This window comes from Streptomyces lasalocidi (assembly GCF_005280215.1).
GTDB lineage: Bacteria > Actinomycetota > Actinomycetes > Streptomycetales > Streptomycetaceae > Streptomyces > Streptomyces longwoodensis.
The window spans coordinates 1,868,004-1,982,483 of the sequence record NZ_SZNQ01000001.1 but is presented as its reverse complement, the minus strand read 5'-3'; the positions used below and the strand labels follow the sequence as shown (position 1 = coordinate 1,982,483).

Here is a 114,480-nt window from a genome sequence, read left to right as displayed (position 1 = left end):
GTGTCGCTCGGCATCTCCTCCGAGGTCTCCAGCACGAGCACGCCACCCTCGTACACGGACAGGTCGTGGGAGACCTCGCGGTCGGCCATCAGCAGCATCGCCAGGATCTCCAGGCAGCCGCCCCAGCTACGGCCCTCCACCACCCGGTCGGCGTTCACCCAGCCCCAGCCGGTGCCGGGCCGGGTCTCCGGCTCGGCCGCGAAGGTCTTCGGGTCGGCCCAGTCGCCGTCGACGTCGCGCCAGCGCTCGGCGGGCCGCAGTTCGAAGGGGCCGGGGGTGAACAGCGCGGCCCGCAGCGACTCCTCGGTCTGCGGGTGCAGGGCGCCGGGGCGTCCCAGAGCGGCCATCACGGTGGCGCCGTGGAAGCCGACGATGCCCGTGGCGTACAGGTAGGCCAGCAGGTTGGTGTTGTCGCTCATCCCGAAGAACGGCTTCGGACAGCTCCGGATCAGCTCCCGGTCCAGATGCGGCAGCACCGTGATCTGGTCGTCGCCGCCGATCGTCGCCATGACCGCCTTCACGTCCGGGTCGGCGAACGCCGCGTGGAGGTCGTCGGCGCGCTGTCGCGGCGTCGCCCCCATCGTGCGGGTCGTCGGGTACTCGACCGGCTCCAGCCCGTACACCGTGCGCAGCCGCTCCAGGCCCAGTTCGTGGGGGCGCGGGAAGAGCCCCGGCAGGCCGGCGGAGGGGGAGACGACGGCGATGCGGTCGCCGGGGGCGGGCTTGGGCGGGTACAGGGGCGTCGTCATGGCGGGAGGCTACGGGCCCGCGCCCCGGCGGCGCACCGTGATAAACCGGGTTCGAGCAGCGGTCCGGCACGGCCGGCCGCAACCATCCGACGGACCGGAGGAACCGTGCCCCGCACCCTGGCCAGCGCCCCGATCATGATCCTCAACGGCCCCAACCTGAACCTGCTCGGGCAGCGCCAGCCGGAGATCTACGGCAAGGACACGCTCGCGGACGTCGAGGCGCTGTGCGCCAGGACGGCGAAGGCGCACGGCGGCACGGTGGACTTCCGCCAGTCCAACCACGAGGGCGAGCTGGTCGACTGGATCCACGAGGCACGCCTGAATCACTGCGGCATCGTGATCAACCCGGGCGCCTACTCGCACACCTCGGTCGCGATCCTGGACGCGCTCAACGCCTGCGACGGCCTGCCGGTGATCGAGGTCCACATCTCCAACATCCACCGGCGCGAGTCGTTCCGGCACCACTCCTACGTCTCGCTGCGCGCCGACGGGGTGATCGCGGGGTGCGGGGTGCAGGGGTACGCGTTCGGCGTGGAGCGGGTGGCCGCGCTGGCGGGACCGGCGCAGGCCGACGCGTAAGTACCTCCGCGGGCACCCCTGCCTCTCCGGGGACGCGGGCGCCCCCGGCCTCCTGGGACCCCGACCGCCCCTCCTACAGGCGGCCGGCCTCCACGATCCGCCGCAGGAAGCGCCGGGTGCGCTCCTGCTGCGGGTCGCCGAACACCTGCTCGGCCGTCCCGCGCTCCAGGACCACCCCACCGTCCAGGAAGCACACCTGGTCGGCGACCTCCCGCGCGAAGCCCATCTCGTGCGTGGCCAGCACCATGGTCATTCCGTCGGCCTTGAGGTCGCGGACGACGCCGAGCACCTCGCCGACCAGCTCGGGGTCGAGGGCGGCGGTGACCTCGTCGAGCAGCAGCAGCCGTGGCCGCACCGCGAGGGCGCGCACGATTGCCACCCGCTGCTGCTGGCCGCCGCTCAGCCGGTCCGGGTACTCGTCCGCCTTCGCGAGGAGCCCCAGCCGCTCCAGCAGCTCACGCGCGTGTGCCTCGGCCTTCGCGCGCGGGACGCCGTGCACGCGGCGCGGGGCGAGCGTGATGTTCTCCAGCACGGTCATGTGCGGGAAGAGGTTGTACGCCTGGAACACCACGCCGATGCGGCGCCGTACGGCGTCCTGGTCGGCGCGCGGGTCGGTGATCTCCTCGCCGTCGAGCCAGATCGCGCCGTCGTCGATGTCCTCCAGCAGGTTGGCGCAGCGCAACAGGGTGGACTTGCCGGAACCGGAGGCGCCGATCAGGGCCGTCACCGTGTGCGGCGCGACCTCCAGGTCGACGTCCCGCAGGACGACCGATCCGCCGAAGGTCTTGCGGACCGACTCCATCCGCAGCACGGGCGCGTCGCTCACAGTGCTCCTCCCTGGGCCCGCCGGCGGTCCATCCGGGCCGTCACCCAGTCCGTGAACCGCGTCATCGGGATGGTCAGCGCCACGAAGACCAGGCCCGCGACGATGTACGGCGTGTAGTTCAGGCTGCGGCCGACGATGATGTCCGCGGCCCGTACGGCGTCGATCGCGCCGCCGATCGACACGAGACCGGTGTCCTTCTGGAGGGACACGAGGTCGTTCAGCAAGGGCGGCACCTGGCGGCGCACCGCCTGCGGCAGGACGACGTGCCGTAGCGCCTGCCGGTTGGTCAGGCCCAGCGAGCGGGCCGCCGCGCGCTGCGAGGGGTGGACCGACTCGATGCCGGCGCGGAACACCTCGGCCACGTACGCCGAGTACGTCAGCGTCAGCGCCGTACCGCCGAGCAGTACCGGGTCGACGGTCACGCCCTGCAGGCGCAGCGCCGGGACCCCGAGGACGACGATCATCAGGTTGATGATGAGCGGCAGCCCGCGGAAGAAGTCCGTGTACGCCGCGGCGAGGGCGCGCAGCGGGAAGAACACCGGGCCGCGCAGGGTGCGGGCGATGGCGATGAGCATGCCGAGGACCAGTACGGCGGCGCCGCACACCAGCAGCAGCCGGACGTTCAGCCACAGGCCCTCCAGGACCTTCGGCAACGCCTCGCGCGCGTAGTGGGCGTCGAAGAACGTCTCCCGGGTGCGCGACCAGCCGGGCGCGTTGACGACGACCAGGTACAGGACGACGCCGGTGACGAGGGTCGAGAGGGCGGCGACGGCCGTGGCGCGGCGGGCACGCGTGCGACGGTAGCGCTCGCGCTCGAGCCGCCGCGGCGACGGGACGTACTCGTCCCGCGCGCCGGACTGCTCCTCCGTCACGGTCACTTGAGCACCGGCGCGTCGACGGCGTCGGAGAGCCACTGCTGTTCCAGCCGGGCCAGCGTGCCGTCCTTGCGCAGGGCGTCGACGGCGGTCGTCACGCAGGAGGTCAGCGCGCTGCCCTTGTCGAGCACCAGGCCGAACTGCTCCGGCGTACCGGCCTTGTTCTCGAACTGGCCGACGATGGTGCCGTCGGTCACCTCGGCGGCGGTGATGTAGAACGCGGTCGGCAGGTCGGTGACGATGGCGTCGACCTGGCCGTTCTTCAGCGCGGACTTGGCCTGGTCGTTCTTGGCGTAGACGGCCGCCTGGTGGGTGGGGCGCACGACGTCGTCGATGTAGTCCAGGCTGGTGGTGCCGACCTGCGCGCCCAGCTTGAGGCCCTTGAGGTCCGCGATGCTCTTCGCCCGCGCGGCCTTCGTGCCCTTCAGCGCGATGACCGCCTGGCGCACGTCGTAGTAGCCGGAGGAGAAGTCCACGGCCTTCTTGCGCTCGTCGCTGATGGACACCTGGTTGACGTCGAAGTCGAAGGTCTTCTCGCCGGGCGCGAACGCCTTGTTGAACGGCACGCTCTGCCAGACCACGGCGCTCTTGTCGTACCCGAGCCGCTGGGCCACGGCGTAGGCCACGGCCGACTCGTAGCCCTGGCCGTTGGCGGGCTTGTCGTCCTTGAACCACGGCTCGTACGCCGGTTCGTCGGTGGCGACGGTCAGCTTGCCGGAGGTCCTGGTGGCCAGCTTGCCCGGGGCGCAGGCGGTGCTCGCGGTCGATCCGGAGGGCGAGGCGTTCGTCGACTCCTCGGGCTGCGGGGCGCAGCCGACAGCGGTGGCGAGCAGGGCGACGGTGACGGCGACGACGGCACGGCGCAGCGCGCGTGGAGCAGGGTGCATGGCGGGAGATTGACACCCGGGGTCCCGTTTGTCGAGGTCATGCGATCATCTGTCCGCATGGTGGGAACGGGTGTTGCGGCCGTGTGAACGCCCGCCCGGGCCGCCGGCCGAGGGCGGGGGATGAGGTGGACCGGCGGCCCTGCCGAGCGGGAGCCGTCATCCCGCGCGGGCCTGCCCCCAGTTGACCGCGCAACGAACCGCCCGGGGAAGCGCGCGCGCACCACCGGCGCGTGCACGCGCTTCACACGGGGCGCGCGTACGGCAGTTTCACCACCCCCGCGCGCCCACGTCCGGCCGCGCCCCGCCCGGTGCGTCACCACCCCCGCGCGTGCCACTCCGGCAGGTGCGGGCGCTCGGCGCCCAGTGTGGTGTCGTTGCCGTGTCCCGGGTAGACCCACGTCTCGTCGGGGAGCGCGTCGAAGATCTTCGTCTCGACGTCGTGGATCAGCCGGGCGAACGCCCGGGGGTCCTTGCGGGTGTTACCCACTCCCCCCGGGAACAGGCAGTCCCCGGTGAAGACATGGGGGTGCCCGTGCGGGTCGTCGTAGACCAGGGCGATGGAGCCAGGTGTGTGGCCGACCAGGTGGCGGGCGACGAGCTCCACCCGGCCGACCCGGATCACGTCGCCGTCGTCGACCCGCACGTCGGTCGGCACCGGGATGCCGTCGGCGTCGTCGCGCCCCGCGTACGTGCGCGCGCCCGTGGCCGCCACCACCTCGGCCAGCGCCTGCCAGTGGTCGCCGTGCTGGTGGGTGGTGACGACGGACGCGATGCCGTCGTCGCCGATCGTGCCGAGCAGCGTGTGCGCGTCATTCGCCGCGTCGATCAGCAGCTGCTCGTCGGTGGCCCGGCAGCGCAGCAGGTAGGCGTTGTTGTCCATCGGGCCGACCGCGATCTTGGTGATCATCAGGTCCTTGAGCTCGTGCACGTCCGCCGGACCGCCGACCCGCACCTCTCCGCTGTACGTCATGGCGGCAGCCTATAGCGGGGGCAGCGTGGGCAGGGGCCCGCCGGTGACGGTCAGCGCGGAGCCGTCGCGGCGGCCGGCGAGCCACCCCAGGAGGTCGGCGGCCGGGCCCGTGACGGTCACCTCGGGGGCGTCCGCGGCCCGTCCGGTGGTCCACGCGCGTGTGCCGTCCGTCACCCGGGTCGGGGGCACGTTCGGGTTCCCGGAGAACCGCTGGGCGAGGAAGTCGATCTCGCGCTCGGTGAACTCGGCCGGCAGGTCCTCCAGCTCGTAGCCGATCCCGAGGTCCACGTGGTGCAGCTCGACCTCGATCCAGCGCCGGAACGGCACGCGCGCGGCGGAGTCGGTGACGCCGTTGCGCAGCTCCACCGTCCGGGACCAGTCCGCGGGGGCCGCGCCGGCCTCCTGGAACCGGGCGCCGCTCTCGCGCAGGTCGGCGAGCTGGGCGGCCGCCGGACGGGGCGCGTCCCGCTCGATGTCGCCGTCCCGGGCGTCTCCGGAGGCGTACATCGGACGCCCCTCGAGCACGTTCACCAGGGCGTCGGCGTTGCGGGCGAGGTGGGCGAGCACGTGGCCGCGGCTCCAGCCGGGCAGCCGCGACGGCTCGGCGAGGGCGGCGTCGTCCAGCGCGGCGACTGCGGTCAGCAGCCGGTCGGTCGCTTCCCGTACAGACGCCAGGTCATGAGCGTGATCAATCATGGTGCTGACCCTAGCCGCGCCACACCTTCGGGTGAAGGTGGCGAAGCACGGCCGTTAATCGAATGCACGTGCTATAAGGTCGAGCCTGGCGTCGGGCATGCTGGAGGGCTGGGGATTGTTTGCATCCAGTGAACCAACCCGGGAATCCGACCGGCGTTGTCAGTGGCTCCCCCTAGTCTGAAAGAGACGGGGGCCCCGCCCCTGTCTCTTCTCTCAAGAAAGGTGCGGACCGGCGTGGCCGACCGTCTCATCGTCCGTGGCGCGCGCGAGCACAACCTGAAGAACGTCTCGCTCGAGCTGCCCCGTGACTCGCTCATCGTCTTCACGGGCCTGTCCGGGTCGGGCAAGTCCTCCCTGGCCTTCGACACGATCTTCGCCGAGGGCCAGCGGCGCTACGTGGAGTCGCTCTCCTCGTACGCCCGCCAGTTCCTCGGCCAGATGGACAAGCCGGACGTCGACTTCATCGAAGGCCTGTCGCCCGCCGTCTCGATCGACCAGAAGTCGACCTCGCGCAACCCGCGCTCGACGGTCGGCACCATCACCGAGGTCTACGACTACCTGCGCCTGCTCTTCGCGCGCATCGGCAAGCCGCACTGCCCCCAGTGCGGCCGGCCCATCACGCGCCAGTCGCCGCAGGCCATCGTCGACAAGGTCCTGGAGCTGCCGGAGGGCAGCCGCTTCCAGGTGCTCTCCCCGCTGGTGCGCGAGCGCAAGGGCGAGTTCGTCGACCTCTTCGCCGACCTGCAGACCAAGGGCTACTCCCGTGCCCGCGTGGACGGCGAGACGGTCCAGCTGTCCAGCCCGCCCACGCTGAAGAAGCAGGAGAAGCACACCATCGAGGTGGTCGTCGACCGCCTCACGGTGAAGGAGTCCGCCAAGCGGCGCCTGACCGACTCGGTGGAGACCGCCCTCGGCCTGTCCGGCGGCATGGTCGTGCTCGACTTCGTCGACCTCCCCGAGGGCGACCCCGAGCGCGAGCGGATGTACTCCGAGCACCTGTACTGCCCGTACGACGACCTGTCCTTCGAGGAGCTGGAGCCGCGCTCCTTCTCCTTCAACTCGCCCTTCGGCGCCTGCCCCGAGTGCACCGGCATCGGCACGCGCATGGAGGTCGACCCGGAGCTGATCGTCCCCGACGAGGAGAAGTCCCTCGACGAGGGCGCCATCCACCCCTGGTCGCACGGCCACACCAAGGACTACTTCGCCCGGCTCATCAACGCCCTCGCGGACGCCCTGGGCTTCCGGACCGACATCCCCTTCGCCGGTCTGCCCCAGCGCGCCAAGAAGGCCCTGCTGCACGGCCACAAGACCCAGATCGAGGTCCGCTACCGCAACCGGTACGGCCGCGAGCGCGTCTACACCACGCCCTTCGAGGGCGCCGTGCCCTTCGTCAAGCGGCGGCACAGCGAGGCCGAGAGCGACGCCAGCCGCGAGCGCTTCGAGGGCTACATGCGCGAGGTGCCCTGCCCGAGCTGTCAGGGCACGCGCCTGAAGCCGATCGTCCTCGCGGTGACGATCATGGACAAGTCCATCGCCGAGGTCTCCGCCATGTCCATCAGCGACTGCGCGGACTTCCTGGGCAAGCTGAAGCTCAACGCGCGCGACAAGAAGATCGCCGAGCGCGTGCTGAAGGAGGTCAACGAGCGGCTGCGCTTCCTGGTCGACGTCGGCCTGGACTACCTCTCGCTCAACCGCGCGGCCGGCACCCTCTCCGGCGGCGAGGCCCAGCGCATCCGCCTGGCCACCCAGATCGGCTCCGGCCTCGTCGGCGTGCTGTACGTCCTGGACGAGCCGTCCATCGGCCTGCACCAGCGCGACAACCACCGGCTGATCGAGACCCTGGTCCGGCTGCGCGACATGGGCAACACCCTGATCGTCGTCGAGCACGACGAGGACACGATCAAGGTGGCCGACTGGATCGTCGACATCGGCCCCGGCGCCGGCGAGCACGGCGGCAAGGTCGTCCACAGCGGCGGTCTGAAGGAGCTCCTCGCCAACGAGGAGTCGCAGACCGGCCAGTACCTGTCGGGCCGGAAGTCCATCCCGCTGCCGGACGTGCGGCGCCCGCTGGACCCCTCGCGCCGGCTCACGGTGCGCGGCGCCCGGGAGAACAACCTGCGGGACATCGACGTCTCCTTCCCGCTCGGCGTGTTCACCGCGGTCACCGGCGTCTCCGGCTCCGGCAAGTCGACCCTGGTCAACGACATCCTGTACACGCACCTGGCGCGCGAGCTGAACGGCGCCCGCGCCGTCCCGGGGCGGCACACGCGCGTGGACGGCGACGACCTCGTCGACAAGGTCGTGCACGTCGACCAGTCGCCGATCGGCCGCACCCCGCGCTCGAACCCGGCGACGTACACCGGTGTCTTCGACCACATCCGCAGGCTGTTCGCCGAGACCACCGAGGCGAAGGTCCGGGGCTACCAGCCCGGGCGCTTCTCCTTCAACGTCAAGGGCGGCCGCTGCGAGAACTGCTCGGGTGACGGCACCATCAAGATCGAGATGAACTTCCTCCCGGACGTCTACGTCCCGTGCGAGGTCTGCCACGGCGCCCGGTACAACCGGGAGACCCTGGAGGTCCACTACAAGGGCAAGTCCATCGCCGAGGTGCTCAACATGCCGATCGAGGAGGCGACCGGGTTCTTCGAGGCGGTCCCCGCGATCGCCCGCCACCTCAACACCCTCAAGGACGTCGGCCTGGGGTACGTGCGGCTGGGGCAGTCCGCGACCACGCTGTCCGGCGGCGAGGCCCAGCGCGTCAAGCTCGCCAGCGAGCTGCAGAAGCGCTCCACCGGCCGCACGGTCTACGTCCTGGACGAGCCGACCACCGGTCTGCACTTCGAGGACATCAGCAAGCTGCTGAAGGTCCTGTCCGGCCTGGTCGACAAGGGCAACTCGGTCATCGTCATCGAGCACAACCTCGACGTGATCAAGACCGCCGACTGGGTCATCGACATGGGCCCCGAGGGCGGCGCGGGCGGCGGCGTGGTGGTCGCCGAGGGCACGCCGGAGGAGGTCGCCGGGGTGCCGACCAGCCACACCGGCAAGTTCCTGCGCGAGATCCTCGGCGCCGACCGGATCAGCGACGCCGAGCCGGTCAAGGCCCCGCGCAGGACGGCGGCGAAGAAGACGGTCGCCGCCAAGGCGACGGCCAGGAAGACCGCCACCGCCCGGACCGCTGCCACCGGGACCGCCGACGGCGCGACGGCCAAGAAGACGGCCGGAGCGACGAAGGCGAGCGCGGCGAAGAAGACGACCCGGGCCCGCAAGGCCTGAGGTCGGCGAGGTTCACGGCGCCCCGCGGGAACTCCCCGCGGGGCGCCTCCCGTTGTCCCCCGACGACCGACCACCCGACGAGCGCTCACCACGACCGACCACCCGACGACCGCTCACCCGGCACCGGCTCACCCGGCGACCGCCCCGCCTCAGAACTCGCCGACCTCCCGGAGGTACGGCGGCTCGGCGCCCGCTCGGGAGCAGGTGACCGCCGCCGCGCGCGCCGCGAACCGCAGCAGCCGCTCCCAGCCCGCCGGGTCGAGCCCGGACAGTGCCTCGTGCGACAGCGCGTCCAGCCGGGCGAGCCCGTGCAGCAGGGCGGCGTTCACCGTGTCGCCCGCGCCGATCGTGTCCACCACGTCGACCCGCTCGCCCGGCACCGAGTGGACCCCGCCGCCCCGGGTGTAGGCGGTCAGACCGTCACCGCCCCGGGTGACCACGACCGCCGAGGGACCGGCCGCCAGCCACTCCTCCGGGGTGCCGCCCAGCCACCCGGCGTCCTCCTCGGACAGCTTCAGCAGGCTCACCGAGGGCAGCCAGGTCGTGAACCGCGTCCGGTAGGCGTCCGCGTCCGGGATCAGCCCCGGACGGATGTTCGGATCGAGCGCGGTGAACACCCCGCTCGCGGCCGCGTCGCGCATCAGCTCCTCGTACGCGCTCGCCCCGGGCTCCAGGACCAGCGAGCAGGTGCCGAAGGAGACGGCGCACGTCCCCGCGGGCAGCCCGGCCGGGACGGCGAACAGGCGGTCGGCGGTGCCGTCCACGTAGAACGAGTACGAGGCCGAGCCGTGCGCGTCGAGCGTGGCCACCGCGAGCGTGGTCGGCTCCGGGCCGCGCTGCACCGCGGAGACGTCCACGCCCGCCCCGCGCAGCCCGTCGAGCAGGGCTTCGCCGAAGGCGTCGTAGGAGGTCCGCGAGCAGAACGCGGTGGGGGAGCCGAGGCGGCCGAGGGCCACGGCCGTGTTGTACGGGCCGCCGCCGAGCGCCGGCCGCAGGGGCGCCAGGGCGCCCTGGCCCTGCGGCACCAGGTCGATCAGGGCCTCACCGGCGACGACGATCACGAGCGGTCTCCTCTCTCGGGCTGCTCCTCGGGGCAGCCGCAGGACGTGCGATGGACGAAGGCGCAGGGCAACCGCACGGTCCGGGCCGGCCGCCGCGGGGCGTCGAGGCGTTCGAGCAGCACCCGTACGGCCTCGGCGCCGATCTCCCGGCCGGGCTGGGCGATCGCGGTGAGCCGGGGCGAGAACAGGTCGGCCCAGGCGAAGTCGTCGAAGCAGCACAGGGCGAGGTCGTCGGGCACGGACAGACCCCGGTCGCGCAGGGCGCGCAGCGCGCCGATGGTCATGGCGTTGTTGCCGGTGACCAGGGCCGTCGGCGCGCTGGCGAGCGACAGCAGCCCGGCCGTGGCCCGCCGGGCGCCCTCGGACGCGGAGTCGCCGTGCACCAGCAGCCGCTCGTCGTACGGCAGTCCCGCCGCGGCGAGGCCGAGCCGGTAGCCGGCGATGCGCTCCGCGGTGGTGCTGAGGCCCGCCAGACCGGCGACCAGGGCGATCCGGCGGTGCCCGCGCTCCGCGAGGTGGGTGACCAGCCGGGACATCGGTTCCGTGTTCTCGGCGCACACCTGGTCGAAGCGGGGCGCACCGTCGAACGCGCCGCCGCCTTCGGCGGTGTCCTCGACCGTGGTCCCCGCGGTGCCCTCTGCCGGGGCTCCCCCCGGCGTGTCCACGGTCCGGTCGAGGAGGACGGCCGGGACGCGGTGGCGGGTCAGGTAGGCCAGCAGCGCGCTCGGCTCGGCGGACGGGGCGACGATCATGCCGTCCACGCGCCGCTCGTGCAGCAGCTGCACCACGGCGCGCTCGTGCTCCGGGTCGTCGTGCGGGTCGGCGATCAGCAGGCCGTAGCCGCGCTCCCGGGCATTCGCCTCGACGCCCTGGAGGATCTCCGTGAAGTAGGGGTTGCTGATCGCGGACACCGCGAGGCCGATGGACCGGGTGCGGGCGGTGACCAGGGAGCGGGCGAGGGTGTTGGGGGTGTACCCCAGCACCTCGACGGCGTCGAGGACGGCCTGGCGGGTGTGGGGGAGGACCGGCCGGGTGTCGTTGAGCACGTGGGACACCGTGGCCACGGACACCCCGGCGTGCCGGGCGACGTCGGCCATGGTCGGCATGGTGCTCCCGCCCTCTCTATCCATCCCTCCGGCGGGGGGACCGTATCGCATCCCGCACGGGACGTAAACGCTTACGCGAACGCTTGCGTCCTCGTCCACTATCGTGCGGGGGCCGACTCTCGGCCCCGATCCCGTGACCCCTGGAGCCCGCATGTCCGCCCGCCCCTCCGCGACCCGCCGCACCGTCCTGCGGGGAGCGGCCGTCGCCCCCGTCGCCGGTCTCGGCGCCGCCTGCTCGCCGACCGGCGGGACGACGGCGCGGGCCACACCGACGGCGCCGGTCGGGCTGGGCGCGGAGAGCGACGTCCCGAAGGGCGGGGCCCGGCTCTACCGGGACCACGACGTCGTCGTCAGCCGGTCGGACGACGGCACGCTGAAGGCGTACAGCTCGATCTGCACGCACGCGGGGTGCGCGATCAACAGGCTGGACGGGACCACCCTGATCTGCCCCTGTCACGGCAGCGAGTTCGACGCCACGACCGGCAAGGTGCTGCGCGACCCGGCCACCGAGCCCCTGCACGAGCTGCCGGTGAAGGCCGAGCGGGGCACGATCGTGGCGGGCCCGGGAGCCTGAGACCAGCACCCCCGGAGGACGGCGGTTCCTGACGCCGCAGGCCGGCACCGCCCGCGGACGGCCCCGCGTGCCCGGCGGCCGCACCCCCGCGGCCGCCCGCCGTCACTCCCAGTCCCACGCGATCCCCGGCATCCCCGACCGCACCCGCGGCTCCACCAGGTGGACCGAGTGGTGGCGGCGGCTCAGGGGCAGGTCCTGGCGGCCCCCGCGGGGCGCGGCCGGCGAGTGCTGGACGAAGCGGTGGCAGCGCACCGGCAGGGCGCGCGCGTCGAAACGGACCTGGAGGGCGTACTGGCCGCCCGCCGGACCGAATCCGCGCACGTACTCGCGGCAGACGCCCGCCGTGCCGTCCTCGACGGCGTACCGGAAGAGGAAGGTGTCACCGGAGCGCAGCCGGGTGTCGAACAGCAGCTCGGCGACGAGGATCCCGGTGGCCGGGTGCAGGCGCACGCGCCCGGTGCGGCAGTTCTCCAGGGCGTGCACGGCCATCCGCTCGGGCGCGCAGCCGGGGTCGCCGTGGTGCACGGCGACGAAGCGGTCGACGCCGTCGCGGTGCGCGCGCACGATGTGGTGGGCCTCCCGGCCGAGCAGTTCGCGGCGGGCCCCGATGCGCACCCGCTCGTGGTGGCCGAGAGTGTGCAGGCCGCCGTCGAGCGGGGCGCCGAGGTCCCCGAGCAGACGGTGCAGCACCTCCGACGCCTCCTGGACGGAGCGGTAGGAGCGCGCCGCGGGCCGGCCGGTCCCGGTCGCCGGGCCGGTGTCGGCGAGCAGCCGGATCAGTGACTCCTCCGGCAGCTGGAGGATCTCCTCCAGGGCTCGTACCGCGCGCAGCGACTCGGGGCGCTGCGGGCGCCGGGCGCCCTGCTGCCAGTAGCTCAGACTGGTGACGCCGACCCTCACCCCGTGACGCGACAGGTGGTGCTGGACGCGCTGCAGGGGCAGCCCCCGGGCGGCGATGGCGGCGCGCAGCGCGACGTGGAAGGGGCCGCCCCGCAGGGCCGTGTCCAGTTCCGCGGCGGCGACACCGGCCGCGGCGTCCGCGTGCTGTGTGGCGTGCGGCATGCAGGGGCCCCTCCTCTGTGGAAGCTCACAACGGCTGGTCAGACCGTCGCGCGTCAGTGCTCGGGGCCTCCTCGTGGACGCCGGGCCTCGTCGCGCTCCCTGCGGCGTCGTGCACGGCCCCGAGTTCCCCCGCATTGAAGCGTGTTGACCAACACCCGACAACACCCGCGACGGGGGTTCGGCGCGCGGATGGCCGACTCGGGACCCCGGACCGTTGTCCACAGCCACACCGGAGTGTCACCCCACGCCAGTAGGGTGTGAGACATGGCCGACCCCTCCAGCTACCGCCCCAGGCCGGGTGAGATCCCGGACTCCCCGGGGGTGTACCGGTTCCGCGACGAGCACCGCCGGGTGATCTACGTCGGAAAGGCGAAGAGCCTGCGCCAGCGCCTGGCGAACTACTTCCAGGACCTGGCCGGACTGCACCCGCGCACGCGTTCGATGGTGACCACCGCGGCGTCCGTGGAGTGGACGGTGGTGTCCACCGAGGTCGAGGCGCTGCAGCTGGAGTACTCCTGGATCAAGGAGTTCGACCCCCGGTTCAACGTCAAGTACCGCGACGACAAGAGCTACCCGTACCTCGCGGTCACCATGAACGAGGAGTTCCCGCGCGTGCAGGTCATGCGCGGCCACAAGAAGAAGGGCGTGCGCTACTTCGGGCCCTACGCGCACGCGTGGGCGATCCGCGACACCGTCGACCTGCTGCTGCGCGTCTTCCCCGTGCGCACCTGCTCCGCGGGCGTCTTCAAGAACGCCGCCCGCACCGGCCGGCCCTGTCTGCTCGGTTACATCGGCAAGTGCTCCGCGCCCTGCGTGGGCCGCGTCGACGCCGAGGACCACCGGGACCTGGCCGAGGAGTTCTGCGACTTCATGGCCGGCCGCACCGGCACCTACCTGCGCCGTCTGGAGAAGCAGATGGTGCAGGCGGCCGAGGACATGGAGTACGAGCGGGCGGCGCGGCTGCGCGACGACATCGGGGCCCTGCGCAAGGCCATGGAGAAGAACGCGGTCGTGCTCGCGGACGCCACCGACGCCGACCTGATCGCGGTCGCCGAGGACGAGCTGGAGGCGGCCGTCCAGATCTTCCACGTGCGCGGCGGACGCGTGCGCGGCCAGCGCGGCTGGGTGACCGACAAGGTCGAGGAGATCACCACGGGCGCCCTCGTCGAGCACGCCCTGCAGCAGCTCTACGGCGAGGAGACCGGCGACGCCGTCCCCAAGGAGGTCCTGGTCCCCGCGCTGCCCGACCCGCTGGAGCCGGTGCAGGAGTGGCTGACCGGGCGCCGCGGCTCGGCCGTGTCCCTGCGCGTGCCCCAGCGCGGCGACAAGCGGGCCCTGATGGAGACCGTCGAGCGCAACGCCCAGCAGTCCCTCGTCCTGCACAAGACCAAGCGGGCCTCCGACCTCACCACGCGCTCGCGGGCGCTGGAGGAGATCGCCGACGCCCTGGAGCTGGACGGCGCCCCGCTGCGCATCGAGTGCTACGACATCTCCCACCTCCAGGGTGACGACGTCGTCGCCTCCATGGTGGTCTTCGAGGACGGCCTGGCCCGCAAGAGCGAGTACCGCCGCTTCCAGATCAAGGGCTTCGAGGGCCAGGACGACGTCCGCTCGATGCACGAGGTGATCACCCGCCGCTTCCGGCGCTACCTGGCCGAGAAGGAGCGCACGGGGGAGTGGTCGGACGACGAGCACACCCTCGCCGACGGCGACGCGCCCACGGGTGCCCTGAAGGACGAGGACGGCCGGCCGCGGAAGTTCGCCTATCCGCCGCAGCTCGTCGTCGTGGACGGCGGGCAGCCGCAGGTCGCGGCGGCCCGGCGGGCCCTGGACGAGCTGGGCATCGACGACATCGCCGTGTGCGGCCTCGCCAAGCGCCTGGAGGAGGTCTGGGTGCCCGGTGAGGACGACCCGGTCGTGCTGCCCCGCACCAGCGAGGGCCTGTACCTGCTGCAGCGCGTGCGGGACGAGGCGCACCGCTTCGCGATCACCTACCAGCGCAGCAAGCGCGCCAAGCGGTTCCGGGCCGGTCCGCTGGACGACGTACCGGGTCTCGGTGACACCCGCAAGCAGGCGCTGATCAGGCACTTCGGTTCGGTGAAGAGGCTGCGGGGCGCGACGGTCGAGCAGATCTGCGAGGTCCCGGGCATAGGCCGCAAGACGGCCGAGACGATCGCCGCGGTCCTCGCCCAGGCGGTCCCGGGCGGCCCCGCCGTGAACACGGCGACCGGAGAGATCATTGAGGACGAGGAACCCGGTACGACGGCGGGTTCCCCAGGGGAGCCGGTGCGGACCGGCGCCCCGGACGAACGACGGGGGCAGGAGCCATGACCGAGCACGAGCAGCAGCCCACAGCACAGCGAGATCCCGCACCCGGCGACGCGGGCGAGCACCCCGTCCCGCAGGGTGAGCATCCCGTCCCGCAGGGCGGGCGTCACGACAACGGAGCACAGGTGAGCCAGGACAGCACAGGGCCGGGGATCCCGGAAGCGGCCATTCCCGAGCTGGTGATCATCTCCGGCATGTCCGGGGCCGGGCGGTCGACCGCCGCCAAGTGCCTGGAGGACCTCGGCTGGTTCGTCGTCGACAACCTGCCGCCCGCGCTGATCCCCACGATGGTGGAGCTCGGCGCCCGTTCCCAGGGCAACGTGGCCCGGATCGCGGTCGTCGTCGACGTCCGCGGCCGGCGCTTCTTCGACAACCTCCGCGAGTCGCTCGCCGACCTGGAGGCCAAGCAGGTCACCCGGCGGATCGTCTTCCTGGAGTCCTCCGACGACGCCCTGGTGCGCCGCTTCGAGTCCGTGCGCCGCCCGCACCCCCTCCAGGGCGACGGCCGCATCGTCGACGGCATCGCCGCCGAGCGCGAGCTGCTGCGCGAGCTGCGCGGCGACGCCGACCTGGTGATCGACACCTCCAGCCTCAACGTGCACGAGCTGCGCGCCAAGATGGACGCCCAGTTCGCCGGCGAGGAGGAGCCCGAGCTGCGGGCCACCGTCATGTCGTTCGGCTACAAGTACGGCCTGCCGGTCGACGCCGACCTCGTCGTCGACTGCCGCTTCCTGCCCAACCCGCACTGGGTCCCGGAGCTGCGCCCCTTCACCGGCCTGAACGAGGAGGTGGCGGGTTACGTCTTCAACCAGCCCGGCGCGAAGGAGTTCCTCGACCGGTACGCCGAACTCCTCCAGCTGATCGCCACGGGCTACCGTCGGGAGGGCAAGCGTTACGTGACCATCGCCGTCGGATGTACGGGCGGCAAACACCGGTCCGTGGCGATGTCGGAGAAGCTCGCCGCGCGTCTGGCGGCCGAGGGTGTGGAGACGGTGGTAGTGCACCGGGACATGGGACGGGAATGACAGGACGAACACCGCGGCTGGGCCGGCTGCGCAGGGCGGTGCCCGAGGGACGCGCAGGCCGGCCGGTCGAGGCCCGGGGCGGCAAACCGCGCCGCCGCGGCACCCAGCCCAAGGTCGTCGCGCTCGGCGGCGGCATGGGACTGTCCGCCTCGCTGGCCGCGCTGCGCCGGATCACCGGCGACCTCACGGCCGTCGTCACGGTGGCCGACGACGGCGGCTCCAGCGGCCGCCTGCGCGACGAGCTGGGCGTGCTGCCCCCCGGCGACCTGCGCAAGGCGCTGGCCGCGCTGTGCGGCGACGACGACTGGGGCCAGACCTGGGCCCGGGTCATCCAGCACCGCTTCCAGTCGCAGGGCGAGATCAACGGGCACGCGGTGGGCAACCTGCTGATCGTCGCCCTGTGGGAGCAGCTCGGCGACCACGTCCAGGCCCTGGACCTGGTCGGCAAGCTGCTCGGCGCGCAGGGCCGCGTGCTGCCGATGTCCGCCGTGCCGCTGGAGCTCCAGGCCCTGGTCAGGGGACACGACCCGGCGCGCCCGGACGACGTCGACACGGTCCGGGGACAGGCCACGGTCGCGCTCACCCCGGGTGAGGTGCAGTCCGTGCACCTGGTGCCGCACGACCCGCCCGCCGTCCCGGAGGCCGTCGCCGCGGTGCTGGACGCCGACTGGGTGGTTCTCGGGCCGGGGTCCTGGTTCTCCTCGGTGATGCCGCACCTGCTGGTGCCGCAGCTGCTGGACGCCCTGATGGAGACGAAGGCGCGCCGGGTGCTCGTGCTGAACCTCGCGCCGCAACCGGGAGAAACCGAAGGGTTCTCCCCGCAGCGTCATTTGGAGGTTTTGGGCCGACACGCCCCTAAACTCGCCCTGGACGTGGTGCTGGCCGACGAGGCCGCCGTGCCCGACCGCGACTCCCTGGCCGACGCCGCCCAACGGTTCGGAGCCGCGATCGAGCTGGCGCCGGTGGCCCGGCCCGACGGGACTCCGCGGCATGATCCGGAGCTGCTGGCCGCCGCGTACGACCGTATTTTTCGGATGCATGGAAGGATCGGCCCATGGCGATGACGGCAGCGGTGAAGGACGAGATCTCCCGGCTCCCCGTCACCCGGACCTGTTGCAGGAAGGCGGAGGTCTCCGCCATCCTGCGGTTCGCCGGCGGCCTCCACCTGGTGAGCGGCCGCATCGTGATCGAGGCGGAGCTGGACACGGCGATGGCGGCCCGCCGCCTCAAGCGGGACGTGCTGGAGATCTTCGGGCACAGCTCGGAACTGATCGTGATGGCACCGGGCGGACTGCGGCGCGGCTCGCGCTACGTGGTGCGCGTGGTCGCGGGCGGCGACCAGCTGGCCCGCCAGACGGGCCTGGTGGACGGACGGGGGCGCCCGATCCGGGGCCTGCCCCCGCAGGTGGTCTCGGGGGCCACCTGTGACGCGGAGGCCGCCTGGCGCGGTGCCTTCCTGGCGCACGGCTCGCTGACCGAGCCGGGCCGCTCCTCCTCCCTGGAGGTGACCTGCCCCGGCCCCGAGGCCGCGCTCGCCCTGGTCGGCGCCGCCCGCCGGCTGTCGATCGCCGCCAAAGCCCGTGAGGTGCGCGGGGTGGACCGGGTCGTGGTCCGTGACGGCGACGCCATCGGCGCCCTGCTGACCCGGCTCGGCGCCCACGAGTCGGTGCTGGCCTGGGAGGAGCGGCGGATGCGCCGCGAGGTGCGCGCCACGGCCAACCGCCTCGCCAACTTCGACGACGCCAACCTGCGCCGCTCCGCGCGGGCCGCCGTCGCCGCGGGCGCCCGGGTCCAGCGCGCCCTGGAGATCCTCGGCGACGAGGTGCCCGAGCACCTCGCGGCCGCGGGCCGGCTGCGCATGGACCACAAGCAGGCCTCGCTGGAGGAGCTGGGCGCGCTCGCCGACCCGCCGCTGACCAAGGACGCGGTGGCCGGCCGGATCCGCCGGCTGCTGGCGATGGCCGACAAGCGCGCGTCCGACCTCGGCATCCCGGGCACGGAGGCCAACATCAGCGAGGAACTCGCCGACAACCTCGTCGGCTGACGCCCCCTCAGTGAAAGGGCCGGTCAGGACACGGACCGGCCCGACGGCCCGTCAGACGCCGGTGCTCGTCGCTCGATCGGGCGATGAGCACCGGCGTTTTGTCGTTCTTGCGGCACCCTTGACTCGATCATGAGGTGTCATGAGCCTGGCATGTGTTCGCTGCTGCGGCGGACCCATACAAGGGGGGTTCATGAGACACAGAGCGAGATCGATCCTCGCTGTCGGCGCGCTCCTGATCGGCGGAGCGAGCATCGCACCCATCGCCCAGGCCCAGGACGGCGGTCCGGCGCGGACCTCCGACGACGACGGGGTCAAGGTCTTCCGCGCCGAGGTCACCAAGCAGCAGGTGCCCCTCCTCCTGGCCGCCGGCCAGGACGGCCACGAACTCGGAGAGACCGTGCCCGCGAAGGGCACCGCCGCGGTCGAGGTCTACCTCACCGACGACCAGGCGAAGAAGCTCCAGAAGCAGGGCGTCCACCTCACCGAGCACACCCTCACGGCGAAGGCCGAGCAGCGCGTGGAGGCTGCCGCTGACGGGGTGTTCCGGTCGTACAGCGGCAGCGGCGGGCTGAAGGAGGAGATCCTCCGCACCGCCCAGCAGAACCCCGGCCTCACCAAGGTCGTCTCCATCGGCAAGACCCTCAAGGGCCAGGACATCCTGGCGCTCAAGCTCACCAAGGGCGCCCGGAAGGCCAAGGACGGCGCCAAGCCCTCCGTGCTGTACGTGTCCAACCAGCACGCGCGCGAGTGGATCACGCCGGAGATGACCCGCCGGCTGATGCACTACTACCTGGACGGGTACCGGACCGACAAGCGGATCAAGCGACTTGTCGACTCCACCGAGCTGTGGTTCGTGCTGTCGGCCAACCCGGACGGCTACGACTACACCTTCCAGGACCCGGCGAACCGCCTGTGGCGCAAGAACCTCCGGGACGTCAACGGCGACGGCGCCATCTCCACCGGCGACGGCGTCGACCTCAACCGCAACTTCCCCTACAAGTGGGGCTACGACGACGAGGGCTCGTCCCCCAACCCCACCAGCCAGACCTACCGCGGCGCCGCCCCGGCCTCCGAGCCGGAGACGCGGGCGCTGGACGCGTTCGAGAAGCGCATCGGCTTCACCTACGGCATCAACTACCACTCGGCCGCCGAACTCCTCCTCTACGGCGTCGGCTGGCAGGTCGCCACCGACACCCCGGACGACGTCCTCTACAAGGCACTCGCCGGCACCCCGGACCACTCCGCGATCCCCGGCTACCACCCGCAGGTCTCCTCGGAGCTGTACACGACCAACGGCGAGGCGGACGGCCACGCGGCCAACGTCAACCGCATGGCGATGTTCACCCCCGAGATGTCCACCTGCCAGACCGCGTCCGCGCTCGACCCGGACGACCAGTGGAACGCGGCCGACTGCCAGTCGGTGTTCAACTTCCCGGACGACGAGAAGCTGATCCAGCAGGAGTTCGCCAAGAACGTCCCGTTCGCGCTGTCGGTCGCCGAGACCGCCGCCCACCCCGACACGCCGGCGTCGTCGGTCGGCCTGACCGCGGCCGACTTCACCCCGGCCCCGTTCACCACGTCGTACGCGCGCGGCGCCGACCAGGAGGTCTCCGTCGTCGTCCGCAAGGCCGTGCGGAACAAGGAACTGGCGTACCGCATCAACGGCGGCCGCACGCACACCGCGGCGCTGCGGCCCTGGCGGGGCGGCGAGACCTACGGCGGCGACGACAACCTCTACTTCGACGAGTACCGGGCCACGGTGCGGGACGCCGACCCGGGCGACACCGTGGAGGTCTGGTTCACCGGCCGCGGCCGGAGCGGCAAGAAGGCCTCCAGCACGCACTTCACCTACACCGTGGCGGCACGGCCCCGCGCCGACGTCCTCGTCGTCGCCGAGGAGGGCGCCGCCGCCACCCAGGCCCAGGTCTACGTCGACGCGCTGCGGGCCAATGGGCACCGGGCGGCCGTCTGGGACGTCGCCACCCAGGGCGTGCCCGACGCGCTCGGCGTGCTGAAGCACTTCCGCACCGTCGTCCACTACACGGGCGCCCAGGTGCCCGGCAACCCGACCCAGCTCGAACTGCGCGCCTACCTCAACGAGGGCGGCAAGCTGATCGAGGCGGGCGAGCAGGCCGGCGGCAACGTCGACCTCGGCGACGGCACCCCGTCCAACGACTTCAGCCAGTACTACCTCGGCGCCTACTCCCGTACGTCCACCCCAGGCGCCACCGGCTTCACCGGCTCGGGCAAGCTCGTCGGCGCCGGCGGCCCCCTCGGCGACGCGCCCGGCAACCCGCTGGACCGGGCCGGCACCTACGGCGTCACCTCCGACGAACTGCCCGTCTCGTCCTACCCGCAGTTCGCCAGCGCCGGCGCCGGTCAGTTCGCGGGCACCGTCAACCCCTACGGGCCGTACGCGGGGTCGGGCATGGCGGCTGCCGTGCACACCGACGACGCCTACAAGCGCCTCACCCGCACCGTCGACCTCACCGGTGTCCCCGCGGCACAGCGGCCCACCCTGCGCACCCGGCTGCTGTGGGACACCGAGCCGGGCTACGACAACGCGATCGTCGAGGTCCACACCGTGGGCGCCGACGACTGGACCACGCTCCCGGAGGCCGGCGGCGCGACCGGCACGGCCGTACCGGCGGAGTGCGGGGGCGGGTTCTACGTCGGGGAACACCCCTGGCTGACCCACTACCTCACCCTGACCGGCAACGACTGCACCGCGAGCGGCACCACCGGCACCTGGAACGCCCTCACCGGCGCCTCCAGCGGCTGGCAGCCGGTGAACTTCGACCTGAGCGCCTACGCCGGCAAGCAGATCGAGGTGTCGATCAGCTACGTCACCGACCCCGGCAGCGGCGGCCACGGCGTCCTGGTCGACGACGCCTCGCTGGTCGTCGGCGGCACCGCGACCGAGACGGAGGGCTTCGAGACGTCCCTGGGCGCCTGGCGGGCTGCCGGACCGCCCCCGGGCAGCCCGGCCGTCCTGAAGGACTGGACCCGCACCGGGGCCCTGTTCCAGACGTACGGCGCCGTCATCACCGACGACACCGTGCTGCTGGGCTTCGGCCTGGAGCACCTGCGCACGGCGGCCGACCGGACCGCGCTGCTCAAGCGAGCACTGGGTGCGCTCGGACGATGACGAGGGGTGTCGGGGCGAGCCGAACGGATACCCGCAAAAGGAGTGAATGAGCCCCACGGTCTGGGCGGTCCGTACCCTACTTGCGGGTACGGACCGTCCTGCCGTGTATGGGGCAGCTCGATGTCACTCCGGGGGTCCCGGAGAGGTAGGGTCGGGGGTGGTCGGGGACATCCCAAACAGAGCTCGCCGGCACCGCATGGCCGGCGTACCAACGAGGAGATCGGTTCGTGACGATCCGCGTAGGCATCAACGGCTTCGGCCGCATCGGGCGCAACTACTTCCGCGCACTGCTGGAGCAGGGGGCGGACATCGAGGTCGTGGCCGTCAACGACTTGGGTGACACCGCGACCACCGCCCACCTGCTGAAGTACGACACGATCCTGGGCCGCCTGAAGCAGGAGGTGACCCACACCGCCGACACGATCACCGTCGACGGCCACACCATCAAGGTGCTCTCGGAGCGCAACCCGGCCGACATCCCCTGGGGTGAGCTGGGCGTCGACATCGTCATCGAGTCGACCGGCATCTTCACGAAGAAGGACGACGCCGCCAAGCACATCGCCGGCGGCGCCAAGAAGGTCCTCATCTCGGCCCCGGCCAAGGACGAGGACATCACCATCGTGATGGGCGTCAACCAGGACAAGTACGACGCGGCCAACCACCACGTCATCTCCAACGCCTCCTGCACCACCAACTGTGTGGCGCCGATGGCGAAGGTCCTCGACGAGAACTTCGGCATCGTCAAGGGCCTGATGACGACGGTGCACGCGTACACGAACGACCAGCGCATCCTGGACTTCCCGCACAAGGACCTGCGCCGCGCCCGTGCCGCCGCCGAGAACATCATCCCGACCACCACGGGCGCCGCCAAGGCCACCGCGCTGGTCCTGCCGCAGCTCAAGGGCAAGCTGGACGGCATCGCCATGCGCGTCCCGGTCCCGACCGGCTCGGCCACCGACCTCGTCGTGGAGCTGTCCCGCGAGGTCACCAAGGACGAGGTCAACGCCGCGTTCAAGAAGGCCTCCGAGGGCGAGCTGCAGGGCTACCTGACCTACACCGAGGACGAGATCGTCTCCTCGGACATCGTCAGCGACCCGTCGTCCTGCACCTTCGACTCCTCCCTGACCATGGTCCAGGAGGGCACGACGGTGAAGATCCTCGGCTGGTACGACAATGAGTGGGGCTACTCCAACCGCCTCGTCGACCTCACGGTCTTCGTCGGCAACCAGCTCTGATCGCCGCACCAGGCACCTCGATGTGACAGCAGGGCCCCGGCAGCGCACCGCCGCGCCGCCCGGGGCCCTGCCGCACGTACGGATCAGCTCTCCTACCATCAGGGGCATCACGAGCCCTTCAGGAGTCCCCTCAATGAAGACGATCGACGAACTTCTCGCCGAAGGCGTCAGCGGCAAGCGGGTCTTCGTCCGCGCCGACCTGAACGTGCCGCTGGACGGCGGCACCATCACCGACGACGGCCGGATCCGCGCCGTGTTGCCCACCGTCAAGGCCCTCGTGGACGCGGGCGCCAAGGTGGTCGTCGCCTCGCACCTGGGCCGCCCCAAGGGCGCCCCGGACCCCGCCTTCTCCCTCGCGCCGGCCGCCTCCCGCCTCGGTGAACTCCTCGACGGCCCGGTGGCGTTCGCGTCCGACACGGTCGGCGAGTCCGCCGAGGCCACCGTCGCCGGCCTCGCCGACGGCCAGGTCGCCGTCCTGGAGAACCTCCGCTTCAACGCGGGCGAGACCAGCAAGGACGACGCCGAGCGCGGTGCCTTCGCCGACGAACTCGCCGCGCTCGCCGACGTCTACGTCGGTGACGGCTTCGGCGCGGTGCACCGCAAGCACGCCTCCGTCTACGACCTCCCGGCCCGCCTGCCGCACTACGCCGGCTACCTCATCGCCACCGAGGTCGGCGTACTGAAGAAGCTCACCGAGGACGTCCAGCGGCCCTACGTCGTCGCCCTCGGCGGCGCCAAGGTCTCCGACAAGCTCGCCGTGATCGACCAGCTCCTCGGCAAGGCCGACCGCCTCCTCATCGGCGGCGGCATGGCGTACACCTTCCTCAAGGCCAAGGGCTACGAGATCGGCATCTCCCTCCTCCAGGAGGACCAGGTCCCGGCCGTCAAGGAGTACATCGAGCGGGCCGAGAAGAGCGGCGTCGAGCTGGTCCTCCCCGTCGACGTGCTGGTCTCCACCGAGTTCCCGGACCTGAAGGCCAAGGCCCCGACGCACCCCACGACCGTCGCCGCGGACGCCGTCCCGGCCGACCAGATGGGCCTGGACATCGGCCCGCAGACCGGAACGCTGTACGCCTCGAAGCTCGCCGACGCCGCCACCGTCTTCTGGAACGGCCCCATGGGCGTCTTCGAGCACCCCGACTACGCCGAGGGCACCCGGGCCGTCGCCCAGGCCCTCGTCGACTCCAAGGGCTTCTCCGTGGTCGGCGGCGGCGACTCCGCCGCGGCCGTGCGGACCCTGGGCTTCGACGAGAACGCCTTCGGCCACATCTCGACCGGTGGCGGCGCCTCCCTCGAATACCTCGAGGGCAAGACGCTCCCCGGCCTCGCCGCACTGGAGGACTGACCCCGCATGACCACTCGCACGCCGCTGATGGCGGGCAACTGGAAGATGAACCTCAACCACCTCGAGGCCATCGCCCACGTCCAGAAGCTCGCCTTCGCCCTCGCGGACAAGGACTACGAGGCCGTCGAGGTCGCCGTCCTGCCGCCCTTCACCGACCTGCGCTCCGTGCAGACCCTGGTCGACGGCGACAAGCTGAAGATCAAGTACGGCGCCCAGGACATCTCGGCACACGACGGGGGCGCCTACACCGGCGAGATCTCCGGCCCGATGCTGGCGAAGCTGAAGTGCACCTACGTCGCCGTCGGCCACTCCGAGCGCCGCCAGTACCACGCCGAGACCGACGAGGTCGTCAACACCAAGGTGAAGGCCGCCTACAAGCACGGCATCTCCCCGATCCTGTGCGTCGGCGAGGAGCTGGAGGTCCGTGACGCGGGCAACCACGTCGCCCACACCCTCGCCCAGGTCGAGGGCGGCCTGAAGGACGTCCCGGCCGAGCAGGCCGAGAGCATCGTGATCGCCTACGAGCCGGTGTGGGCCATCGGCACCGGCAAGGTCTGCGGCGCCGAGGACGCCCAGGAGGTCTGCGCCGCCATCCGCGGCAAGCTCGCCGAGCTGTACTCCCAGGAGCTGGCCGACGCGGTCCGCATCCAGTACGGCGGCTCCGTGAAGTCGGGCAACGTCGCCGAGATCATGGCGCAGGCCGACATCGACGGCGCCCTGGTCGGCGGCGCCTCGCTGGACGCCGACGAGTTCGTCAAGATCGTGCGTTTCCGCGATCAGTGAGACGAGCTGTGAGTAGGCGGTGACGGCGTTTCGTCGTACCCTTGCGGGGCGTGGTGGGCAGCCACCACGCCCCGTCGTCATCCGAATCCGAGGAAGTTGGTCCAGCCGTGGTTTTGGGGTTCTCGATCGCCCTGATCGTCTTCAGCCTGCTGCTGATGCTGCTGGTGCTGATGCACAAGGGGAAGGGCGGCGGCCTGTCCGACATGTTCGGCGGTGGCATGGCGTCCTCCGTCGGCGGCTCCTCGGTCGCCGAGCGCAACCTCGACCGGATCACCGTGGTGATCGGTCTGCTCTGGTTCGCGTGCATCGTGGTCCTCGGCCTGCTGATGAAGAGCAACAGCTGACACCGACGCACGGCACGCCCCCGCGGCACACTCGTTCCGCACGTAACGCCCCATGTTCGGTACGCGCTCCCCGGCGCGGCCTATCATGGGGCGTGCGTCTGTGTGGGGGTCGGTAACTCCGCGCACTGGACGCGCGTTGGGCCTTACGTAGACTGAGGCGCTCGCAGCGGAGCGAAACGCCGACTCGCTCCGCGGCACCATGACGCAGGGAGTTACGACCGTGGCAAGTGGCAACGCGATCCGAGGAAGCCGGGTCGGGGCGGGGCCGATGGGCGAGGCCGAGCGGGGCGAGTCCGCGCCGCGCCTGCGCATCTCCTTCTGGTGCTCCAACGGGCATGAGACGCAGCCGAGCTTCGCCAGCGACGCGCAGGTCCCCGACACCTGGGACTGCCCGCGCTGCGGCTTCCCCGCCGGACAGGACCGGGACAACCCCCCGGCCCCCCCGCGCACCGAGCCCTACAAGACGCACCTCGCGTACGTCCGGGAGCGGCGCAGCGACGCGGACGGCGAGGCGATCCTCGCCGAGGCGCTCGCCAAACTGCGGGGCGAGATCTAAGGGCCCTCGAACCGGTCGAGCGCGGAGCCCGATGGACACCTCCCGGACCGGTGTGAGGCGGGAGGGGAGGGGAACCCGGTGCAGCCATGCCGCACACCGGACCCCTCAGGGCGAAGCGAGGCGATCGAATGGGACGGGTTCCCGAGGTGGCCGTCGTAGGAGCCGGCATCGTCGGCCTCTGCACCGCCTTCGCGCTGGCCGAACGCGGAACGGCGGTGCGGGTCTACGAGAGCGGCGTTCCGGGCCACGGGCAGTCCGGTGGCCAGTCCCGCATCTTCCGCCACGCGCACGACGACCCCCGCCTGGTCGAATTCACCCGGCAGGGCCGCGCCGTCTGGGACGAGTGGGCCGAGCGGTTGGGGGCCGAGCTGATCTCCGGTGACGGAGTGGTCGCCCTGGGCGGTTCCGTCCCCGAGAGGCTGAGCATCCTTCAGGAGGCCGGCGGCATACCGGCCCGGGCCGTGGACGGCGCCGAACTCCACGAACGCATGCCGCTGCTCGCCGACTACGGCGGTCCCGCGATGCTCGACGAGGGCGGCGGTGCCATCCGTACCCGTACCGCGGTGGAGAGCCTGGCCGGCGCGCTGGGTGACGCCGTGGTCACCGACGAGGTCATCTCACTGCATCCGACGGGCCGCGGCACGGTGGAGGTGCTCAGCTCCGTCGGCCGCGGGGAGTACGCGACGGCCGTGGTGTGCGCGGGCATGGGCACGGCGCGGCTGGCGCGCACCGTGGGACTCTCGCTGCCCGTACAGCCGGCAGCCCACGTCCGCCTCACCTTCCAGGTCAGGGGAGCGCCCCTGGAGCGGGTCGCCTGCCTCCAGGACAGCAGCGGCGACTTCGGCGAGGTCGGCGTCTACGCGACCCCCTACCCCGGCAACAGCCGCTACGCGGTGGGCCTGAGCGAAACGGTCGAGGTGCGGGAGGACGGCAGCTTCGCGGACCCCCAGGCACTGGTGGCGCTCAACGACCGCGCCCGCGCGTACGTCTCCCGCGCCCTGCCCGGCCTCGACCCCGAGCCCGTCGAGTACTTGCACTGCTGGGTGACGAGCCTGCCGTGGAGCGAGGACGGCATGGCGGTCTGGGAAGCCGACGGGATCTACTTCGCCGCCGGGCACAACCTGTTCAAACAGGCACCCCGGCTGGGACGGGCACTGGCCGCGGCGGCCCTGGGCGAAGGCCTCGAGGAGAACCTGCGCCCGGCGGCAGCACTGGGCCGGCCCCGCTGACGGCCCCCTCCGGTCCGCGCGCACCCTACGACCGGCAGGCTGACAGAGCTCTTCGGGGCACCGTGCCCGTGCTGATCAACTAGGTTGGATCCGCTGGGACAGGCACGGAAGAAGGCTGAAGTCGCACATGAACGCAGACGGTCGTACGAGGCTGAACCGGACGCCCGAGTGGAGCGCCCTCGCCGAGCACCGCGAGGACGTCGGCGAGGTGCAGCTGCGTGAGCTGTTCGCCGCCGACCCCGCCCGCGGCGCCGGGTACACGCTCCAGGTCGGTGACCTGCACATCGACTACTCCAAGCACCTGATCACCGACGAGACGCTCCGGCTGCTGCGCGAACTCGCCGCCGCCACCGACGTGTTCGGGCTGCGGGACGCGATGTTCCGCGGTGAGAAGATCAACGTCACGGAGGGCCGGGCGGTGCTGCACACCGCGCTGCGGGCCCCGGCGGGCGCGGTGGTGGAGGTGGACGGCGAGAACGTCGTCCCGGCGGTGCACGCGGTGCTGGACCGGATGGCCGACTTCGCGGGGCGGGTGCGCTCCGGGGAGTGGACCGGGCACACCGGCCGGCGGATCAGGAACGTCGTCAACATCGGCATCGGCGGCTCGGACCTGGGCCCGGCGATGGCCTACGAGGTGCTGCGCCCGTACACCGACCGGGAGTTGACGGTCCGGTTCGTGTCCAACGTGGACGGGGCGGACCTGCACGAGGCGACCCGTGACCTGGACCCGGCGGAGACGCTGTTCATCGTCGCGTCCAAGACGTTCACCACCATCGAGACGATCACCAACGCCACCTCGGCGCGCAGCTGGCTGCTCAGGGGACTGAAAGCCGGTGAGGAAGCCGTCGCCCGGCACTTCGTGGCGCTGTCGACGAACTCCGAGAAGGTCACCGAGTTCGGCATCGACACGGCCAACATGTTCGAGTTCTGGGACTGGGTCGGCGGCCGGTACTCCTTCGACTCGGCGATCGGGCTGTCGCTGATGATCGCGATCGGCGCGGACCGGTTCCGGGAGATGCTCGACGGGTTCCGTATCGTCGACGACCACTTCCGCACCGCCCCGGCCGAGGCCAATGCCCCGCTGCTGCTGGGGCTGCTGGGCGTCTGGTACGGCAACTTCTTCGACGCCCAGTCGCACGCGGTGCTGCCCTACAGCCACTACCTGTCCAAGTTCACCGCCTACCTCCAGCAGTTGGACATGGAGTCCAACGGCAAGTCGGTGGACCGCGAGGGCCGCCCGGTGCAGTGGCAGACCGGACCGGTCGTGTGGGGCACCCCCGGCACCAACGGACAGCACGCCTACTACCAGCTCATCCACCAGGGCACCAAGCTCGTCCCCGCCGACTTCATCGGCTTCGCCGAGCCGGTCGCCGAACTGGACGACGAGCTCGCCGCCCAGCACGACCTGCTCATGGCCAACTTCTTCGCGCAGACCCAGGCGCTGGCCTTCGGCAAGACCCCCGAGGAGGTCCGCGCGGAGGGCGTTCCGGAGGAGCTGGTCGCCCACAAGACGTTCCGGGGCAACCACCCGACGACCACGATCCTCGCCCGCGCGCTGACCCCGTCGGTGCTCGGCCAGCTCATCGCGCTGTACGAGCACAAGGTGTTCGTCCAGGGCGCGGTCTGGGACATCGACTCCTTCGACCAGTGGGGCGTCGAGCTGGGCAAGGTCCTCGCCAAGCGCGTCGAACCCGCCCTCACCGAGGGCGCCGACGTCCCCGGCCTGGACGCCTCCACCCAGGCCATGGTCGCCAAGTACCGTGAGTTGCGCGGCCGTTAAACCGGATGCGGCAGTCCACTCGGCCGGGTGACACTGACGCCTTCGTCCCGTCCGTGTCACCCGCCGAGAGGTACCGATGGACCGACTGCTCGCCGCCCTCGCCGATCCGCACCGCCTCAGGGTCTACGCCAGGATCGTGCTCGACGGCCTCCCGCCGGGCGAGGAGGGCGCGCCCGCGGTGCGCGGTCACCTCGGGAAGCTGCTCGCCGCCGGACTGGTCGAGCGCCAGCCGGACGGCTCCCTGCGCGCCGACCCCTCGGTGTTCCGGCGTGTCCGGCCGACCCGGGACAAGGCACCGCCCGGAGTACCGCGCGCCCTGTCCGGGTTCTTCGCCCAGGGCAGGCTCACCGCCATACCCGTCCGCCCGGCGGTCCGCCGCGAACTGCTCTCCCACCTCACGGACAGCTTCTTCGACCTCGACCGCAGCTACAGCGAGCGCGAGGTCAACGACGCGTTCCGCACCGTCCACGACGACACCTCGGCGCTGCGCCGGTACTGCGTGGAGAGCGGTCTGCTGGTCCGCGACCGGGACGGCAGCAGCTACCGGCGCGTGAGCGGGCTGGCGGAGACGACGGGCACCGGCTGAGGCAGGGGGGCACGCTCACCCACCCCGCGCTCACCCACCCCGCGCTCACCCACCCCGCGCTCACCCACCCCGCGCTCACCCACCCCTCACGCGGCCGCGCTGAGCGTGTCCGCCAGCCGTCTGCGGGCCGCCCGGGCCGCCGGTACGGCCGCGAGGGCGGTCGCGCCGAGCACGGCGGACCCCGCGAGCAGCACCACCAGCGCGGGGGAGGGGCTCTGGGCGATGCCCGCGCCGATGCCGCTCGACCGGCCCTGCGCGTCGATGATCCAGTGCGCCAGCGGCAGCCCCAGCGCCAGCGCGACCAGCACCGCCAACAGCGTCGTACCGCCCATGGCCGTGACCGTGATCGCGGTGATCTGGCGCGGGGACAGCCCGATCGCCTTCAGGGCCAGCAGATCGCGCTCACCCTCGCGGACCGTGCCGCCGATCGCGGTCAGCAGCTCGATCAGCCCGATCAGGGCGAGGACCGCGATCAGCCCGACGACGACGCCCCGCAGCGCGGACAGTCCGTCGGCCGGGTTCGGCACCGTGTGCAGGTCGAGCCGGCCGCCCCCGGACCGTGCGAGCCGGTCGGCGACCTCGCGCGGGTCGGCACCGGCGACCAGCCGGAGCTGGTAGAGCGTGGGGCGCAGCGCGGGGTCGTTCTCGCGGAGGGTGTCCAGCGAGGTGGAGACGACCCGGCCGGCGTTCTCCGGCTCGATGCTGCGGCCCACGAGGTGCAGGACCTGCGGCTGGTCGCCCACGGTCATCCGCACCCAGTCGCCCACCCGGACGTCCAGCAGGTCGAGCAGTCCCTGCCCGGCCACCGCCTCGTCGGGACCGCGCGCGGCCCGCCCCTCGGCCAGGGTGTACGGGTAGGGGTCCGCGTGGGTGCCGAGGCCGCGCAGGGCGATGGTCGCGGTCTGGCCCGGCACCAGGGCGGCCACCTCGACGCCCGGGTAGGCGGCGGCGACCTGGGGGTCGCGCTCCAGCAGGGCGCGGGCCCGGGCGTCGCTCAGACCGGCGTCGGCGCGCACGGTCAGCGCGGCGGGCAGGCCGATCCGCTCGGGGCTGCCGTGGGCGCGGTCGATGGTGGTCCAGGCGCTCAGCGCGACCACGATCAGCAGCAGCGGCAGGGCCAGCCGGGCGACGGTGCCCAGCGACCGGCGCCGCTGCGTGGCGGCCGTGTGCCACCCCAGGACCAGGGCCGGCGACACCCGCACCCCGGCGACCCGCAGGCCCAGGGCCCGCAGCCCCCACGCGCCCGCCCCGGCGAGCCGCCAGCCCACCGGCCCCGCGGGCCGCGGCACCGGCACCGGCGGCACCCGCCCCGCCCGCCAGGCGGCGAGCCCGGTCGTCGCGCCGATGAACAGCACCACGCCCACCGGCACCGCGAACAGCGCCATGGCGTGCCCGGGCAGCCCCTGCCACACGCCCACCGCGTCCCCGAGCCGCCCGGGGACCCGCTCGCCCAGCGCCTCGGTGAGCGCGGCGGCCGCCACGGCGCCCAGCAGGGCGTACGCCAGGTGCTGGAGGAGGAAGACCCGGACCACCTGGCCGGGGGTGAAGCCGATCGCCTTGAACACGGAGATGTCCCGCAGGTGGCCGCGGATGCGGGTGCCGATCGCCCCGTGCACGGCGAGGCAGGCGGCGACCAGCGCACCCAGTCCGAACAGGCCGAGCACCTGCCCGAGCAGCCGGTAGTCGCCTTGGGCCTCGGCGCGCGCCTGCGTCCAGGTGGAGACCCCGCCGATCGCGCCCGCGCCCAGCACGGTCACGGCGCGCTGCACGGCGTAGTCCGTGCCCTCCGGGTCGGCCAGCCGCATGCCGATGACCTGGGCGTCGGGGGCGGGCACGGCGGACGGCAGCGCCCAGACCAGGCCCCGCTGCTCGCCCGGGCGGTAGCGGGGCTCGGCGCTGTCGGCGACGCCGACCACCGTCAGCCGGCGGGCGCTGCCCGCCTCGGTGAGCGTGTCGCCGGGCTGGGCCAGCAGCGCGCGGGCGAGCCCGCTCTCCAGGACCACCCCGTCGGGCGCGGTGGCGTCCAGCCAGTGGCCGGCGGTGAGCAGCGGCCGGCCCACGGAGGGCTGCTCGGACACGCCGCGCAGTTCCACGGCGGCGCGGCTGCCGCGCGAGGCGAGCGTCGCCGACTCGCTGGGGAAGGGGCCCGCGACCGCCTCGACGCCGTCCAGCGCGGCGAGCTTCGCCGTGTCGGCGGTGGGCGCCGTGTGCAGCCACACGTGGGCGCCGCGCCCCTGGGTGAAGACGCGCTGCCACGGGTTGGTCGCGTACCCGAACAGAGCTGTGGCCAGCAGCAGCGAGGCGACCACGCCGGCCGTGGCGAGCACCAGGAACAGCGCCTCGCCGCGGTGCGTGCGCAGGTCGGAGTGGGCCCAGCGCAGGGTGGCTCGCACGGGCGTCACCACCCGCCCGGCGCACGCCGGGCGCGCGGACGCCCGCCACGGGCAGCCGGCCAGGTCACGGCGGTCATCTCAGTTCCTCAGCTCCAGGCCCCGGGACACGGCGGTCATGTCCGTTCCTCAGCTCCAGGCCCCGGGACACGGCGGTCATCTCAGTCCCTCAGCTCCAGCACCCCGGAGATCCCGGCCCGGCGCGGCGGCGTGCCCCCGTCCAGGTGCGCGTCGTCGACGATCCGTCCGTCGAAGAAGCTGATCACCCGGTCCGCGGCGCTGGCCAGCCGGGCGTCGTGCGTGACGAGGAGGATCGTCTGGCCGCGCTGGTGGAAGCGGGACAGCAGCCGCATGACCTCGCGGGTTCCCTTGCTGTCCAGGCTGCCGGCCGGCTCGTCCGCCAGCAGCAGCGGGGGATGGTTGACCAGGGCGCGGGCCAGCGCCACCCGCTGCTGCTCCCCGCCGGACAGCTCGCCCGGCATGCTGCGTTCCTTGCCCTCCAGGCCCAGCTCGGACAGCAGCCGGGCCCGCTCGGCGCGGGCCCGCTTCGGCGGGACCCCGGCGAGCAGGGCGGGCAGTTCGACGTTGTCGGCGACGGACAGGTTGGACACCAGGTTGAAGAACTGGAAGACGATCCCGATCCGGGTGCGGCGCTCGACGGCCCAGCGGGCCTCGCTCCAGGCGTCCGTGCACGTGCCGTCCAGCCGGATGCTCCCCGCGTCGGGCCGCTGGAGCCCGCCCAGCAGGTGCAGCAGGGTCGACTTCCCGGCCCCGGACGGCCCGGTGATCGCCACGAACTCGCCCCGCCGCACGGACAGGTCGACCCCGCGCACGGCGTGCGCCGGGGCGCCCTCGCCGTGGTGCGTCTTGACCAGCCCCTCGGCGCGCAGCACCTCGGCGGGACGGTCGTCGCTCACCCCAACTCCTCCAGCTCGTCCGGTTCGTGCAGCGGTCCCGGTTCCTACAGGTCCTCCAGCTCCTCCTGGCAGCGCTCCAGCCAGTCGAGGTCGGCCTGCAGGTGCAGCATCGCGCCCTCGATGAGCAGGTGGGCGATGCGGTTGTCCCGGTCCTCGGCGGAGGCCAGCCTGGACAGCTGGCGCATGGTGTTCAGGTACTGGCGCCGCTGCTGGTTGATCAGGGCGATCTGGTCGGCCAGACCGGTCCGCGGGGCGAGCGCCAGCTTCATGAAGAACTCGTCGCGCACCCGTGGCTCGTCCTCGGGCTCGGCGAACCAGACGCTCAGCGCCTCCCGGCCGGAGTCGGTCAGGTGGTAGACCTTCTTGTTGGGCCGGCCGGACTGCTCGACGTCCTCGCCCTCGATCAGTCCCTGCTTCTCGAGGCGGCCGAGGGTGACGTAGATCTGGCCGACGTTCGGCTGAGGGTACGCGGAGCCCAGCAGTTGCTCAAGGTCCTGCTTCAGCTCGTAGCCGTGCGCCGGGCCGCGCGCCAGCAGGGCCAGGAGGGGCAGCCGCACTCGTGCTCTCCTCCCGCGTCCCGAGTAATGTGCCGCAGGCCCTAGTATCGCGCATACCTAACAGGTATACATGGCCTCTGACTCCGTGCGAAGACGCCCGGTGCCAGGTGTACAGGGAGGAACCTATGCGGTGGATCCACGCCGCCGGTAGGGGCCTCCTCGTTCTCGTCGTGGTCCTGACCGGTTACGTCGCCTCCGGGGCGCGGGCCGACGACGGCTCCGCGGGCGGCCGGGGGCCGCTGACCCTGGCCACCGCCGGCGACCTCACCGGCTACCTGGGACCGCTGCTCCAGGGATGGAACCGTACCCATCCCGGCGAGCGGGTCACGCTCGTCGAACTGCCCGACGCGGCCGACGAGACGCACGCCCAGATGGTCACCGACCTGCGCGGCGGCGAGCGCGGCCGCTTCGACGTGCTGAACATCGACGTGAACTGGACCTCGGAGTTCGCCGCCGCGGGCTGGATACGCCCGCTGCCGCGCGAGCGCTTCCCGCTGGGGACGTTCCTGCCGCCGGTCGTCGACACCGCCACCTACGACGGACGCCTGTACGCCGTCCCGTACGTCACCAACGCCGGGCTCCTGCTGTACCGCAAGGACGTCCTCGCCAAGGAGGGCGTCCCGCCGCCGCGCACCTGGGCCGAGCTGGAGCGGGCGGCGCGGACGATCGCGCCGAAGTACGGACTCGACGGCTACGCGGGCCAGTTCCTGCCGTACGAGGGCCTCACGGTGAACGCCGCCGAGGCCGTCTACTCGGCGGGCGGCACGATCCTCGGCGACGAGGGCGAGCGCGTCACGGTCGACTCCGCCGCCGCCCGCGAGGGCATCGGCTTCCTGGTGCGCGGGGTGCGCGAGGGCTGGATCCCGAGGGCGGCGCTGACGTACAAGGAGGAGGAGTCCAAGCAGGCGTTCCAGGACGGCCGGCTGCTCTTCCTGCGCAACTGGCCCTACGCGTACGTCGTCGCGTCGGCCCCCGGCTCCCCGGTCGCCGGGCGGGTCGGCGCCGTGCCGCTGCCCGGGCCCGACGGTCCGGGGACCAGCGTCCTCGGCGGCTCCAACCTGGCCGTCACCACGCACGCGCGCCACCCCGACTCGGCCGCCCGGCTGATCGCCTACCTCACCGGTGAGAGCGTCCAGCGCCAGGTCCTCACCCGCGGCGCGCTGCCGCCGGTACGCGCCGACCTGTACGACGACCCGGAGCTGGTCCGGCGCTTCCCGTACCTGCCGACGCTGCGCGAGAGCGTGCTGAGCGCCGCCCCGCGCCCCAAGAGCCCGCGCTACGACCAGGTCAGCCTCGCCGTCCAGGCGGTCCTGCACGACGCGCTGACCGGCCACGCCACGCCCGCGCAGACCGTGCGGCGACTGGCCCGCGAACTGGCGGCCATCTCCCACCGCTAGCCGGCACCCGCGCGCCTCCCTACTTACATGTTAGGTAACGAGCACGTCTCATCTGGCTCCCGCACGCCCTGATTCGCCCTCTTTTGCGGCCCCAACTGGCCAGTAACGCCTGTTCTTTTCATTGACACCCTCGCGACACGCCTACCTAACATGCATGCATGTTGAGTAAGCACCGCTGGTGGCGCGACGCCGTGATCTACCAGGTGTACGTCCGCAGCTTCCTGGACAGCACCGGCGACGGCGTCGGCGACCTGGCCGGCGTCCGGGCCGGGCTGCCGTACCTGAAGAAGCTCGGGGTCGACGGGATCTGGCTGAGCCCCTTCTACCCCTCGCCGCAGCACGACCACGGCTACGACGTGGCCGACTACTGCGACGTCGACCCGCTCTTCGGCGACCTGGCCGAGTTCGACCGGCTGGTCACGGCCGCCCGGCGGCTCGGCGTCCGGGTGCTGCTCGACATCGTCCCCAACCACTGCTCCAGCGCGCACCCGTGGTTCACCGAGGCGCTGGCCACCGGACCCGGCAGCGCCGCGCGGGCCCGCTTCCACTTCGCCGACGGCCGCGGACCGGACGGGGCCGAGCCGCCCAACAACTGGCACGCCATGTTCGGCGGCCCGGCCTGGACGCGGGTCACGGAGGCCGACGGCCGCCCCGGCCAGTGGTACCTGCACATGTTCACGCCCGAACAGCCCGACTGGAACTGGCGCACCCCTGAGGTGCCCGCCGCGTTCGAGCGGATCCTGCGCTTCTGGCTGGACCGGGGCGTCGACGGGTTCCGCATCGACGTCGCCGCCGGTCTCTTCAAGCACCCGGACCTGCCCGACTCGGACGACCCCGAGGCCGACGCCCGCACCCGCGACTCGGTCAACCCGCTCGCCTGGAACCGGCCCGAGGTGCACGACGTGTGGCGGCGCTGGCGCGCGGTCTGCGAGGAGTACACCGCCCGCGACGGCCGCGAACGCCTCCTCGTCGGTGAGGTCTCCGTGCCGACCGCCCGTGAGCACGCCCGCTACGTCCGCCCCGACGAACTGCACCAGGCCTTCTTCTTCGACCTGCTCAGCGCCCCCTGGAACCCGGACGCCTTCCGCAAGGTCATCTCCGAGGCCATGCAGGACATCGCCGGCACCGGTTCCACGGTCACCTGGGTCCTCAACAACCACGACCAGGTGCGCACCGTCACCCGTTACGGCGAGCCCACCCCCGAGGGCAGCGGCCTCGGCCCCGCCCGGGCCCGCGCCGCCGCGCTGCTGATGCTGGCGCTGCCGGGCGCCGCGTACATCTACCAGGGCGAGGAACTGGGCCTGCCCGAGGTCGTCGACCTGCCCGACGACGTGCTGACCGACCCGATCTTCCGCCGCACCGGCAGCCGGGCCCGGATCCGCGACGGGTGCCGGGTGCCGCTGCCCTGGTCCGGGCAGGCGTCGCCGTTCGGCTTCACCAACGGCGCGGAGGGCGCCAAGCCGTGGCTGCCGCAGCCGGAGTACTTCGCCGAGTACGCCACCGACCGGGCCCTCGCCGACACCCGCTCCTTCTGGCACCTGTACCGGGACGGGCTCCACCTGCGGTCCGCACTGCCCCAGTTGGGCGACGGCACGCTGCGCTGGCTGGACAGCCCGCCCGGCGTGCTGGCCTTCGCCCGCGGCGACGACCTGGTCTGCGCCGTCAACTTCGGCACGGCCCCCACCCCCGCACCGGTGCCCGGCACCCCGCTGCTGGCCAGCGCCCCGTGCCCGCCCGGCGTGCTGCCCGGCTCGACGGCCGCCTGGTGGATCAGGGACCTCTGAACCCCGACCTACTCCTGAGACTCCGTCAGTTCCCCATCTCCGAAGGGACATCAACGATGATGCGACGACGTACCACCCTGCTCACCGGCTGCACCGCCCTGGTCCTCGCGCTCGGTGCGACGGCCTGCGGCGGCAGCGAGCCCGTCTCGGCCGGCGGCGGCGACAAGGCGCTCAGCGGGCAGACCGTGAGCGTGGCCGGCGTCTGGTCCGGCACCGAGCAGAAGAACTTCCAGAAGGTGCTGGACGCCTTCACCGCCAAGACCGGCGCGAAGACGCAGTTCACCTCCACCGGGGACAACGTCTCCACCGTCGTCGGCAGCAAGATCGAGGGCGGCAACGCCCCCGACGTCGTGATGGTCCCGCAGGTCGGCGTGCTCCAGCAGTTCGCGAAGAACGGCTGGCTCCAGCCGCTGTCCGCCACCGCGCAGCAGTCCGTGACGGCCGGCTTCGCCCCCGTGTGGAAGAACTACGGCAGCGTCGACGGCACCCTGTACGGCCTGTACTTCAAGGCCGCCCACAAGTCGACCGTCTGGTACAGCCCCGACGCCCTCGACCAGGCGGGCGTCAAGCCGCCGGCCACCTTCGACGACCTGCTGAAGGCCGGGCGGGCCGTCTCCGACTCCGGACTGGCCGCCTTCTCGGTCGCCGGACAGGACGGCTGGACGCTCACCGACTGGTTCGAGAACGTCTACCTCTCCCAGGCCGGCCCCGAGAAGTACGACGCCCTCGCCGCCCACAAGCTGAAGTGGACCGACCCGAGCGTCGTCCAGGCCCTGCAGACCCTCGGCACGCTGTTCAAGGACAAGGCGCTCGTCGCGGGCGGCCAGAAGGAAGCCCTGAACACCGACTTCCCCGGCTCGGTCGAGAAGGTGTTCGGTCCCGAGCCCGAGGCCGGCATGGTCTACGAGGGCGACTTCGTGGCCGGGGTCGCCAAGGACCAGTTCGGCCGGGCGATCAGCGAGGACGCCGACTTCTTCCCCTTCCCGAAGGTCGGTGCCGGGCAGGCACCCGTGGTCAGCGGCGGTGACGCGGCCGTCGTCCTGAAGGACGGCAAGAACCACCAGGCCGGCATGGCGCTCCTGGAGTACCTCGCCACCCCCGAGGCCGCGGCCGTCTGGGCCGGCGCCGGCGGCTTCCTCTCCCCGAACAAGAAGCTCGACCTCGCCTCCTACGGCGACGACGTCACCCGCGCGACCGCCAAGTCCCTCGTCGAGGCCGGCGACTCGGTCCGCTTCGACATGTCCGACCAGGCCCCCGCGGCCTTCGGCGGCACCAAGGGCGCCGGCGAGTGGAAGATCCTCCAGGACTTCCTGCGCGACCCGTCCGACCCGAAGGCCACGGCGGGCCGGCTCGAAGCCGCGGCGGCCAAGGCGTACCAGGGCTGACCATGACCACGACCCTGGTGAAAGAGACGCGCGCCCCGGCCGCCCCCGGCCCCGGCGGCGCACGGCGCACCCGGCGGCGGGGCCGGGCCGCCGCCCTGCTGTTCGTCTTCCCCGCCCTGCTGCTGCTCGGCGCGCTCGTCGTCTACCCCGTGCTGTTCTCGGTCGGCCGCAGCTTCTTCGACGCCTCCGGGACCCGCTTCGTGGGCGGCGACAACTACACCGAGATGTTCCGCGACCCGGCGACCGTCAAGGCCGTCCGCAACACCGCGATCTGGGTCGTCGTCGCCCCGGCGCTGCTGACCGGCCTCGGTCTCATCCTGGCCGTGCTGGTGGAGAAGGTCCGCTGGGCCACCGCCTTCAAACTCCTGCTGTTCCTGCCGATGGCGGTGTCCTTCCTCGCCGCCGGCATCATCTTCCGGCTCGCCTACGACGAGGACCCGGACAAGGGCGTGCTCAACGCCGCCGTGGTCTCCGTCCACGACGCCTTCGAGGACTCCTCGGCCTACCCGACGGCACGGGCCCGCGACGGCCAGGGCCTGACCAAGGGCCGGGACGGCTCCTACGGCACGAGCGGCACGCTGGCGCCGGGGGAGACGGTGGCGCTCGGCCTGGTCGGTGTCCGCCCCGGCGACCTGCCCGGCTCGGCCCGGCCCGCCTCCCCGGCGGCGGCCCGTACGGCGGCGCCCGGCGAGCTGCGCGGCGTCGTCTACCTGGACTTCACGCCCGGCGGGGGAGGCAGGCAGGGCGCCGTCGACCCCAAGGAGAGCGGCCTGCCCGAGATGAAGGTGCAGGCCGTGCGCGACGGGCGGACGGTCGCCACCACGACCACGGCGGCCGACGGGTCGTTCCGCTTCGCCGGCCTGTCCGACGGCGCGTACACCGTGCGCCTGCCCGCCGCCAACTTCGCCCCGCCCTACGAGGGCGTCTCCTGGCTCGGCCCGGCGCTCGTCACACCGGCGATCATCGGGGCGTACCTGTGGATCTGGACCGGGTTCGCCATGGTGCTGATCGGCGCCGGCCTGTCGGCGCTGCCCCGGGACGCGCTGGAGGCGGCGCGGATGGACGGCGCCAACGAGTGGCAGATCTTCCGCCGGATCACCGTCCCGCTCCTCGCGCCGGTGCTCACCGTCGTGTTCGTGACGCTGGTGATCAACGTGCTGAAGGTCTTCGACCTCGTCTACATCATCGCCCCCGGCCCCGTGCAGGAGGACGCCACCGTGCTCGCGACCCAGATGTGGCTGGTGTCGTTCGGCGGCGGCAACAACCAGGGCCTCGGCAGCGCCCTCGGCGTGCTGCTCCTGCTGCTGGTGATCCCGGCGATGGTCTTCAACGTCCGCCGTTTCCGAAGGAGTCAGCGATGAACGCGGTCCGGCGCGGCCTGGGCAACGCCGTGGTGCAGGCCTTCCTCGTGGTGATCGGCCTGGTCTGGATGACCCCGCTGGCCGGGCTGTTCCTGTCCTCGCTGCGGTCCTCCGAGGACACGGCAAAGGGCGGCTGGTGGACGGCGTTCGCCGCCCCCGGGCAGCTGTCCTTCGACAACTACTCCGCCCTGCTGCAGAACGCGGGCATCACCCGGGCGTTCTGGAACACCGTCCTGATCTCGGTGCCCACCACCCTCCTGGTCGTGGCCGTCGCGGCGCTCGCCGGATACGCCTTCGCCTGGCTGGACTTCCCCGGCCGCGACACCGTCTTCCTGGTCGTGGTGGCCCTGCTGGTGGTGCCCGTGCAGATCGGCCTGCTGCCGGTGGCCAAACTCTTCGGCCAACTGGGCCTGTTCGGCACGATCCCCGGCGTGGTCCTCTTCCACGTGGCTTACGGACTGCCGTTCGCGGTGTTCCTGCTGCGCAACTACTTCGCCGAGATGCCGAAGGAGATGCTGGAGGCGGCCCGCATGGACGGCGGCAGCGAATGGCGCATCTTCACCCGCCTGGTGCTCCCGGTGGGCCGGCCCGCCCTCGCCAGCCTCGCCATCTTCCAGTTCCTGTGGGTGTGGAACGACATGCTGGTCGCCCTGCTCTTCGCGGACAGCTCCTCCCAGCCGCTGACTGTCGAACTCCAGTCGCAGATCCGCCAGTTCGGGAGCAACATCGACGTCCTGGCCCCCGGCGCGTTCCTGTCCCTGATCGTGCCGGTGGCCGTGTTCTTCGCCTTCCAGCGGCACTTCGTGCAGGGGGTGATGGCGGGGTCGGTGAAGTGACGCGGCCCGGGCGGGACCTGACACCCGCCCCGCCGTACGCCGAAGGGGCCGGACTCGCGCGAGTCCGGCCCCTTCGGGGTGGGCGTGGTGCCTGCCGGGGTCAGGGCGACGCCGGCGGGTACAGCGAGCGCGGCAGCTGGGAGGCCGCCGCCGTGTCCAGCAGCCACAGGGTGCGGGCACGGCCGCGCGCGCCCGCCGCCGGGGCCTGGATCTCGCCGGCGCCGGACAGGGCGATCGCCGCGGCCCGGGCCTTGTCCTCGCCGGCCGCCAGCAGCCACACCTCGCGGGCCGCGCGGATCGCCGGGAGGGTCAGGGTGACCCGGGTCGGCGGGGGCTTGGGGGCCCCGCGCACGCCGACCACCGTGCGCTCCGTCTCGCGGACCGCCGGCAGCTCCGGGAACAGCGACGCCACGTGGGTGTCCGGTCCGACGCCCAGCATCAGCACGTCGAAGGTCGGCACCGTCCCGTGGTTCTCGGGGCCGGCGGCGCGAGCCAGCTCCTCGGCGTAGCCCTCCGCGGCGGCCTCGACGTCCGTGCCGTGCGGACCGTCCGACGCGGGCATCGCGTGCACCCGCTTCGGATCCAGCGGTACGGCGTCCAGCAGGGCCTCGCGGGCCTGCGTGACGTTGCGCTCCGGGTCGCCCTCGGGCAGGAACCGCTCGTCGCCCCACCACAGGTCGAGCCGGCCCCAGTCGACGGCGTCCCGGGCGGGCTCGGCGGCCAGCGCGGCCAGCAGGCCGTTGCCGTTGCGGCCGCCGGTGAGGACCACGGACGCGTGACCCCGGGAGGCCTGCGCGTCCACGATCTTCGTGATCAGCCGGGCGGCGGCGGCCTGCGCCATCAGCTCCTTGTCGCGGTGCACGACCAGCTGCGGGGTGCTCACTTCGCGGCCCCCTTGGTCACCGGCTCCGACGCCGCCGCCTCGCGCGCGGGAGCTTCCGCAGCTTCCTCGACAGGGGTTGCCACGGCCTCCCGCTCCCCGTCCCCTCCGGCTCCTTTGGCCACCGCTTCCGGCGCCTCCGCATCCGAAGCGGCGTCCCCGGCAGCCTCACCGTCACCGTCACCGTCACCGTCGACCGCGAACGCCTCCGCCGCGTCCGACGTGGCGTTCAGCCGGTCCACGCCGTAGCGCAGCGCCGACGCGTAGGTGTCGTCCGGGTCCAGGCGGCGCAGCTCCTCCGCTATGAGCTCGGCCGTGTCCCGGCGCTTGAGCGCCACCGCACGGTCCGGCTGGCCCTCGATGGACAGGGTGGCCAGCGAGCCGTCCGCCCGGTCCAGCACGACCGGGCCGCAGTCCGTCGACATGCGCACCGCGGTCAGCCCCGGCCCGCCGGACAGCGAGCGCTTCACCGGCACGTCCAGCCGGTCCGCGAGCCACATCGCCAGCAGCTCGCAGCTCGGGTTGAACTCCTCGCCCTCCACCTCGACCGAGTCCACCCGGCAGCTGACCTGGTCCAGGGCCGCGGCCAGCATCGAGCGCCAGGGCGTGATGCGGGTCCACGACAGGTCGGTGTCGCCGGGGGTATAGGTCTCGGCGCGGGCGGTGAGCTCCCGCACCGGCTGCTCGGCGGCGTAGGTGTCGGTGACCCGGCGCTGCCCGAGGGCGCCCAGCGGGTCCTTCGCCGGGTCGAGCGGCGCGTTCACCGGCCACCAGACGACGACCGGCGCGTCCGGCAGCAGCAGCGGCAGCACGACCGACTGGGCGTGGTCGACCACCTCGCCGTACAGCCGCAGCACCACCGTCTCGCCGCTGCCCGCGTCCGCGCCGAGCCGCACCTCGGCGTCCAGCCGGGACTGCGTGCGGTCGCGCGGGGAGCGGGAGACGCGCTTGACGACCACCAGCGTGCGCGAGGGGTGCTCGCGCGACGCGTCGTTGGCGGCCTTCAGGGAGTCGTAGGCGTTCTCCTCGTCCGTGACGATGACCAGCGTGAGCACCATGCCGACGGCCGGGGTGCCGATGGCCCGGCGTCCCTGCACCAGGGCCTTGTTGATCTTGCTGGCCGTGGTGTCCGTGAGGTCTGTCTTCATGGCCGGCGCCAGCTCCGTCCCTCTCGTGCGAGCATTTCGTCCGCCTCGACGGGCCCCCAGGTACCGGCCGGGTACTGGGCGGGCTTGCCGTGGGTGTCCCAGTACTCCTCGATCGGGTCGAGGATCTTCCAGGACAGCTCGACCTCCTCGGTGCGCGGGAAGAGGTTGGAGTCGCCCAGCAGGACGTCCAGGATCAGCCGCTCGTACGCCTCGGGGCTGGACTCGGTGAACGACTCGCCGTAGGCGAAGTCCATCGACACGTCCCGGATCTCCATCGACGTGCCCGGCACCTTCGAGCCGAAGCGGACCGTGACGCCCTCGTCCGGCTGGACCCGGATGACGATGGCGTTGGAGCCCAGCTCCTCGGTGGCGGTCGTGTCGAAGGGGGAGTGCGGCGCCCGCTGGAAGACCACCGCGATCTCGGTGACCCGGCGGCCCAGCCGCTTGCCGGTGCGCAGGTAGAAGGGGACGCCCGCCCAGCGGCGGTTGTCGATCTCCAGCTTCACGGCGGCGTAGGTGTCGGTCTTCGACTTGGCGTCGATGCCGTCCTCTTCGAGGTAGCCGACGGCCTTCTCGCCGCCCTGCCAGCCGGCCGCGTACTGGCCGCGCACGGTGTGGTCGCCCAGGTTCTCGGGCAGCCGGACGGCGCCGAGCACCTTGGTCTTCTCCGCCGCGAGCGCGTCGGCGTCGAAGGAGGAGGGCTCCTCCATCGCGGTGAGCGCCAGCAGCTGCAGCAGGTGGTTCTGGATGACGTCCCGGGCGGCGCCGATGCCGTCGTAGTAGCCGGCCCGGCCGCCGATGCCGATGTCCTCGGCCATGGTGATCTGCACATGGTCCACGAAGGACCGGTTCCAGATCGGCTCGAACATCGTGTTGGCGAAGCGCAGCGCCAGGATGTTCTGGACGGTCTCCTTGCCCAGGTAGTGGTCGATGCGGAAGACCTGGTCCGGGGCGAAGACCTCGTGGACGATCGCGTTGAGCTCCTCGGCCGACTTCAGGTCGTGGCCGAAGGGCTTCTCGATCACCGCGCGGCGCCAGGCGCCGTTCTTCTGGTCGGCCAGCCCGTGCTTCTTCAGCTGCTGGATGACCACCGGGAAGGAACGCGGCGGCACCGACAGGTAGAAGGCGAAGTTGCCGCCCGTGCCCTGCGCCTTGTCCAGCTCCTCGATCGTGCCGCGCAGCCGCTCGAAGGCCTCGTCGTCGTCGAAGGTGCCCTGCACGAAGCGCATCCCCTGGATGAGCTGCTGCCAGACCTCCTCGCGGAACGGGGTGCGGGCGTGCGCCTTGACCGCGTCGTGGACCTCGGCGGCGAAGTCCTCGTGCTCCCACTCGCGGCGGGCGAAGCCCACCAGCGAGAAGCCCGGCGGCAGCAGACCCCGGTTGGCGAGGTCGTACACGGCGGGCATGAGCTTCTTCCGGGACAGGTCGCCCGTGACGCCGAAGATGACCAGGCCCGACGGCCCCGCGATGCGCGGGAGCCGTCGGTCCGCGGGGTCACGGAGCGGGTTCGCTCCGGATCCGGAGAGGGGAGCCAAGACGTCAGCCCTCCGAGGGGGCGAGGCGCTCCAGCTCCGCCTCGGTCGACTTCAGCAGGTCGGTCCAGGACGCCTCGAACTTCTGGACGCCCTCCTCCTCCAGCAGCTGCACCACCTCGTCGTACCCGATGCCGAGCTTCTCCAGGGCGTCGAGGTCGGCGCGGGCCTGCTCGTACGTCCCGGCGATGGTGTTGCCGGTGATCGAGCCGTGCTCCTCGGTGGCCTGCAGCGTGGCCTCCGGCATGGTGTTGACCGTGTTCGGCGCGACCAGGTCGTCGACGTACAGGGTCGGCTTGTAGGCCGGGTCCTTCACACCGGTGGAGGCCCACAGCGGACGCTGCTTGTTGGCGCCCGCCTTCTCCAGGGCCTGCCAGCGGTCGGAGGAGAAGACCTCCTCGTACGCCTGGTAGGCCAGGCGGGCGTTGGCCAGGGCGGCCTTGCCGCGCAGCGCCTTGGCCTCGTCGGTGCCCAGCGCGTCGAGGCGCTTGTCGACCTCGGTGTCCACGCGGGAGACGAAGAAGGACGCCACGGAGTGGATCTGCGACAGGTCCAGGCCGCGCTCCTTGGCCTTCTCCAGGCCGGTGAGGTAGGCGTCCATCACTCGGCGGTAGCGCTCCAGCGAGAAGATCAGCGTGACGTTGACGCTGATGCCCAGGCCGATGGTCTCGGCGATCGCCGGCAGACCCGCCTCGGTGGCCGGGATCTTGATGAGCGCGTTGGGCCGGTCCACCAGCCAGGCCAGCTGCTTGGCCTCGGCGACGGTGGCCTTGGTGTTGAAGGCCAGGCGCGGGTCGACCTCGATGGAGACCCGGCCGTCCTGGCCGTCGGTGGCGTCGAAGACCGGGCGCAGGATGTCGGCGGCGTCGCGGACGTCCGCCGTGGTGATCATGCGGATGGCCTCTTCGACGGTGACCTTGCGGGCGGCGAGGTCGGACAGCTGCTGGTCGTAGCCGTCGCCCTCGGAGATCGCCTTCTGGAAGATCGTCGGATTGGTGGTGACGCCCACGACGTGCTGCTGGTCGATCAGCTCGGCGAGGTTGCCGGACGTGATCCGCTTGCGCGACAGGTCGTCCAGCCAGATCGCGACGCCCTCCTCGGAGAGGCGCTTCAGTGCGTCTGTCATGGAATTACATCTCCTACGGTCGTGTATGAGCGTCAGCGCTGGGCGGCCGCGAGGGATTCCCGGGCCTGGGCGGCCACGTTCTCGGCAGTGAAGCCGTACTCGCGGAAGAGCACCTTGCCGTCCGCCGAAGCACCGAAGTGCTCCAGGGAAACGATGCGGCCGGCGTCCCCGACGAACCGGTGCCAGGTGAGACCGATCCCGGCCTCGACGGCGACACGGGCCTTCACGGACGGCGGGAGCACGGATTCCCGGTACCCCTGGTCCTGCTCCTCGAACCACTCCACGCACGGCATCGACACCACCCGGGTCGGCACGCCGTCGGCCTGGAGCTGCTCACGCGCCTCGACGGCCACGTGCACCTCGGAACCGGTCGCGACGATCACCACCTGCGGCTCGCCGCCCTCGGCCTCGGCCAGCACGTAACCGCCGCGCGCCGCGTCCTCGTTCGGCTCGTACGTGGGCACGCCCTGCCGGGTGAGGACCAGGCCGTGCGGGGCGCCCTTGCCGTACACCTTGGTCCACCGCTTGAGGACCTCGCGCCAGGCGATCGCGGTCTCGTTGGCGTCCGCCGGGCGGACCACGTTCAGACCGGGGATCGCGCGCAGCGCGGCCAGGTGCTCGACCGGCTGGTGGGTCGGGCCGTCCTCGCCGAGGCCGATGGAGTCGTGCGTCCAGACGTACGTCACCGGCAGGTGCATCAGGGCCGACAGGCGCACGGCGTTGCGCATGTAGTCGGAGAACACCAGGAAGGTGCCGCCGTAGGCGCGGGTGTTGCCGTGCAGCGTGATGCCGTTGAGCTCCGCGGCCATGGCGTGCTCACGGATGCCGAAGTGCACGGTGCGGCCGTACGGGCTCGCCTCGGGCAGCGGGTTGCCCTCGGGCAGGAACGACGACGTCTTGTCGATCGTGGTGTTGTTGGAGCCGGCCAGGTCGGCCGAGCCGCCCCACAGCTCCGGGATGACCGCGCCGAGCGCCTGGAGCACCTTGCCGGACGCGGCACGCGTGGCCACGCCCTTGCCGGGCTCGAAGACCGGGAGCTTCTCCTCCCAGCCGGTGGGCAGCTCGCCCTTCGCGATCCGGTCGTACTCGGCGGCGCGCTCGGGGTTGTCGTCCCGCCACTGCTGGTACGACTTCTCCCAGGCGGCGCGGGCCTCCCGGCCCTTGTCCAGGGCCTTGCGGGTGTGCGCGAGGACCTCGTCGGCGACCTCGAAGGTCTTCTCCGGGTCGAAGCCGAGGACGCGCTTGGTGGCGGCGACCTCCTCGTCGCCGAGCGCCGAGCCGTGGGCGGCCTCGGTGTTCTGGGCGTTCGGGGCGGGCCAGGCGATGATCGAACGCATCGCGATGAACGACGGCCGGTCGGTGACCTGCTTGGCCGCCTCGATCGCGTCGTACAGCGCGTGCGGGTCGAGGTCGCCGTCCGGCTTCGGGGCGACGCGCTGCACGTGCCAGCCGTACGCCTCGTACCGCTTGACCGTGTCCTCGGAGACGGCCGTCTCGGTGTCGCCCTCGATCGAGATGTGGTTGTCGTCCCACAGCAGGACGAGGTTGCCCAGCTTCTGGTGGCCGGCCAGCGAGGACGCCTCGGCGGAGATGCCCTCCTGGAGGCAGCCGTCACCGGCGATGCAGAAGATGAAGTGGTCGAAGGGCGACTCGCCCTGCGCCGCCTCCGGGTCGAACAGACCGCGCTCGTAGCGGGCGGCCATCGCCATGCCGACGGCGTTGGCGACACCCTGGCCCAGCGGGCCGGTCGTCGTCTCCACGCCCACCGTGTGGCCGTACTCCGGGTGGCCCGGGGTCTTGGAGCCCCAGGTGCGGAACGACTCGAGGTCGTCCAGCTCCAGGCCGAAGCCGCCCAGGTAGAGCTGCGTGTAGAGGGTCAGGGACGAGTGGCCCGCCGACAGCACGAAGCGGTCGCGACCGACCCAGTCCGTGTCCGACGGGTCGTGCCGCATCACCTTCTGGAAGAGGGTGTAGGCGGCGGGCGCCAGGCTCATCGCCGTACCCGGATGGCCGTTGCCGACCTTCTGTACGGCGTCGGCGGCCAGGACGCGGGCGGTGTCCACGGCCCGCTGGTCCAACTCGGTCCACTCGAGGTCTGTGGTGGTCGGCTTGGTGCTCACCCTGAGTCAGGGCTCCTCTCCACATGTCGAATAACCGGCGACTGGTCGCCCACCGGCCGTAGCTGAGCCTACCCCCGTAGGACGTGCATTCTTTCGGGTCATTACAGAGTGGCGGGAGTCGTCCCCACGCGCCCACTGACCTGGGCGCGACCGCCCTCGACATGTGAATACGCAGCCGCTCATCCGACGTCTCAATCGTGGCGTCGTCCGCACGTCGGAGCGCGTGCGCCAACACGAACCGACCCCCGCGAATGTCCGGGTCTGGGCAACGTCTACAGTGGCGTGGTACGCGCGAGCCCTCTACCGCCGGTTCACCCGGGAGGCTCGCTGGGATGTCTCTGTCAGGGGTGTGCGTGACGGCCGTTGAATCCCGTCCTGCGGGGCTACTCGGTGCGAGCAAGAGCCCGAGCCGTCGGCCGTTCGGGGCCCGGGTCAAGGGGTTCGTGGCGCTGACCAAGCCGCGGATCATCGAGCTGCTGCTCATCACCACCGTGCCGGTGATGTTCCTGGCCCAGCAGGGTGTCCCCGACCTCGGCCTGGTCCTGCTCACCTGCCTGGGGGGTTACCTCTCGGCGGGCGGCGCGAACGCGCTGAACATGTACATCGACCGGGACATCGACGCACTGATGGACCGCACCTCGCAGCGGCCCCTGGTCACCGGGATGGTCAGCCCGCGCGAGTGCCTCGCCTTCGGCATCTCCCTCGCCGTCGTCTCCACCCTGCTGTTCGGCCTCACCGTCAACTGGCTGAGCGCCTGGCTCTCCCTCGGCGCGCTCCTCTTCTACGTCGTCGTCTATACGATGATCCTCAAGCGCCGTACCGCGCAGAACATCGTCTGGGGCGGCATCGCCGGCTGCATGCCGGTGCTGATCGGCTGGTCGGCGGTGAAGGACTCGCTGTCCTGGGCGCCGCTCATCCTCTTCCTGGTCATCTTCTTCTGGACCCCGCCGCACTACTGGCCGCTGTCCATGAAGGTCAAGGACGACTACGCGCGCGTGGGCGTGCCGATGCTCCCGGTCGTCGCCTCCAACAAGACGGTCGCCCGGCAGATCGTGCTCTACAGCTGGGTCATGGTCGCCGTCTCGCTGCTGCTCACCCCGCTGGGCTACACCGGCTGGTTCTACACGGCGGTCGCCCTCGTGTCGGGCGGCTGGTGGCTGTGGGAGGCGCACGCGCTGCAGAACCGCGCGAAGGCCGAGGTGACGGGCGCGAAGCTCAAGGAGATGCGCCTGTTCCACTGGTCGATCACCTACGTGTCGCTGCTGTTCGTGGCGATCGCGGTCGACCCCTTCCTGCGTTAGGCGCGTTCCCCTGCCGCTCCGGGTCACCCTGAGGCAAGGGTCACTGCGCCCGGCCGTCGCCGAACGATCTACCCCTCGGTAACATCCTGGTCATGGCAGACACGCAGCAGGTTGACCCGAAGGCCGAGCGCAAGGTCGCCCGGCTCGCCCAGCGCATCAGCACCTTCGCCCGGGCCCACGGCGGCGCCGAGGGCCAGGTCTCCTACGTCGGGGAGCGCGGCGCCCGCATCGTGCTCGTCGGCGAGGACGGCGGCTGGGGTGACCTGGTGGCCCCGACCTTCGAGATCGCCGAGCAGGCGGTGGCGAAGGCCGGCATCACCCGCCACGAGTCCTTCGACGGCGAGTTCGCGGCCAAGGTGACCACGGGCCCGTACGAGTGGAAGCGCATGGCGGGCATCCAGCTCGGCGGCTGACCCCCGGCGGGCGGTACCCCGGTCCCGGTTCACCCGTTAGGACGTGTGACAGCGCCTACACGGGGAGCCCGGATGATCGACCCCTCGTCCCTCGTGGACCAGTACTGCCACGGCATCCTGAGAACCGAACTGGGCCTCGGCACCTTCGAGGCCCAGCTGGCCCGCACCGAGGGACCGCCCGCGCCCGGCACCACCCTCTTCGACACCCAGACGGGTTTCGCGGTACGGCGCTGGTGCCCGCCCCTGCTCGGCCTGGAACCCCACTGCCCGCCCGCCCTGTACCTGGCCCGGCGCCGGGAGCTGGGGTTCCTCGAGGCGGGCCGCAGGCTGCTGCGCGGCAGCGGCATCACGACCTACCTGGTCGACACGGGGCTCCCCGGCGACCTCACCCCGCCCGACGAGATGGCCGGCGCCGGGGGCGGCGAGGCGCGCGAGATCGTCCGGCTCGAACTGCTCGCCGAGCAGGTCGCCGACACCTCCGGCACCGTGGAGTCCTTCCTCGCCAACCTCGCCGAGTCGGTGCACGCCGCCGCCGCGCACGCCGTGGCGTTCACCTCGGTCGCGGGCGTGCGGCACGGCCTCGCGCTCGCGCCCGAACCGCCCGGCCCCGGCGAGGTCAGGGGTGCCGCCGGACGCTGGCTCGGGGACCGCCGGGTCGGCGGCGAGCTGACCGACCCCGTGCTGCTGCGCCACCTGCTGTGGATCGCGGTCGCCTCGGGGCTGCCGGTGCAGCTGCACGCGGGGCTGGGCGAGCCCGGCGCGCGCACCGACCGCACCGACCCGGTCCTGCTCACCGACTTCGTACGGGCCACCGCCGGCCTGGGCGCCCACCTGGTCCTGCTGCACGGCTACCCCTACCACCGCCACGCCGCCCACCTGGCCGGTGTCTTCCCGCACGTGTACGCCGACGCGGGCGCCGCGCTGGTGCGCACCGGCGCCCGGGCCGCGACCGTCCTCGCGGAGATCCTGGAGCTGGCCCCCTTCGGGAAGATCCTCTTCTCCAGCGGGGCCGGCGGGCTGCCCGAACTGCACGTGGTCGGGGCCCAGCTGTTCCGCGAGGCGCTGGCCCGGGTGCTGGGCGACTGGGTGGCCGAGGGGGCGTGGTCGCCCGACGACGCGCAGCGCGTCGCCGGGATGATCGCGGCGGGCAACGCACGCCGGGTGTACGGACTCTGAAGCGAGGGCGCCGGGGGGGACCCTGGACCCGGTGGGTTGCGGGACGCGTCAGGCGCGCGTCGGGACGGCCGCCGCCTCGGAGGGGCCCGGCAGGTCGGCCGTGGTCCCGGGGCGCTCCCGCAGGGACAGCAGCACCCGCAGCACCCAGATCCACATCACCGAGGAGCCGAGCATGTGGGCGGCCACCAGGGCCTCGGGCAGCTTCGTGAAGTACTGGACGTAGCCGATCACACCCTGGCACAGCAGCACCACGAACAGCTCGCGGGTGCGCGCCAGCGGTTCCCGGGGCGCGTCCACGGCCTTCAGCACGAACCACAGCGCGAAGGTCAGCGTGACGACGATCCAGGCCAGCACCGCGTGCAGCTTGCTGACCGTCTCCCAGTCCAGCGGCATCCGCTCGACCTCGCTGGAGTCGCCCGCGTGCGGCCCGGAGCCGGTGACCACGGTGCCCACCGCGATCAGCAGCACCGACGCGGCCACCAAGAACCACACCAGCTGCTGCACCGCCCTGCCGACCAGCGGACGCGGCGCCGTGTCGCCTTCCCGGGTGCGCTGCCACATCACCGTGGCGACCGCGATGAGCGCCGAGGACAGCAGGAAGTGCGCCGCGACCGTGTAGGGGTTCAGGCCGACCAGGACGACGATGCCGCCCAGGACCGCGTTGCCCATCACGATCCAGAACTGCGCCCAGCCCAGCCGGGTCAGGCTGCGCCGGAACGGCTTCTGGGAGCGCGCGGCGACGATCGCCCAGCCGACGGCCGCGCACAGCACGTAGGTCAGCATGCGGTTGCCGAACTCGATCACGCCGTGCACACCCATGGCGCCGGTCGTGGTGAGCGAGTCGTCGGTGCACTTGGGCCAGGTCGGGCAGCCGAGGCCGGAGCCGGTGAGCCGGACCGCGCCGCCGGTGACCACGATGATCACCGACATGACGAGGGCGGCGAGGGCCGCCCGCCGGACCGTGCGGGGCTGCGGGGTCCAGCGTGCGGCGACGAAGGCGAGCGGGTTGCGCACGGCGGCTGCGGCGTCGGCGCGGGTCAGGTTGGGCACGCCCCCCATCGTAGGCCGCCGCTTGTGCACCCTTTCACGAGGGTCCGGCACGACTCCTACTCCCAGCGGAAGAACGCCCCGGCGGCGGCGAGGCCCGCCACCGCCCACACGGCCAGGATCCCCAGGTCGCCCCAGGGCGTCCCGGCGCCGTGCTGGAGCACGTCCCGCAGGCCGTCGGAGAGGGCCGAGATCGGCAGCAGGCCGAGGACGTCCTGGGCGCCCTGCGGGAACTTCTCCAACGGCACGATCACGCCGCCGCCGACCAGCAGCAGCAGGAAGACGAGGTTGGCGGCGGCCAGCGTGGCCTCCGCCTTCAGGGTGCCCGCCATGAGCAGGCCGAGGCCGGAGAAGGCGGCCGTGCCGAGGACGAGCAGGAGCAGCACGGCCAGCGGGTTGCCGTGCGGGGACCAGCCGAGCGCGAACGCGACGGCCGTCAGCAGGACCACCTGGAGCACCTCGGTGACCAGCACGGACGCCGTCTTCGCCGTCATCAGGCCCCAGCGGGGCAGCGGGGAGGTGGCGAGGCGCTTGAGGACGCCGTAGCGGCGCTCGAAGCCGGTGGCGATGGCCTGGCCGGTGAACGCGGTCGACATCACCGCGAGCGCCAGGATGCCCGGGGTGAGGAAGTCGACCGCCTCGCCGGCGCCCGTGTCCACGACGTCGACCGTGCTGAACAGCACCAGCAGCAGCGTCGGGATCACCACGGTCAGCAGCAGCTGCTCGCCGTTTCGCAGGAGCATCCTGGTCTCGAGCGCCGTCTGCGCCGCGATCATGCGGGGGAGCGGCGCCGCGCCCGGCCGGGGGGTGTAGGTGCCGGTGGCGGTCACGAGCGCAGCTCCTTGCCGGTCAGTTCGAGGAAGACGTCTTCGAGGGTGTGCCGTTCCACCGAGATGCGGTCGGGCATCACGCCGTGCTGGGCGCACCAGGAGGTGACCGTCGCCAGCAGCTGGGGGTCGACCTTGCCGGTCACCCGGTAGGAGCCGGGGGTCAGCTCGGCGGCCGTGGAGTCGGCCGGCAGCGCCTTGAGCAGGGAGCCGACGTCGAGCCCCGGGCGGCCGCTGAAGCGCAGGGTGTTCTCGGCGCCGCCGCGGCACAGCTCCTCGGGGGAGCCCTGGGCGATGACCCGGCCGGCGTCGATGATCGCCACGTCGTCGGCGAGCTGCTCGGCCTCGTCCATGTAGTGCGTGGTGAGGATGACCGACACGCCGTCGGCGCGCAGGTCGCGCACCAGGTCCCAGGTGGCGTGGCGGGCCTGCGGGTCCAGTCCGGCGGTCGGCTCGTCCAGGAAGACCAGCTCGGGCCGCCCGACCACGGCCATGGCGAGCGCGAGGCGCTGCTGCTGGCCGCCGGAGAGCCGGCGGTAGGTGGTGCGCCCGCACGAGCCGAGCCCCAGCCGTTCGACCAGGGCGTCCACGTCGAGCGGGTGGGCGTGCAGCTTCGCGGTGTGGCGCAGCATCTCGTCGGCGCGGGCGCCGGAGTAGACCCCGCCGGACTGGAGCATCGCGCCGATCCGCGGGTGGAGCCGGGACGCCTCCCGCACCGGGTCGAGGCCGAGCACGCGCACGGTGCCGGAGTCCGCCGTGCGGTACCCCTCGCAGGTCTCGATCGTCGTCGTCTTGCCGGCGCCGTTGGGGCCGAGGACGGCGGTGACGCCCGCCCGGGCCGTCAGGTCGAGGCCGTCCACCGCGGTCTTGGTGCCGTACCGCTTCACCAGGGCCTGGATCCGGACGACAGGCTCACTTCGCATGGGCCCGAGTCTAGGTTCGCGCACGGGGGTCCGGACGGCCGGGTGCGGGAACCGGCCACCGGCACGTGCCAGGAGGTCCCGGCGGGGCGCCGCGCCCCCTGCCGGGGACCGGTCCGTGCAGGCCAACGCCCTGCGCGCGAGGGCCGCGCTGATCGATCAGAGATCGTTTCCGCAGGTCACCTTAGGTATGCCTAAGTGACGTAGGGCACCGTTGGGTGATCCGGAGGCCGCTTGCCGGGGCCGGATGAATTACGCAACAATGGCGTTGTGAAAAACGTCGGCGAGGCTCGGGAGACCCCCACGGGGGCCCCTCAGGAGGAGCTCGCGACCGGGGAGCGGTCCACCCGCAACCGGGTCGCGCGGTCCATCCTGGACCACGGGCCGTCGACGGTCGCCGAGCTGGCCGGCCGGCTGGGCCTGACCCAGGCCGCCGTGCGCCGCCACCTCGACGCCCTGGTCGCCGACGACGTCGTGGAGGCACGCGAGCAGCGCGTATACGGCACGCGCACGCGCGGGCGCCCGGCCAAGGTCTTCGCGCTCACCGACTGCGGCCGCGACGCCTTCGACCAGTCGTACGACAAGCTCGCCGCGGACGCGCTGCGCTGGATCGCCCAGCAGGAGGGCGGCCAGGACGCGGTCGCCGCCTTCGCCCGGTCCCGGATCGCCGCCCAGGCGGGCACCTACCGCAGGGCGGTCGAGGGCGTGGCCCCCGAGAAGCGCGCCGAAGCCCTGGCCAGGGCGCTGTCCGCCGACGGGTACGCTGCTACCGCGCGGAGCGCGCCCGTGGGCGAGCAGCTGTGCCAGCACCACTGCCCGGTGGCCCACGTCGCGGAACAGTTCCCCCAGCTGTGCGAGGCGGAGACCGAGTTCTTCGCCGAACTGCTCGGGACCCACGTCCAGCGGCTGGCGACCATCGCGCACGGCGACGGCGTCTGCACGACGTTCATCCCCAAGATTTCCACTGACGCATCTGCAAGCACTGACGCATCTGCAAGCACGGCCGGGAGGAACCCCGCATGACTCTCCCCACGGAGACTGCTCACCCCGAACTCGAGGGCCTGGGCAAGTACGAATACGGCTGGGCCGACTCCGACGTGGCCGGTGCCTCCGCCAGGCGCGGTCTGGGCGAGGACGTCGTCCTCGACATCTCGTCGAAGAAGTCCGAGCCCGAGTGGATGACGAAGCTGCGCCTGAAGGGCCTGAAGCTCTTCGAGAAGAAGCCCATGCCGAACTGGGGCTCGGACCTGTCGGGCATCGACTTCGACAACATCAAGTACTTCGTGCGCTCCACGGAGAAGCAGGCGGAGTCCTGGGAGGACCTGCCCGAGGACATCAAGAACACCTACGACAAGCTGGGCATCCCGGAGGCCGAGAAGCAGCGCCTCGTCGCCGGTGTCGCCGCCCAGTACGAGTCGGAGGTCGTCTACCACCAGATCCGCGAGGACCTGGAGGAGCAGGGCGTCATCTTCCTCGACACCGACACCGCCCTGAAGGAGCACCCGGAGCTCTTCAAGGAGTACTTCGGCACCGTCATCCCGGCCGGTGACAACAAGTTCGCCGCGCTGAACACCGCCGTGTGGTCCGGCGGCTCCTTCATCTACGTCCCCAAGGGCGTGCACGTCGAGATCCCGCTCCAGGCCTACTTCCGCATCAACACGGAGAACATGGGCCAGTTCGAACGGACCCTGATCATCGTCGACGAGGGTGCCTACGTGCACTACGTCGAGGGCTGCACCGCCCCGATCTACAAGTCGGACTCGCTGCACTCCGCGGTCGTCGAGATCATCGTCAAGAAGAACGCCCGCTGCCGCTACACGACCATCCAGAACTGGTCGAACAACGTCTACAACCTGGTCACCAAGCGCGCCGTCGCCTACGAGGGCGCCACCATGGAGTGGGTCGACGGCAACATCGGCTCCAAGGTGACGATGAAGTACCCGGCCGTCTACCTGATGGGCGAGCACGCCAAGGGCGAGACCCTGTCCATCGCCTTCGCGGGCGAGGGCCAGCACCAGGACGCCGGCGCCAAGATGGTCCACATGGCACCGAACACCTCGTCCAACATCGTCTCCAAGTCGGTGGCGCGCGGCGGCGGCCGCACGTCGTACCGCGGTCTGATCGAGATCGGCGAGGGCGCCCCGGGCTCCAAGTCCAACGTGCTGTGCGACGCCCTGCTCGTCGACACCATCTCCCGGTCGGACACCTACCCGTACGTCGACGTCCGCGAGGACGACGTGTCCATGGGCCACGAGGCGACCGTCTCCAAGGTCTCCGAGGACCAGCTCTTCTACCTCATGAGCCGCGGCCTGTCCGAGGACGAGGCGATGGCGACGATCGTGCGCGGCTTCGTCGAGCCGATCGCCAAGGAGCTGCCCATGGAGTACGCCCTGGAGCTCAACCGGCTGATCGAGCTGCAGATGGAGGGTTCGGTCGGCTAGTCCCGGCCCGCACCCCCGTCAAGCCCACCCGTAAGAAAGCGAGCATTACGACAGCCATGGCTGAGGCCCCTAACATCCCGGTCGGTTCCACGACCGCCGGCTCGATCGCGGTCGCCGCCGAGTCGACCGTCGTCTCGCGCATGAGCGCGCCCCCGTCCTTCGACGTGACGGACTTCCCGGTCCCGCACGGCCGCGAGGAGGAGTGGCGGTTCACGCCGCTGGAGCGGCTGCGCGGGCTGCACGACGGCACCGCGACCGCCACCGGCGAGGGCGGCGTGAAGGTCGACGTGCACGCCCCCGAGGGCGTCACCGTCGAGACCGTCGGCCGCGACGACGCCCGGCTCGGCAAGGCGGGCACCCCGGCGGACCGCGTCGCCGCGCAGGCGTACTCCGCCTTCGAGAAGGCCTCGGTCGTGACCGTACCGAAGGAGACCGTCCTCACCGAGCCGATCCGCATCGCGGTGCACGGCGAGGGCGGCACCGCCTTCGGCCACCAGGTGATCGAACTGGGCGCGTTCGCCGAGGCCGTGGTCGTCATCGACCACACCGGTGACGCGGTGCTCGCCGCCAACGTCGACTACCTCCTGGGCGACGGCGCCAAGCTGACCGTCGTCTCCGTGCAGGACTGGGACGACAAGGCCGTCCACGTCGCCCAGCACAACGCCCTGATCGGCCGGGACGCCTCCTTCAAGTCCGTGGTCGTCACCTTCGGCGGCGACGTGGTCCGGCTGCACCCGCGCGTGGAGTACACCGGCCCCGGCGGCGAGGCCGAGCTGTTCGGCCTGTACTTCACCGACTCCGGGCAGCACCAGGAGCACCGCCTGCTGGTCACGCACAACACCCCGCACTGCAAGTCGAACGTCGTCTACAAGGGCGCGCTGCAGGGCGAGCAGGCGCACGCCGTGTGGATCGGCGACGTGCTGATCGAGGCCGCCGCCGAGGGCACCGACACCTACGAGATGAACCGCAACCTCGTCCTCACCGACGGCGCGCGCGTGGACTCCGTGCCCAACCTGGAGATCGAGACCGGCGAGATCGTCGGCGCCGGCCACGCCTCCGCCACCGGCCGCTTCGACGACGAGCAGCTCTTCTACCTGATGGCCCGCGGCATCCCCGAGCACGAGGCCCGCCGCCTGGTGGTCCGCGGCTTCTTCGCCGAGCTGGTCCAGCAGATCGGCGTCACCGACATCGAGGAGCGCCTGCTCACCAAGATCGAGCAGGAGCTGGAGGCGTCGGTCGCATGACCAGCACCTTCGTACGCGCCTGTGACCTGAGCGAGCTGGAGGACGACACCCCGAAGCGGGTGGAGCTCGACGGCACGCCGGTCTCGGTCGTGAAGACGGAGGGCGAGGTGTTCGCGATCCACGACATCTGCTCGCACGCGAACGTCTCCCTCTCCGAGGGCGAGGTGGAGGACTGCCAGATCGAGTGCTGGCTGCACGGTTCCTCCTTCGACCTGCGCACCGGCAAGCCGTCCGGCCTCCCCGCGACCCGCCCCGTCCCCGTATACCCCGTCAAGATCGAAGGGGGCAGCGTCCTCGTCGACGTGCACGCCTCCCTCACCCAGGAGTCCTGAGGCACCCATGGCAACGCTTGAAATCCGAGACCTGCACGTCACCGTCGAGGCCGACAACGCCACGAAGGAGATCCTCAAGGGCGTCGACCTGACCGTGAAGCAGGGCGAGACGCACGCCATCATGGGCCCCAACGGCTCCGGCAAGTCCACCCTCGCCTACTCGCTGGCGGGTCACCCGAAGTACACGATCACCGGCGGCACCGTCACCCTCGACGGCGAGGACGTCCTGGAGATGTCCGTCGACGAGCGTGCCCGCGCCGGCCTGTTCCTCGCCATGCAGTACCCGGTCGAGGTCCCCGGCGTCTCGGTCTCCAACTTCCTGCGCACCTCCGCCACCGCCCTCCGCGGCGAGGCCCCCAAGCTGCGCACCTGGGTGAAGGAGGTCAAGGAGGCCATGGAGCGCCTCCACATGGACCCCTCCTTCGCCGAGCGCAACGTCAACGAGGGCTTCTCCGGCGGTGAGAAGAAGCGCCACGAGATCCTCCAGCTCGAACTGCTCAAGCCGAAGGTCGCGATCCTCGACGAGACCGACTCCGGCCTCGACGTCGACGCCCTGCGCATCGTCTCCGAGGGCGTCAACCGCGTCCGCGAGTCCGGTGAGGTCGGCACCCTGCTGATCACGCACTACACGCGCATCCTGCGCTACATCAAGCCCGACCACGTCCACGTGTTCGCGGGCGGCAAGATCGTCGAGTCGGGTGGCCCCGAGCTCGCCGACAAGCTGGAGTCCGAGGGCTACGAGGCATACACGAAGGGTGGCGCATCCGCGTGACACAGCTGCCGGGCCTCCTCGACACCGAGGCGATCCGCAAGGACTTCCCCATCCTGGACCGTCAGGTCCACGACGGACGGAAGCTCGTGTACCTGGACAACGCGGCGACCTCGCAGAAGCCGCGCCAGGTGCTCGACGCCCTCAGTGAGTACTACGAGCGGTACAACGCCAACGTCCACCGCGGTGTGCATGTGCTCGCCGAGGAGGCCACGGCGCTGTACGAGGGTGCGCGCGACAAGGTCGCGGAGTTCGTCAACGCGCCCTCGCGCGACGAGGTGATCTTCACCAAGAACGCCTCCGAGTCGCTCAACCTCGTGGCGAACATGCTGGGCTGGGCCGACGAGCCGTACCGCGTGGACCGCGAGACCGAGATCGTCATCACCGAGATGGAGCACCACTCCAACATCGTGCCGTGGCAGCTGCTCGCGCAGCGCACGGGCGCGAAGCTGAAGTGGTTCGGCCTGACCGACGACGGCCGGCTCGACCTGTCGAACATCGACGAGGTCATCACCGAGAAGACGAAGATCGTCTCCTTCGTGCTGGTGTCCAACATCCTCGGCACGGTCAACCCCGTCGAGGCGATCGTGCGCCGCGCGCAGGAGGTCGGCGCGCTGGTCTGCATCGACGCCTCGCAGGCCGCGCCGCACATGCCGCTGGACGTGCAGGCGCTCCAGGCCGACTTCGTGGCCTTCACCGGCCACAAGATGTGCGGCCCGACCGGCATCGGCGTGCTGTGGGGCCGCCAGGAACTCCTGGAGGACCTGCCCCCGTTCCTGGGCGGCGGCGAGATGATCGAGACCGTCTCGATGCACTCCTCGACGTACGCCCCGGCGCCGCACAAGTTCGAGGCGGGCACGCCGCCGATCGCCCAGGCCGTGGGCCTGGGCGCGGCGATCGACTACCTCAACGCCCTCGGCATGGACAAGATCCTCGCCCATGAGCAGGCGATCACCGAGTACGCGGTGCGCCGCCTGACGGAGGTCCCCGACCTCAGGATCATCGGCCCGGCCACGGCCGAGGAGCGGGGCGCGGCGATCTCCTTCACGCTCGGCGACATCCACCCGCACGACGTGGGCCAGGTGCTGGACGAGCAGGGCATCGCCGTCCGCGTCGGTCACCACTGCGCGCGCCCGGTCTGCCTGCGCTACGGAATTCCTGCGACCACGCGAGCGTCGTTCTACCTGTACTCCACGCCGGCCGAGATCGACGCACTGGTCGAGGGGCTGGAGCACGTACGGAACTTCTTCGGCTGAAGGGCGTGAGCTGAGACCGTGAAGCTGGACTCGATGTACCAGGAAGTCATCCTGGACCACTACAAGAACCCGCACGGGCGGGGCTTGCGGGACGGCGACGCCGAGGTGCACCACGTCAACCCCACGTGCGGTGACGAGATCACCCTCCGCGTGAAGTACGACGGCACCACGATCACCGACGTGTCCTACGAGGGCCAGGGCTGCTCCATCAGCCAGGCCTCGGCGTCCGTGCTCAACGAGCTGCTGGTCGGCAAGGAGCTGTCCGACGCGCAGAAGATCCAGGAGACCTTCCTGGAGCTGATGCAGTCCAAGGGCAGGACCGAGCCGGACGACGCGATGGAGGAGGTCCTGGAGGACGCCGTCGCGTTCGCCGGGGTCTCCAAGTACCCGGCCCGGGTGAAGTGCGCCCTCCTCAGCTGGATGGCGTGGAAGGACGCGACGGCCCAGGCCCTGGGCGGAGCCGACGCCGAAAGGAAGACGGCATGACCGACACCGCTGAGATGAAGCCGGCCACGGAGGAGGAACTCCGTGAGGCGCTGTACGACGTCGTCGACCCCGAGCTGGGCATCGACGTCGTCAACCTGGGGCTGATCTACGGCATCCACATCGACGACGCGAACATCGCGACCATCGACATGACCCTGACCTCGGCGGCCTGCCCGCTGACCGACGTCATCGAGGACCAGGCCAAGTCCGCCACGGACGGCCTCGTCAACGAGCTGCGCATCAACTGGGTGTGGATGCCGCCGTGGGGCCCGGACAAGATCACGGACGACGGCCGCGACCAGCTGCGCGCGCTGGGCTTCAACGTCTGAGCGGGCGCGGCGCCTGAGATCGCGCGATGGCCCCCGGCACGGGAGTGTGCCGGGGGCCATCGGCGTGTCCGGGGGCGGGACTCCTGAAGGTGGTCTTCCCGTGGCTCAGCCGGCCAGGGGCGAGGTGAGGCGGAACGCCGAGTCGGCGCGGTAGAGGTCGGAGTCCTGGTAGGGGTCCAGCCTGAGCCGGAAGTCCTGGTGGCGCAGGAAGCGGCCGGGGTAGTTCACGGACTCCAGCGAGACCGCGCCGGAGGCGGCGGGGGCGGGCCGGGCGCAGAAGGTGGCGTCCCGGCCGAACAGGAAGGACCCGTCGCCGCGCTCGGCGCGCAGGACGAAGTCGCGGTGGCGGAGGTAGCGGCCGTCGGAGGTGCGGAGGGAGAGGCAGCCGCGGTCGGCCAGACCGGGTACGACGGTGAAGGTGGAGTCCGCGCGGGCGTCCCCTCCCGGGGCCGGGTCGAGCCGGACGAGGCCCTGGCTGACGTGCCAGTAGCGGTCGGGGTAGTTGACGGAGCGCAGGGAGCGGCGGGGGGAGGCGGGCGCGGGGGCGGCCGGTGTGGGACGCGCGGGGGAGGACGCGGAGGGGGTCGCCGTGGTGCTGTACCGGACGGTGGGGGAGGGCGTAGGTGGAGGCGAGGGCGTACCGGACGGCTCGGCCCCCGGCCCCGCTCCGGCCGTCGCGGACGGCGTGGCGAAGGAGATGAGCCCGGGTCCGCTGCGGGTGTCCGCGCCGGCCGGCGCGGTGGCGTCGGTGCGCTGCGCCGCCTGATCGCCGGGCCGGTCGCCGAGCGCGATCGCCGTGACGCAGGCGACGACCGTGGCCACGGCGAGGGCCCCGGCCAGCCAGAGCCGGCGGGTGCCGGGAGCGCGGGCGGTGTCCGGGGCCCAGCCGGCTTCCCAGGGTCGGTGGGGGGAGGGCCGGGACTCGTTCTGTGGCATGCGCGGTTCCTCCAGCGGCGCCGTGCGGGCGGCCGCGGCTGCGACGACCTGGGTGGGTGGGCTGCACAGTAGTGGAGGGCGGGCCGGTCGAGCAGTGGTTTCCGTGAGCGGTCTCCATAACGCTTCGGGCGCCGGGACGACGGGGGTGCGGCGGGTGGCCGACCCCGGGGGCCGGTGGCGCGGCCCGCCACCTGAGACACCGGGCCGTGGGTTCGCGTCGGCGGGCCGCCGCCGGTTAGGTTTCCCCCATGACCGACACGACTGCACCCAGCACCACCGGGGCGGTGGCCGCCGGCCTCGCCACCCTCGCCGCCGACGGCACCGTCCTCGACACCTGGTTCCCCGCCCCCGAACTCGTCGCCGAGCCCGGCCCGTCCGGCACCGAGCGGCTGTCGGCCGAGCGGGCCGTGGAGCTGCTCGGCGAGGGTGCGGCGAAGGCGATCGGCCCGGACGCCCGCCGTGGCGTCGAGGTGATCCCGGTGCGCACGGTCATCTCGGCGCTGGACGCGAAGCCGATCGACGCGCACGACGTGTACCTGCGGCTGCACCTGCTCTCCCACCGCCTGGTCAAGCCGCACGGGCAGAGCCTGGACGGCATCTTCGGCTTCCTGGCCAACGTGGCGTGGACGTCGCTCGGCCCGGTCGCGGTGGACGACGTGGAGAAGGTGCGCCTGAACGCCCGCGCGGAGGGCCTGCACCTCCAGGTCACCTCGATCGACAAGTTCCCGCGCATGACGGACTACGTGGCGCCGAAGGGCGTGCGCATCGCCGACGCCGACCGGGTGCGGCTCGGCGCGCACCTTGCCGAGGGCACGACGGTGATGCACGAGGGCTTCGTCAACTTCAACGCGGGCACGCTGGGCACGTCGATGGTCGAGGGCCGCATCTCGGCGGGCGTGATCGTGGGCGACGGGTCGGACATCGGCGGCGGCGCCTCCACGATGGGCACGCTGTCCGGCGGCGGCAACGTGATCATCTCCATCGGCGAGCGCTGCCTGGTGGGCGCCGAGGCGGGCGTGGGCATCGCGCTCGGCGACGAGTGCGTGGTGGAGGCCGGCCTGTACGTCACGGCGGGCACCCGGGTGACCATGCCCGACGGCCAGATCGTCAAGGCCCGCGAACTCTCGGGCGCCTCCAACATCCTCTTCCGCCGCAACTCGGTGACGGGAACGGTGGAGGCCCGCCCGAACAACGCGGTGTGGGGCGGCCTGAACGACATCCTGCACGCCCACAACTGACCGACGGCGGCCGTGAGCGCCCTTCCCTACGGCCCGGGCCGGTGCGGGAGGGCGCTTCGTCGTCTGCGGCTGCTCAGTCGGCTGCCAAGGCCTCCGCGGCTCCCGTCCGGTTGAACGCGTAGCTTCGCTCCACCTTTGCCACGTGCAGGGTGTAGCTCTCGTACCAGTCGGTGCGGCCGCGGCGTTGGGCGGTGCGGTGTTCCGTATTGGTCCGCCATTCCGTGAGGGCGTCGGCGTCGCGGAAGTAGCCGACGGTGACGGACAGGCCGCCCGGGGTCTGTGCGTGGTCCATCCCCAGGTAGCCGGGGATCTGCTGCACCAGCTCCTCCATGCGGGCGTTGGTCTCGCGGTAGCCGGTCTGGTCCTCGGTCTTCACCGAGGTGAACACGGCGAGGTAGTAGGGCGGTTCGAAGGCCTGCACGGGCGCGACAGGCGCCTGGGGTTGATCGCTCATGGCGTCACCGTAGGGTCCCGGTCACACCCCGATCCAGCGTCTTTCCCGAACGGGATCCCGGAGGGATCCAGGTCTTTGCCTTCACTCGCCCGCCGCGAACTGCCCGAGCGCCGTGAAGTCCGGTGCGCGCAGGCCGAGTCGCGGGTCCACGTGGTGCAGCAGCGCCCGCGCCGGGTGGTGGCGGGTGACGTACTCCGCGTCGGCGGGGGACTGTTCGTCGTCGACCCAGGCGAAGGGGCGGCCCGCCGCGTACGCCACGATCGCCTCCGTCTTCCAGTGGACGCCGTCCGGCCGCTCGGCGAAGAGGTGGTCGCCGAAGTCGACGTACGGCAGCTCCGGCAGGCCGATCACGGGGGCGATCCAGCGGTTGGCCTCGGCCATCCACGTCGTCGCCCAGCACAGGTCGTAGGGCAGGGCCAGGAGGGCGGCCCCGTGGGACGGGTTCAGCCAGACCCGCAGCGGCCGGCCCGGCCGGACCGCCGCTCTGATCGTCGTGTACCCCTCCGGACGCCGTTCGGGCTGCGCGGCGTACGGGTTGAGGGGGCCGTCGACGTCCAGGAAGAGGAGGGGCCGGAGGCCCTTGTGTTCCGGGGGAGCCTCCGTCGGTGTCATGGGGGCACCGTACGGGATTCCCTCAGGTCAGGCCCCCGCCAACCGGTCGTACGCCGACCGCAGTTGTTCCGTCGTCTCCCGGGGTGCCGGGCGGAGTGGGGCGCGGGGTGGGCCCGACGGGAGGTCCAGGGTCGTGAGGAGGGCCTTGGTGGTGACCGTGCCGGGGAGGGGGGAGTTCATCATCCGGTCGATGAGGTCCGTCAGCCCGAGCTGGGCGTCGGTCGCCTCCCGGGTGGCGCCCGCCGCGTACCTGTCCAGAATCGTGCGGACGTGCCCCGGGACGGCGTTCGCCACCGTGCTGACGTACCCCGTCGCGCCGATCGCGCACAGCGCGAGGACCTGTTCGTCGCAGCCCGCGTAGTACGCCAGGCCGGTGCGGGACAGGACCTTCTGCGTGCCCAGGAGGTCGTACGAGCAGTCCTTCACCGCCACGATCCCCGGGTGCTCGGCCAGCCGCAGCATCGTGTCCGTCGCGATGGCCGTACCCGTGCGGCCCGGGATGTCGTAGAGCATCACCGGCACGTCCGAGGCGTCCGCCACCTCGCGGAAGTGGAACTCCAGCGCGTCCTGCGGCGGACGGCTGTAGTACGGGGTGACCACCAGGACGCCGTCCGCGCCCGCCTTCGCCGCCGCCCGGGCCAGGTCCACCGTGTGCCGGGTGTCCGCCGTGCCCACGCCCGCCACCAGCGTCACCCGGTCGCCCACCGCCGCCCGCACCGCCCGGACCAGCTCCTCCTTCTCCGTGTCGCTCGTCGTCGGTGACTCACCCGTCGTCCCCGACAGCACCAGCCCGTCGCACCCCCGCGCCACCAGGTGATCGGCCAGCCGTTGCGCCCCGTCGAGGTCCAGCGCCCCCGACTCCGTGAACGGAGTGACCATGGCGCACAGGGCCCGGCCGAAGGGGGTCGGGCGGCCCTCGGAGCGTGTTGTCTGTCGGTCGGTCGTCATGTGGTGCAGTCTCCGCGACAGCAAGTTGTAGGTCCACTTAAATGTTCTGTTCGATATCGCCAAGTTTTACTTATCGATGCGGTTTTCGCCGGAGGCCCTATGTCCACATCGGACCTCCATGGGTCACCATGGCCGGAGCGTCACCGACGGCAGATCCGACCACTGTCACGGGAGGCACCATGAAGCTCGGCAAGGCCCTGGCCACCGGCGTCGCGGAAGAGCAGCCGCAGACCGCCGACACCGACAGCGGCACCGACATCCGCTGCGCCACCGACACCGACCTGCCCGCCGAGACCGGGGACCGCTCCGCGGCCGACGGGGTACCGGCCGTCCGATGAGGTTCCGGCTCCCCGAGGAACGCCCTGCGGAGCCGCCGACCGGATACAAGATCGCCTACCCGGTGCTGTCCCACGACGGCACCCGGGCCGGCTTCACCGGTGTGTCGCTCGGCGGTGCGCTCCCGTACGGCGTCGTGGCCGACGCGGCCTGTGTGTACGGGCTGCGGCACCGTGCACCGCACCGCCGCTGCGACTGCGGCTTCCACTGCGTGCACGACCGCGCGGCCGCCGAGGCCCTGCTGTGCACCGCCGAGCACCGGGCGGCCGTCCTCCTGGAGGTCGCCGTCCTCGGTGCCTACATCCGCTTCGAGCGCGGCTTCCGCTCCGCCCGCCAGCGTGTCCGTACGGCGACCGTGGGGCCCTGCGCCTGCGGGGCGCCCGCCGTCGCGCTGGCCGACGCCGGCTGGGGCAGGCCCGGCCGACGCGCGCTCGCCCCCTCCTGCGCCGCCTGCGTCCGCGCCCGTACGTCCGTCTCCCTCGCCTCCTTCGCCCGGCTGGCCGGCGACGGCCTGCGGGTCCTCGCCGCACCGGCCGGCCGCGCGGGCGCGGAAGCCTCCGCCGACTCCCTCGGCGTACCCGAACTCACCGCCGAGGCCGCCCTGTTGCAGGCCCGGCTCGACTGGTTCCAGACCCAGCTCGCCCGGCTCGGAGAACCCGGTCCTGGGGGAGGGCGGTAGGGGAGTGGGGGTGGCGCCGGAGGTCCGGGTACCCGGACGGACCGGGGCGACTTCGAGGAGATCGGGGAAGGGTGCGTCGATGAGCGGCAGGGAGAGTGGCGCCAAGGGGCTCGGCGCGCTGCGGCAGCAGGTGCACGGGGCCGGTACCCGGCTCGGCCGGACCGTCGGGGGGCTCGCCGACAAGGCCGCCCGCGCCGACGTGGCCGGGCGGGCCCGCGTCCGTGCGGCCGACCTCATGGACCGGGCGGGCGCGTTGACCGTCCAGCTGGAGACCGGCGTGGGCCGCGCCCAGCTCGTCGCCCACGAGCGGCTGACCCGTATCGGGCGGACCGGCCCCGCGCAGGTCAGCCGGGCCGGCGCCGCCCTGGAGCGCACGGCGCCCCGCCCCACCCGCGCGGTCGTGCGGTTCGGCGTCCGCCACCCGGGTCCCGCCCTGCTCCTCACCTCCGCCGGCCTGGGCGCCGCGGTGGCGGTCGGCGTCGTCCGCCGCCGGAGCCGCTGACCCGTCTGCCCAGCCCCATCAGCCCGTCAACCCGTTGACCCCGCCGAGTCACGTCACCCACTTCGCATCCCGTCACCCACGCCACACTCTGTCACCGACAACTCTGCCCGACTGGACAAAATAATTTGTCGGTGAGAGCGTGGACCCATGCTGGATGTGACCGTCATCGAGGACGCCGACGCCGCCGCCGCCTCCCTGGACCCCGTCCGGGCCCGGCTGCTCGCCGAGCTGGCCGCCGGGCCCGCGTCGGCCGCGATGCTGGCCGGCAAGGTCGGGCTGCCGCGGCAGAAGGTGAACTACCACCTGAAGACCCTGGAGCGGCACGGCTTGGTGGAGCTGGCCGGTGAGCGGCGCAAGGGCAACGTCACCGAGCGGCTGATGCGGGCGACCGCCGCGTCGTACGTGATCTCGCCGGTCGCGCTCGCCGCGGTGCAGCCCGATCCGGACCGCTTCCGCGACCAGCTGTCCGCCCGCTGGCTGCTCGCGCTCGGGGCCCGGCTCGTCCGGGACGTCGGTTCGCTGATCACCGGCGCCACGAAGGCCCGCAAGCGGCTCGCGACCTACGCCCTGGACGGCGAGGTCCGGTTCGCCTCGGCCGCCGACCGCGCCGCGTTCGTGCAGGAGCTGACGGCGGGCGTGAGCGCGCTGGTGCGCAAGTACGACGCCCCGGACGCCGAGGAGGGGCGCGACCACCGGATCGTCGTCGCCCTCCACCCCACGGTCAAGGACCAGCCGACCCCGCCGACCCCCCTCGTCGAGAAGTGAGCAGGAGCCCGTCATGTCCCAGGAGTTCGAGATCGTCCGCGAGTTCGAGGTCGACGTCCCGCCGGAGCAGGTGTGGGAGGCGATCACCCACGGCACCGGTGGCTACCTCTGGCCGATGGACCCGCCCGAGCCCCGGGAGGGCGGCAAGGGGCCCTTCGGGTCGACCGTCACCGCCTGGGACCCGCCCCACCGCTACACCAACCGCAGCGAGGACGTCGGCTTCCCCGTCCAGTCGCTCAACCAGCTCGACTACACCATCGAGCCCCGCGACGAGGGCCGTCGCTCCTGGGTGCGCTACGTGCACAGCGGCATCTTCACCGACGACTGGAACAACCAGTACGACGGCGCCAGCAAGCACACCAACTTCTACCTGCACACCCTGTGCGAGTACCTCACGCACTTCGCGCCCCGCCCGGTGACCTTCACCCAACTCCAGGGCCCCGAGGGCTCGAAGACGCCGCGGGCGCTCGCCGCGGCGGCCCGCGCGCTCGGTCTCGCCGACGACGCGGCGGCCGGGGCGAAGGTCACCGTCCGCGGTCCCGGCGGGCAGGACCTCGACGCCGTGCTCGACTACCGCAACCCGTACTTCATCGGGCTGCGCACCGACCACGCCCTCATCCGCTTCTTCGGGCGCGGCAACTGGGGCGCCCCGCTCGGCATCAGCGTCCACGACTTCGCGCCGGACGCCGATGCCGGGGCCGAGGGGTCCGCCTGGCAGGGCTGGCTGGACGGAGTGTTCAGCCGGCCCTGAGGCGCCCCCGTACGGCTCGTACCGCTGCTACGGGTGGAAGCGCAGCACCTGCGGGTCGTGGTCGCTGATCTGGTCGTGGAACTCCGAGTTGATGTGCACGCTGTCGTACTCGAAGTCGCAGCCGCGCCGGATCGACGGGCTCACCAGGATCTGGTCCAGGACCTGCTGGTTGCCCTGGTAGTCGTAGGTGTACCGCTCGCTCTTCGGCAGCGACTTGATCGCCGACCACAGCTCGCCGTCGCCCTCGAGGATCTGCGCGGTGCCGGAGAACTCGAAGTCGTTGATGTCGCCGAGCGCGATGACGTCCGCGTTCTTCTGGGTGTCCAGGACGTCCTTGACGAAGGCGTTCACCAGCGTCGCCTGCTGGTGGCGCTGGGTCTCGGAGCTGCGCACCGGCGGCTGGTACTGCGCGGTCAGCCCCTGGTCGCCGCCCTTGGAGTTGAAGTGGTTGGCGATCACGATGACCGTGCGGCCGCGGAAGACGAACTCGCCGACGAGCGGCTTGCGGCTGCTCTTCCAGGCCGTGTCCGCCGGGTCGATCCGGCCGGGGGAGACCGTGAGGGCGGCCTTGCCGCGCAGGCGCTGCACGCCGACGGCGGTGGTGGCGTCGCCGCCCGCGCGGTCGGTGAAGGAGACCCGCTCCGGGTTGAACAGGAACACCTGGCGGATGTTGCCGCCCGGCTCGCCGCCGTCGGTGTCGTTGGCCGGGTCGATCGAGCGCCAGTCGTAGCGCGGGCCGCCCGCCGCGACGATCGCGTCGATCAGCTTGTTCACCGTGACGTCGGCGGCGACCGTGCCGTCGTCGATGGCGCCGTTGTTGTCCTGGATCTCCTCCAGGGACACGATGTCGGGCGACTTCAGGTTGTTCACGATCGCGGAGGCGTGCGCCTCGAACGTGGCGTCCGACGGGTCCAGGTTCTCGACGTTGTACGTCGCGACCGCCAGCTCGCCGTTCTTCTGCTTCTCGGTCGACTCCCGCTCCAGGCCGGCACTGCGGAGGGTGCCGAGCTGGTTGGCGACGAGGGTGTAGCCGCCGAACTGGTTGTAGTCCAGCGGGCCGGCGGTGGTGCCCTCCAGGACGTCACCGACGTTCGCGACCGGGAAGTCGGCGGTCGCGCCGAGTGACTGTATCTGGAGCCGGCCGGTGTTCTGGGCGTCGTAGGAGCCGTAGACCGTGCCGCCGCGGCGGCTCGCGTTCTCCCGCGGCTTCACCGTGACCCACAGCTCGGTGTACGGGTCGGTGGCGGTGACCACGCGGGTGTCGGCGACCTGGACGTTCATGCCCTCCAGGGACTCGTAGTGGTCCAGGGCGTAGGTCGACGGCCGCAGCGGCAGGCCGTTGACCGAGTTGTTCGCGGCGGGGTCGCCGGCCGGGGCGTACGCCGCCGGGACCGAGCGGGCGTCGATCACGGTGGCGGCCGGGACCGCGTTGCCGCTGGAGAGCACGGTGACCGTCGGCTTGGTGATCTCGGTCACCGACTGGTTGCCGGACGCGGTGCCGCCCGGGACGAACTCCGAGACCGTGCCGGAGACGGTGACCGAGTCACCGACCGCGACCTTGGGCGTCGAGCTGGTGAAGACGAAGACGCCCTCGCTGGTGGCCGGATCGTCGTCCGGGTTCGGATCCTGGATCCAGAAGCCCTTGGACGAGCCGTAGGTGCGCACACCGGTGACGATGCCCGCCACGTCGGTGACCTTCTGGCCGGCGTACGGGGAGGTCCGGGTGGTGCCCTGGACGTCGTGGATCCGCACGGCGGCGGCGTGCGCGGGCGAGACCAGGACCAGGGTGGTCGCCGCGGAGCAGGCGGCGGCGACGGTGAGCGCGGCGAGACGCGCGGACGACTTGCTCGGCAAGGGAATCCCTCCGGGGACGAACGAGAGCGCCGGGACGAGGGCTGGCGATTGATGGCATGTGCGTGACACGCGTAGAGCCGAGTGAACAGTTGTCCCCCCGTTTCTACGCGCGTCAATCTCCTGGTTGATCACGCCAGTTGTCAAGGTTTCGGCCATGTACGCCACCCGTCGGGGAGATGAACCGGGCGGCATGGGTGGAAACCCGTCTAGGCTTCAGTCCGAGTCGACGTGCCTAGGAGAAACCGCCGATGTCAGACAGCTCCCCCCTGCCGCCGGTGCGGCTGACCTCCGCGGCCGAGCTGGCGCGTGACGCGCTGTCCGCGCCCCTGCTCGCCCGCGCCGCCCGGCTGGCCCGCTGGGCCGGCCCGGACACCCGGGTCGACGCGGGCGGCGGACTCGTGGAGGAGCAGCTGCCCGCCGCCGCCGAGGCCCTCGGGCTGACCGGGGACGACGCCGCCGCGTACGCCAGTGAGGCGTGGCGGGTCGCCGTCGACACCGGGCTGGTGGAGATCGCCGACGAGGAGGCCGGCACCGTCGCGGCCGGCGAGGAGCTGGCGCAACTCACCGGCGGCTCCCCGCACGACGTCCTCGCCGTGTGGCAGACCGCCCTGGAGACCGTGCTCGCCGACGCGAGCGTGCCCGACCTGGACGACCTGGTCGACGCCATGGACGAGGGCGGCGAGGTCGACCTCTCCCGGCTCGACTGGGACCCCGAGGCCGAGGCGGAGTTCCTCGACGGCGTGCTCGGCAACCTCTACCTGCTCACCGCCAACGAGGACGGCCCCGGCGAAGGCCCCGTGCCGCTGCCCGCGCTCGCCGCGTCGATGATCGTGCCCGGCGACATGGGCGAGCCCACCAACGACGTGCTGGAGCAGGTGTCGGACGCGATGATGCGCCTCGACGACCAGTTCCGGCTGCTGGAGCCGATCGGACTGGTCGAGTACCAGCCCGTCGACGAGGCGCTGATGGCGGAGGCCGACGGCGACGACAGCGGTGACGACGCCGGTGACGGTGCCGGTGCCGTCGACGAGACCGACGTCTCCCGCTACGGCATGGTCCGCCTCACCCCCCTCGGGCTGTACGGGCTGCGCGCCCGGCTGATGGAGGCCGGGTTCCAGGCGCCCGCCGTGGGTGAACTCGCCGACAAGGGCGCGGACGCCCTGCTCGACGGGACGGCCGGCTACGGTCCGACGGCCGCCCGCGCGGAGACCGAGCAGTGGCTCGCCCGCCGTGAACCGCTCGCCGCGGCGCGGGAGTTGCTGTCCGCGGCGCGGGGCAGCGACAGCGGGGCTCCGCTGCGGCGGCTGCGCTGCCAGCAGGCGCTGTCCCTGGTGGGGCTGCCCGCGCAGGCGGCCCTGCGCGAGGTCCTCGACGATCCCGAGCTGGGCGGGCTGGCCCGGGTCTGGCTGACCGAGCACGGGGTAGCGGACGTGCCCGCGCCCTCGCAGGACCTGGTCTTCTGGCTGACCATCGACACGCTGGCCGCGCAGCTCGCGGCCGAGGGCAACTCCGAGGAGCTGCAGGCGCTGGTGGAGGGGCTGGCCGCGCAGCACGACGGGTTCTTCGCGGCGGCGTGGCGGGTGGTGCATCCCGCGACGGCGGACGTGCTGGAGGCGATGGGGCGGCTGCACCCGGACAAGAAGGTGGCGAAGGAGGCGCGGAAGGCGGCGTTCAAGGCGCGGTCGCTTTCCAACGGGGGGTAGTGAACCGGGGGTTGGTGCGGGTGGGTTCAGGGCGGGTCGGCGCGGTCCGGGGTGGGGGCCGGGGGCGTGGGTGGCGGGTGCGGGGCGGTTGTGGCTGGTCGCGCAGTTCCCCGCGCCCCTTCTGGGTCGGACGGGCTGGAGTGGGGGGTGTGGCTGACCGGGGTCTGCGTGGGGCGTCGCGCAGTTCCCGCGCCCCTTTTGGTGGGACGGGCCGGCGTGGGTCGTGGTGCGTAGTTCTCCAGGCGCCTGACCTGAGGTCGTGCTGTGTTCAGGTCGTGTTCAGGTGGGGCCGGGAGCGTTGCCGCCGACCGAGGTCCGCCACCCTCCACGGCTCACCAGCGTCTCAGGAGACAACATGTCGCTCACCCGCAGGGACTTCGCCAGGAAATCAGCGATCACCGGTGCCGGGGTCGCCCTGGCGGGCAGCGTCGGCGCCCTCGCCACCGCGCCGAACGCCCTCGCGTCGACCGAGGCCGACAGCCACGAGGGCGGGTCGGCGGACCGGCACGGCGTGGGCTACGGCCCCCTGGTCCCGGACCCGGAGGGCATCCTCGCGCTGCCGGAAGGGTTCTCCTACCGGGTGATCACCCACAGCGGCCGCACCAAGCTGGAGTCGGGCGAGTTCACCCCCTCCAACCACGACGGCACCGCCACCTTCGACGGCCCGCGCGGCGCCACCCTGCTGGTCAACAACCACGAGCTGAAGGGCCCGCGCGCCAACTGGGCGTACCCGGTGCCGCTCACCGAGGGCCTGGTCTACGACCCGGCGGCCTCCGGTGGCTGCACGGTCGTGGAGGTGCGCCCCGGCCACCACGTCGCCGAGTGGGTCGGCATCGCCGGCACCTCCACCAACTGCGCGGGCGGCAGCACCCCGTGGGGCACCTGGCTGACCTGCGAGGAGACCGAGGACAAGGCCGGCCAGAACGGCATGACCAAGGACCACGGCTACGTCTTCGAGGTCGACCCCGAGGACCGCCGCGCCAACCGCGACCCCCGGCCGGTCAAGGCCCTCGGCCGCTACGCCCACGAGGCCGTCGTGGTCGACCCGAAGAGCGGGCAGGCCTACCTCACCGAGGACGCCTCCAACCCCAACGGACTGCTCTACCGCTGGACCCCGCCGGCCGGCTTCCGCCACGGCCGCGGCAAGCTGCGCACCCTCGCCGACGACGCGGGCGTGCTGCAGGCGTTCAAGTGCTTCGACTCCGGCGGCCAGTTCGTCGACGACCTCTCCCGCGCCACGACGATCGGCACCGTGTACGGCGTCGACTGGGTGGACGTGCCCGACCGGGACGCGAAGACCGTCTCCGTGCGCAAGCAGTTCACCGCCGGCCAGGTCACCCGCGCCCGCAAGCTGGAGGGCATGTGGTGGGGCGACGGCGGCACGTACATCGTCTCCTCCTACGCCCGTGAGGAGAGCCCCGGCCGGCACGACGGCCAGGTCTGGTTCTACGACCCCAAGCGCCGCACCCTCACCCTGAAGGTGCTGCTCGGGGTCAACCCCGACCCGGAGCAGGACGGCGCCTTCGACGGCCCCGACAACATCACGGTCTCCCCGTACGGCGGCCTCGTCATCGCCGAGGACGGCGAGGGCGTGCAGCACCTGTTCGGCGCGACCGACAGCGGCCGCACCTACCCGATCGCGCGCAACGAGCTGAACATCGGCACCGAGGACGAGCCGGAGTACAGCGAGTTCACCGGCGTCACCTTCTCGCCCGACGGCCGGACCCTGTTCGCCAACATCCAGGAGCCCGGCATCATGCTGGCCATCACCGGCCCCTGGAAGCGCCACAAGCGGTAATCAATTCGCTCGCGGCCCCCGGGCTGCGCCTCCTATTCTGAGATCACGACAGCGCACCTCCCGGTGCGAAGGCGGCGGCTACTTCTCTTCCAAAGAATCACATGCCGCAGCCGAACTGATCTCGGGAGGCGCAGCTCCAGGACGGGGGCCCGGTGCGCAGGCAGCGGTTACTTCCTGGGATCGGACGGTTGCGGGTTCGAGTCCCGTCATCGACTTCGGGTCGGTGTAGCTCAATCGGCAGAGCATCTGACAAGTCCGTCGCCGACTTCTGATCTCGGGCCCCCTTCCCATGCCGCGCCTCCCTCCGAAATGGAACGGAACTGCACGGAATTCGGGGGGGAATTCACCATGACGCGATTCAACACGCGGACCGCGCGGGCACAGCCCGCCTCGCGCGTCACCTCGACGGGCCGGGTGCTGCGCACCTACGAGGGCGGCCGGGGCCGGGAGCGCGACGCGCGCTCCGAACTCTTCCTGCTCGCCGTGTCGAACCTCGTCACGCAGCAGACCTTCTACGAGACCGGCTCCGACCGCGACGACCGGTACGCCCGGCTCGTGCGCGAACTCGCCGTGACCGACCCCGCGTGGACGGCCGGCCTGCTCGGCTGGCTGCGCGGCGAGGGCAACCTCCGTACCGCCGCCGTCGTGGGCGCCGCCGAGTACGTCAAGGCCCGCCTGGACGCGGACGTGACCGACGGCCCCTCGAACCGCCGGGTCGTCGACTCCGTGCTCCAGCGCCCGGACGAGCCCGGCGAGCTGCTGGCGTACTGGACGGCGACGTACGGCCGGGCCCTCCCGAAGCCGGTCAAGCGCGGTGTCGCGGACGCCGTACGGCGGCTGTACGGCGGGAAGGCGCTGCTGAAGTACGACACGGCGACCCGCGGTTTCCGCTTCGGGGACGTGCTGAACCTCGTGCACGCGGCGCCGGACCCCACCAAGCCGTGGCAGGGCGAGCTGTTCCGGTACGCCCTGGACCGGCGCCACCACCCGGACACCGCCGTGCCGCCCGCCTCCGACCCCGTCCTGACCGCGCACCGCGCGCTGATGGCGCTGCCGGCCGAGGAGCGGCGCGCGGTGGTCACCGCGCCCGATGCCGCCGAGCGGCTCGCGGCGGCCGGGATGACCTGGGAGGCGCTGGCGGGCTGGCTGCGGGGGCCGATGGACCGGGCGGCCTGGGAGGCCGTGATCCCGTCCATGGGGGCGATGGCACTGCTGCGCAACCTGCGGAACTTCGACGAGGCCGGGGTCGGCGACGAGGTCGCGGCCCGGGTGGCGGCGAGGATCAGCGACCCGGAGCAGGTCGCGCGCTCGCGGCAGTTCCCGTTCCGGTACCTCGCCGCGTACCGGCACGCGCCGTCGCTGCGCTGGGCGTACCCGCTGGAGCAGGCGCTCGGCCACGCGCTGGCCAACGTGCCCGCGCTGCCCGGCCGCACGCTGGTGCTCGTGGACCGCTCCGGCTCGATGTTCTTCTCGCGCCTGTCCGACCGCTCCGAGCTCACCCGGGCCGACGCGGCGGCGGTCTTCGGCACGGCGCTCGCGCTGCGGGCGGCGGACGCGGACCTCGTCGAGTTCGGCACGTCGAGCAACCCGGTGCGGTTCCGCGGGGGCGAGTCGGTGCTGAAGGTCCTGGAGCGCTTCGGCGACCTGGGCGGCACCGACACGACGGGCGCGGTGCGCCGGCACTACCGCCGCCACGACCGGGTGCTGATCGTCACCGACGAGCAGTACGCGCACAGCCCGCACGGCGAGCCGACCGAGCAGGTCCCGGCCGACGTGCCGGTCTACACCTGGAACCTGGCCGGCTACCGGCCCGGTCACGGCCCGTCCGGCCGGGGCAACCGGCACACCTTCGGCGGCCTGTCCGACGCGGCGTTCCGGATGGTGCCCCTGCTGGAGGCGGCCCACGACGCCCGGTGGCCGTGGGAGACGGACTGAGCGGTCCGGGTGCCGGTCCGGTCGCATGCCGCCGGGGCCGACGGGGAGGTCAGGGGGGGGCGCGTCGTCGTCCCCCGCGCTCCCTGGCGTCCCCGGGGCGATGTGGTGGACCATGCGGGCAGGAGACCGCTGCTCGCGAGGAGACGAGGATGACGCAGGTCAAGGCCATGCGCGCGGACGCCCGGCGCAACTATGAACGGTTGCTGGGGGCGGCCGCCGAAGCCTTCGCCGAGCACGGGGAACGGGCCTCGCTGGACGACATCGCCAAGCGGGCCGGTGTCGGCTCCGGGACGCTGTACCGGCACTTCCCGACCCGGCAGGCGCTGCTGGAGGCGGCGTACGTCGGCCGCGTCCAGGCGCTGGCCGCGCGCGCCGACGACCTCGCGGACCGGCTGCCGCCGGGGGAGGCGCTGACCGAGTGGCTGTACGAGGTGTGCGTCGGCGGCATCGAGGTGCGCGGCCTGAAGTCCCTGCTGGGCTCGGCGGTCACCGACGGCAGCACGGCGGCCGGCACCCCCTGCGGCACCGCCGTCACGGGCGCCGCGACCCGTCTGGTCCTCGCGGCCCGGCGGGAGGGCACGCTGCGTCCCGACGTCGAACCGATCGAGCTGCTGCGCCTCGCCCACGGCGTGGCCACGGCCTCCGAGCTCGCCGACGACGGGCCCCGGCACATCCGCCGCTACCTGAGCCTCCTGACGGAGGGCCTGCGCCCGGCGGCCGGGTGAGGGACCGCCCCGCGCAGGCGCCCCGCCGGGGGCGCCCCCCGCGGCGGGCCGTCAGAGCGCCTGCGCGCCCGGCTTCACCATGTTCCGCACGGTTCGCGCCTTCACGAAGTCGCCCAGTGCCGTCATCTCCCACTCGCCGGAGAACTGACGGATCAGCTTGGCCATCAGCACGCCCGTCTGGGCCTCGGCGCTGGTCAGGTCGAAGCGGACCAGTTCCTCGCCGGTGGTGGCGTCGAGGAGGCGGCAGTACGCCTTGGCGACCTCGGTGAACTTCTGGCCGGAGAAGCTGTTCACCGTGAACACCAGGCCGGTCACGTCCTGCGGGAGGCGGCCGAGGTCCACGGTGATGGCCTCGTCGTCGCCGCCGCCCTCGCCCGTGAGGTTGTCCCCGGAGTGGCGGATCGCGCCGTTGACGATGGTCAGCTTGCCGAAGTAGCAGCTGTCGATGTGGTTGCGCTGCGGGCCGTAGGCGATGACCGAGGCGTCGAGGTCGATGTCCTTGCCGCGGTAGGCGGGCTCCCAGCCCAGGCCCATCCGCACCTGCGACAGCAGCGGGCGGCCGCCCTTCATCAGGGACACCGTCTGGTTCTTCTGGAGGCTGACCCGGCCCTTGTCGAGGTTGACCTTGCCGGTGCCCGGGGCGGGGGGTGCGGGCGGCGCGGGCGGCACCGGGGGCGCCGGCGGGGTGACCTGCGGCTGGGCCACGGGCGCGGGCGGGGTCACCCGGGGGGCGGGCGCGGGCGGGGCGGCCTGCGGGGCGGGGGCCGGCTGGGCCGGTTCCTCCACCGTCACGCCGAAGTCCGTGGCGATGCCGGCCAGTCCGTCGGCGTAGCCCTGGCCCACCGCGCGGGCCTTCCAGGCGCCCTGGCGGCGGTAGATCTCCACGACCACCAGGGCCGTCTCGGTGCCGAGCTGCGGCGGCGTGAACGTGGCCAGCACGCTGTTGTCGTCCGCGTTGCGGAGCGTGGCCGTCGGTTCCACGCCCTGGAAGGTCTGGCCCGGGGCGTCCGGGCTCGCCGTGACGACGATCCTCTCGATGGCCGGCGGCACCGCCGCGGTGTCGACCGTGATCGCGTCCGGGCCGGCGCCGCCGCCCGAGCGGTAGGTCACGCCCGGGCCGGCCGGCTGGTTGTAGAAGATGAAGTCGTCGTCGGAGCGCACCTTGCCGTCGGCGGTGAGCAGCAGGCCCGATACGTCGAGCCGCACCGGAGCGGCGACGTCGACCGTCACGCGCGCGGCCGGGAGGGGGATGTTCGAGCCGGGGGTCATAGCTGTCATGCCCCGAGAACGAGCGGACCCGCTTTACCGTTCCCTTACCGACCGCCGTTCGGCGGAGCCGCGCACCGGACCACGCGAACGGCCCCCCGAGACACCCCCTACGGCACGATCACGATCTTCCGGCCGATGCCCGCCGCGAACTGCTCCAGGGCCTCGGGGTAGCGCTCCAGCGGCAACCGGTCGCTGATGAACACGTCGGGGTCCAGCACCCCGTTCGCGAACAGTTCCGCGGCGCGCTCGAAGCTGTGCAGCACGGCCATCGAGCCGGTGATGGTGATCTCCTGGTTGTAGATGCGGTACGGGTCGATGGTGACCCGGGTCGCGTAGTCGGCCACGCCGAACTGCAGGAACGTGCCCGCCTTCGCCACCCGTCCCAGGCCGTCCTGGATGGCGGCCGCGTTGCCGGTGGCGTCGACCACGACGTCCCAGCCCTGCGGCCGCTCCAGCTCGTCCGCGCCGGTCGCCGACGCCGTCACGCCGAGGCGGCGCGCGGTCCGCAGCCGCTCCGGGTTGACGTCGACCACGTCCACGCTCGCCGCGCCGGTGCGCTTGGCGAGCTCCAGCATCATCAGGCCCATCGTGCCCGAGCCGTAGATCAGCACGTGGGCGCCGAGGCGGGACCTGAGCACGTCGTAGCCGCGCACCGCGCACGACAGCGGCTCGATCAGCGCCGCGTCCTCGGTGCGCACGTGCTCGGGGAGCTTCACGCAGTTGGCGACGGGCGCCACCGCGTACCGGGCCGCGCCGCCCGCCGTGGTCACGCCGATCGCGGCCCACCGCTCGCACAGGTTGTTGTGCCCGGTGCGGCAGTAGCGGCACTCGTGGCAGTACAGGGAGGGGTCCACGGCCACCCGGTCGCCGACCGCCACCTCGGTGACCTGGGTGCCGACACCGACCACCTCGCCCGCGAACTCGTGCCCCGGCACGATCGGCAGCTTCGGCGCGAACTCGCCCTGCAGGATGTGCAGATCGGTGCCGCACAGACCGCACGCGGCGACCTCCACGACGACCTCGCGCGGCCCGGGCGTCGGGTCCGGCACCTCGGTGACCACGGCGCGGCCCACGGACTCGATGACGGCGGCCTTCATTTCACGGCTCCCAACGACAGGCCCTGGACCAGCTTGTCCTGGGCGGCGAACCCCGCGGCGAGCACCGGCAGGGAGACGACGAGCGACGCGGCGCACACCTTCGCCAGGAACAGGCCCTGGCTGGTGATGAAGCCGGTCAGGAAGACGGGGGCGGTCTCGGCGACCACGCCCGTCAGGACCCGGGCGAACAGCAGCTCGTTCCAGCTGAAGATGAAGCAGATCAGCGAGGTGGCGGCGATGCCCGGCAGCGCGATGGGCGCGACCACGCGGGCCAGCACGGTCGGCAGGCGGGCGCCGTCGATCTGGGCCGCCTCGATCACCGCGACCGGCACCTCGGCCAGGAACGACTGCATCATCCACACCGCGATCGGCAGGTTCATGGAGGTGTAGAGGACGACCAGCAGCCAGATGTTGTCGAGCATCCCGGCGTTCTTCGCGAACAGGTACACCGGCAGCAGGCCCGCGACGGCCGGCAGCATCTTCGTGGACAGGAAGAAGAACAGCACGTCGGTCCACTTGCGCACCCGCCGGATGGACAGCGCGTACGCGGCCGGCAGGGCCAGCAGCAGCACCAGCAGCGTGGACGCCACCGACGCCACCGCGGAGTTGAGCAGCGCCGGCCAGGGGCTGGCGCCGCCGCCGGTGCCGAAGAACTCGCGGTAGCCGTCCAGGGTGAACGCGGCGGTGAAGGAGGGCGGGTTGGTCGCCGCGTCCGCCTCCGAGTGGAACGACGTCAGCGCCATCCAGGCGATCGGCAGGAAGAACACGATCCCGGCGAGCCAGGCCAGCAGGCCGAGACCGCCCCGGCGTACGGTCGTCGCGGTCATGCGCGCGACACCTCCTCGCGGAACAGGGACGACACCACGCGCAGGGCGAGGGTCGCGATGACGAGCGAGCCGATGACCACCAGGACGCCGGCCGCCGAGGCGAGGCCGTTCTCATGGGCCTGGTAGAAGCTCTGGTAGACGGTGTAGGGCAGGTTGGCGGTGCCGAGGCCGCCCGACGTGATCGTGAAGACCGCGTCGAAGTTCTGCACGATGTAGATCGAGCCGAGCAGCGCGCCGAGTTCGAGGTAGCGGCGCAGGTGGGGCAGCGTCAGGTGGCGGAAGACCTGCCAGTCGCTCGCGCCGTCCACCCGTGCGGCCTCGATCTGCTCGGGGTCGCGGCTCTGCAGCCCGGCCAGCAGGATGAGCATCATGAACGGCGTCCACTGCCACACCAGCGACGCCTCCACCGCGAGCAGCGGGGTGTTCGAGATCCAGTCCGGCTGGGGCCCGCCGACGTAGTGCAGCAGCCCGTTGAGCAGGCCGTACTCGGGGTTGTAGAGCACGTGCTTCCACAGCAGCGCAGCGGCGACCGGGACCACCAGGAACGGCGCGATCAGCAGCGTGCGCACCACGCCCCGGCCGCGGAACCTGCGGTCCAGCAGCAGCGCCAGGGCCAGCCCGAGGACCAGGCTGGCGATCACCACCGCCGCGGTCAGCAGCACGGTGGTGCCCACCGAGTGGCGCAGGTCGGCGTCGGTGAGGACCTGGTGGTAGTTGTCGAACCCGGTGAAGCGGCGGGCGTCGGGATAGAGGGCGTTCCAGTCGAAGAAGGAGATCACCAGCGTGGCCACGAACGGCAGCTGGGTCACGGCGATCATGAAGATCAGGGCGGGCAGCAGCGGGGCGCGGGTGCTCCAGGCGCGCAGCCGGGCGGACGGCCGGCGCAGCGCCGGGACGGGCGCGGTGCCGACGGGGGTGGTGGTCGTGGCGGTCATCGTCCCTCGTACTCCTCGGAGATGCGCTCGGCGAGCTTCTGGGACTTCCTCAGGGCGGACTCGACGGACTGGCGGCCGGCGATGGCCGCGCTGATCTCCTGCGAGACCTTGGTGCCGAGGTCGGTGAACTCGGGGATGCCGACGAACTGGATGCCGGGCGCCGGGCGCGGCTGCACCCCGGGGTCCTTCGGCCGGGCCCCCTCGATGGCCGCCTTGGTCATCTGCTGGAAGGCGGCGGCCTCCTGGACGTAGGCGGGGTTCGTGTACGTCGACGCGCGCTTGCCCGCCGGGACGTTCGACCAGCCGATCGTGTCGCCGACCAGCTGCTCGTACTCCTTGGAGGAGGCCCAGGAGACGAACTTCCACGCCTTGTCGGTGTTGCGGGACGCCTTCTGGATGCCCCAGGCCCAGGTGTAGAGCCAGCCGGAGGACTCTGTGCGCTCGACGGGCGCGGGGGCGTAGCCGACCTTGCCCTTCACCGGGGACTTCGCGGCCTCCAGGGAGCCGGCCGCCGACGTGGCGTCGTACCACATGGCGACCTTGCCCTGGGTCATGTTGTTCAGGCACTCGGCGAACCCGGACTGGGCCGCGCCCGACTCGCCGTGCTCACGCACCAGACCGACGTAGAAGCGCGTGGCCGCCTTCCACTCGGGGGAGTCGAGCCGGGCCTTCCAGCCCTTGTCGAACCAGGTGCCGCCGAAGGTGTTGACGACGGTGGTCAGCGGCGCCATCACCTCGCCCCAGCCGGGCAGTCCGCGCAGGCAGATGCCCTTCATGCCGGGCCGGGCGCCGTCCACCCGCGCGGCCAGGTCCGCGATCTGCTGCCAGGTGGGGTGCGCGGGCATGGTCAGCCCCTGCTGGGCGAAGACGTCCTTGCGGTACATCAGGAAGGACGACTCGCCGTAGAACGGCTGGCCGTAGAGCTTGCCGTCGTCGGCGGTCAGCGACTCGCGCATCGGCTTCAGGACGTCCTGCTCGTCGTACGCCGGGTCCCCGGCGACGTAGGAGTCCATCGCGTGCAGCCAGCCGTTGCGGGCGTAGATCGGGATCTCGTAGTTGGACAGGGTCGCGACGTCGTACTGGCCCGCCTGGTTGGCGAAGTCCTGGCTGATCTTGTCGCGGACGTCGTTCTCGGGCAGGACGGTGAAGTTGACCTTGATGCCGGTGGACTTGGTGAAGTGCGCGGCGGTCAGCTTCTGCAGCTCGGTCATCTGGGGGTTGTTGACCATCAGGACGTTGATGGCGTCACCGCCGGACCCGGCCCCGCCCGCTCCGACCCAGCAGCCGGAGAGCAGCGGGGCGAGCAGCGTCCCTGCGGCGGCCGCGGCGAGCGTCGCGCGCGGCCTCCGTCGGCTCTGGGTTCGCATGGATCGCTCCTGAACGTGGGGGACGTAGGGACATGGAGGCATGACGACGTACGGACGTGACGTCATGACGACGTGGAGGAAGAGAACAGCGGGAGGGAAGGAGTTGCGTGGCGGGCGGTCTCAGGCCCGGACGACCTGGGGCCCCATCAGGGAGTACCGGTGGGCCTCGGCCGACGGCAGCAGCGTGCTGGTCACGATCGTCTCCAGGGTGCCGATGTCCGCGAACCGGCAGAAGCTGACCGCGCCGAACTTGGTGTGCACGCCGGCGAACACCGTGCGGCGCGCGGCCCGGATCGCCTGCGCCTTGACCTCGCTGACGGCCGGGTCGGGGGTGGTGAGGCCGTGCTCGCGGGAGATGCCGTTGGCGCCGATGTAGGCCAGGTCGAGGACGAACCCGGCCAGCATCCGGGTGGTCCAGTGGTCGACGGTGGCGAGGGTCCCGGAGCGGACCCGGCCGCCGAGCAGCAGGACGGTGGTGTTCTCGGCCTCGGCCAGGGCGCCCGCCACGGGCAGGGAGGCGGTGACCACGGTCAGCGGCCGGTCCCGGGGCAGCGCCTCGGCGATGAGCTGGGGGGTGTAGCCCTCGTCGACGAAGACCGTCTCCGCGTCCCCGAGCAGTTCGGCCGCCGCGGTGGCGATCCGGCGCTTCTCGGGGACGTGGCTGGTGGCGCGGAAGGCGAGCGTCGTCTCGAAGCCGGCGCTCTCCACGGGGTAGGCGCCGCCGTGGGTGCGGCGGACCAGGCCGTGGTCCTCCAGGGCGCGCAGGTCGCGGCGCACGGTCTCCTTGGCCACGCCCAGTTCGGCAGCGAGCGCGGCGACGTCGACCGAGCCGGCGGCGCGTGCCACCCGTACGATCTCGCGCTGGCGTTCTTCCGCGGTCCTGGTCATGGCCGACTCCCCGCCTCCTGCCGTGTTGCCCGTTCGGGCCCTCGGTGCGCCCATGGGGGAAGTTCTACAGGGGGTACGCGGTCACGACCAGGTCTGTTGTCGAGGGGATGCTGCCCGGATGTGCCCGTTCGGACGACGGCCTGCCCGGGGCGGGCCGGGGCGGGGGCCGGCGCGGGTGCGAGCCGGGTGAGCGGGGGTCACCGCAGGTGGATGCGGGTTGGGGAGTCCTCGGGCAGTGCGGATCGCGCCACCCCTCGCGCGGCTTCCGGGCGGTCGGCTGCCCGGGTGCGGTGCCCGAATGGGCCGTAAGCGGGCCCGTTCCGTGCCCGGATGCGCGGCGGGCGGGCCCGTTCGGTGCCCGCCCGCCGCGGTGGGCGACGGTTTTCCGTCAACGGCCGCAGCGCCGCCGCCCGTCGCTCGACACGTGTGATATGCCGTCAGTACGGCCAGATCGGCGGGTCGTTGACGAAGTGTCCGCCCAAGTACCCGTGGGAGACGGTGTCCTCGTCCAGGTCGCCCTGTTCGGCGATCAGCTTCTGCGCGTACGGCTCGGAGTCGTCCCGCGGCTCGTAGCCGAGCGCCCGCGCGCTCGACAGGTCCCACCACAGGCGGGTGTTGGCGGAGGAGCCGTAGACGACCGTGTGGCCGACGTCCGGCGCGGTCAGGGCCGCGTGGAACAGGCGGGCGCCGTCGGCCGGGCTCATCCACACCGAGAGCATCCGCACGCTGGTCGGCTCCGGGAAGCAGGAGCCGATGCGCACCGAGACGGTCTCCAGGCCGTGCTTGTCCCAGTAGAGCTGCGCCAGGTCCTCCCCGAAGCACTTGGACAGCCCGTAGAAGGTGTCGGGGCGGCGCGGGGTGTCCACCGGGATGAGCGGGTCGTCGCCCCGGGGGCGCGGGGTGAAGCCGACCGCGTGGTTGGAGGAGGCGAAGACGACGCGGCCGACGCCCTCCTCCCGCGCGGCCTCGTAGAGGTGGTAGGTGCCCTCGATGTTCGACCGGAGGATCTTGTCGAACGGGGCTTCCAGGGAGATGCCCGCGAGGTGGATGATCGCGTCGACGCCCCGCACGGCCTCGCGCAGGGCGTCCCGGTCCGAGAGGTCCGCGACGACGGCGTCGGGCTCGTCCTCGATCGGCCGCACGTCCAGCAGGCGCAGCGTGTAGCCGTACGCGGGGAGCAGGCCCCGCATCAGGGTGCCGACACCACCGGCGGCGCCGGTGAGCAGGACGGTGCGCGGAGCGGGCATCCTCGGTTCTCCTTGGTCGACGGGCGTCGGCGGGCATCGGCGGGCGACGGGCGGGTGCCGGCGGCCTCACCAGCCGCGTGCGTAAACGCGATTCACATGCGTGGACACGCTAGGGAGCGCCGCCCGGACCGTCAAGTGCCGCCCTAGCCGTCCCCGCGGCTTCGCTCGAGCCGTGTCGCCCGCTTGACCGGCCCGGAGGGGCGCCTTAGCGTGACCGTGTTCAGAAATATGGACACCAGTCAGAAACGTGCACCGGACAGCGCCTGCTCCCAGGGAGAGCCCGTGACGCCAGCCTCGTTCGCCGCCCGACTCGCCGTTCCCAGCGGGCCGTTGTTCTTCCCCGTCACCGCCTTCGGCCCGGACGGTTCCCTCGACCTGGACGCCTTCCGGGCGCACGTCCGCCGCGGGGTCGAGGCGGGCGCCGCCGCCGTCTTCGCCTGCTGCGGCACGGGGGAGTTCCACGCGCTCACCCCCGAGGAGTTCGAGGACTGCGTGCGCGCGGCCGTCGAGGTCACCGGCGGGCGCGTCCCGGTCGTCGCGGGCGTCGGCTACGGCACCGCGCTCGCCGTCCGCTACGCGCGCCTGGCCCACGCGGCGGGCGCCGACGGACTGCTCGCCCTGCCGCCCTACCTGGTGGTCGCCGGGCAGGAGGGCCTGCTGCGGCACTACCGCGAGGTCACCGCCGCCACCCCGCTCCCGGTGATCGTCTACCAGCGCGACAACGCCGTGTTCACCCCCGCCACCGTCGTCGAACTCGCCCGCACCGAGGGGATCGTGGGCCTCAAGGACGGCCTCGGCGACCTCGACCTGATGCAGCGCGTGATCAGCGCCGTGCGCACCGAAGTGCCGGGCGACTTCCTCTACTTCAACGGCCTGCCGACCGCCGAGCAGACCCAGCTCGCCTACCGCGCCCTCGGCGTCCCGCTGTACTCCTCGGCCGTGTTCTGCTTCGCGCCCGAGATCGCCCTCGCCTTCCACCGGGCGCTGCGCACCGGCGACGACGCCACCGCCCGACGGCTGCTGGACGGCTTCTACCGCCCCTTCGTCGAACTGCGCGCCCGGGGCCGCGGGTACGCCGTCGCGCTCGTCAAGGCCGGCGTACGGCTGCGCGGCCTGGACGTGGGGGAGGTGCGGCCGCCGCTGCACGAGCCGAGCGAGGACCACGTCAAGCAGCTCGCCCAGGTGATCGAGCGCGGCCACGCGCTGCTCGACGAGGACAGCACGGAGGACCGGTGAAGACGTCCGCGTTCGTCTACCCCTGGGACGTCAACGGCGACCCCCAGGCCCCCGCACGGATCGCCGCGCTCGGCGTGCGGCAGGTGACGCTCGCCTCCGCGTACCACTCCACGCGCGCGCTGACCCCCCGCCACCCGCGCCACCGCGTCGTCACCGCCGCGTACGCGGCCGCGCTGTACCCGCCGGGCGAGCACTGGGAAGGACGGGCGCTGCGCCCCCACCCGGCCGGTGACTGGGCCCCGGGCGACGCCTTCGGGGAGGCGGCCGCCGCCCTCGGCGACGCCGGTCTGGAGGTGCACACCTGGGTCGTCCTCGCGCACAGCTCCCGCCTGGGCGCCGAGCACCCGGACACCTCCGTGGTCAACGCCTACGGCGACCGCTACCCCTGGGCCCCGTGCATCGCCCAGCCCGCCACGCGCGCGTACCTCGTCGACCTCGCCGCCGAGGCCGCCGTGCGCCCCGGGGCGGCCGGCACCGAACTGGAGTCCCTCGGCTGGTACGGGCTGGCGCACCTGCACGCCCACGACAAGACCGGCGGGGTCGGCCTCGGGGACGCCGGCCAGTACCTGATGTCCCTGTGCTTCTGCCCCACCTGCCGGGCCGGCTACGGCGAGCAGGGCCTGGACGCCGACGCGCTCGCCGTCGCCGTACGGGAGGCGCTGGAGCCGCTGTGGCGGGGGGCCCCGGACGACGGGGGCTGGGCGGGGGTCGAGAAGCTGCTCGGGCAGGACACGGCGGCCGCCACGCGCGCGTGGCGCGACACGACCGCCCGCTCCCTGCAGGAACAGGCCGTCGCCGCCGTGCGCGCGGCCGCGCCCGAGGGCTTCCAGGTGCTGCTGCACGCCGACCCGGTCACCCACCACACCGGCGCCAACGTGGGCGTCGACCCCGCGCACGTGCTGTCCGTGGCGGACGGCGTGGTGGTGCCCTGCACGGGCGGCCCCGGCCTGCTCGCCCCGTTCGCCGCGACCGGCGCGGACGCCGTCCTCGCGGCCAACTTCACCATCGTCTCCGGCATGGGCGGCAGCCCCGCCACCCTCGCCGCGGACGCGTCCCGCGCCGGTGACCTGGGCGCGACGGAGCTGCGCCTCTACCACGCGGGACTGGCCTCGGACGCGGACCTGGAAGCCGTACGGGAGGCGCTGGGCGGCTGACGCACCGGGGCCCGGTGACGACCGATGAATTCCGGGCGGGCGCGCGGTCCACCTTCCGGTAGGAATCACCCGTCTCCCGGAGGAGCACCCATGTCCGACCCCACGACGCTCGACCTCGGACCGCAGGCGCTGGTCGTCGCCCGGCTCGCGGAGGGGGTGACGGACGCGCAGCTGGGCGGCGCGACGCCCTGTCCGCAGTACGCGGTGCGTCACCTGCTGGGGCACCTGGCCGGCCTCTCGGTGGCCTTCCGAGACGCGGCCCGCAAGGACTTCGGGCCGACCACCGACACCCGGCCGGACGCCGTCCTGCCCGACGTCGGACCCGGCTGGCGCGCGGAGCTGCCCAAGGTCCTGGAGGAACTCGCCGACGCCTGGCGCGACCCGGCCGCCCGGGCCGGCGCCACCCGCGCCGGCAGCATCGACCTGCCCGCCGAGGTGGCCTTCGCCGTGGCCGCCGACGAACTGGTCGTGCACGGCTGGGACCTGGCCCGCGCCACGGGTCAGGAGTACGCCCCCGACCCGGCCGCGCTCCGGGCGGCCCACGCGTTCCTGCTGCAGGTCGCCGCGAGCGGCGGTGAGGGCCCCTTCGGCCCGCCCGTCCCCGTCCCCGACGACGCGCCGCTCCTCGACCGCGCCGTGGGCCTCAGCGGCCGCGACCCGCATTGGACCCCGTGACCGCCCGGACTCCCGCTCGCCAGGGCCGCCCGCCCCGTCACCGGGGGCGGGCGGCCCGTTTTCCGGGCCACCACGCGGCCGGGTTTCCGGCCCACCACGCGGCCGGGTTTCCGGCCCACCTGCGCCTTCGCGCCGCCACCGCAGGTTTCTCTGCCGGAAGCATTGACGAAACACGGGCCCCCTCCTACCTTCAACGCGTCGTACTTCGTACGTCATATATGAGACGCGATACGCGAGATCAGATACACCCGAGATCTGATACGTGACTTCCGAGAGGCGCGCATGACCTCTGTGCCCACGCCGATCCCCTCCCGTACGCAGTACGTGCTGGAGGAGATCAAACGCCGCATCCTCACCGGGCAGCTGACGCCCGGCCAGGCCCTGGTCGAGACCGAGCTCGCCGCGCAGTTCGGGGTCTCCAAGACCCCGGTGCGCGAGGCGCTCAAGACCCTGGCCGGCACCGGGCTGGTCGTCATGAGCCAGTACAAGGGCGTCACGGTGCGCATGGTGGACGCGGACATGGCGCGCGAGGTCTACGACGTACGGCTGCTCCTCGAACCCGAGGCGCTGCGCCGGGCGGTGCGCCGGGGTGCCTCCCTGGACGCCGCGCGCGACGCCCTCACCCGGGCCGACGGCGCCACCGACACCGCCGAACGCTCCCTCGCCAACCGCGAGTTCCACCGCGCCCTGTACGTGCCGTGCGGCAACCCGCTGCTCGGCCGGATGCTCGACGAGGTCCGCGACCAGGCCGCCCTGGTCTCCGCCGTGGCCTGGGCCGCCGACCCCTCCTGGGAGCGCGAGGCCGGCGAGCACCGGGAGATCCTGCGCCTCGCGCTGGACGGCGACGCGGACGGCGCGGCCCGCGCCCTGCACGCCCACATCGCGTCCTTCGTCGAACGGGCGTTCCCCGGGGCGGACGTCCCCGCATCCCACCAGGAAGGCCAGGAATGAGCAGCGTGGTGTTCGAGACCCAGCGTGCGGCCCTGGCCGACGTGGTGGCCATCCCGGTGACCCCGTTCGCCGAGGACGGCTCCGTCGACCGGCGGGCCCACCGGGCGCTGCTGCGCCGGCTGCTCGACGCCGGGATCACCACCCTCACCCCCAACGGCAACACCGGCGAGTTCTACGCCCTCACCCCCGAGGAGCGCCGCCTGGTCACCGAGCTGACCGTCGAGGAGGGCGGCGACCGGGCCGCCGTCCTGGTCGGCGTCGGCCACGACGTGCCCACCGCCGTCGCCTCCGCCCGGCACGCCCGCGAGCTGGGCGCCCGGATGGTCATGGTCCACCAGCCCGTCCACCCCTACGTCGCGCAGAGCGGCTGGGTCGACTACCACCGCGCGATCGCCGAGTCCGTGCCCGAGCTGGGCGTCGTGCCGTACATCCGCAACGCGCAGCTGCCCGGCGCCCGCCTCGCCCAGCTCGCCGACGCCTGCCCGAACGTGATCGGCGTGAAGTACGCCGTGCCGGACGCCGCGAAGTTCGCCGCGTTCGCCCGCGACGCCGGCCTGGACCGCTTCGTGTGGGTCGCGGGCCTCGCCGAGCCGTACGCGCCGTCGTACTTCTCGGCCGGCGCCACCGGCTTCACCTCCGGCCTGGTCAACGTCGCCCCGTCCGTCTCGCGCGACATGATCGAGGCGCTGCGGGCCGGCGACTACCCGGCCGCGATGAAGGTCTGGGAGCAGATCCGCCGCTTCGAGGAACTGCGCGCCGCCAACGGCAGCGCGGACAACGTCACGGTCGTCAAGGAGGCCCTCGCCTCGCTCGGCCTGTGCCGCCGGGAGGTGCGCCCGCCGAGCCGGCTGCTGCCGGAGACGGAGCGGGCCGAGGTGGCCGCCATAGCCGCGGGGTGGTCGCTGTGAACGCACCCGGAGCGCCCCGCAGGAACCCCGAGGACCTGCGCAGCCACCAGTGGTACGGCACGGACGGACTGCGCTCGTTCAGCCACCGCGCCCGCACCCGCCAGCTCGGCTACCTGCCCGAGGAGCACCTCGGCAAGCCGGTCGTCGCGATCCTCAACACCTGGTCGGACATCAACCCCTGCCACGTCCACCTGCGCGACCGCGCCCAGGCCGTCAAGCGCGGGGTGTGGCAGGCGGGCGGCTTTCCGCTGGAGTTCCCGGTCGCCACGCTGAGCGAGACCTTCCAGAAGCCGACCCCGATGCTCTACCGCAACCTGCTCGCGCTGGAGACCGAGGAACTGCTGCGCTCCTACCCGGTGGACGGCGCGGTGCTGATGGGCGGCTGCGACAAGACAACGCCCGCGCTGCTGATGGGCGCCGCCTCCGCCGACCTGCCCACCGTGTTCGTGCCCGCCGGCCCGATGCTGCCGGGCCACTGGCGCAATGAGGTGCTCGGGTCCGGCACCGACATGTGGAAGTACTGGGACGACAAGCGGGCCGGCCTGATCGGCGACTGCGAGATGGCCGAGCTGGAGAACGGCCTCGCCCGCTCGCCCGGCCACTGCATGACGATGGGCACCGCCTCCACGCTCACGGCCGCCGCCGAGGCGCTCGGCGTCACCGTGCCCGGCGCGTCCAGCATCCCGGCGGTCGACTCCGGGCACGACCGGATGGCCGCCCGGGCCGGCCTCACCGTCGTCGAACTGGTCCACCGCGACCGCAAGCTGAGCGACATCCTCACCCGGGAGGCCTTCGAGGACGCGGTCACCACCGTGCTCGGCCTCGGCGGCTCCACCAACGCGGTCATCCACCTGATCGCCATGGCCGGCCGCGCCGGGGTGCGGCTCACCCTCGACGACTTCGACCGCATCGCCCGCACGGTCCCGGTCCTCGCCAACGTGCGGCCCGGCGGACGGACGTACCTCATGGAGGACTTCCACTTCGCGGGCGGACTGCCCGGCTTCCTCTCCCGGATCCCGGACCTGCTCCACCTGGACCGCCCGACGGTCTCCCACGACACCCTGCGCGAGCAGATCGAGGGCGCGCGGGTGCACCACGACGACGTGATCCGCCCGCGCGACCACCCCGTCGCCGCGGAGGGCGGGGTGGCCGTCCTGCGGGGCAATCTCTGCCCGGACGGCGCCGTCATCAAGCACATCGCCGCCGAGCCGCACCTGCTCAAGCACACCGGCCCCGCGGTCGTCTTCGACGACTACCGGACCATGCAGCGCACCATCAACGACCCGTCGCTGGGCATCACCGCCGACAGCGTGCTGGTGCTGCGCAACGCCGGCCCCAAGGGCGGCCCCGGAATGCCCGAGTACGGCATGCTGCCGATCCCGGACCACCTGCTCAAGCAGGGCGTGCGCGACATGGTCCGCATCTCCGACGCCCGGATGAGCGGCACCAGTTACGGCGCCTGCGTCCTGCACGTGGCACCCGAGTCGTACGTCGGCGGGCCGCTGGCCCTGGTGCGCAGCGGCGACCTCGTCACCCTCGACGTCGAGGCGCGCAGCCTCCACCTGCACGTGGACGACGCCGAACTCGCGCGGCGCCGGGCCGCCTGGACACCGCCGCCCACCCGGTACGAGCGCGGCTACGGCGCGCTCTACAACGAGCAGATCACCCAGGCCGACACCGGCTGCGACTTCGAGTTCCTCGCCCGCCCGGGCCGGGTCGCGGATCCGTACGCGGGCTGAGCACCGCCCCTCCGCACGCCCCCGCACTCCCCGCACGCTCCCGCACCACCCCGGCCCGGCCGCACCGCGCCACCGGAGCAAGCGCTTCCCGCACGACGTACCGAGAACGGAGAACAGTCATGGCCCAAGCCGCAGCCGTGGCGAAACCGCCCGCGCCACCGAGGCGGCGCCGTGCCTCCGCCACGCCGCGCAGGCTGCCGTACCTGCTGATCGCGCCGGCGGCCCTGCTGATGCTGGGCTTCATCGCCTACCCGGTGGTCAGCGTCTTCTACTACAGCCTGCAGCACTACAACCCCACCAAGCCGTGGCGCAACGGCCCCGCGGGCCTCGACAACTTCGTGCGCATCTTCACCGACGACCCGCAGTTCTGGGACACCCTGACCTTCAGCGCCAAGTGGGTCTTCGTCGAGGTCGGTCTCCAGCTGCTGTTCGGCCTGGCGCTCGCGCTCATCGTCAACCAGACCTTCGTCGGGCGGGGACTGGGCCGGGCCATGGTGTTCTCGCCCTGGGCCGTGTCCGGCGTGCTGACCTCCGCGATCTGGGTGCTGCTCTACAACTCCCAGACGGGCATCACCCGTTACCTCGCCGACCTGGGCATGGGCTCCTACGGCACCAGCTGGCTGTCGGACACCTCCACCGTCTTCCCGGCGGCGGTCGTCGCCGACCTGTGGCGCGGGGTGCCCTTCTTCGCGATCCTCATCCTCGCCGACCTCCAGTCCGTCTCCAAGGACCTGTACGAGGCCGCCGAGGTGGACGGGGCGGGCAAGCTCCAGCAGTTCTGGCACATCACCCTGCCCCACCTGAAGGACGCGATCGTCCTGTCCACGCTGCTGCGCGCCGTGTGGGAGTTCAACAACGTCGACCTGCTCTACACCCTGACCGGCGGCGGCCCGGCCGGCGAGACCACCACGCTGCCGCTGTACATCGCCAACACCAGCGTGGACGCCCACAACTTCGGCTACGCGTCCGCCCTGACCACCGTCGCGTTCGTGATCCTGCTCTTCTGCTCGGTGGTCTACCTGCGCCTGAGCAAGTTCGGAGGTGCGTCCAAGTGATCACCGAGGAGGCCACCCAGGCCGCGCCCGCCCCCGTGCGCGCGACGCCCGAGCCGCCCCGCCCCGCCCCGCGCCACCGCGCCTGGGACGAGGTGCCCCGCTGGCACGTCTACCTGCCCCTGTCGATCTACCTGGTCTTCACCCTCGTCCCCTTCTACTGGATCGTGCTGTTCGCGCTGCGCCCGGCCGGCTCCACCTCGCTCGTGCCCTGGCCCGTCACCTTCGACCACTTCGAGAAGGTGTGGACCGAGCGCAGCTTCGGCACCTACTTCCAGAACAGCGTCCTCGTCGGGCTGTGCACCCTGGTGCTGACGACCCTGGTCGCGCTGGCCGGCGGCTACGCGCTCGCCCGCTTCGACTTCAAGGTCAAGCGCGGGTTCATGCTCGCCCTGCTGTGCTCCCAGTTCGTGCCCGGCGCGCTGCTGCTGGTCCCGCTGTTCGAGATCTTCGCCAAGCTCCAGCTGATCAACTCGCTCGGCAGTGTCATCCTCGCCGAGACCGTCTTCCAGCTGCCGCTGTCGATGATCCTGATCAGCAACTTCATCAAGAACGTGCCGTACTCCCTGGAGGAGGCGGCCTGGGTGGACGGCTGCAACCGGCTGACGGCCTTCCGGATCGTCGTGCTGCCGCTGCTGCGCCCCGGCCTGATCGCCGTCGGCTCCTTCGCCTTCGTGCACTCCTGGAACCACTTCCTGTTCGCGCTGATGTTCCTCAACAACCAGGACAAGCAGACGATCCCGGTCGGCCTCAACACCCTGATGAGCGCGGACAGCGTCGACCTCGGCGCGCTCGCCGCGGGCGGCATCATCGCCGCCGTGCCCGTGGTGCTCGTGTTCGCCTTCATCCAGAAGTGGCTGATCACCGGCTTCAGCGCGGGGGCGGTGAAGGGCTGATGACGAACCGTCACCGCACCGGCAGCGCACCGGACATGCCGGTCCCCGTCGTGCTGGCCGGGGCGCGCGGGCACGGCCGCTGGCACCTGGACAACATCCGCCGCCTCCAGGACAAGGGCATCGTCCGCCTGGCCGGCCTGTGCGAGCTGACGCCGCTCACCCCCGACGAGATCCCCGACGGCCTCGGCACGCCCGAGCAGTCCGCCGACCTCGGCGCGCTGCTCGACAGCACCGGCGCCCGGGTCGCGGTCGTCTGCACCCCGATCCCGACCCACACCGACCTGGCCCTCACGGCCGCCGGCCGCGGCGTGCACCTGCTCCTCGAGAAGCCGCCCGCCCCGTCCTACGCCGCGTTCCGCCGCATGGCCGACGGGGTGGCCGAGGCCGGCGTGGCCTGCCAGATCGGCTTCCAGTCGCTCGGTTCCCACGCCGTGCCCGCCGTCCGCCGGATGCTCGCCGACGGGGTGATCGGCGAGGTCACCGGGGTCGGCGGGGCCGGCGCCTGGTCCCGGCCCGAGGCGTACTACCGGCGCGCCCCCTGGGCCGGCCGGCGGCGGATGGACGGCGCCGACGTCGTCGACGGCGCGCTGACCAACCCGCTCGCGCACGCCGTCGCCACCGCCCTCGCCCTCGCCGGCGCCACCCGCGCCGAGGACGTCACCGGCGTCGAGACCGAGCTGTGGCACGCCAACGCCATCGAGTCCGACGACACCTCCTGCGTGCGCGTCGCCACCGCGGCCGGCCACCGCGTCACGGTCGCCGCGACCCTGTGCGCCGAACAGCCCGGCGAGCCCTACGTGCTGGTGCACGGCACCCGCGGCCGGATCACCCACTGGTACAAGCAGGACCGGGTGCTCCTCCAGCGCGCCGACCACGGCCCCGAGGAGTTCCGGTACGGCCGCACCGACCTGCTGGAGAACCTCGTCGAGCACCTCGTCGACGGCGTGGACCTGCTCGTCCCGCCGGACGCCACCGGCGCCTTCATGAAGGTCGTCGAGGCGGTCCGCACCGCCCCCGACCCGGCCCCGCTGCCCCCCACCGCCTGGCACCCGGCGCCCGGGGAGCCGCGCCGCGTGGTGCCCGGCGTGGACGCCCTGGTCGCGGCCGCCGCCGACACGCTGTCCCTGTACTCCGAACTGGGCGCCGACTGGGCGCGGCCCGTCACGGACCCGCCGGGAGAGGAGGACCCCCGATGACCACCGACGACGCCACCGTGCTGCGCGTCGCGGGCCGCCCCGTCGCCCGCTACGTCACCCGGCCCGAGCTGCCCGCCCGGCTCTCGCCGCGCCCCTACCTGCACCCCGTCACCACCCTGGCCGGCACCACGGTCACCGAACTGACCCCCGCCGACCACGCCCACCACCTCGGCGTCGGTGTCGCCGTACCCGACGTCGAGGGGACCAACTTCTGGGGCGGACGCACCTACGTGCGCGACCGGGGCCCGACCGAGCTCGACAACCACGGCGCCCAGCGGCACACCGGCTTCCAGCTGCGCGACCCCGACGGCTTCGTGGCGGAGCTGCGCTGGGTCGCCGCCGGGGCGGAGCTGCTGCGCGAGCGCCGTACCGTCGCCGCCACCGGACTCACCCCGGCCGCCTGGGCGCTGGACTTCACCTTCTCCCTGACCAACGTCACCCCGGACCCGCTGACCATCGGCAGCCCCGCCACCAACGGGCGCCCGGGAGCGGCCTACGGCGGCTTCTTCTGGCGGGCCCGCAAGGAGGACCGGGCGCCGGACGCCTTCACCCCGGACGCGGAGGGCGAGGACCGGGTGCACGGCCGCCCCGCCGACTGGCTGGCCCTCGCGACCGACCGGTGGACCCTGGTCCTCGCGGGCGCCACCGACGCCACCCGCCGCGACCCCTGGTTCGTGCGCACCGCCGAATACCCCGGCGTCGGCTCCTCGCTGGCCTCCGAGCGGCGCCTGGCCATCGCGCCCGGCGACACGGCCGTACGCCGGATCGTCACCGTCGTCGCCGACGGCCGCCTGGACCGCGGCGAGGCGGCGGCACTGGTCCGCAAGGCGGTGGGCACGTGACGACGTACACCAACCCGGTGCTGGACGCCGACTGGTCCGACCCGGACGTGGTCCGCGTCGGCGACGACTTCTACCTCACCGCCTCCAGCTTCGGCCGCGTGCCCGGCCTGCCGCTGCTGCACTCGCGCGACCTGGTCGACTGGACGCTGGTCGGCCACGCCCTCGAACGCCTGGAACCGGAGGAGGAGTTCGCGCGCCCCCGGCACGACCGCGGCGTGTGGGCCCCGTCGATCCGCCACCACGACGACCGCTTCTGGATCTTCTGGGGCGACCCCGACCACGGCGTGTTCCAGGTCAACGCCCCCGACATCAGGGGCCCGTGGACCCGGCCGCACCTGGTGAAGGCGGGCAGGGGCCTCATCGACCCGTGCCCCCTGTGGGACGAGGAGACCGGCGAGGCGTACCTCGTGCACGCCTGGGCCAGGTCCCGGGCGGGCGTGAAGAACCGGCTCACCGGCCACCGGATGCACCCGGAGGGCACCGCGCTGCTCGACGAGGGCAAGGTGATCGTGGACGCCGACCGCATCCCCGGCTGGTTCACCCTGGAGGGCCCCAAGCTGTACCGCCACGACGGCTGGTTCTGGATCCTCGCGCCTGCCGGGGGAGTGGAGACCGGCTGGCAGGGCGCCTTCCGCTCCCGCGGGTTCTTCGGCCCGTACGAGGAGCGCATCGTCCTGGAACAGAAGGACACCGAGGTCAACGGGCCCCACCAGGGCGGCTGGGTGCGCACCCCGTCCGGCGAGGACTGGTTCCTGCACTTCCAGCAGCGCGGGGCGTACGGCCGGGTGGTGCACCTGCAGCCGATGCGCTGGGACGGCCCGGGCGGCTGGCCGGTGATCGGCGACGACGGCGCCCCGGTCCTCGTCCACCCGAGGCCCGCCCTGCCCGCGCAGCCGCCCGCCGCGCCCGCCACCGACGACGACTTCCCCGGCGGCCGCTACGGCCGGCAGTGGCAGTGGACGGCCAACCCCCGGGCCGGCTGGGCCACCCAGCACTCCGGCGACGGCCTGCGGCTGGCCTGTCTGCGCACCCCCGACGCGCACGACCTGCGCAAACTGCCCCACGTGCTCACCCAGCGGCTGCCGGGCGCGCCCTCGGTCGTCGAGGTGGACCTCGAACTGCACGCGCAGGAGCCGGGGGCGCGGGCCGGGCTCGCCGTCCTCGGGGACGCCTACTGCTGGATCGGACTCCGGCGCGGGACCGACGGGACCGTCCACCTGGTGCACCGGTTCGCCGAGCAGGTCGCCGAGGCGGAACGCGACGCCGGCCACTCCCGCCCGGCACCCGGGGGGCGGGTCCGGCTGCGGATCGAGACGGCTCCGGGCGCCCGCTGCCGCTTCTCCCACGACCTCGGCGGAGGCTTCGAGCCGTCGGGCCCGGTCTTCGCCGCCACCCCCTGGCGCTGGGTCGGGGCCCTGCTCGGCCTGTTCGCCCTCGCCCCCGCCGGTCCCGCGCACGACGGGGAAGGGCACGCCGGAGCGGCCGCCTTCACCCGGTTCCGCATCCGCCCGCTGTAAACCGCCGACCCCCCGCGCCCGTTGGGAGCCGCCCTGACGCACATCCGCCCAGCAAGCGCTTGCCGAGCACCCGTGCCCGGCTCCCTCCCCCCACGCATCCCGTCCCCCCACGCGCGACCGCACGACCCCAGCACCGCCCCGTCATCCGACGGCCGTCACGTCCGAGTCGATCCCGAAGAAGAGAGCCGACCAATGAAGACCAGCACCAGCAGAAGCAGGCGGGCCGCCGTGGCCGTCGCCCTGGGATCCGTGCTCGCCCTGACCGCCACCGCCTGCGGGGACGACGGCAGCGGCGCCGGCGGCGACAAGGGCTCCGAGGGCAGCGGCAAGGGCAGGATCGTCTTCTGGGACAACAACGGCGGTGTGCGCACCGACGTCTGGAAGGAGATCATCGCCGACTTCGAGAAGGCCCACCCGGACATCGACGTCGAGTACGTCGGCATCGCCTCCACCGAGTACCAGTCCAAGGTGGACACCGCGATCCAGGGCGGCGGCCTGCCCGACGTCGGCGGGGTGGGCGCGGCGATGCTCGCCGGGTTCTCCGCGCAGAACGCGCTGGAGCCGCTCGACGGGCGGCTCGCCAAGTCCTCGCTCAACGGCCTGCTCAACAAGGACATGCTCACCTCGCTGAAGGCCGCGGGCGGCCGCGACGGCCGGCTGTACTCGGTGCCGACGTCCGCCAACAACGGCGTCCTGTACTACCGCACCGACCTGTTCCAGAAGGCCGGTCTGCAGGCGCCGACCACCTGGGACGCGTTCTTCACGGCCGCCGCCAAGCTCACGAACGCGGGCAGGAACGAGTTCGGGTACACCATCCGCGGCGGCGCCGGGTCCATCGCCCCGGCCCTCGACGCGATGTACGGGCAGTCCGGCATCACCTCGTTCTGGAACGGCGACAAGACCACCGTCAACGACCCGAAGAACGTGGCCGCGCTGGAGAAGTACGCCGGGCTGTACAAGAAGGCCACCCCCGCCGCCGACGTCAACAACGACTTCACCAAGATGGTCGCGCAGTGGGACTCCGGCACGATCGGGATGCTCAACCACAACCTCGGGTCGTACCAGGACCACGTGAAGGCGTTCGGCGCCGCCAAGTTCCGCGGCATCCCGCAGCCGACGCAGCCCGACGGCAAGCGGGTGCAGGTCTCCAACCCGGTGGACGGGCTCGGCCTGTTCAAGAGCTCCAAGAACAAGGAAGCCGCCTGGACGTTCATCGAGTTCGCGGCGTCGCGCGCGGAGAACTCCAAGTTCAACGAGTCGGCGGGCCAGGTCCCGGCCAACACGCAGGCGGCGCAGGACGCCTGGGTGCAGAAGTCCGAGCCGACGAAGCTCGCCGCGGCGGCGCTGGGCGACGGCTCGACCACGATCGTGCAGCTGCCGTATTACCTGCCCGACTGGAACACGATCTCCAAGGCCGACAACGAGCCGAACTTCCAGAAGGTGCTGCTCGGGAAGATGAGCGCGAAGAAGTTCCTGGACACGCTGGCCGACCAGCTGAACAAGGCGCAGGCCGAGTGGAAGCAGCAGGGCTAGCCGCTGGCTGAGCGGTTGCCGGGTTCGTCGTGGGGCGGTCCGTTGCGTCACAGGGTACGGGCCGCCCCCTGGTGCTCGCGCCCCGCGGCCGGCCGCATGTCAATACCGCCCCGCGCCCCCGAGGGCGGGTTCGTGCACGCTTCTCGAAAGGTTGCCCCTGTGTCCCTCAGCCGTAGGCAAGTCGCCGCCGCCGGGCTCGCTGCCGTTCCGCTCGCTCTCGCCGGGGCTCCGGGTGCCCGGGCCGGGGAGCGGGGGGTGCGCACCGTGTTCGTCGCCGGTGATTCCACCGCCGCCCAGAAGTACGCCGACGCCGCGCCCGAGACCGGGTGGGGCATGGCGCTGCCGTTCTTCCTGCACCGGGACCGGCCCGTCGCCAACCACGCGGTGAACGGGCGCAGTGCGAAGAGCTTCGTCGACGAGGGCCGGCTCGACGCGGTCCTGGCCGCGATCCGGCCGGGCGACGTCCTGCTCGTCCAGTTCGCCCACAACGACGAGAAGACCACCGATCCCACGCGCTACACGGAGCCCTGGTCGACGTACCAGGACTACCTGCGCCGGTACGTCGAGGGGGCCCGGGCCCGTGGGGCGCGGCCGGTGCTGGCCACGCCCGTGGAGCGACGGCGCTTCGACGCGGCGGGCACCGCCCTTCCCACGCACGGCGACTACCCCGCGGCCATGCGGGCGCTCGCCGGGCGGGAGGGAGTGGCGCTGCTCGACCTCCAGGCGCTGTCGCTCGCGCTCTGGCAGCGGCTGGGCGTCGAGGAGACCAAGACGTACTTCAACTGGACTGCGACCGAGCAGGACAACACGCACTTCAACCCGCCGGGCGCGATCGCCGTGGCGCGTCTCGTGGCGCGGGAGCTGCTGCGCACGCGGGTCCTCGCGCCCCGGGACGTACGGCGGCTGGACGACCCGGTCCCGCCGTCGTGGATCACCTGGCCCGAGGCACCCACCGAGTAACACCCCTCCCGAAGAAGCCCAAAGAAGCCCAAAGAAGCCCAAAGAAGTCCCGAGCAGTCCCGAGGAGAGAGAGCCGCACACGATGAACGTTCAGAAGTGGCATGGGCATGCCATAGCGCGGGCCGCCGCGGTGGCCGGCTGCGCCGCCCTGGTGCTGTCCCTGACCGGCACGACCGCCCAGGCGCACCCCCGCGACCCCGCCCGGCAGGTGCTGGGCGACCGGGACGGCTGGGGGTCGTACGGCACCGGGACCACCGGCGGCGCGGCGGCCGACGCGGCGCACGTGTACACCGTCACCACCTGGGCCCAGTTCAAGGCCGCCCTCGCCGCCGGCGGCGACGCGCCCAGGATCATCAAGGTGAAGGGCGTCATCGACGCCGTCTCCGAGGGCTGCGACGCCTTCGCCGCGCCCGGCTACGACTTCGACGCCTACCTGGCGGCGTACGCACCCGAGACCTGGGGCCTGGACACCGACCTCAGCGCCGAGCCCGACGACAGCCCCGAGGGGCTGCGGCGTGCCTCGGCCGCTCAGCAGGACCGGTCCATCAAGGCGAACATCCCGTCCGACACCACGATCATCGGCGTCGGCCGCGGCGCCGGGTTCAAGGGCGCCAGCCTCCAGATCAAGGCCGTCGACAACGTCATCGTCCGCAACCTGACGTTCGAGAGCCCCCTCGACTGCTTCCCCCAGTGGGACCCGACCGACGGCAGCCAGGGCAACTGGAACTCCGAGTACGACACCGCCGTGGTCTACGGCTCCACCCACGTGTGGCTGGACCACAACACCTTCACCGACGGCAGCCACCCCGACAGCGCCGCACCCACCTACTTCGGGATGCTCTACCAGCAGCACGACGGCGAGCTGGACATCGTCCGCGGCGCCGACTACGTCACCGCCTCCTGGAACGTCTTCACCGAGCACGACAAGACGATCCTCATCGGCAACAGCGACAGCGAGTCCACCGCGGCGGGCGACCGCGGCAAGCTCAAGGTGACCTTCCACCACAACCTGTTCGAGAACCTCGTGGAGCGCGCCCCGCGCGTGCGGTTCGGACAGGTCGACTCCTACAACAACCACTTCGTGGCGGGCGAGGACTACTCGTACAGCTTCGGCGTCGGCAAGGAGTCCCAGCTGGTCGCCGAGCACAACGCGTTCACGCTGCCCGAGGGCGTCGCCGCGGGCAAGATCCTCAAGCGCTGGAACGTCTCGCCGGTCACCGCCGACGACAACTACGTCAACGGCAAGCGCGTCGACCTGATCGCCGTCCACAACGCGCAGATCCCCGCCGAGACCCTCCAGCCGGGCGCCGGCTGGACCCCGACCCTGCGCACCCGGGTCGACCCGCCGAGGGCCGTCCCCGGGATCGTCGACCACCGCGCGGGCGCCGGCCGCCTGCGCTGACGCCCCGCCCCGGCCGGCCGGGGCGGCCCGCACCGCCTCCCCACCCCGGAGGCGTCCGCCCCGGCCGCACACCCCACCCAAGGAGCACCCGCATGCCCTCGCCCCACCCGCACCCGTCCTCGTCCCGCAGGGGGTTCCTCCTGGCGGGCGCCGGGGCCGGCGCCGCGCTCGCGCTGACCGCCGCGCCGTCGTGGGCCGGCCCGGGGCGGCGCCCGTTCGGCCGCTTCGGTTCCCCCGCCGCCCGCCTCACCGCGCAGACTCTGTACGTCGACCCCGCCGGCCGCGGCGACCACACATCCGTCTCCGCCGCCGTGTCCGCCGCGTCGGGCAGCGGCTGGACGCTCGTCCTGGCGCCCGGCACCTACCGCGAGACGGTCGTCGTGTCCGCCGCGCGCACCGGGACGACCTGGATCGGCGCCTCGGAGAACCCCCGTGACGTGGTGATCGTGTACGACAACGCGGCCGGCACCCCCAAGCCCGGCGGCGGCACCCTCGGCACCACCGGCTCGGCCACCACCACCGTCCAGGCCGACGGCTTCACCGCCCGCTGGATCACCTTCGCCAACGACTGGCTGCGCGCCGACCACCCGGACGTCACCGGCACCCAGGCGGTGGCCCTGAAGGTGCAGGGCGACCGCAGCGCCTTCTTCCACTGCCGGTTCCTCGGCCACCAGGACACCCTGTACGCCGACTCCACGGCACTGACCGCGTTCGCCCGCCAGTACTACGCCCACTGCCACGTCGAGGGCGACGTCGACTTCGTGTTCGGCCGGGCCACCGCCGTCTTCGAGCACTGCCGCTTCCGCACCCTGGACCGCACCGACCTGGCGTCGGCGCCGTACGGCTTCGTGTTCGCGCCCTCGACCGCCGGGGCCAACCCGCGCGGCTTCCTGGTGACGCACGGCCGGGTCGGCAGCGCGGCCCCCGACGGCGCGTACAAGCTGGCCCGCCCCTGGGTGCCCAGCTCCGACACCACCGCCCGCCCGATGCTCACCGTCCGCGAGACCCGCCTCGGCCCCGGCATCGACGCGGTGGCGCCGTACACCGACATGTCGAGCGCCCACCCGTGGCAGAGCCAGCGCTTCGCCGAGTACCGCAACACCGGCCCCGGCGCCGTGATCACCGTCCCCGCGAACCGTCCGCAACTCACCGGGATGCAGGCCGCGTCGGCGACCCGTGAGACCTACCTGGGGGACTGGACGCCCTGGAGGGAGGGCCGCTGACCCGAGGAGCCCGCGCCGCACAAGCGGGCGCTTGACCCGTTTTTTGCCCGACGGGTCTCGCGTCCGCCGGGGTGACGCGCGTAGAAAAGCATGTCATGCATAAGTCACTGCGCCTCGCGGCGATCGCCGCCACCTGTGCCGTCGCCGGAGCCGCCCTGTACGGCGCCGGCGCCGCCACCGCCGGCCAGACCACGGCCAACTCCACCCACGAGCCCTACAACATCGGGCAACTGGTGAAGGACATCGACACCTACTACGGCACGGCGGCCGACGCCGACGGCGTCTACCAGGCCTCGCCGACCAGCCCGTACGCCCAGGACCTCGCGTCCGTCGACCGGGCGGCGCGCGCGTACATCGACAAGGCGGCCCGCAAGGCGCTGCACCGGGGCGAGAAGCCCGCCGTCGTCTTCGACATCGACGACACCCTGCTGCTGAGCCTCGACTACGAGAAGCGCTACAACTACACCTACAACTCGGCGAGCTGGGCGGCCTACGTCAACCGCGCCGACCGCCCGGCGGTCCCCGGCAGCCCGGAGCTCGTCCGCTACGCCGAGTCCAAGGGCGTCGAGGTCTTCTACAACTCCGGGCTCAGCGAGGCCCAGCGCTCCGCCGCCGTGGCCAACCTGAAGAAGGTCGGCGTCGACGTGAACCTGGACGCCGACCACATGTTCCTGAAGAACACGGCCACCCCGCCCGCCTACCTGAGCGCCTGCGCCACGCCGGGCACCTGGACCTGCACCACCGTGCAGTACAAGTCCGGCACCCGCGAGCACATCGAGCGCGACCTGGGGTACGACATCATCGCCAACGTCGGCGACCAGTACTCCGACCTCGAGGGCGGCCACGCCGACCGGAGCTACAAGCTGCCGAACCCGACGTACTTCGTCGGCTGAACGCCCCTTCTAGCCGCCGTCCGTGCCACCGCGGGGCGCGAAGTCGCCGCCGACGTCGTACCGTTCGCCGTCGGCGGTGGCCCGGACCGCGTAGTCGTCCTCGCGGGCGTCGCGTCCGCCGCGCGCGTGGTCGTACTGCCCCGCGAACACCCACTCGCCCCGGGGGACCGTACGGCTCTCCTTGAGCACCCAGGTGTAGACGAGGAAGCCGTCGCGCTCGGCGAGGGTGAACGTGAAGTCGCCCTCGGGCAGCGAGCGCCAGGCACCCGCCGAGGACACCCCGCCGGTCTGCGCGACCCTCAACTGCACGGTGAGCGCCGTGAGTTCGGTGGACGTCTTGAAGGTGACGTTGCTCTGCGCCCAGAAGTCGTTGCTGTGCGGGTCGACCGAGCCGTCCGACCACAACGGGCCTGCCTCGGTGTCGTCCGTGGCGGGCAGCGGACCGGCCGCCGCGGCGGAGGGCGCGGACGCCGCCGGACGGGACGGCGTGGACCCCGGCCGGTCCCGCTCGGGGGTGCCGCCGCCCGCGCCCGCCGTCGCCGAGGGGGAGGGCGCGGGGGGACGGCTGGTCGCGGGCGGGGAGGGCGCCGGTGTAGGGGACACGGCGACCGTCTGCGGGGCGGGGGTGTCGTCCCCGACCACCGAGGCGACGGCGTAGCCGCCTGCCGCGAGCAGCCCGGCTACCGCCGCCGTGGCCCCCGCGATCCGCGCCCAGCCGCGCACCGGGGGACGGGTCGCCCGGTGGCCGGGCCGCTCCTGGCCCGCCATGCCGCGCTCGATGCGGGCCAGCATGCGCGCGCGGTCGGGCTGGTGCGCCCCGGCCGCCTCCCGCAGCCGGGCGCGCAGCTCGTCGTGCACGTCCCGCTGCGTCGTCATCGGTCCCTTCCTCCGGCCTCGGTGGTGCGCGCCATCACCGCGTGCACCCTGTGCGGCGCTCCCTGCGCGCCGAGCAGCTTCTGCAGCTCGGCCATCCCCTTGGACGTCTGGCTCTTCACCGTACCCACCGAGATCCCGAGGGCGAGCGCGGTGTCCTTCTCCGACAGGTCGAAGGCGTGCCGCAGCACCACGCAGGCCCGCTTGCGGAACGGCAGCCGGCGCAGCGCCGACTGGACGTCCACCACGCCCGCGACGTCCGGGTCCTCCGTCCGCTCGTCGCGCTGCGACCAGAACAGCGAGATCCTGCGCCGCTCGCGCACGGCGCTGCGCACGCGGGTGCGGGCCAGGTTGGCGACGACGCCCCGCGCGTAGGCCACCGGGTGGTCGGCCGCGCGCACCCGGTCCCAGCGGTGCCACAGGGCGAGCAGCGCGTCCGCCGCGAGGTCGTCGGCGGCGTCCGGCTCGCCCGTCAGCAGCCGCGCCAGGCGCGACAGTTCCGCGTAGTGGCGTTCGAAGAAGGCGTGGAACTCCACCGAGGCGGCGTCGTCGACGACTGTGCCCACGGGTGACCTCTTCTCGGTGCGGGCGGCGCCGGGCGAGGCGCCTGGGCGCGTCGGGCGGACGGCGGGGGAGGTCCCGGGAAGATCGTCGGGACGCGACCCGGAAGCGTAGCAGTGCTCAACGACGCTGTTCGTACGGGGCTTCGAACACCGTATGACACCCCGAACCGCTTCCGGGCGCGCTCGCGCCGGGCCGGGTCGGGTTCGGGAGGTGCGACGCACCGCGCGGCATGCCGGGGCGGATGACTCTCTTTCGAGGGACGTTCCGTGCACCCTACGTGTGCATCAACTCACTCACGGTAACGTCGCCATGGGGGAGGAGGCACCGGCTCCGGTGCCGTACGCCTCCCGTCCGCTTCGTGTGGACGGTCACCGTTACCAGAGCAGGGCGGCGAACGGAGAACGACATGGCCATTGAAGACCGAGCCGATGCCGCGCCGCGGCACGGCCGGATGTCCAACCCGCGCTCCCGTGCGGACATCGAGTTCGACGGCGGCTGGCCGGCCGACGGACTGGAAGGGGGCAAGTTCTTCCCGGCGACCGAGATCGGGCTGTCCGACCCGGACGCGCCGAGCGATTCTCCCAGCGGGCCCAAGCCGGTACCGCCGGACGGCAGGATCGCCAGTGGTGGGAGCGAGCCGGACGCGGCCGTGCTGGACGAGGTGCGCGACTGGCCCAAGGTCGACCTGCGCTCGGGTGCCGAGGTTCCCTTCCAGTGGAGCTTCGGCATGAAGCACAAGGCGCGGCGCTACAACTACTTCGTGACCAAGGAGGGGTGGGACCCTGCGGCGCCGCTGAGCCGCGCCCAGTTCGAGCCCGCGCCCTTCGCGACGTACAAGCCGCACGGCGACATCCCGTTCTGGCAGATGCCGGACCCCTCCAAAGACCCCGACCTGGGCAGGCCGCACACGATCCAGCTGCCGGAGCGCTCCGGCTACCACGTGATCCTCGGTGTGTGGGAGGTCGCCGACACCGGCCACGCCTTCTACCAGGTCGTCGACGTCAACTTCACTCCCTAGGAGTCCGGCCACAGCAGCCGCCCGCCGGCAGCGGGCGGCTGCACGAGCGTCGAGACGGTTGTGCTACCAGGCGTATGACTCCTCGCTTCACCTGTGGAACCCAGTGCCCTGAGCGAGCTGACGTCGTTGATGTCGGTATGAAGAAGATCAGCATTCTCACGGTGGTGTGCGGCACCGCGGCGTCAGGGCTTCTGGCCGCCATCCCCGCGCACGCAGGGATCGCGGACGGCACCGCGAACAACGCGTCGATCCTCAGCGACATCACCGCCCTGACCACGGCGATCAACAGCGACATCCAGTCCATCGGCAACGACAACGCCAACACGCGCGCTGACGGCAGGGGCAACAACAGCTCCGGCCAGCACGAATAGCGCTTCCGACATCTGACCCGATGGGCGCCACGCGCAGCCGAGACGACGAGAAGCGAGCCGACCACCTGGACACTGCCCCCCGGCCGTGCTCTGGTCCTGGGCCCCAGTGCGCCCCCTGCGCTGGTACGGCGCAATTACCTGCGGGACTTGGCCGACCGGGTCAGCCATCGCGCTCAGGCACACTACTGGAGGGCCGCCTTCATCATCGCCTGGGCCACCGGGGCCGCCAGGCCGTTGCCGCTCACCTCGGAGCGTGCCGCGTCCGACTGCTCGACCATCACGGCCACGGCCACCTGCTTGTCCCCGGACGTCGCGTAGGACGTGAACCAGGCGTACGGCGTCTTGCTGTTGTTCTCGCCGTGCTGGGCCGTGCCCGTCTTGCCGCCGACGGTGACCCCGGCGATCCGTGCGTTGGTGCCGGTGCCCTCCTCCACCACCGTCTGCATCGCGGAGCGCAGTTGCGCGGCGGTGCGGGAGCTGACGATGCGGGTGGTCCGCGCCCCGTCGTCGTAGTCCTCCAGGGTGTCGCCGCCGGCGTCGGTGATCCGGTCGACCAGGTGCGGCGCCACCAGCTCGCCGTCGTCGGCGAGGGCCGCGGAGACCATGGCCATCTGCAGCGGGGTGGCCGTCACGTCGAACTGGCCGATGCCGCTCAGCGCGGTCTGCGCCCGGTCCATGCCCGTGGGGTACACGCTGGTGTACGCCCGCACCGGCACGTCCAGCGCGCGGTCGTTGAAGCCGAACTTCTCCGCCGTCGCCCGCACCTTGTCCTGGCCGAGGTCGACGGCCATCTTCGCGAAGACGGTGTTGCAGGAGTACTGCAGGGCGACCCGGATCGAGGCGTTCGTGCAGGGCGCCGAGGCGCTCTCGTTGCGCAGCGGGGTCACCGTGCCCGGCAGGGTGTACGGGCTCGGGCTCACGGTCGGCTCGTCGACCGAGGAGTACAGCCCGTCCTCCAGTGCGGCCGCCGCGACCACCAGCTTGAACGTCGAGCCCGGCGGCAGTGGCTGGCGCAGGGCGCGGTTGGTCAGCGGCTTGTCCGGGTCGGCGTTCAGCCGCTTCCAGGCTGAGCCCGCGGAGTTGGCGTCGGTCAGCGTCGACGGGTCGTACGACGGGGTCGACACCGCGGCGAGGATCCGGCCGGTCCTCGGGTCGATCGCGACGGCCCCGCCCTTGGTGTCGCCCAGCGCGTCGTACGCCGCCTTCTGCACGTCGGGGTCGATGGTCGTGACCACGGTGCCCGGGTCGGCCCGCTTGTTCGTCAGGGTGTCCAGCACGGTCTTCAGCCGGGTGTCGGTGCCGTTGAGCAGGTCGGCGTAGATGCCCTCCAGCTGGGTCGGCGCGTACGCCTGCGAGGCGTAGCCCGTCACCGCCGCGTACAGCGGGCCGTTCGTGTACGTGCGTCTGTACTCCAGGTCGCTGTCCTCGGTGACCGCCGAGCCGGTGACCGCCCGGCCGGCCACGACGATGTTCCCGAGCGGCTCCGCGTACGTCTGGATCGCGTTGCGCCGGTTGTGCTGGTCGTCCGCCAGTGCCCGGCCTTCGTAGAACTGCACCCAGGTGGCCCGGACCAGCAGGGCGAACACCAGGAGCAGGGCGAAGACCGAGGCACGCCTGATCGTCTTGTTCATCGCATGCGGAAGGACGAACGGGATGGGTGCATACGTTCCCCGGGGCCCGGATTCTCATCGGACGTTCATGGAACGGCCGGTGTGTCCGGTCCGGCCGACAGGCGCGCAGCCGGTGGTGCCGCGACGGAGGGCGAGGAGCTATACCGGTTCAATAACAAGGCCCTCCCAGTGAGGTCCGTCATGCGATCGCGAAGTTAGCGTACGGCCGTGGACGTATTGCAACCGATCATCAAGCCCTATTCCTGGGGCTCGCGCGACGCGCTGGCCCGACTGCAGGGCCGGGACGTTCCCGCGGCCGGCCCCGAGGCCGAGCTGTGGATGGGCGCGCATCCGGCCGGCCCCTCGGGCCTGACCCGGGACGGGCGCCGGACCACCCTCCAGGACGTCGTCGCCGCGGACCCGGAACGGGAGCTCGGGGCCCCGTGCGCCCGTCGGTTCGGCGGCCGCCTGCCCTTCCTGCTGAAGATCCTCGCGGCCGATCAGCCCCTGTCCATCCAGGTGCACCCCGACCGGCGGCAGGCCCGCTCCGGCTTCGCCGCCCAGAGCGCGGCCCCCGGGCGGCAGCTCTACGCCGACGACTGGCCCAAGCCGGAACTGCTCTACGCCCTGACCCCGTTCGAGGTGCTGGCGGGCTTCCGCGGCCGTGCCGAGGCCGTCGAGGTGTACGACGGGCTCGGCATTCCCGCCCTCGGGCCGGTCGTGGACGTCCTGCGGGCGGGCGACGCCGACGACGCCCTGCGCGAGGCGCTGCGCACCGTACTGGACCGGCCCGGCGACGACCGCCGGTCCCTGGTGTCGGCGGTGGTGCCGGCGAGCGCGCGGCTGGGCGGCTCCCCGGGGCCGTACGCGGCCGCCTACGCGGCGGTGGCCGGCATGGCCCGGCACCATCCCGGCGACCCCGGACTCGTCGCCTCCCTGCTGCTGCGGCACCAGGTGCTGGAGGCGGGGACGGCGCTGTTCATGCCGGCCGGCGGCCTGCACGCCTATGTGCGCGGAGTCGGCGTCGAGTTGCTGGCCAACTCCGACAACGTGCTCCGCGCGGGTCTGACCGGCAAGGAGGTCGACGTCCCGGAGTTGCTGCGGATCACCGACCCGGGCGCCCGGGTCGCCGTGGTGGCACCGCGGCCCCTCGGCGGCCCCGGACGCACCCACGCCTACGACTGCCCCGTCGAGGAGTTCGCGCTGCACCGGACGGCACTGGGTGCGGCACCCCGGCCGGTGGTGCCGGCGGCAGGCCCCCGCATCGCCCTGTGCCTGGACGGAACGGCGCAGTTGGGCAAGCCGGACGGCGAGGAGGTCTCCCTGCGCTCCGGGGCATCCTGCTTCCTGCCCGCCACCGACGAGGAAGTGACGGCACGTGGAGACGGCACGCTCTTCGTGGCGTCCGCGGGAACGCCCCTGCTCCAGCAGGCCGGCTGACCCGGGAGCCTCCCGTCGCCCTGAGTGAGACAACGTTGTCAGGCCGGTGTGCCGGGGAGTACCCGCGCCGGCGTCCGGAGAGGAATGAGCACACCCATGTACGCAGCTCTCGACATAGGCGGCACCAAGATCGCCGGGGCGCTGGTCGACGAAGCGGGCTCGGTCGTCCGCAGGGTCGAACTGCCCACCCCGGCACGGGAGTCGGAGGCCCGGCTGGCGAGCACCCTGGACGCGGTGATCGACGCACTGGCGGTCGAGCCGGCCTGGCCGGCCGTCCGCGGTCTGGGCATCGCCAGCGCGGGTCCGGTCGACACGGCGGCCGGCACGGTCAGCCCGGTGAACATCCCGGCGTGGCGGCAGTTCCCGCTGGTCGAGAGCGTCCGCTCCCATCACGCGCTGCCGGGCCGCATCGAGCCGGTGCTCCTGGGGGACGCCGTGGCGGTGGCCGCCGCCGAGCACTGGCGCGGTGCCGCCCAGGGCGTCGACCACGCGTTGTGCATGGTCGTCTCCACCGGCGTCGGAGGCGGCTACGTGCTCGGCGGACGGCTGTACCCGGGCCCGTCGGGCAACGCCGGCCACATCGGTCACATCTCCGTGGATCTGGACGGGCCGCCCTGCGCGTGCGGGGGACGCGGGTGCCTGGAGGCGTACGCCAGCGGGACGGCGATCGCCCGGCACGCCCAGCGGGCCGGCTGGGCGCCGCCGCGGGGGGTGCCGGCCACCGCCGCCGCCGTGGCGGCGTCCGCACGCGAGGGGGACGAACGGGCCCTGGCCGCGTACGACCGGTCCGCCAGGGCGCTGGCGGCCGCGATCGCGGGCAGCGCCACGCTGCTGGAGATCGAGGTCGCCGTCATCGGCGGCGGCGTCGCGCAAGCGGGTGACACGCTGTTCACGCCGTTGCGGCGGCACCTGAAGGCGTACGCGACGCTCGACTTCGCCCGCCGGGTCGAGGTGCGTCCCGCGGCCCTGGCGCAGGACGCGGGCCTCGTCGGCGCGGCGTCCGCGGCACGCCGAAGGGCCGCGGTGGCCGGCGCCGCGTCCTGACGAACCGCACCACCGCAAGCGGGCAGGGCGGCGCCCCGGGGCGACAGCACGGCTTCGCAGGAGCCCCGGGGTGGCCCGTTCCACCCGGGGCGTGCACTGCGCCCGGGGTTCCTCCGGCATGCCCGCCCGCGATCGCGTATTTCACCGCACGGATTACTTAACCGGTTCTGTCGAAAGCATTGCCCGGTGTCGAGAAGCGCCCTTAATCTCGGCGTTGCGAACGGGCGGAAATGCGTTCAGCGCAGTGAGTCCGCCGTCTTCACCGGTCGGATGCCCTACCCGCATGCGGGGAGCCGTCCGCATCCGACCGGACACGATGAGAGCCGTTCACGGAAGGCGGCGCGCACCACCCCGCCCCACCGCGCCGCGCACCATTGCCACCGCGCGGCAGACGACCACAGGGACACGAGCGGGCCGGCACGGCCCCACAGGACCGCCGTGCCGCCCCTCGACGAGCCGGGAGCATCATCAATGAGAAGAACACTGGCCGCGGCCACGGGCACCGTCCTCGCCGTGTGCGCCGCTTTCCTCGCGGGCGCGCCCCAGGCCCAGGCCGCGGACCCGACTGCCGGGTTCCACGTGCAGGACGGCCGGCTGCTGGACGCGAGCGGCAAGGACTTCGTCCTGCGGGGCGTCAACCACGCGCACACCTGGTACCCGGACCGCACCACCCAGGCGCTCAAGGACATCAAGGCCCGGGGCGCCAACTCCGTGCGCGTGGTCCTCGCCACCGGCGACCAGTGGACCAAGAACGACACGGCGGACGTCGCCGAGGTGGTCGGTCAGTGCAAGGCGAACCGCCTCGTCTGCATCCTGGAGGCCCACGACACCACCGGCTACGGCGAAGCGGGCGCCGCCGCGCCGCTGTCCAAGGCCGTGGACTACTGGCTCGGCGTCAAGAGCGCCCTCGTCGGCCAGGAGAAGTACGTCCTGGTGAACATCGGCAACGAGCCGTACGGGAACACCGGTTACACCGCCTGGACCGCCGACACCAAGACCGCCATCGGCCGGCTGCGCGCCGGCGGGATCGACCACACCCTCCTGGTCGACGCGCCCAACTGGGGCCAGGACTGGTCCTTCACCATGCGGGACAACGCAGCCGGCGTCTTCGCCGCCGACCCCGACCGCAACACCGTCTTCGACATCCACATGTACGGCGTCTACGACACCGCGGCTGAGGTCAGCGACTACGTCGATCACTTCGTCTCGGCCGGACTTCCGCTCGTCATCGGCGAGTTCGGCAACATGCACTCCGACGGCGACCCCGACGAGGACGCCATCATGGCCACGGCCCAGGCGCGGGGCATCGGTTACCTGGGCTGGTCCTGGAGCGGCAACGGCGGCGGGGTCGAGTACCTCGACCTCGTGCAGGGCTTCGACGCCACCCGGATGACCACCTGGGGACAGCGCCTCTTCAACGGCGCCAACGGCATCAAGGCCACCGCCAAGGAAGCCGGTGTCTTCTCCGACGGCGGCAACAACGGCGGCGACACGACCGCGCCCACCGCCCCCGGCACACCGGTCGCCTCCGACACCACCGCGAGCAGCATCCGCCTGAGCTGGCCGGCCGCCACCGACAACACCGGGGTGACCGGTTACGACGTCGTCCGCGTCAGCGGGTCGACGGAGACCACCGTCGCCACCTCCGCCACGACGGCTGCCACCGTCACCGGGCTGAGCGCGAACACCACCTACACGTTCGCCGTGTACGCCCGCGACGCCGCCGGCAACCGCTCGCCCCGCTCGGCCACGGTGACCGCCGCCACCCGTCCGGGCAGCTCGACCGGCGCGTGCTCCGTCAGCTACCGGCTGAGTGACTGGGGGAGCAGCTTCAACGCCGACGTCACCGTCCGCAACACCTCCGCGCAGGCCGTCGACGGCTGGGCCCTCGACTTCTCCTTCCCGGCGGCCCAGCGGATCAACTCCGTCTGGAACGCCAGGGCCACCCAGAGCGGCAGCGCGGTCCACGTCACCAACGAGTCCTGGACGAAGACGATCCCGGCGGCCGGCTCGGTCAGCTTCGGGTTCAACGCCTCGTCCACGCCCGGGACCAACGGCGTTCCCGCCGCCTTCGTCCTCAACGGCACCACCTGCACCGTGTCCTGAACCGCACCGGTCGCGCCCGGGAGCCCGCACCCGGGACGGCTGCCGGCCGCCGATCACCCGGTCGAGGGTGGTGGCGGCCGGTGCCCCGTCCCGGGCGTCCGCGGTGGAGCGGCTGGGGTCGGTCGCGACCCTAGCCGCGTGGCGGAGCCGTCGACGCGCGCGGTACGAGCGACGGAGTGGCCACCGGCCGGGAGGCGACGTCCTGCCCGGCGATGACGTCGAACAGCACCCGTGTGACCTGCGCGCCGAACCCGTGCACGTCGTGGCTCATCGCCGACAGCGTCGGATGGGTGAGCCGACACAGCTGTGAGTCGTCCCAGGCGAGCAGCGACAGCTCGTCCGGCACCGACACGCCCATCTCGGCGGCCACGCCCAGCCCGGCGACGGCCATCAGGTCGTTGTCGTAGACGATCGCCGTGGGCCGGTCCGCCGACAGCAGCAGGGACCGGGTGGCGCGGGCGCCCTCCTCGCCGGAGAAGCCGGTCTCCACGTGCGGACGGCCGTCGAGGCCCAGAGCCGCCATCGTCTCCTCGAACGCCTTCGCCCGGATGACACTGTGCCCCAGTCCGGTCGGACCCCCCACGCGGGCGATCCGCCGGTGGCCCAGAGCGGCGAGGTACCGCACGGCTTCGGCCACGGCGACGGCGTCGTCGGTCCACACCGAGGGGAAGCCGCCCGTGAGCGTCGGGTGACCCACCGCCACGGCGGGCAGCCCCAGCTCGCGGAGCGGACCGATCCGGGGGTCCTGCTGGTGGAAGTCGACCAGGATCGACCCGGCGACCTGACGCTCCCGCCACCAGGACTCCTGGAGCCGGGTCTCCTCTTCGAGTGACCCCACCAGGCGCAGCAGCAGGGAGCAGTTGCGTTCCGCCAGCACGCTCTCGATGCCGGAGATGAACTCCATGTAGAAGGGTTCGAGGCCCAGCAGCCGGGCGGGCCGGCAGATCGCCAGCCCGACCGTGTCGACCGACTGGCGTGACAGGCTGCGCGCCGAGGAGTTCGGCGCCCACCCCAGCTGCCGGGCCGCGGCGAAGATGCGGGCACGGGTGGCCTCGGAGACGCCCGGCTTGTCGTTGAACGCGAGCGAGACCGCGCCCTTGGAGACACCGGCCGCCGCGGCGACGTCCTTGATCGTCACCCGCTCGGTCGGTGCGCTCACGCCGGTTCCACGCAGAAGAGCGCCGCCTGGACGGCGTTGGCACCGGTCTCGGCCGCTCCCCGCACCCGCAGCCGGACGCTCTCGCCGGGCAGCAAGGTCCGCAGGCCCGCGTCACAGGTGGCGTCGGGGCCGAGCCGGTCGGCCTGGAGGAGGAGGTCGCGTACCACGGTTCGTGCTGTCACCACGACGTCGACACTACCCGGCTCGCCGTCGGCCCGGGACCGCACGACGACGTCGTACCGGGGTGCCGTGTAGGCGAAGTCCTGGTCGGGGACGGGGAAGTACAGGGCACGCAGTCCCTCGGCGTCCGCGACCAGGAACTCCTTCGCCGACGTCGCGTCCGGGAGGAGGCCGTGCGGGACGACGACGCGGGCGACGGAGTGCGGGGCCGCCGCCACGTCGAGTCCCGCGCTGCCGAGGACGGCGCCGTCCGCCGTCAGCCGTCGCAGGCCGATGTGCGGGTGCCAGGCCTCGCCGGACTGGTTGATCACGGCGATCACCAGGTGCCCGACGGGGGCCTCCGGGTCCTCCTGGACGGTGAGGAGCCGGTCCGCGTAGACCCGGCGCAGCTCGTGGTAGAGCGGCTTGAGCCGGCCGTCGCCGTCGACGGCCGCCCAGGAGCTGACCGGCCAGCAGTCGTTCAGCTGCCAGACGACGGTGCCCGCGCACACGGGCCAGTGGGAGCGCCAGTGCTCGATGCCGGCGGCCACGGCCCGGGCCTGGACCACCTGTGCGAGGTAGTGCCAGCGGTCGAAGTCACCTTCGGGGAGGGCGAAGTGGCGGGCGATGCCCCGGTCGAGCTTGCCGTTGCCGTCCTCGGCCTTCTGGTGGTGCAGCATCCCGGGGGAGTCGGGGGCCAGGTCCTCGCCGGGGAGCGCGCGGCGCAGGGTGGCCACGGCGGGCGGCGCCTGCCAGCCGAACTCGGCGACGAACCGGGGCACGCCGGCGCGGTACTCGGCGTAGTCCCGACGGTTCCACGCCTCCCAGGAGTGGTGGGTGCCGTGCGCCGGGTCGTTGGGGTGGTGCTCCCAGGAACCGGACCACGGGCTGCCCGCGGTGTAGGGGCGGGTGGGGTCGAGTTCGGCGACGACGCGGGGCAGGAGGTCCAGGTAATAGCCGCCGCCCCAGGAGTCGCCGGCCAGCGCGGGCTCCCACTCCCAGTCCTTGAAGCCCCACAGGTTCTCGTTGTTGCCGTTCCACAGCACCAGGGACGGGTGCGGCATGAGGCGGACGACGTTGTCGCGCGCCTCGGCCTCCACCTCGCCGCGCAGCGGCTGCTCCTCCGGGTAGGCGGCGCAGGCGAACAGGAAGTCCTGCCAGACCATGAGGCCGAGCTCGTCGCAGGCGTCGTAGAAGGCCTCGTCCTCGTAGATGCCGCCGCCCCAGACCCGCACCAGGTCCACGCCCGCCCCGGCCGCCTGGCGCAACCGGGTGCGGTACCGCTCGGGGGTGACGCGGGAGGGGAAGACGTCGTCGGGGATCCAGTTCACGCCGCGGGTGAAGAGGCGCACGCCGTTGACCACGAAGGTGAACCCGCTGCCGTGCGCGTCGGCGGAACGGTCCACGCAGACCGTGCGGAAGCCGATCCGGCGCCGCCAGGAGTCCAGCGGCCGGCCCTCGTCGTCCTCGAGCACCAGGTCGAGCCCGTACAGCGGCTGCTCCCCGTGTCCGCGCGGCCACCACAGGGAGACGTCGGGCACCTCCAGGGTGACGACGGCGCGATCACCCTTCACCGCCGCCCGCGCCTGCCGGCCCCCGACCGAGGCGCGCACCGCCAGGCCCCGGTCGGCCCCCGAGGCCGTGCGCTCCAGGTCGACGTGGATCTCCACGCGGCCGATGCCGTCGGTGACCGTCACCAGCGGCCGCACGTCCGACAGGCGGGCCGTCGACCACCGCTCCAGCCGGACCGGCCGCCACAGGCCGGCGGTGACCAGGGTCGGCCCCCAGTCCCAGCCGAAGCTGCACGCCATCTTGCGGATGTACTGGAAGGGCTCGGGGTAGACGTTGGGCCGCTCGCCGGTCAGCTCCCGCACGGCGTCGGCCTCGTCGTAGGCGGACGCGAACCGCACGTCCAGCGTCCCGGCGGCGCCCGTCACATCGAAGCGGTAGCGGCGGTGCATGTTGCGCGTGCGCCCCAGCTCGCGGCCGTCCACCGTGATCACGGCCGCGGTGTCGAGGCCGTCGAAGACCAGGTCGGTGCGCTCGTGGCCGTCGCTCTCCGTGTCCCGCGGGTACAGCGGGCGGCTGTACGTCCACGCCCGGCGGCCCACCCACGCGACGTCCAGCTCGTTCAGTCCGAGGTACGGATCGGGGATCACACCTGCGGCCAGGAGATCGGTGTGCACGCAGCCGGGCACCTGCGCGGGCAGGCGCGCTCCGTCGTGCTGGAGAGTCCACTCCCCGGTGAGCTGGATGACGTCCTTCATGTGCGGCTCCTCATAGCGGCCGGCCTGGGTGCGTACGACGCTGGTCGGGCAAGAACGCACCCAACCTAACCCGCGCTGATTAACCGGTCTAGACCCTGCCGTGCATCGCGCCCCGAGCCGAGGCGCAGGTAGAAGGCTTGCCCTGTCGATTCGAAGCAGAACCAGGTAACGATTATGTATCGCGGCCAACTCATCAGCTTTACCGGTTCATGAGCGGCTGACATAGTGCCGATCAGCCAGGCAGCCCGAGCCGTAATCCACAGAGGGAGTTGGGCACATGGGTAGGAAGATCCTCGGCACCGCACTGCTGACGACCACCGCACTGCTGACCGTCGCGGGGTGCGGCGGGGGCGGGACGGGCGGCTCGGACGAGACCGCCGCACCACCGCTGAACGCGAGCAGCGTCAGCGGAACCATCAAGGTGCTGACCAACCGCACCGACCTCGTGCAGGACGGCACGATGAAGAAGTACGCGGCTGCCTTCACCAAGGAGTACCCCAAGGTCAAGGTGGAGTTCGAGGGCATCACCGACTACGAGGGGGAGGTGAAGATCCGTATGAACACCGACAAGTACGGTGACGTCCTGCTGATCCCCGCGGCGGTCGCCAAGGGCGACTACCCGAAGTTCTTCGCGCCCCTCGGCTCCACCGGGACGATGGAGCAGAAGTACCGCTTCACCGACAAGACCGACGTCGACGGCCGGACGTACGGCATCGCCAACTTCGGCACCGCCAACGGCGTGGTCTACAACAAGGCCCTGTGGAAGCGGGCCGGCATCACCGAGTGGCCGACGAGCCCGCAGGAGTTCCTCGCCGACCTCAAGACGGTGAAGGACAAGACGGGAGCCACCTACTACACCAACTTCAAGGACGGCTGGCCGCTCGTCAGCCCCTTCACCAACAGCATCGGCTCGGTCAGCTGCGACGCCAAGGCGTCCGACAACCTGGCCATCACGGACAAGCCCTGGGACACCGGCACGGACCTCAACGTGATCGACACCCTCCTGTACGACATCGTCCACGACAAGCTCGCCGAGAAGGACCCGAGCACCACCAACTGGGAGAACTCCAAGACCCTCCTGGCCAAGGGCAAGATCAGCAGTATGGTCCTGGGCTCCTGGGCGATCACGCAGATGCAGGACGCCGCGAAGAAGGCCGGGGCAGGCGCCGACTCGATCGGCTTCATGCCCTTTCCCGTGCAGAAGAGCGGCACGTACTGCTCCACCCTGCTGTCCGACTACCAGCAGGCCGTGAACATCCACTCCGCGCACAAGGCCGCCGCCCGGGCCTGGATCGACTGGTTCACGGAGAAGTCCGGTTTCTCCGAGGCGCAGGGCGCGGTCTCGGCCCTGCGCTCCGCCCCCCTGCCCGCGACGCTCAAGGAATTCGTTGATAACGATGTCACCATGGTGGAACGTTCCGAGGCGGACACCGCAGAGGTGAACGCCATCGACAACGCCTCGGAGATCGGGCTGAACAAGCAGGACTACCGGCAGAAGCTGATCGACATCGCCCGGGGCGCGCAGAGCGGCTCCCTCGAGGGCTACTTCGCCGACCTGAACAAGCGGTGGGCCGACGTCAAGCAGACCGCCGGCTCCTGAACCTGCCGCGCCACCGGGCTCCCGCGACCACCCCTGACGGCCGGGCGCACGGCGAGCCCGGTCTGCCGACCGACGAGCGCTGTCCGCGGACGACGAAAGGCCCCGCCATGACCGACTCCACCCGCACCGCACCGCCACCCGGCCCGCTGACCGGGCCGCACGCCGCCGGCCGCCGCCCCGGGCACCGC

102 protein-coding genes (2 of these 102 running past the window's edge) are annotated in these 114,480 nt (G+C 72.3%); 65 read left to right on the top strand and 37 right to left on the bottom strand.

All coding sequences use genetic code 11. From position 1 onward, the window contains the following. Positions 1–749, bottom strand: the 5' portion of a protein-coding gene (locus E4U91_RS08870) for a S66 family peptidase (RefSeq protein WP_137306335.1). The gene continues 298 nt to the left of window position 1, outside the view; only the first 749 of its 1,047 coding nucleotides appear in the window; its start codon is at positions 747–749; the stop codon falls past the left edge of the window. Positions 750–854: 105 nt separating this feature from the next. On the opposite strand from E4U91_RS08870, the gene aroQ reads away from it, so the two are divergent. Then, on the top strand, positions 855–1,328 hold the full coding sequence (aroQ, locus tag E4U91_RS08865; protein ID WP_137306334.1) for a type II 3-dehydroquinate dehydratase: 474 nt from the start codon (positions 855–857) through the stop codon (positions 1,326–1,328). 73 nt (positions 1,329–1,401) lie between these two features. On the opposite strand, the gene E4U91_RS08860 is transcribed toward aroQ, so the two are convergent. The 5 genes from E4U91_RS08860 to E4U91_RS08840 form a co-directional block, all read right to left on the bottom strand. After that, positions 1,402–2,130: an amino acid ABC transporter ATP-binding protein gene (locus E4U91_RS08860; RefSeq protein WP_137310731.1), complete on the bottom strand. Its 729-nt coding sequence runs from the start codon at positions 2,128–2,130 to the stop codon at positions 1,402–1,404. A 20-nt stretch (positions 2,131–2,150) separates the two neighbouring features. Beyond that, positions 2,151–3,032, bottom strand: coding sequence for an amino acid ABC transporter permease (locus E4U91_RS08855; protein ID WP_241678535.1), 882 nt, complete (start codon positions 3,030–3,032; stop codon positions 2,151–2,153). After that, complete coding sequence (locus E4U91_RS08850) at positions 3,029–3,916, bottom strand: ABC transporter substrate-binding protein (RefSeq protein WP_137306333.1); 888 nt, start codon at positions 3,914–3,916, stop codon at positions 3,029–3,031. Before E4U91_RS08850 ends, E4U91_RS08855 begins: the two co-directional genes overlap by 4 nt. Positions 3,917–4,229: 313 nt before the next feature. Then, positions 4,230–4,886 (bottom strand): MBL fold metallo-hydrolase, encoded by a 657-nt coding sequence (locus tag E4U91_RS08845; RefSeq protein ID WP_137306332.1) that lies wholly within the window; start codon positions 4,884–4,886, stop codon positions 4,230–4,232. A 9-nt stretch (positions 4,887–4,895) separates the two neighbouring features. Next, positions 4,896–5,582 carry a maleylpyruvate isomerase family mycothiol-dependent enzyme gene (locus E4U91_RS08840; protein ID WP_137306331.1) on the bottom strand — a complete coding sequence of 229 codons (687 nt, stop codon included), beginning with the start codon at positions 5,580–5,582 and terminating at the stop codon, positions 4,896–4,898. A 234-nt stretch (positions 5,583–5,816) separates the two neighbouring features. Between E4U91_RS08840 and uvrA the strand changes: the two genes are divergently transcribed. Next, positions 5,817–8,858, top strand: a complete 3,042-nt coding sequence (uvrA, locus tag E4U91_RS08835) for an excinuclease ABC subunit UvrA (protein ID WP_137306330.1) — start codon at positions 5,817–5,819, stop codon at positions 8,856–8,858. A 149-nt stretch (positions 8,859–9,007) separates the two neighbouring features. Here uvrA and E4U91_RS08830 read toward each other — a convergent pair whose 3' ends face one another. After that, complete coding sequence (locus E4U91_RS08830) at positions 9,008–9,919, bottom strand: carbohydrate kinase family protein (protein WP_137306329.1); 912 nt, start codon at positions 9,917–9,919, stop codon at positions 9,008–9,010. Further along, positions 9,916–11,025 carry a LacI family DNA-binding transcriptional regulator gene (locus tag E4U91_RS08825; protein WP_137306328.1) on the bottom strand — a complete coding sequence of 370 codons (1,110 nt, stop codon included), beginning with the start codon at positions 11,023–11,025 and terminating at the stop codon, positions 9,916–9,918. The genes E4U91_RS08830 and E4U91_RS08825 overlap by 4 nt, the downstream gene beginning before the upstream one ends. A gap of 151 nt (positions 11,026–11,176) precedes the next feature. Between E4U91_RS08825 and E4U91_RS08820 the strand changes: the two genes are divergently transcribed. Next, the gene (locus E4U91_RS08820; protein WP_137306327.1) at positions 11,177–11,599 is read left to right on the top strand and encodes a Rieske (2Fe-2S) protein; all 423 of its coding nucleotides are present in this window, start codon (positions 11,177–11,179) and stop codon (positions 11,597–11,599) included. Between the two features lie 102 nt (positions 11,600–11,701). Here the strand turns inward: E4U91_RS08820 and E4U91_RS08815 are convergent, their stop codons facing one another. Continuing rightward, positions 11,702–12,661 carry a hypothetical protein gene (locus E4U91_RS08815; RefSeq protein WP_137306326.1) on the bottom strand — a complete coding sequence of 320 codons (960 nt, stop codon included), beginning with the start codon at positions 12,659–12,661 and terminating at the stop codon, positions 11,702–11,704. 264 nt (positions 12,662–12,925) lie between these two features. Between E4U91_RS08815 and uvrC the strand changes: the two genes are divergently transcribed. The 13 genes from uvrC (at position 12,926) to E4U91_RS38900 (ending at position 29,064) form a co-directional block, all read left to right on the top strand. Continuing rightward, a complete protein-coding gene (uvrC, locus tag E4U91_RS08810; protein WP_137306325.1) occupies positions 12,926–14,992 on the top strand; it encodes an excinuclease ABC subunit UvrC in 2,067 nt (688 codons plus the stop codon). Then, a complete protein-coding gene (rapZ, locus tag E4U91_RS08805) occupies positions 14,989–16,014 on the top strand; it encodes an RNase adapter RapZ (protein ID WP_137306324.1) in 1,026 nt (341 codons plus the stop codon). Before uvrC ends, rapZ begins: the two co-directional genes overlap by 4 nt. Beyond that, entirely contained in the window at positions 16,011–17,078 is a 1,068-nt protein-coding gene (locus E4U91_RS08800; protein WP_137306323.1) for a gluconeogenesis factor YvcK family protein, read from the top strand. The genes rapZ and E4U91_RS08800 overlap by 4 nt, the downstream gene beginning before the upstream one ends. Continuing rightward, the gene (gene whiA / locus E4U91_RS08795) at positions 17,069–18,058 is read left to right on the top strand and encodes a DNA-binding protein WhiA (protein ID WP_137306322.1); all 990 of its coding nucleotides are present in this window, start codon (positions 17,069–17,071) and stop codon (positions 18,056–18,058) included. The genes E4U91_RS08800 and whiA overlap by 10 nt, the downstream gene beginning before the upstream one ends. A gap of 190 nt (positions 18,059–18,248) precedes the next feature. Further along, entirely contained in the window at positions 18,249–21,206 is a 2,958-nt protein-coding gene (locus E4U91_RS08790) for a M14 family metallopeptidase (RefSeq protein ID WP_137306321.1), read from the top strand. A 227-nt stretch (positions 21,207–21,433) separates the two neighbouring features. After that, positions 21,434–22,441 carry a type I glyceraldehyde-3-phosphate dehydrogenase gene (gap, locus tag E4U91_RS08785; RefSeq protein WP_137306320.1) on the top strand — a complete coding sequence of 336 codons (1,008 nt, stop codon included), beginning with the start codon at positions 21,434–21,436 and terminating at the stop codon, positions 22,439–22,441. Positions 22,442–22,574: 133 nt separating this feature from the next. Further along, positions 22,575–23,786 (top strand): phosphoglycerate kinase, encoded by a 1,212-nt coding sequence (locus tag E4U91_RS08780; protein ID WP_137306319.1) that lies wholly within the window; start codon positions 22,575–22,577, stop codon positions 23,784–23,786. Between the two features lie 6 nt (positions 23,787–23,792). Beyond that, positions 23,793–24,569 carry a triose-phosphate isomerase gene (tpiA, locus tag E4U91_RS08775; RefSeq protein ID WP_137306318.1) on the top strand — a complete coding sequence of 259 codons (777 nt, stop codon included), beginning with the start codon at positions 23,793–23,795 and terminating at the stop codon, positions 24,567–24,569. Between the two features lie 107 nt (positions 24,570–24,676). Further along, positions 24,677–24,913, top strand: coding sequence for a preprotein translocase subunit SecG (secG, locus tag E4U91_RS08770; protein ID WP_079060170.1), 237 nt, complete (start codon positions 24,677–24,679; stop codon positions 24,911–24,913). Between the two features lie 220 nt (positions 24,914–25,133). After that, complete coding sequence (locus E4U91_RS08765) at positions 25,134–25,469, top strand: RNA polymerase-binding protein RbpA (RefSeq protein WP_010352468.1); 336 nt, start codon at positions 25,134–25,136, stop codon at positions 25,467–25,469. Positions 25,470–25,597: 128 nt separating this feature from the next. Then, positions 25,598–26,698: an NAD(P)/FAD-dependent oxidoreductase gene (locus tag E4U91_RS08760; RefSeq protein ID WP_137306317.1), complete on the top strand. Its 1,101-nt coding sequence runs from the start codon at positions 25,598–25,600 to the stop codon at positions 26,696–26,698. Positions 26,699–26,825: 127 nt separating this feature from the next. Then, on the top strand, positions 26,826–28,478 hold the full coding sequence (pgi, locus tag E4U91_RS08755) for a glucose-6-phosphate isomerase (RefSeq protein ID WP_137306316.1): 1,653 nt from the start codon (positions 26,826–26,828) through the stop codon (positions 28,476–28,478). 316 nt (positions 28,479–28,794) lie between these two features. Continuing rightward, positions 28,795–29,064, top strand: coding sequence for a DUF2087 domain-containing protein (locus E4U91_RS38900; protein WP_241678832.1), 270 nt, complete (start codon positions 28,795–28,797; stop codon positions 29,062–29,064). Between the two features lie 86 nt (positions 29,065–29,150). Here the strand turns inward: E4U91_RS38900 and E4U91_RS08745 are convergent, their stop codons facing one another. The 3 genes from E4U91_RS08745 to E4U91_RS08735 all read right to left on the bottom strand — a co-directional run bounded on the left by E4U91_RS08745 (position 29,151) and on the right by E4U91_RS08735 (position 32,928). Next, positions 29,151–31,457, bottom strand: coding sequence for an ABC transporter permease (locus E4U91_RS08745; RefSeq protein ID WP_137306315.1), 2,307 nt, complete (start codon positions 31,455–31,457; stop codon positions 29,151–29,153). A gap of 158 nt (positions 31,458–31,615) precedes the next feature. Continuing rightward, positions 31,616–32,371 (bottom strand): ABC transporter ATP-binding protein, encoded by a 756-nt coding sequence (locus E4U91_RS08740; protein WP_137306314.1) that lies wholly within the window; start codon positions 32,369–32,371, stop codon positions 31,616–31,618. Positions 32,372–32,415: 44 nt separating this feature from the next. Beyond that, positions 32,416–32,928 carry a PadR family transcriptional regulator gene (locus E4U91_RS08735; RefSeq protein ID WP_137306313.1) on the bottom strand — a complete coding sequence of 171 codons (513 nt, stop codon included), beginning with the start codon at positions 32,926–32,928 and terminating at the stop codon, positions 32,416–32,418. A gap of 125 nt (positions 32,929–33,053) precedes the next feature. Here E4U91_RS08735 and E4U91_RS08730 point away from each other — a divergent pair, with 125 nt between their 5' ends. The 5 genes from E4U91_RS08730 (at position 33,054) to E4U91_RS08710 (ending at position 39,691) form a co-directional block, all read left to right on the top strand. After that, positions 33,054–34,325 (top strand): ABC transporter substrate-binding protein, encoded by a 1,272-nt coding sequence (locus tag E4U91_RS08730; protein ID WP_137306312.1) that lies wholly within the window; start codon positions 33,054–33,056, stop codon positions 34,323–34,325. Between the two features lie 158 nt (positions 34,326–34,483). After that, positions 34,484–36,109, top strand: coding sequence for a glycoside hydrolase family 13 protein (locus E4U91_RS08725; RefSeq protein WP_174867776.1), 1,626 nt, complete (start codon positions 34,484–34,486; stop codon positions 36,107–36,109). Between the two features lie 56 nt (positions 36,110–36,165). Next, positions 36,166–37,494 (top strand): ABC transporter substrate-binding protein, encoded by a 1,329-nt coding sequence (locus E4U91_RS08720; protein ID WP_137306311.1) that lies wholly within the window; start codon positions 36,166–36,168, stop codon positions 37,492–37,494. Between the two features lie 2 nt (positions 37,495–37,496). Further along, entirely contained in the window at positions 37,497–38,855 is a 1,359-nt protein-coding gene (locus E4U91_RS08715; RefSeq protein ID WP_137306310.1) for a carbohydrate ABC transporter permease, read from the top strand. Next, complete coding sequence (locus E4U91_RS08710) at positions 38,852–39,691, top strand: carbohydrate ABC transporter permease (RefSeq protein WP_137306309.1); 840 nt, start codon at positions 38,852–38,854, stop codon at positions 39,689–39,691. Before E4U91_RS08715 ends, E4U91_RS08710 begins: the two co-directional genes overlap by 4 nt. 100 nt (positions 39,692–39,791) lie before the next feature. Here E4U91_RS08710 and pgl read toward each other — a convergent pair whose 3' ends face one another. The 5 genes from pgl to tkt are packed head-to-tail and all read right to left on the bottom strand — an operon-like array spanning position 39,792 to position 46,497. Next, positions 39,792–40,574: a 6-phosphogluconolactonase gene (pgl, locus tag E4U91_RS08705; protein WP_137306308.1), complete on the bottom strand. Its 783-nt coding sequence runs from the start codon at positions 40,572–40,574 to the stop codon at positions 39,792–39,794. After that, positions 40,571–41,719: a glucose-6-phosphate dehydrogenase assembly protein OpcA gene (gene opcA / locus E4U91_RS08700; protein WP_137306307.1), complete on the bottom strand. Its 1,149-nt coding sequence runs from the start codon at positions 41,717–41,719 to the stop codon at positions 40,571–40,573. The genes pgl and opcA overlap by 4 nt, the downstream gene beginning before the upstream one ends. Further along, on the bottom strand, positions 41,716–43,254 hold the full coding sequence (gene zwf, locus E4U91_RS08695) for a glucose-6-phosphate dehydrogenase (RefSeq protein WP_137306306.1): 1,539 nt from the start codon (positions 43,252–43,254) through the stop codon (positions 41,716–41,718). Before zwf ends, opcA begins: the two co-directional genes overlap by 4 nt. A gap of 4 nt (positions 43,255–43,258) precedes the next feature. Then, positions 43,259–44,377 (bottom strand): transaldolase, encoded by a 1,119-nt coding sequence (tal, locus tag E4U91_RS08690; RefSeq protein WP_137306305.1) that lies wholly within the window; start codon positions 44,375–44,377, stop codon positions 43,259–43,261. 32 nt (positions 44,378–44,409) lie between these two features. Further along, complete coding sequence (gene tkt / locus E4U91_RS08685) at positions 44,410–46,497, bottom strand: transketolase (protein WP_137306304.1); 2,088 nt, start codon at positions 46,495–46,497, stop codon at positions 44,410–44,412. 347 nt (positions 46,498–46,844) lie between these two features. Between tkt and E4U91_RS08680 the strand changes: the two genes are divergently transcribed. From E4U91_RS08680 to E4U91_RS08670, 3 genes are all read left to right on the top strand, one after another. Continuing rightward, the gene (locus E4U91_RS08680) at positions 46,845–47,798 is read left to right on the top strand and encodes a heme o synthase (protein ID WP_168218251.1); all 954 of its coding nucleotides are present in this window, start codon (positions 46,845–46,847) and stop codon (positions 47,796–47,798) included. Between the two features lie 92 nt (positions 47,799–47,890). Continuing rightward, entirely contained in the window at positions 47,891–48,211 is a 321-nt protein-coding gene (locus tag E4U91_RS08675) for a hypothetical protein (protein WP_137306302.1), read from the top strand. A gap of 72 nt (positions 48,212–48,283) precedes the next feature. Further along, the gene (locus E4U91_RS08670) at positions 48,284–49,387 is read left to right on the top strand and encodes an amidohydrolase family protein (RefSeq protein WP_137306301.1); all 1,104 of its coding nucleotides are present in this window, start codon (positions 48,284–48,286) and stop codon (positions 49,385–49,387) included. 48 nt (positions 49,388–49,435) lie between these two features. Here the strand turns inward: E4U91_RS08670 and E4U91_RS08665 are convergent, their stop codons facing one another. Genes E4U91_RS08665 through E4U91_RS08655 form a run of 3 tightly spaced genes read right to left on the bottom strand, consistent with a single transcriptional unit; the run spans position 49,436 to position 52,184 of the window. Then, the gene (locus E4U91_RS08665; RefSeq protein WP_137306300.1) at positions 49,436–50,446 is read right to left on the bottom strand and encodes a COX15/CtaA family protein; all 1,011 of its coding nucleotides are present in this window, start codon (positions 50,444–50,446) and stop codon (positions 49,436–49,438) included. Between the two features lie 47 nt (positions 50,447–50,493). Beyond that, positions 50,494–51,264, bottom strand: coding sequence for an ABC transporter permease (locus E4U91_RS08660; protein WP_137306299.1), 771 nt, complete (start codon positions 51,262–51,264; stop codon positions 50,494–50,496). After that, a complete protein-coding gene (locus E4U91_RS08655) occupies positions 51,261–52,184 on the bottom strand; it encodes an ABC transporter ATP-binding protein (protein WP_137306298.1) in 924 nt (307 codons plus the stop codon). The genes E4U91_RS08660 and E4U91_RS08655 overlap by 4 nt, the downstream gene beginning before the upstream one ends. A gap of 267 nt (positions 52,185–52,451) precedes the next feature. On the opposite strand from E4U91_RS08655, the gene E4U91_RS08650 reads away from it, so the two are divergent. From E4U91_RS08650 to E4U91_RS08615, 8 genes are read left to right on the top strand one after another with little or no spacing between them, the layout of a single operon-like run. Further along, the gene (locus E4U91_RS08650; RefSeq protein WP_137306297.1) at positions 52,452–53,204 is read left to right on the top strand and encodes a helix-turn-helix transcriptional regulator; all 753 of its coding nucleotides are present in this window, start codon (positions 52,452–52,454) and stop codon (positions 53,202–53,204) included. Continuing rightward, positions 53,201–54,622, top strand: a complete 1,422-nt coding sequence (sufB, locus tag E4U91_RS08645) for a Fe-S cluster assembly protein SufB (protein ID WP_137306296.1) — start codon at positions 53,201–53,203, stop codon at positions 54,620–54,622. The genes E4U91_RS08650 and sufB overlap by 4 nt, the downstream gene beginning before the upstream one ends. Positions 54,623–54,678: 56 nt before the next feature. Further along, entirely contained in the window at positions 54,679–55,866 is a 1,188-nt protein-coding gene (gene sufD / locus E4U91_RS08640) for a Fe-S cluster assembly protein SufD (protein WP_137306295.1), read from the top strand. Beyond that, on the top strand, positions 55,863–56,198 hold the full coding sequence (locus E4U91_RS08635; protein WP_067232211.1) for a non-heme iron oxygenase ferredoxin subunit: 336 nt from the start codon (positions 55,863–55,865) through the stop codon (positions 56,196–56,198). The genes sufD and E4U91_RS08635 overlap by 4 nt, the downstream gene beginning before the upstream one ends. Before the next feature lie 7 nt (positions 56,199–56,205). Then, positions 56,206–56,970 (top strand): Fe-S cluster assembly ATPase SufC, encoded by a 765-nt coding sequence (gene sufC / locus E4U91_RS08630; RefSeq protein WP_137306294.1) that lies wholly within the window; start codon positions 56,206–56,208, stop codon positions 56,968–56,970. Beyond that, positions 56,967–58,223 carry a cysteine desulfurase gene (locus E4U91_RS08625; protein WP_137306293.1) on the top strand — a complete coding sequence of 419 codons (1,257 nt, stop codon included), beginning with the start codon at positions 56,967–56,969 and terminating at the stop codon, positions 58,221–58,223. Before sufC ends, E4U91_RS08625 begins: the two co-directional genes overlap by 4 nt. A gap of 18 nt (positions 58,224–58,241) precedes the next feature. Further along, entirely contained in the window at positions 58,242–58,709 is a 468-nt protein-coding gene (gene sufU, locus E4U91_RS08620) for a Fe-S cluster assembly sulfur transfer protein SufU (protein WP_137306292.1), read from the top strand. Further along, entirely contained in the window at positions 58,706–59,038 is a 333-nt protein-coding gene (locus tag E4U91_RS08615; protein ID WP_137306291.1) for a metal-sulfur cluster assembly factor, read from the top strand. The genes sufU and E4U91_RS08615 overlap by 4 nt, the downstream gene beginning before the upstream one ends. Before the next feature lie 105 nt (positions 59,039–59,143). Here E4U91_RS08615 and E4U91_RS08610 read toward each other — a convergent pair whose 3' ends face one another. Then, positions 59,144–59,974, bottom strand: coding sequence for an AbfB domain-containing protein (locus tag E4U91_RS08610; protein WP_137306290.1), 831 nt, complete (start codon positions 59,972–59,974; stop codon positions 59,144–59,146). A 248-nt stretch (positions 59,975–60,222) separates the two neighbouring features. Between E4U91_RS08610 and dapD the strand changes: the two genes are divergently transcribed. After that, positions 60,223–61,212, top strand: a complete 990-nt coding sequence (gene dapD, locus E4U91_RS08605; RefSeq protein ID WP_137306289.1) for a 2,3,4,5-tetrahydropyridine-2,6-dicarboxylate N-succinyltransferase — start codon at positions 60,223–60,225, stop codon at positions 61,210–61,212. Positions 61,213–61,285: 73 nt separating this feature from the next. Here the strand turns inward: dapD and E4U91_RS08600 are convergent, their stop codons facing one another. From E4U91_RS08600 to dapA, 3 genes are all read right to left on the bottom strand, one after another. Next, the gene (locus tag E4U91_RS08600; protein ID WP_137306288.1) at positions 61,286–61,666 is read right to left on the bottom strand and encodes an antibiotic biosynthesis monooxygenase family protein; all 381 of its coding nucleotides are present in this window, start codon (positions 61,664–61,666) and stop codon (positions 61,286–61,288) included. 81 nt (positions 61,667–61,747) lie between these two features. Next, complete coding sequence (locus E4U91_RS08595; protein WP_137306287.1) at positions 61,748–62,278, bottom strand: HAD domain-containing protein; 531 nt, start codon at positions 62,276–62,278, stop codon at positions 61,748–61,750. 27 nt (positions 62,279–62,305) lie between these two features. Then, complete coding sequence (gene dapA, locus E4U91_RS08590; protein ID WP_137306286.1) at positions 62,306–63,226, bottom strand: 4-hydroxy-tetrahydrodipicolinate synthase; 921 nt, start codon at positions 63,224–63,226, stop codon at positions 62,306–62,308. A 179-nt stretch (positions 63,227–63,405) separates the two neighbouring features. On the opposite strand from dapA, the gene E4U91_RS38035 reads away from it, so the two are divergent. From E4U91_RS38035 to E4U91_RS08570, 5 genes are all read left to right on the top strand, one after another. Next, positions 63,406–63,564, top strand: coding sequence for a hypothetical protein (locus E4U91_RS38035; RefSeq protein WP_168218084.1), 159 nt, complete (start codon positions 63,406–63,408; stop codon positions 63,562–63,564). Further along, complete coding sequence (locus E4U91_RS08585; protein WP_137306285.1) at positions 63,561–64,241, top strand: hypothetical protein; 681 nt, start codon at positions 63,561–63,563, stop codon at positions 64,239–64,241. The genes E4U91_RS38035 and E4U91_RS08585 overlap by 4 nt, the downstream gene beginning before the upstream one ends. 79 nt (positions 64,242–64,320) lie before the next feature. Beyond that, the gene (locus E4U91_RS08580) at positions 64,321–64,743 is read left to right on the top strand and encodes a DUF3618 domain-containing protein (RefSeq protein WP_137306284.1); all 423 of its coding nucleotides are present in this window, start codon (positions 64,321–64,323) and stop codon (positions 64,741–64,743) included. 147 nt (positions 64,744–64,890) lie between these two features. After that, the gene (locus E4U91_RS08575) at positions 64,891–65,508 is read left to right on the top strand and encodes an ArsR/SmtB family transcription factor (protein ID WP_137306283.1); all 618 of its coding nucleotides are present in this window, start codon (positions 64,891–64,893) and stop codon (positions 65,506–65,508) included. Between the two features lie 13 nt (positions 65,509–65,521). Beyond that, positions 65,522–66,259, top strand: coding sequence for an SRPBCC family protein (locus tag E4U91_RS08570; protein ID WP_137306282.1), 738 nt, complete (start codon positions 65,522–65,524; stop codon positions 66,257–66,259). A gap of 27 nt (positions 66,260–66,286) precedes the next feature. Here the strand turns inward: E4U91_RS08570 and E4U91_RS08565 are convergent, their stop codons facing one another. Next, positions 66,287–68,113, bottom strand: coding sequence for an endonuclease/exonuclease/phosphatase family protein (locus E4U91_RS08565; protein WP_137306281.1), 1,827 nt, complete (start codon positions 68,111–68,113; stop codon positions 66,287–66,289). A 248-nt stretch (positions 68,114–68,361) separates the two neighbouring features. Between E4U91_RS08565 and E4U91_RS08560 the strand changes: the two genes are divergently transcribed. The 4 genes from E4U91_RS08560 (at position 68,362) to E4U91_RS08545 (ending at position 74,274) form a co-directional block, all read left to right on the top strand. Next, positions 68,362–69,816, top strand: coding sequence for a hypothetical protein (locus tag E4U91_RS08560; protein ID WP_137306280.1), 1,455 nt, complete (start codon positions 68,362–68,364; stop codon positions 69,814–69,816). 355 nt (positions 69,817–70,171) lie between these two features. After that, entirely contained in the window at positions 70,172–71,614 is a 1,443-nt protein-coding gene (locus E4U91_RS08555) for an alkaline phosphatase PhoX (protein ID WP_137306279.1), read from the top strand. 348 nt (positions 71,615–71,962) lie between these two features. Then, entirely contained in the window at positions 71,963–73,549 is a 1,587-nt protein-coding gene (locus tag E4U91_RS08550; protein WP_137306278.1) for a TROVE domain-containing protein, read from the top strand. Positions 73,550–73,698: 149 nt separating this feature from the next. Then, positions 73,699–74,274 carry a TetR/AcrR family transcriptional regulator gene (locus tag E4U91_RS08545; RefSeq protein WP_137306277.1) on the top strand — a complete coding sequence of 192 codons (576 nt, stop codon included), beginning with the start codon at positions 73,699–73,701 and terminating at the stop codon, positions 74,272–74,274. 51 nt (positions 74,275–74,325) lie between these two features. Here the strand turns inward: E4U91_RS08545 and E4U91_RS08540 are convergent, their stop codons facing one another. The 7 genes from E4U91_RS08540 to E4U91_RS08510 form a co-directional block, all read right to left on the bottom strand. Further along, positions 74,326–75,543 (bottom strand): TerD family protein, encoded by a 1,218-nt coding sequence (locus E4U91_RS08540; protein ID WP_174867917.1) that lies wholly within the window; start codon positions 75,541–75,543, stop codon positions 74,326–74,328. Between the two features lie 107 nt (positions 75,544–75,650). Then, complete coding sequence (locus E4U91_RS08535; protein ID WP_137306275.1) at positions 75,651–76,640, bottom strand: zinc-dependent alcohol dehydrogenase family protein; 990 nt, start codon at positions 76,638–76,640, stop codon at positions 75,651–75,653. Continuing rightward, positions 76,637–77,467, bottom strand: coding sequence for a carbohydrate ABC transporter permease (locus E4U91_RS08530; protein WP_137301253.1), 831 nt, complete (start codon positions 77,465–77,467; stop codon positions 76,637–76,639). Before E4U91_RS08530 ends, E4U91_RS08535 begins: the two co-directional genes overlap by 4 nt. Beyond that, complete coding sequence (locus E4U91_RS08525) at positions 77,464–78,402, bottom strand: carbohydrate ABC transporter permease (protein ID WP_137306274.1); 939 nt, start codon at positions 78,400–78,402, stop codon at positions 77,464–77,466. The genes E4U91_RS08530 and E4U91_RS08525 overlap by 4 nt, the downstream gene beginning before the upstream one ends. Continuing rightward, positions 78,399–79,769: an ABC transporter substrate-binding protein gene (locus tag E4U91_RS08520; protein ID WP_137306273.1), complete on the bottom strand. Its 1,371-nt coding sequence runs from the start codon at positions 79,767–79,769 to the stop codon at positions 78,399–78,401. The genes E4U91_RS08525 and E4U91_RS08520 overlap by 4 nt, the downstream gene beginning before the upstream one ends. Before the next feature lie 120 nt (positions 79,770–79,889). Then, positions 79,890–80,657 (bottom strand): DeoR/GlpR family DNA-binding transcription regulator, encoded by a 768-nt coding sequence (locus tag E4U91_RS08515; RefSeq protein ID WP_137306272.1) that lies wholly within the window; start codon positions 80,655–80,657, stop codon positions 79,890–79,892. Positions 80,658–81,094: 437 nt separating this feature from the next. Then, the gene (locus tag E4U91_RS08510; protein WP_137306271.1) at positions 81,095–81,904 is read right to left on the bottom strand and encodes an NAD-dependent epimerase/dehydratase family protein; all 810 of its coding nucleotides are present in this window, start codon (positions 81,902–81,904) and stop codon (positions 81,095–81,097) included. 282 nt (positions 81,905–82,186) lie between these two features. On the opposite strand from E4U91_RS08510, the gene E4U91_RS08505 reads away from it, so the two are divergent. The 16 genes from E4U91_RS08505 (at position 82,187) to E4U91_RS08430 (ending at position 100,081) form a co-directional block, all read left to right on the top strand. Beyond that, on the top strand, positions 82,187–83,140 hold the full coding sequence (locus E4U91_RS08505) for a 5-dehydro-4-deoxyglucarate dehydratase (RefSeq protein WP_137306270.1): 954 nt from the start codon (positions 82,187–82,189) through the stop codon (positions 83,138–83,140). Then, the gene (locus E4U91_RS08500) at positions 83,137–84,294 is read left to right on the top strand and encodes a hypothetical protein (protein ID WP_137306269.1); all 1,158 of its coding nucleotides are present in this window, start codon (positions 83,137–83,139) and stop codon (positions 84,292–84,294) included. Before E4U91_RS08505 ends, E4U91_RS08500 begins: the two co-directional genes overlap by 4 nt. A gap of 90 nt (positions 84,295–84,384) precedes the next feature. After that, complete coding sequence (locus E4U91_RS08495; protein ID WP_137306268.1) at positions 84,385–84,969, top strand: TIGR03086 family metal-binding protein; 585 nt, start codon at positions 84,385–84,387, stop codon at positions 84,967–84,969. Between the two features lie 282 nt (positions 84,970–85,251). Continuing rightward, entirely contained in the window at positions 85,252–85,920 is a 669-nt protein-coding gene (locus E4U91_RS08490) for a GntR family transcriptional regulator (RefSeq protein ID WP_137306267.1), read from the top strand. Then, a complete protein-coding gene (locus E4U91_RS08485) occupies positions 85,917–86,828 on the top strand; it encodes a dihydrodipicolinate synthase family protein (protein ID WP_137306266.1) in 912 nt (303 codons plus the stop codon). The genes E4U91_RS08490 and E4U91_RS08485 overlap by 4 nt, the downstream gene beginning before the upstream one ends. Then, a complete protein-coding gene (araD, locus tag E4U91_RS08480; protein WP_137306265.1) occupies positions 86,825–88,567 on the top strand; it encodes an L-arabinonate dehydratase in 1,743 nt (580 codons plus the stop codon). Before E4U91_RS08485 ends, araD begins: the two co-directional genes overlap by 4 nt. A gap of 119 nt (positions 88,568–88,686) precedes the next feature. Further along, positions 88,687–89,622, top strand: a complete 936-nt coding sequence (locus E4U91_RS08475; protein WP_137306264.1) for a carbohydrate ABC transporter permease — start codon at positions 88,687–88,689, stop codon at positions 89,620–89,622. Further along, positions 89,619–90,515 (top strand): carbohydrate ABC transporter permease, encoded by an 897-nt coding sequence (locus E4U91_RS08470; protein WP_137306263.1) that lies wholly within the window; start codon positions 89,619–89,621, stop codon positions 90,513–90,515. Before E4U91_RS08475 ends, E4U91_RS08470 begins: the two co-directional genes overlap by 4 nt. Further along, positions 90,515–91,711, top strand: coding sequence for a Gfo/Idh/MocA family protein (locus tag E4U91_RS08465; protein ID WP_241678534.1), 1,197 nt, complete (start codon positions 90,515–90,517; stop codon positions 91,709–91,711). Before E4U91_RS08470 ends, E4U91_RS08465 begins: the two co-directional genes overlap by 1 nt. Then, positions 91,708–92,553 carry a DUF6807 domain-containing protein gene (locus E4U91_RS08460; RefSeq protein WP_137306262.1) on the top strand — a complete coding sequence of 282 codons (846 nt, stop codon included), beginning with the start codon at positions 91,708–91,710 and terminating at the stop codon, positions 92,551–92,553. The genes E4U91_RS08465 and E4U91_RS08460 overlap by 4 nt, the downstream gene beginning before the upstream one ends. Next, positions 92,550–94,070 carry a glycoside hydrolase family 43 protein gene (locus tag E4U91_RS08455; protein ID WP_137306261.1) on the top strand — a complete coding sequence of 507 codons (1,521 nt, stop codon included), beginning with the start codon at positions 92,550–92,552 and terminating at the stop codon, positions 94,068–94,070. Before E4U91_RS08460 ends, E4U91_RS08455 begins: the two co-directional genes overlap by 4 nt. A 192-nt stretch (positions 94,071–94,262) precedes the next feature. Further along, complete coding sequence (locus E4U91_RS08450) at positions 94,263–95,603, top strand: ABC transporter substrate-binding protein (RefSeq protein WP_137306260.1); 1,341 nt, start codon at positions 94,263–94,265, stop codon at positions 95,601–95,603. A gap of 159 nt (positions 95,604–95,762) precedes the next feature. Next, the gene (locus tag E4U91_RS08445; RefSeq protein ID WP_137306259.1) at positions 95,763–96,563 is read left to right on the top strand and encodes a rhamnogalacturonan acetylesterase; all 801 of its coding nucleotides are present in this window, start codon (positions 95,763–95,765) and stop codon (positions 96,561–96,563) included. An 82-nt stretch (positions 96,564–96,645) separates the two neighbouring features. Then, a complete protein-coding gene (locus E4U91_RS08440; RefSeq protein WP_137306258.1) occupies positions 96,646–97,965 on the top strand; it encodes a pectate lyase family protein in 1,320 nt (439 codons plus the stop codon). Between the two features lie 92 nt (positions 97,966–98,057). Then, complete coding sequence (locus E4U91_RS08435; RefSeq protein WP_137306257.1) at positions 98,058–99,188, top strand: pectinesterase family protein; 1,131 nt, start codon at positions 98,058–98,060, stop codon at positions 99,186–99,188. 95 nt (positions 99,189–99,283) lie between these two features. Further along, positions 99,284–100,081, top strand: a complete 798-nt coding sequence (locus E4U91_RS08430; RefSeq protein WP_137306256.1) for an HAD family acid phosphatase — start codon at positions 99,284–99,286, stop codon at positions 100,079–100,081. Between the two features lie 9 nt (positions 100,082–100,090). Here the strand turns inward: E4U91_RS08430 and E4U91_RS08425 are convergent, their stop codons facing one another. After that, positions 100,091–100,957, bottom strand: a complete 867-nt coding sequence (locus tag E4U91_RS08425; protein ID WP_137306255.1) for a hypothetical protein — start codon at positions 100,955–100,957, stop codon at positions 100,091–100,093. Continuing rightward, entirely contained in the window at positions 100,954–101,520 is a 567-nt protein-coding gene (locus E4U91_RS08420) for a SigE family RNA polymerase sigma factor (RefSeq protein WP_137306254.1), read from the bottom strand. The genes E4U91_RS08425 and E4U91_RS08420 overlap by 4 nt, the downstream gene beginning before the upstream one ends. 404 nt (positions 101,521–101,924) lie before the next feature. On the opposite strand from E4U91_RS08420, the gene E4U91_RS08415 reads away from it, so the two are divergent. Together E4U91_RS08415 and E4U91_RS08410 are read left to right on the top strand one after the other, a co-directional pair. Beyond that, positions 101,925–102,536, top strand: a complete 612-nt coding sequence (locus tag E4U91_RS08415) for a lytic polysaccharide monooxygenase auxiliary activity family 9 protein (RefSeq protein ID WP_137306253.1) — start codon at positions 101,925–101,927, stop codon at positions 102,534–102,536. A 137-nt stretch (positions 102,537–102,673) separates the two neighbouring features. Then, complete coding sequence (locus E4U91_RS08410; RefSeq protein WP_137306252.1) at positions 102,674–102,907, top strand: hypothetical protein; 234 nt, start codon at positions 102,674–102,676, stop codon at positions 102,905–102,907. Between the two features lie 182 nt (positions 102,908–103,089). On the opposite strand, the gene E4U91_RS08405 is transcribed toward E4U91_RS08410, so the two are convergent. Beyond that, positions 103,090–104,538: a peptidoglycan D,D-transpeptidase FtsI family protein gene (locus E4U91_RS08405; RefSeq protein WP_137306251.1), complete on the bottom strand. Its 1,449-nt coding sequence runs from the start codon at positions 104,536–104,538 to the stop codon at positions 103,090–103,092. Between the two features lie 207 nt (positions 104,539–104,745). Here E4U91_RS08405 and manA point away from each other — a divergent pair, with 207 nt between their 5' ends. From manA to E4U91_RS08390, 3 genes are all read left to right on the top strand, one after another. Next, positions 104,746–105,957: a mannose-6-phosphate isomerase, class I gene (gene manA / locus E4U91_RS08400; protein ID WP_137306250.1), complete on the top strand. Its 1,212-nt coding sequence runs from the start codon at positions 104,746–104,748 to the stop codon at positions 105,955–105,957. Between the two features lie 84 nt (positions 105,958–106,041). After that, the gene (locus E4U91_RS08395; RefSeq protein ID WP_137306249.1) at positions 106,042–107,001 is read left to right on the top strand and encodes an ROK family protein; all 960 of its coding nucleotides are present in this window, start codon (positions 106,042–106,044) and stop codon (positions 106,999–107,001) included. A gap of 471 nt (positions 107,002–107,472) precedes the next feature. Then, complete coding sequence (locus E4U91_RS08390) at positions 107,473–109,107, top strand: cellulase family glycosylhydrolase (RefSeq protein WP_137306248.1); 1,635 nt, start codon at positions 107,473–107,475, stop codon at positions 109,105–109,107. 130 nt (positions 109,108–109,237) lie between these two features. Here E4U91_RS08390 and E4U91_RS08385 read toward each other — a convergent pair whose 3' ends face one another. After that, a complete protein-coding gene (locus E4U91_RS08385; protein ID WP_137306247.1) occupies positions 109,238–110,266 on the bottom strand; it encodes a LacI family DNA-binding transcriptional regulator in 1,029 nt (342 codons plus the stop codon). Then, complete coding sequence (locus E4U91_RS08380) at positions 110,263–112,692, bottom strand: glycoside hydrolase family 2 protein (RefSeq protein ID WP_137306246.1); 2,430 nt, start codon at positions 112,690–112,692, stop codon at positions 110,263–110,265. The genes E4U91_RS08385 and E4U91_RS08380 overlap by 4 nt, the downstream gene beginning before the upstream one ends. A 277-nt stretch (positions 112,693–112,969) precedes the next feature. On the opposite strand from E4U91_RS08380, the gene E4U91_RS08375 reads away from it, so the two are divergent. Together E4U91_RS08375 and E4U91_RS08370 are read left to right on the top strand one after the other, a co-directional pair. After that, the gene (locus E4U91_RS08375; RefSeq protein WP_137306245.1) at positions 112,970–114,292 is read left to right on the top strand and encodes an ABC transporter substrate-binding protein; all 1,323 of its coding nucleotides are present in this window, start codon (positions 112,970–112,972) and stop codon (positions 114,290–114,292) included. Positions 114,293–114,399: 107 nt separating this feature from the next. Further along, a protein-coding gene (locus E4U91_RS08370; RefSeq protein ID WP_137306244.1) for a carbohydrate ABC transporter permease crosses the window boundary here: on the top strand, positions 114,400–114,480 show its beginning. Its footprint extends 903 nt past the window's final position; 81 of the gene's 984 nt are visible here — the first part of the coding sequence; its start codon is at positions 114,400–114,402; the stop codon falls past the right edge of the window.

Coding starts and splice junctions, on each gene's coding strand:
- E4U91_RS08860 (WP_137310731.1), bottom strand. CDS start 2,130: ATGGAGTCGGTCCGCAAGACCTTCGGCGGATCGGTCGTCCTGCGGGAC.
- E4U91_RS08850 (WP_137306333.1), bottom strand. CDS start 3,916: ATGCACCCTGCTCCACGCGCGCTGCGCCGTGCCGTCGTCGCCGTCACC.
- E4U91_RS08845 (WP_137306332.1), bottom strand. CDS start 4,886: ATGACGTACAGCGGAGAGGTGCGGGTCGGCGGTCCGGCGGACGTGCAC.
- E4U91_RS08840 (WP_137306331.1), bottom strand. CDS start 5,582: ATGATTGATCACGCTCATGACCTGGCGTCTGTACGGGAAGCGACCGAC.
- E4U91_RS08825 (WP_137306328.1), bottom strand. CDS start 11,025: ATGCCGACCATGGCCGACGTCGCCCGGCACGCCGGGGTGTCCGTGGCC.
- E4U91_RS08820 (WP_137306327.1), top strand. CDS start 11,177: ATGTCCGCCCGCCCCTCCGCGACCCGCCGCACCGTCCTGCGGGGAGCG.
- E4U91_RS08815 (WP_137306326.1), bottom strand. CDS start 12,661: ATGCCGCACGCCACACAGCACGCGGACGCCGCGGCCGGTGTCGCCGCC.
- uvrC (WP_137306325.1), top strand. CDS start 12,926: ATGGCCGACCCCTCCAGCTACCGCCCCAGGCCGGGTGAGATCCCGGAC.
- rapZ (WP_137306324.1), top strand. CDS start 14,989: ATGACCGAGCACGAGCAGCAGCCCACAGCACAGCGAGATCCCGCACCC.
- E4U91_RS08800 (WP_137306323.1), top strand. CDS start 16,011: ATGACAGGACGAACACCGCGGCTGGGCCGGCTGCGCAGGGCGGTGCCC.
- whiA (WP_137306322.1), top strand. CDS start 17,069: ATGGCGATGACGGCAGCGGTGAAGGACGAGATCTCCCGGCTCCCCGTC.
- E4U91_RS08790 (WP_137306321.1), top strand. CDS start 18,249: ATGAGACACAGAGCGAGATCGATCCTCGCTGTCGGCGCGCTCCTGATC.
- E4U91_RS08780 (WP_137306319.1), top strand. CDS start 22,575: ATGAAGACGATCGACGAACTTCTCGCCGAAGGCGTCAGCGGCAAGCGG.
- tpiA (WP_137306318.1), top strand. CDS start 23,793: ATGACCACTCGCACGCCGCTGATGGCGGGCAACTGGAAGATGAACCTC.
- E4U91_RS08760 (WP_137306317.1), top strand. CDS start 25,598: ATGGGACGGGTTCCCGAGGTGGCCGTCGTAGGAGCCGGCATCGTCGGC.
- pgi (WP_137306316.1), top strand. CDS start 26,826: ATGAACGCAGACGGTCGTACGAGGCTGAACCGGACGCCCGAGTGGAGC.
- E4U91_RS08730 (WP_137306312.1), top strand. CDS start 33,054: ATGCGGTGGATCCACGCCGCCGGTAGGGGCCTCCTCGTTCTCGTCGTG.
- E4U91_RS08725 (WP_174867776.1), top strand. CDS start 34,484: ATGTTGAGTAAGCACCGCTGGTGGCGCGACGCCGTGATCTACCAGGTG.
- E4U91_RS08720 (WP_137306311.1), top strand. CDS start 36,166: ATGATGCGACGACGTACCACCCTGCTCACCGGCTGCACCGCCCTGGTC.
- E4U91_RS08715 (WP_137306310.1), top strand. CDS start 37,497: ATGACCACGACCCTGGTGAAAGAGACGCGCGCCCCGGCCGCCCCCGGC.
- E4U91_RS08710 (WP_137306309.1), top strand. CDS start 38,852: ATGAACGCGGTCCGGCGCGGCCTGGGCAACGCCGTGGTGCAGGCCTTC.
- opcA (WP_137306307.1), bottom strand. CDS start 41,719: ATGAAGACAGACCTCACGGACACCACGGCCAGCAAGATCAACAAGGCC.
- tal (WP_137306305.1), bottom strand. CDS start 44,377: ATGACAGACGCACTGAAGCGCCTCTCCGAGGAGGGCGTCGCGATCTGG.
- E4U91_RS08675 (WP_137306302.1), top strand. CDS start 47,891: ATGGCAGACACGCAGCAGGTTGACCCGAAGGCCGAGCGCAAGGTCGCC.
- E4U91_RS08670 (WP_137306301.1), top strand. CDS start 48,284: ATGATCGACCCCTCGTCCCTCGTGGACCAGTACTGCCACGGCATCCTG.
- E4U91_RS08665 (WP_137306300.1), bottom strand. CDS start 50,446: ATGGGGGGCGTGCCCAACCTGACCCGCGCCGACGCCGCAGCCGCCGTG.
- E4U91_RS08655 (WP_137306298.1), bottom strand. CDS start 52,184: ATGCGAAGTGAGCCTGTCGTCCGGATCCAGGCCCTGGTGAAGCGGTAC.
- sufB (WP_137306296.1), top strand. CDS start 53,201: ATGACTCTCCCCACGGAGACTGCTCACCCCGAACTCGAGGGCCTGGGC.
- sufD (WP_137306295.1), top strand. CDS start 54,679: ATGGCTGAGGCCCCTAACATCCCGGTCGGTTCCACGACCGCCGGCTCG.
- E4U91_RS08635 (WP_067232211.1), top strand. CDS start 55,863: ATGACCAGCACCTTCGTACGCGCCTGTGACCTGAGCGAGCTGGAGGAC.
- sufC (WP_137306294.1), top strand. CDS start 56,206: ATGGCAACGCTTGAAATCCGAGACCTGCACGTCACCGTCGAGGCCGAC.
- E4U91_RS08615 (WP_137306291.1), top strand. CDS start 58,706: ATGACCGACACCGCTGAGATGAAGCCGGCCACGGAGGAGGAACTCCGT.
- E4U91_RS08610 (WP_137306290.1), bottom strand. CDS start 59,974: ATGCCACAGAACGAGTCCCGGCCCTCCCCCCACCGACCCTGGGAAGCC.
- dapD (WP_137306289.1), top strand. CDS start 60,223: ATGACCGACACGACTGCACCCAGCACCACCGGGGCGGTGGCCGCCGGC.
- E4U91_RS08600 (WP_137306288.1), bottom strand. CDS start 61,666: ATGAGCGATCAACCCCAGGCGCCTGTCGCGCCCGTGCAGGCCTTCGAA.
- E4U91_RS08595 (WP_137306287.1), bottom strand. CDS start 62,278: ATGACACCGACGGAGGCTCCCCCGGAACACAAGGGCCTCCGGCCCCTC.
- dapA (WP_137306286.1), bottom strand. CDS start 63,226: ATGACGACCGACCGACAGACAACACGCTCCGAGGGCCGCCCGACCCCC.
- E4U91_RS38035 (WP_168218084.1), top strand. CDS start 63,406: ATGAAGCTCGGCAAGGCCCTGGCCACCGGCGTCGCGGAAGAGCAGCCG.
- E4U91_RS08585 (WP_137306285.1), top strand. CDS start 63,561: ATGAGGTTCCGGCTCCCCGAGGAACGCCCTGCGGAGCCGCCGACCGGA.
- E4U91_RS08580 (WP_137306284.1), top strand. CDS start 64,321: ATGAGCGGCAGGGAGAGTGGCGCCAAGGGGCTCGGCGCGCTGCGGCAG.
- E4U91_RS08575 (WP_137306283.1), top strand. CDS start 64,891: ATGCTGGATGTGACCGTCATCGAGGACGCCGACGCCGCCGCCGCCTCC.
- E4U91_RS08570 (WP_137306282.1), top strand. CDS start 65,522: ATGTCCCAGGAGTTCGAGATCGTCCGCGAGTTCGAGGTCGACGTCCCG.
- E4U91_RS08560 (WP_137306280.1), top strand. CDS start 68,362: ATGTCAGACAGCTCCCCCCTGCCGCCGGTGCGGCTGACCTCCGCGGCC.
- E4U91_RS08555 (WP_137306279.1), top strand. CDS start 70,172: ATGTCGCTCACCCGCAGGGACTTCGCCAGGAAATCAGCGATCACCGGT.
- E4U91_RS08550 (WP_137306278.1), top strand. CDS start 71,963: ATGACGCGATTCAACACGCGGACCGCGCGGGCACAGCCCGCCTCGCGC.
- E4U91_RS08545 (WP_137306277.1), top strand. CDS start 73,699: ATGACGCAGGTCAAGGCCATGCGCGCGGACGCCCGGCGCAACTATGAA.
- E4U91_RS08540 (WP_174867917.1), bottom strand. CDS start 75,543: ATGACCCCCGGCTCGAACATCCCCCTCCCGGCCGCGCGCGTGACGGTC.
- E4U91_RS08535 (WP_137306275.1), bottom strand. CDS start 76,640: ATGAAGGCCGCCGTCATCGAGTCCGTGGGCCGCGCCGTGGTCACCGAG.
- E4U91_RS08530 (WP_137301253.1), bottom strand. CDS start 77,467: ATGACCGCGACGACCGTACGCCGGGGCGGTCTCGGCCTGCTGGCCTGG.
- E4U91_RS08525 (WP_137306274.1), bottom strand. CDS start 78,402: ATGACCGCCACGACCACCACCCCCGTCGGCACCGCGCCCGTCCCGGCG.
- E4U91_RS08520 (WP_137306273.1), bottom strand. CDS start 79,769: ATGCGAACCCAGAGCCGACGGAGGCCGCGCGCGACGCTCGCCGCGGCC.
- E4U91_RS08515 (WP_137306272.1), bottom strand. CDS start 80,657: ATGACCAGGACCGCGGAAGAACGCCAGCGCGAGATCGTACGGGTGGCA.
- E4U91_RS08510 (WP_137306271.1), bottom strand. CDS start 81,904: ATGCCCGCTCCGCGCACCGTCCTGCTCACCGGCGCCGCCGGTGGTGTC.
- E4U91_RS08495 (WP_137306268.1), top strand. CDS start 84,385: ATGTCCGACCCCACGACGCTCGACCTCGGACCGCAGGCGCTGGTCGTC.
- E4U91_RS08490 (WP_137306267.1), top strand. CDS start 85,252: ATGACCTCTGTGCCCACGCCGATCCCCTCCCGTACGCAGTACGTGCTG.
- E4U91_RS08485 (WP_137306266.1), top strand. CDS start 85,917: ATGAGCAGCGTGGTGTTCGAGACCCAGCGTGCGGCCCTGGCCGACGTG.
- E4U91_RS08475 (WP_137306264.1), top strand. CDS start 88,687: ATGGCCCAAGCCGCAGCCGTGGCGAAACCGCCCGCGCCACCGAGGCGG.
- E4U91_RS08465 (WP_241678534.1), top strand. CDS start 90,515: ATGACGAACCGTCACCGCACCGGCAGCGCACCGGACATGCCGGTCCCC.
- E4U91_RS08460 (WP_137306262.1), top strand. CDS start 91,708: ATGACCACCGACGACGCCACCGTGCTGCGCGTCGCGGGCCGCCCCGTC.
- E4U91_RS08450 (WP_137306260.1), top strand. CDS start 94,263: ATGAAGACCAGCACCAGCAGAAGCAGGCGGGCCGCCGTGGCCGTCGCC.
- E4U91_RS08440 (WP_137306258.1), top strand. CDS start 96,646: ATGAACGTTCAGAAGTGGCATGGGCATGCCATAGCGCGGGCCGCCGCG.
- E4U91_RS08435 (WP_137306257.1), top strand. CDS start 98,058: ATGCCCTCGCCCCACCCGCACCCGTCCTCGTCCCGCAGGGGGTTCCTC.
- E4U91_RS08430 (WP_137306256.1), top strand. CDS start 99,284: ATGCATAAGTCACTGCGCCTCGCGGCGATCGCCGCCACCTGTGCCGTC.
- E4U91_RS08425 (WP_137306255.1), bottom strand. CDS start 100,957: ATGACGACGCAGCGGGACGTGCACGACGAGCTGCGCGCCCGGCTGCGG.
- E4U91_RS08415 (WP_137306253.1), top strand. CDS start 101,925: ATGGCCATTGAAGACCGAGCCGATGCCGCGCCGCGGCACGGCCGGATG.
- E4U91_RS08410 (WP_137306252.1), top strand. CDS start 102,674: ATGAAGAAGATCAGCATTCTCACGGTGGTGTGCGGCACCGCGGCGTCA.
- E4U91_RS08405 (WP_137306251.1), bottom strand. CDS start 104,538: ATGAACAAGACGATCAGGCGTGCCTCGGTCTTCGCCCTGCTCCTGGTG.
- E4U91_RS08395 (WP_137306249.1), top strand. CDS start 106,042: ATGAGCACACCCATGTACGCAGCTCTCGACATAGGCGGCACCAAGATC.
- E4U91_RS08390 (WP_137306248.1), top strand. CDS start 107,473: ATGAGAAGAACACTGGCCGCGGCCACGGGCACCGTCCTCGCCGTGTGC.
- E4U91_RS08380 (WP_137306246.1), bottom strand. CDS start 112,692: ATGAAGGACGTCATCCAGCTCACCGGGGAGTGGACTCTCCAGCACGAC.
- E4U91_RS08375 (WP_137306245.1), top strand. CDS start 112,970: ATGGGTAGGAAGATCCTCGGCACCGCACTGCTGACGACCACCGCACTG.